The sequence below is a fragment of the Bacillus sp. FMQ74 genome (assembly GCF_001875785.1).
Lineage (GTDB): Bacteria > Bacillota > Bacilli > Bacillales > Bacillaceae > Bacillus > Bacillus stercoris.
In genome coordinates, this window is record NZ_MOEO01000002.1 from 343,971 (window position 1) to 459,313 (window position 115,343).

At 41.3% G+C, this 115,343-nt stretch carries 118 protein-coding genes, 1 other RNA gene, 9 pseudogenes and 1 other annotated feature (1 of these 129 only partly in view); of the genes and pseudogenes, 91 read left to right on the plus strand and 37 right to left on the minus strand.

Going from position 1 to position 115,343, the window contains the following annotated elements; all coding sequences use genetic code 11:
* Nucleotides 1-1,350 carry the 5' portion of an N-acetylmuramoyl-L-alanine amidase family protein gene (locus BLL41_RS06225; protein ID WP_071577173.1) on the minus strand. 207 nt of this gene lie to the left of the window's left edge, so the window shows 1,350 of its 1,557 coding nt (coding positions 1-1,350); its start codon is at nucleotides 1,348-1,350; its stop codon lies off the left edge, out of view.
* A gap of 132 nt (nucleotides 1,351-1,482) precedes the next feature.
* Here BLL41_RS06225 and BLL41_RS06230 point away from each other — a divergent pair, with 132 nt between their 5' ends.
* The 5 genes from BLL41_RS06230 (at nucleotide 1,483) to BLL41_RS06250 (ending at nucleotide 6,200) form a co-directional block, all read left to right on the plus strand.
* Nucleotides 1,483-1,653: a YrzK family protein gene (locus BLL41_RS06230; RefSeq protein WP_014664807.1), complete on the plus strand. Its 171-nt coding sequence runs from the start codon at nucleotides 1,483-1,485 to the stop codon at nucleotides 1,651-1,653.
* Between the two features lie 59 nt (nucleotides 1,654-1,712).
* Nucleotides 1,713-1,945: a binding site (T-box leader), on the plus strand.
* Nucleotides 1,946-2,034: 89 nt separating this feature from the next.
* Nucleotides 2,035-3,309, plus strand: a complete 1,275-nt coding sequence (gene hisS / locus BLL41_RS06235) for a histidine--tRNA ligase (RefSeq protein WP_071577174.1) — start codon at nucleotides 2,035-2,037, stop codon at nucleotides 3,307-3,309.
* Between the two features lie 13 nt (nucleotides 3,310-3,322).
* Nucleotides 3,323-5,101: an aspartate--tRNA ligase gene (gene aspS / locus BLL41_RS06240; protein WP_071577175.1), complete on the plus strand. Its 1,779-nt coding sequence runs from the start codon at nucleotides 3,323-3,325 to the stop codon at nucleotides 5,099-5,101.
* Nucleotides 5,102-5,161: 60 nt separating this feature from the next.
* A non-coding RNA gene (ssrS, locus tag BLL41_RS06245) (6S RNA) lies at nucleotides 5,162-5,354 on the plus strand.
* Between the two features lie 81 nt (nucleotides 5,355-5,435).
* Nucleotides 5,436-6,200 (plus strand): tRNA threonylcarbamoyladenosine dehydratase, encoded by a 765-nt coding sequence (locus BLL41_RS06250; RefSeq protein ID WP_071577176.1) that lies wholly within the window; start codon nucleotides 5,436-5,438, stop codon nucleotides 6,198-6,200.
* 39 nt (nucleotides 6,201-6,239) lie between these two features.
* Here BLL41_RS06250 and BLL41_RS06255 read toward each other — a convergent pair whose 3' ends face one another.
* Complete coding sequence (locus BLL41_RS06255) at nucleotides 6,240-7,505, minus strand: replication-associated recombination protein A (protein WP_071577177.1); 1,266 nt, start codon at nucleotides 7,503-7,505, stop codon at nucleotides 6,240-6,242.
* Between the two features lie 202 nt (nucleotides 7,506-7,707).
* Between BLL41_RS06255 and cymR the strand changes: the two genes are divergently transcribed.
* The 8 genes from cymR (at nucleotide 7,708) to BLL41_RS06295 (ending at nucleotide 14,493) form a co-directional block, all read left to right on the plus strand.
* Nucleotides 7,708-8,124, plus strand: a complete 417-nt coding sequence (gene cymR / locus BLL41_RS06260; protein WP_003225879.1) for a cysteine metabolism transcriptional regulator CymR — start codon at nucleotides 7,708-7,710, stop codon at nucleotides 8,122-8,124.
* An 18-nt stretch (nucleotides 8,125-8,142) separates the two neighbouring features.
* Complete coding sequence (locus tag BLL41_RS06265; protein WP_071577178.1) at nucleotides 8,143-9,285, plus strand: cysteine desulfurase family protein; 1,143 nt, start codon at nucleotides 8,143-8,145, stop codon at nucleotides 9,283-9,285.
* A gap of 27 nt (nucleotides 9,286-9,312) precedes the next feature.
* Nucleotides 9,313-10,428: a tRNA 2-thiouridine(34) synthase MnmA gene (gene mnmA, locus BLL41_RS06270; protein ID WP_071577179.1), complete on the plus strand. Its 1,116-nt coding sequence runs from the start codon at nucleotides 9,313-9,315 to the stop codon at nucleotides 10,426-10,428.
* Nucleotides 10,429-10,513: 85 nt separating this feature from the next.
* A complete protein-coding gene (locus BLL41_RS06275; RefSeq protein WP_202926392.1) occupies nucleotides 10,514-11,134 on the plus strand; it encodes a tetratricopeptide repeat protein in 621 nt (206 codons plus the stop codon).
* A gap of 24 nt (nucleotides 11,135-11,158) precedes the next feature.
* Nucleotides 11,159-13,555, plus strand: a complete 2,397-nt coding sequence (gene recD2, locus BLL41_RS06280) for an SF1B family DNA helicase RecD2 (protein ID WP_071577180.1) — start codon at nucleotides 11,159-11,161, stop codon at nucleotides 13,553-13,555.
* Between the two features lie 57 nt (nucleotides 13,556-13,612).
* On the plus strand, nucleotides 13,613-14,137 hold the full coding sequence (locus BLL41_RS06285; protein ID WP_083427944.1) for a PRC-barrel domain-containing protein: 525 nt from the start codon (nucleotides 13,613-13,615) through the stop codon (nucleotides 14,135-14,137).
* An 11-nt stretch (nucleotides 14,138-14,148) separates the two neighbouring features.
* Nucleotides 14,149-14,340, plus strand: coding sequence for a hypothetical protein (locus BLL41_RS06290; protein WP_003225893.1), 192 nt, complete (start codon nucleotides 14,149-14,151; stop codon nucleotides 14,338-14,340).
* Nucleotides 14,341-14,361: 21 nt separating this feature from the next.
* Nucleotides 14,362-14,493 (plus strand): YrzQ family protein, encoded by a 132-nt coding sequence (locus BLL41_RS06295; protein ID WP_003229780.1) that lies wholly within the window; start codon nucleotides 14,362-14,364, stop codon nucleotides 14,491-14,493.
* Between the two features lie 49 nt (nucleotides 14,494-14,542).
* Here BLL41_RS06295 and BLL41_RS22330 read toward each other — a convergent pair.
* Nucleotides 14,543-14,796, minus strand: a pseudogene (locus BLL41_RS22330) (amino acid ABC transporter permease); the annotation flags it as partial.
* A 118-nt stretch (nucleotides 14,797-14,914) separates the two neighbouring features.
* Between BLL41_RS22330 and BLL41_RS06300 the strand changes: the two are divergent.
* The 13 genes from BLL41_RS06300 (at nucleotide 14,915) to BLL41_RS06360 (ending at nucleotide 28,206) form a co-directional block, all read left to right on the plus strand.
* Nucleotides 14,915-15,976: an AI-2E family transporter gene (locus BLL41_RS06300; RefSeq protein WP_040082305.1), complete on the plus strand. Its 1,062-nt coding sequence runs from the start codon at nucleotides 14,915-14,917 to the stop codon at nucleotides 15,974-15,976.
* A 332-nt stretch (nucleotides 15,977-16,308) separates the two neighbouring features.
* Complete coding sequence (alaS, locus tag BLL41_RS06305) at nucleotides 16,309-18,945, plus strand: alanine--tRNA ligase (protein WP_071577182.1); 2,637 nt, start codon at nucleotides 16,309-16,311, stop codon at nucleotides 18,943-18,945.
* Nucleotides 18,946-19,029: 84 nt separating this feature from the next.
* Nucleotides 19,030-19,296 (plus strand): IreB family regulatory phosphoprotein, encoded by a 267-nt coding sequence (locus BLL41_RS06310; protein ID WP_003225903.1) that lies wholly within the window; start codon nucleotides 19,030-19,032, stop codon nucleotides 19,294-19,296.
* A 7-nt stretch (nucleotides 19,297-19,303) separates the two neighbouring features.
* A complete protein-coding gene (ruvX, locus tag BLL41_RS06315) occupies nucleotides 19,304-19,720 on the plus strand; it encodes a Holliday junction resolvase RuvX (RefSeq protein ID WP_003229795.1) in 417 nt (138 codons plus the stop codon).
* 17 nt (nucleotides 19,721-19,737) lie between these two features.
* Nucleotides 19,738-20,019, plus strand: coding sequence for a DUF1292 domain-containing protein (locus tag BLL41_RS06320; protein WP_014664792.1), 282 nt, complete (start codon nucleotides 19,738-19,740; stop codon nucleotides 20,017-20,019).
* Nucleotides 20,020-20,149: 130 nt separating this feature from the next.
* Entirely contained in the window at nucleotides 20,150-21,232 is a 1,083-nt protein-coding gene (gene mltG, locus BLL41_RS06325) for an endolytic transglycosylase MltG (RefSeq protein ID WP_071577183.1), read from the plus strand.
* A 152-nt stretch (nucleotides 21,233-21,384) separates the two neighbouring features.
* Nucleotides 21,385-22,038 carry an O-methyltransferase gene (locus BLL41_RS06330; RefSeq protein WP_071577184.1) on the plus strand — a complete coding sequence of 218 codons (654 nt, stop codon included), beginning with the start codon at nucleotides 21,385-21,387 and terminating at the stop codon, nucleotides 22,036-22,038.
* 5 nt (nucleotides 22,039-22,043) lie between these two features.
* Complete coding sequence (locus BLL41_RS06335) at nucleotides 22,044-22,973, plus strand: peptidase U32 family protein (protein ID WP_071577185.1); 930 nt, start codon at nucleotides 22,044-22,046, stop codon at nucleotides 22,971-22,973.
* Nucleotides 22,974-22,991: 18 nt separating this feature from the next.
* Nucleotides 22,992-24,260 carry a peptidase U32 family protein gene (locus tag BLL41_RS06340; protein ID WP_003229802.1) on the plus strand — a complete coding sequence of 423 codons (1,269 nt, stop codon included), beginning with the start codon at nucleotides 22,992-22,994 and terminating at the stop codon, nucleotides 24,258-24,260.
* A 6-nt stretch (nucleotides 24,261-24,266) separates the two neighbouring features.
* Nucleotides 24,267-24,902: a uridine kinase gene (gene udk, locus BLL41_RS06345; protein WP_003225916.1), complete on the plus strand. Its 636-nt coding sequence runs from the start codon at nucleotides 24,267-24,269 to the stop codon at nucleotides 24,900-24,902.
* Nucleotides 24,903-25,152: 250 nt separating this feature from the next.
* Nucleotides 25,153-25,626 carry a transcription elongation factor GreA gene (gene greA / locus BLL41_RS06350; RefSeq protein WP_004399078.1) on the plus strand — a complete coding sequence of 158 codons (474 nt, stop codon included), beginning with the start codon at nucleotides 25,153-25,155 and terminating at the stop codon, nucleotides 25,624-25,626.
* 53 nt (nucleotides 25,627-25,679) lie between these two features.
* Complete coding sequence (locus BLL41_RS06355) at nucleotides 25,680-27,434, plus strand: peptidoglycan D,D-transpeptidase FtsI family protein (protein ID WP_071577186.1); 1,755 nt, start codon at nucleotides 25,680-25,682, stop codon at nucleotides 27,432-27,434.
* A gap of 64 nt (nucleotides 27,435-27,498) precedes the next feature.
* Complete coding sequence (locus tag BLL41_RS06360) at nucleotides 27,499-28,206, plus strand: YrrS family protein (protein ID WP_071577187.1); 708 nt, start codon at nucleotides 27,499-27,501, stop codon at nucleotides 28,204-28,206.
* A gap of 36 nt (nucleotides 28,207-28,242) precedes the next feature.
* On the opposite strand, the gene BLL41_RS06365 is transcribed toward BLL41_RS06360, so the two are convergent.
* Nucleotides 28,243-28,446, minus strand: coding sequence for a YrzA family protein (locus BLL41_RS06365; protein WP_071577188.1), 204 nt, complete (start codon nucleotides 28,444-28,446; stop codon nucleotides 28,243-28,245).
* A gap of 192 nt (nucleotides 28,447-28,638) precedes the next feature.
* On the opposite strand from BLL41_RS06365, the gene BLL41_RS06370 reads away from it, so the two are divergent.
* The 5 genes from BLL41_RS06370 to BLL41_RS06390 all read left to right on the plus strand — a co-directional run bounded on the left by BLL41_RS06370 (nucleotide 28,639) and on the right by BLL41_RS06390 (nucleotide 32,437).
* Nucleotides 28,639-29,280 (plus strand): class I SAM-dependent DNA methyltransferase, encoded by a 642-nt coding sequence (locus BLL41_RS06370; RefSeq protein ID WP_071577189.1) that lies wholly within the window; start codon nucleotides 28,639-28,641, stop codon nucleotides 29,278-29,280.
* 20 nt (nucleotides 29,281-29,300) lie between these two features.
* Nucleotides 29,301-29,996, plus strand: coding sequence for a 5'-methylthioadenosine/S-adenosylhomocysteine nucleosidase (mtnN, locus tag BLL41_RS06375; protein ID WP_071577190.1), 696 nt, complete (start codon nucleotides 29,301-29,303; stop codon nucleotides 29,994-29,996).
* Nucleotides 29,997-30,059: 63 nt separating this feature from the next.
* A complete protein-coding gene (locus BLL41_RS06380; RefSeq protein WP_071577191.1) occupies nucleotides 30,060-30,983 on the plus strand; it encodes an O-acetylserine dependent cystathionine beta-synthase in 924 nt (307 codons plus the stop codon).
* Nucleotide 30,984: 1 nt separating this feature from the next.
* A complete protein-coding gene (locus BLL41_RS06385; RefSeq protein ID WP_071577192.1) occupies nucleotides 30,985-32,124 on the plus strand; it encodes a bifunctional cystathionine gamma-lyase/homocysteine desulfhydrase in 1,140 nt (379 codons plus the stop codon).
* An 82-nt stretch (nucleotides 32,125-32,206) separates the two neighbouring features.
* Nucleotides 32,207-32,437 carry a YrhC family protein gene (locus tag BLL41_RS06390; protein ID WP_003237358.1) on the plus strand — a complete coding sequence of 77 codons (231 nt, stop codon included), beginning with the start codon at nucleotides 32,207-32,209 and terminating at the stop codon, nucleotides 32,435-32,437.
* A gap of 35 nt (nucleotides 32,438-32,472) precedes the next feature.
* Here BLL41_RS06390 and BLL41_RS06395 read toward each other — a convergent pair whose 3' ends face one another.
* Both BLL41_RS06395 and fdhF read right to left on the minus strand, forming a co-directional pair.
* Nucleotides 32,473-32,955 (minus strand): helical membrane plugin domain-containing protein, encoded by a 483-nt coding sequence (locus BLL41_RS06395; RefSeq protein ID WP_014477490.1) that lies wholly within the window; start codon nucleotides 32,953-32,955, stop codon nucleotides 32,473-32,475.
* Nucleotides 32,956-32,977: 22 nt separating this feature from the next.
* Nucleotides 32,978-35,920: a formate dehydrogenase subunit alpha gene (fdhF, locus tag BLL41_RS06400; RefSeq protein ID WP_072592607.1), complete on the minus strand. Its 2,943-nt coding sequence runs from the start codon at nucleotides 35,918-35,920 to the stop codon at nucleotides 32,978-32,980.
* Nucleotides 35,921-36,235: 315 nt separating this feature from the next.
* On the opposite strand from fdhF, the gene BLL41_RS06405 reads away from it, so the two are divergent.
* From BLL41_RS06405 to cypB, 7 genes are all read left to right on the plus strand, one after another.
* Complete coding sequence (locus BLL41_RS06405) at nucleotides 36,236-36,604, plus strand: Na-translocating system protein MpsC family protein (protein WP_071577193.1); 369 nt, start codon at nucleotides 36,236-36,238, stop codon at nucleotides 36,602-36,604.
* Nucleotides 36,605-36,866: 262 nt separating this feature from the next.
* Nucleotides 36,867-37,667 carry a formate/nitrite transporter family protein gene (locus tag BLL41_RS06410; RefSeq protein ID WP_071577194.1) on the plus strand — a complete coding sequence of 267 codons (801 nt, stop codon included), beginning with the start codon at nucleotides 36,867-36,869 and terminating at the stop codon, nucleotides 37,665-37,667.
* 395 nt (nucleotides 37,668-38,062) lie between these two features.
* A complete protein-coding gene (locus BLL41_RS06415; protein ID WP_004399102.1) occupies nucleotides 38,063-38,212 on the plus strand; it encodes a YrzI family small protein in 150 nt (49 codons plus the stop codon).
* 156 nt (nucleotides 38,213-38,368) lie between these two features.
* Nucleotides 38,369-38,527 carry a hypothetical protein gene (locus BLL41_RS22540; protein WP_003229817.1) on the plus strand — a complete coding sequence of 53 codons (159 nt, stop codon included), beginning with the start codon at nucleotides 38,369-38,371 and terminating at the stop codon, nucleotides 38,525-38,527.
* A 188-nt stretch (nucleotides 38,528-38,715) separates the two neighbouring features.
* Nucleotides 38,716-39,258: a class I SAM-dependent methyltransferase gene (locus tag BLL41_RS06420; RefSeq protein ID WP_071577195.1), complete on the plus strand. Its 543-nt coding sequence runs from the start codon at nucleotides 38,716-38,718 to the stop codon at nucleotides 39,256-39,258.
* 219 nt (nucleotides 39,259-39,477) lie between these two features.
* Nucleotides 39,478-40,062, plus strand: a complete 585-nt coding sequence (gene fatR, locus BLL41_RS06425; protein WP_071577196.1) for a transcriptional regulator FatR — start codon at nucleotides 39,478-39,480, stop codon at nucleotides 40,060-40,062.
* A gap of 15 nt (nucleotides 40,063-40,077) precedes the next feature.
* A complete protein-coding gene (cypB, locus tag BLL41_RS06430) occupies nucleotides 40,078-43,242 on the plus strand; it encodes a bifunctional cytochrome P450/NADPH--P450 reductase CypB (protein ID WP_071577197.1) in 3,165 nt (1,054 codons plus the stop codon).
* Nucleotides 43,243-43,488: 246 nt separating this feature from the next.
* Here cypB and BLL41_RS06435 read toward each other — a convergent pair whose 3' ends face one another.
* The 5 genes from BLL41_RS06435 to BLL41_RS06455 form a co-directional block, all read right to left on the minus strand.
* Complete coding sequence (locus tag BLL41_RS06435) at nucleotides 43,489-43,779, minus strand: YrhK family protein (RefSeq protein ID WP_071577198.1); 291 nt, start codon at nucleotides 43,777-43,779, stop codon at nucleotides 43,489-43,491.
* A gap of 134 nt (nucleotides 43,780-43,913) precedes the next feature.
* Nucleotides 43,914-45,818, minus strand: coding sequence for a peptidoglycan O-acetyltransferase OatA (gene oatA, locus BLL41_RS06440; RefSeq protein WP_071577199.1), 1,905 nt, complete (start codon nucleotides 45,816-45,818; stop codon nucleotides 43,914-43,916).
* Between the two features lie 112 nt (nucleotides 45,819-45,930).
* Nucleotides 45,931-46,788, minus strand: a complete 858-nt coding sequence (rsiV, locus tag BLL41_RS06445) for an anti-sigma-V factor RsiV (RefSeq protein WP_071577200.1) — start codon at nucleotides 46,786-46,788, stop codon at nucleotides 45,931-45,933.
* Nucleotides 46,788-47,288, minus strand: coding sequence for an RNA polymerase sigma factor SigV (gene sigV / locus BLL41_RS06450; RefSeq protein ID WP_071577201.1), 501 nt, complete (start codon nucleotides 47,286-47,288; stop codon nucleotides 46,788-46,790). The genes rsiV and sigV overlap by 1 nt, the downstream gene beginning before the upstream one ends.
* A gap of 191 nt (nucleotides 47,289-47,479) precedes the next feature.
* The gene (locus tag BLL41_RS06455; protein ID WP_071577202.1) at nucleotides 47,480-48,307 is read right to left on the minus strand and encodes a TrmB family transcriptional regulator; all 828 of its coding nucleotides are present in this window, start codon (nucleotides 48,305-48,307) and stop codon (nucleotides 47,480-47,482) included.
* 154 nt (nucleotides 48,308-48,461) lie between these two features.
* On the opposite strand from BLL41_RS06455, the gene BLL41_RS06460 reads away from it, so the two are divergent.
* Nucleotides 48,462-49,094, plus strand: coding sequence for a LysE family transporter (locus tag BLL41_RS06460; protein WP_040082335.1), 633 nt, complete (start codon nucleotides 48,462-48,464; stop codon nucleotides 49,092-49,094).
* A 103-nt stretch (nucleotides 49,095-49,197) separates the two neighbouring features.
* On the opposite strand, the gene BLL41_RS06465 is transcribed toward BLL41_RS06460, so the two are convergent.
* Both BLL41_RS06465 and BLL41_RS22545 read right to left on the minus strand, forming a co-directional pair.
* Complete coding sequence (locus BLL41_RS06465; RefSeq protein WP_071577203.1) at nucleotides 49,198-50,586, minus strand: amino acid permease; 1,389 nt, start codon at nucleotides 50,584-50,586, stop codon at nucleotides 49,198-49,200.
* Between the two features lie 38 nt (nucleotides 50,587-50,624).
* Nucleotides 50,625-50,723 (minus strand): annotated as a pseudogene (locus BLL41_RS22545) (hypothetical protein); the annotation flags it as partial.
* A gap of 650 nt (nucleotides 50,724-51,373) precedes the next feature.
* Here BLL41_RS22545 and levR point away from each other — a divergent pair.
* The 7 genes from levR to sacC all read left to right on the plus strand — a co-directional run bounded on the left by levR (nucleotide 51,374) and on the right by sacC (nucleotide 59,164).
* On the plus strand, nucleotides 51,374-54,181 hold the full coding sequence (gene levR / locus BLL41_RS06470) for a transcriptional regulator LevR (protein WP_071577204.1): 2,808 nt from the start codon (nucleotides 51,374-51,376) through the stop codon (nucleotides 54,179-54,181).
* 189 nt (nucleotides 54,182-54,370) lie between these two features.
* Nucleotides 54,371-54,811 carry a PTS fructose transporter subunit IIA gene (levD, locus tag BLL41_RS06475; RefSeq protein WP_014664766.1) on the plus strand — a complete coding sequence of 147 codons (441 nt, stop codon included), beginning with the start codon at nucleotides 54,371-54,373 and terminating at the stop codon, nucleotides 54,809-54,811.
* Entirely contained in the window at nucleotides 54,811-55,299 is a 489-nt protein-coding gene (gene levE / locus BLL41_RS06480; RefSeq protein ID WP_071577205.1) for a PTS fructose transporter subunit IIB, read from the plus strand. Before levD ends, levE begins: the two co-directional genes overlap by 1 nt.
* Nucleotides 55,300-55,315: 16 nt before the next feature.
* Nucleotides 55,316-56,125 carry a PTS fructose transporter subunit IIC gene (levF, locus tag BLL41_RS06485; protein ID WP_069839581.1) on the plus strand — a complete coding sequence of 270 codons (810 nt, stop codon included), beginning with the start codon at nucleotides 55,316-55,318 and terminating at the stop codon, nucleotides 56,123-56,125.
* A gap of 21 nt (nucleotides 56,126-56,146) precedes the next feature.
* On the plus strand, nucleotides 56,147-56,974 hold the full coding sequence (gene levG / locus BLL41_RS06490) for a PTS fructose transporter subunit IID (protein ID WP_014114571.1): 828 nt from the start codon (nucleotides 56,147-56,149) through the stop codon (nucleotides 56,972-56,974).
* Nucleotides 56,975-57,090: 116 nt separating this feature from the next.
* The gene (locus BLL41_RS22985; protein WP_256252387.1) at nucleotides 57,091-57,222 is read left to right on the plus strand and encodes a hypothetical protein; all 132 of its coding nucleotides are present in this window, start codon (nucleotides 57,091-57,093) and stop codon (nucleotides 57,220-57,222) included.
* Nucleotides 57,161-59,164: a levanase gene (sacC, locus tag BLL41_RS06495; RefSeq protein WP_256252392.1), complete on the plus strand. Its 2,004-nt coding sequence runs from the start codon at nucleotides 57,161-57,163 to the stop codon at nucleotides 59,162-59,164. Before BLL41_RS22985 ends, sacC begins: the two co-directional genes overlap by 62 nt.
* 42 nt (nucleotides 59,165-59,206) lie before the next feature.
* On the opposite strand, the gene yraA is transcribed toward sacC, so the two are convergent.
* The 4 genes and pseudogenes from yraA to BLL41_RS22995 form a co-directional block, all read right to left on the minus strand.
* Nucleotides 59,207-59,716 (minus strand): cysteine protease YraA, encoded by a 510-nt coding sequence (gene yraA, locus BLL41_RS06500; RefSeq protein WP_071577207.1) that lies wholly within the window; start codon nucleotides 59,714-59,716, stop codon nucleotides 59,207-59,209.
* Between the two features lie 140 nt (nucleotides 59,717-59,856).
* Complete coding sequence (locus BLL41_RS06505; RefSeq protein ID WP_071577208.1) at nucleotides 59,857-60,906, minus strand: NAD(P)-dependent alcohol dehydrogenase; 1,050 nt, start codon at nucleotides 60,904-60,906, stop codon at nucleotides 59,857-59,859.
* A 162-nt stretch (nucleotides 60,907-61,068) separates the two neighbouring features.
* Nucleotides 61,069-61,464: a cupin domain-containing protein gene (locus BLL41_RS22990; RefSeq protein ID WP_256252393.1), complete on the minus strand. Its 396-nt coding sequence runs from the start codon at nucleotides 61,462-61,464 to the stop codon at nucleotides 61,069-61,071.
* Nucleotides 61,465-61,509: 45 nt separating this feature from the next.
* Nucleotides 61,510-61,803: pseudogene (locus BLL41_RS22995) on the minus strand (carboxymuconolactone decarboxylase family protein); the annotation flags it as partial.
* A gap of 165 nt (nucleotides 61,804-61,968) precedes the next feature.
* Between BLL41_RS22995 and adhR the strand changes: the two are divergent.
* Together adhR and BLL41_RS06520 are read left to right on the plus strand one after the other, a co-directional pair.
* Complete coding sequence (gene adhR, locus BLL41_RS06515; RefSeq protein ID WP_071577210.1) at nucleotides 61,969-62,373, plus strand: aldehyde stress transcriptional regulator AdhR; 405 nt, start codon at nucleotides 61,969-61,971, stop codon at nucleotides 62,371-62,373.
* A 107-nt stretch (nucleotides 62,374-62,480) separates the two neighbouring features.
* Nucleotides 62,481-62,894, plus strand: a complete 414-nt coding sequence (locus BLL41_RS06520) for a MerR family transcriptional regulator (protein WP_083427945.1) — start codon at nucleotides 62,481-62,483, stop codon at nucleotides 62,892-62,894.
* A gap of 131 nt (nucleotides 62,895-63,025) precedes the next feature.
* Here BLL41_RS06520 and BLL41_RS06525 read toward each other — a convergent pair whose 3' ends face one another.
* On the minus strand, nucleotides 63,026-63,961 hold the full coding sequence (locus BLL41_RS06525) for an AraC family transcriptional regulator (RefSeq protein ID WP_071577211.1): 936 nt from the start codon (nucleotides 63,959-63,961) through the stop codon (nucleotides 63,026-63,028).
* 168 nt (nucleotides 63,962-64,129) lie between these two features.
* On the opposite strand from BLL41_RS06525, the gene BLL41_RS06530 reads away from it, so the two are divergent.
* Together BLL41_RS06530 and BLL41_RS06535 are read left to right on the plus strand one after the other, a co-directional pair.
* On the plus strand, nucleotides 64,130-65,110 hold the full coding sequence (locus tag BLL41_RS06530) for an aldo/keto reductase (RefSeq protein ID WP_071577212.1): 981 nt from the start codon (nucleotides 64,130-64,132) through the stop codon (nucleotides 65,108-65,110).
* A gap of 31 nt (nucleotides 65,111-65,141) precedes the next feature.
* The gene (locus tag BLL41_RS06535) at nucleotides 65,142-65,426 is read left to right on the plus strand and encodes an HPr family phosphocarrier protein (protein WP_071577213.1); all 285 of its coding nucleotides are present in this window, start codon (nucleotides 65,142-65,144) and stop codon (nucleotides 65,424-65,426) included.
* A gap of 104 nt (nucleotides 65,427-65,530) precedes the next feature.
* Here the strand turns inward: BLL41_RS06535 and BLL41_RS06540 are convergent, their stop codons facing one another.
* From BLL41_RS06540 to BLL41_RS06560, 5 genes are read right to left on the minus strand one after another with little or no spacing between them, the layout of a single operon-like run.
* Nucleotides 65,531-65,830 (minus strand): spore coat protein, encoded by a 300-nt coding sequence (locus BLL41_RS06540; protein ID WP_040082347.1) that lies wholly within the window; start codon nucleotides 65,828-65,830, stop codon nucleotides 65,531-65,533.
* A gap of 15 nt (nucleotides 65,831-65,845) precedes the next feature.
* On the minus strand, nucleotides 65,846-66,043 hold the full coding sequence (locus BLL41_RS06545) for a hypothetical protein (protein WP_003229842.1): 198 nt from the start codon (nucleotides 66,041-66,043) through the stop codon (nucleotides 65,846-65,848).
* A gap of 18 nt (nucleotides 66,044-66,061) precedes the next feature.
* Entirely contained in the window at nucleotides 66,062-67,198 is a 1,137-nt protein-coding gene (locus BLL41_RS06550) for a zinc-dependent alcohol dehydrogenase (RefSeq protein ID WP_071577214.1), read from the minus strand.
* A gap of 18 nt (nucleotides 67,199-67,216) precedes the next feature.
* A complete protein-coding gene (locus BLL41_RS06555; RefSeq protein ID WP_071577215.1) occupies nucleotides 67,217-67,585 on the minus strand; it encodes a spore coat protein in 369 nt (122 codons plus the stop codon).
* A gap of 17 nt (nucleotides 67,586-67,602) precedes the next feature.
* Nucleotides 67,603-67,848 (minus strand): hypothetical protein, encoded by a 246-nt coding sequence (locus tag BLL41_RS06560; RefSeq protein ID WP_014477469.1) that lies wholly within the window; start codon nucleotides 67,846-67,848, stop codon nucleotides 67,603-67,605.
* A gap of 283 nt (nucleotides 67,849-68,131) precedes the next feature.
* Here BLL41_RS06560 and BLL41_RS06565 point away from each other — a divergent pair, with 283 nt between their 5' ends.
* From BLL41_RS06565 to BLL41_RS06575, 3 genes are all read left to right on the plus strand, one after another.
* Complete coding sequence (locus BLL41_RS06565; protein ID WP_071577216.1) at nucleotides 68,132-68,518, plus strand: VOC family protein; 387 nt, start codon at nucleotides 68,132-68,134, stop codon at nucleotides 68,516-68,518.
* A gap of 463 nt (nucleotides 68,519-68,981) precedes the next feature.
* Nucleotides 68,982-69,341: an SH3 domain-containing protein gene (locus tag BLL41_RS06570; RefSeq protein ID WP_071577217.1), complete on the plus strand. Its 360-nt coding sequence runs from the start codon at nucleotides 68,982-68,984 to the stop codon at nucleotides 69,339-69,341.
* A gap of 51 nt (nucleotides 69,342-69,392) precedes the next feature.
* Nucleotides 69,393-69,749, plus strand: a complete 357-nt coding sequence (locus tag BLL41_RS06575; protein ID WP_014477466.1) for an SH3 domain-containing protein — start codon at nucleotides 69,393-69,395, stop codon at nucleotides 69,747-69,749.
* A 290-nt stretch (nucleotides 69,750-70,039) separates the two neighbouring features.
* Here the strand turns inward: BLL41_RS06575 and BLL41_RS06580 are convergent, their stop codons facing one another.
* On the minus strand, nucleotides 70,040-70,852 hold the full coding sequence (locus BLL41_RS06580; RefSeq protein ID WP_071577218.1) for an alpha/beta hydrolase: 813 nt from the start codon (nucleotides 70,850-70,852) through the stop codon (nucleotides 70,040-70,042).
* A gap of 136 nt (nucleotides 70,853-70,988) precedes the next feature.
* The gene (locus BLL41_RS06585) at nucleotides 70,989-71,252 is read right to left on the minus strand and encodes a CD3324 family protein (RefSeq protein WP_071577219.1); all 264 of its coding nucleotides are present in this window, start codon (nucleotides 71,250-71,252) and stop codon (nucleotides 70,989-70,991) included.
* A gap of 446 nt (nucleotides 71,253-71,698) precedes the next feature.
* Between BLL41_RS06585 and csn the strand changes: the two genes are divergently transcribed.
* Complete coding sequence (gene csn / locus BLL41_RS06590) at nucleotides 71,699-72,535, plus strand: chitosanase (RefSeq protein WP_071577220.1); 837 nt, start codon at nucleotides 71,699-71,701, stop codon at nucleotides 72,533-72,535.
* A 148-nt stretch (nucleotides 72,536-72,683) separates the two neighbouring features.
* On the opposite strand, the gene BLL41_RS06595 is transcribed toward csn, so the two are convergent.
* Nucleotides 72,684-73,664, minus strand: a complete 981-nt coding sequence (locus BLL41_RS06595) for an aldo/keto reductase (RefSeq protein ID WP_071577221.1) — start codon at nucleotides 73,662-73,664, stop codon at nucleotides 72,684-72,686.
* Nucleotides 73,665-73,798: 134 nt separating this feature from the next.
* Here BLL41_RS06595 and sigZ point away from each other — a divergent pair, with 134 nt between their 5' ends.
* From sigZ to BLL41_RS06620, 5 genes are all read left to right on the plus strand, one after another.
* Nucleotides 73,799-74,329 carry an RNA polymerase sigma factor SigZ gene (gene sigZ, locus BLL41_RS06600; protein ID WP_071577222.1) on the plus strand — a complete coding sequence of 177 codons (531 nt, stop codon included), beginning with the start codon at nucleotides 73,799-73,801 and terminating at the stop codon, nucleotides 74,327-74,329.
* A gap of 153 nt (nucleotides 74,330-74,482) precedes the next feature.
* Nucleotides 74,483-75,238, plus strand: coding sequence for a metal-binding protein ZinT (locus tag BLL41_RS06605; protein ID WP_071577223.1), 756 nt, complete (start codon nucleotides 74,483-74,485; stop codon nucleotides 75,236-75,238).
* A 343-nt stretch (nucleotides 75,239-75,581) separates the two neighbouring features.
* The gene (locus tag BLL41_RS06610; protein WP_071577224.1) at nucleotides 75,582-77,360 is read left to right on the plus strand and encodes an acid phosphatase; all 1,779 of its coding nucleotides are present in this window, start codon (nucleotides 75,582-75,584) and stop codon (nucleotides 77,358-77,360) included.
* A gap of 102 nt (nucleotides 77,361-77,462) precedes the next feature.
* A complete protein-coding gene (locus BLL41_RS06615; protein ID WP_071577225.1) occupies nucleotides 77,463-77,933 on the plus strand; it encodes a MarR family transcriptional regulator in 471 nt (156 codons plus the stop codon).
* Between the two features lie 149 nt (nucleotides 77,934-78,082).
* Nucleotides 78,083-79,492, plus strand: coding sequence for an MDR family MFS transporter (locus BLL41_RS06620; protein ID WP_071577226.1), 1,410 nt, complete (start codon nucleotides 78,083-78,085; stop codon nucleotides 79,490-79,492).
* Between the two features lie 474 nt (nucleotides 79,493-79,966).
* Here the strand turns inward: BLL41_RS06620 and BLL41_RS06625 are convergent, their stop codons facing one another.
* Nucleotides 79,967-80,674, minus strand: a complete 708-nt coding sequence (locus BLL41_RS06625; protein ID WP_071577227.1) for a YrpD family protein — start codon at nucleotides 80,672-80,674, stop codon at nucleotides 79,967-79,969.
* A gap of 249 nt (nucleotides 80,675-80,923) precedes the next feature.
* Complete coding sequence (locus BLL41_RS06630; protein ID WP_071577228.1) at nucleotides 80,924-81,967, minus strand: nitronate monooxygenase; 1,044 nt, start codon at nucleotides 81,965-81,967, stop codon at nucleotides 80,924-80,926.
* A gap of 435 nt (nucleotides 81,968-82,402) precedes the next feature.
* Between BLL41_RS06630 and aadK the strand changes: the two genes are divergently transcribed.
* Both aadK and BLL41_RS06640 read left to right on the plus strand, forming a co-directional pair.
* The gene (gene aadK / locus BLL41_RS06635; protein WP_071577229.1) at nucleotides 82,403-83,257 is read left to right on the plus strand and encodes an aminoglycoside 6-adenylyltransferase AadK; all 855 of its coding nucleotides are present in this window, start codon (nucleotides 82,403-82,405) and stop codon (nucleotides 83,255-83,257) included.
* Nucleotides 83,258-83,547: 290 nt separating this feature from the next.
* Nucleotides 83,548-84,051: a DinB family protein gene (locus BLL41_RS06640; protein WP_071577230.1), complete on the plus strand. Its 504-nt coding sequence runs from the start codon at nucleotides 83,548-83,550 to the stop codon at nucleotides 84,049-84,051.
* 194 nt (nucleotides 84,052-84,245) lie between these two features.
* On the opposite strand, the pseudogene BLL41_RS23000 reads toward BLL41_RS06640, so the two are convergent.
* A pseudogene (locus tag BLL41_RS23000) lies at nucleotides 84,246-84,599 on the minus strand (hypothetical protein).
* Between the two features lie 185 nt (nucleotides 84,600-84,784).
* Between BLL41_RS23000 and BLL41_RS06650 the strand changes: the two are divergent.
* Together BLL41_RS06650 and BLL41_RS06655 are read left to right on the plus strand one after the other, a co-directional pair.
* A complete protein-coding gene (locus BLL41_RS06650; RefSeq protein WP_071577231.1) occupies nucleotides 84,785-85,729 on the plus strand; it encodes an alpha/beta hydrolase in 945 nt (314 codons plus the stop codon).
* Nucleotides 85,730-85,822: 93 nt separating this feature from the next.
* On the plus strand, nucleotides 85,823-86,995 hold the full coding sequence (locus BLL41_RS06655) for an MFS transporter (RefSeq protein WP_071577272.1): 1,173 nt from the start codon (nucleotides 85,823-85,825) through the stop codon (nucleotides 86,993-86,995).
* A 177-nt stretch (nucleotides 86,996-87,172) separates the two neighbouring features.
* On the opposite strand, the gene BLL41_RS22335 is transcribed toward BLL41_RS06655, so the two are convergent.
* Nucleotides 87,173-87,343 (minus strand): chromosome partitioning protein ParA, encoded by a 171-nt coding sequence (locus BLL41_RS22335; protein ID WP_083427946.1) that lies wholly within the window; start codon nucleotides 87,341-87,343, stop codon nucleotides 87,173-87,175.
* Nucleotides 87,344-87,610: 267 nt separating this feature from the next.
* On the opposite strand from BLL41_RS22335, the gene BLL41_RS22780 reads away from it, so the two are divergent.
* The 3 genes from BLL41_RS22780 (at nucleotide 87,611) to BLL41_RS06670 (ending at nucleotide 88,993) form a co-directional block, all read left to right on the plus strand.
* Nucleotides 87,611-87,766, plus strand: coding sequence for a hypothetical protein (locus tag BLL41_RS22780; protein ID WP_177230632.1), 156 nt, complete (start codon nucleotides 87,611-87,613; stop codon nucleotides 87,764-87,766).
* Nucleotides 87,767-87,811: 45 nt separating this feature from the next.
* Nucleotides 87,812-88,183, plus strand: a complete 372-nt coding sequence (locus BLL41_RS06665) for a YrdB family protein (RefSeq protein ID WP_083427952.1) — start codon at nucleotides 87,812-87,814, stop codon at nucleotides 88,181-88,183.
* A gap of 243 nt (nucleotides 88,184-88,426) precedes the next feature.
* The gene (locus BLL41_RS06670) at nucleotides 88,427-88,993 is read left to right on the plus strand and encodes a cysteine hydrolase family protein (protein WP_071577233.1); all 567 of its coding nucleotides are present in this window, start codon (nucleotides 88,427-88,429) and stop codon (nucleotides 88,991-88,993) included.
* A gap of 351 nt (nucleotides 88,994-89,344) precedes the next feature.
* Here the strand turns inward: BLL41_RS06670 and BLL41_RS06680 are convergent.
* Nucleotides 89,345-89,711, minus strand: a pseudogene (locus BLL41_RS06680) (sugar O-acetyltransferase); the annotation flags it as partial.
* 402 nt (nucleotides 89,712-90,113) lie between these two features.
* On the opposite strand from BLL41_RS06680, the gene BLL41_RS06685 reads away from it, so the two are divergent.
* Nucleotides 90,114-91,049, plus strand: a complete 936-nt coding sequence (locus BLL41_RS06685; protein WP_071577235.1) for a cation diffusion facilitator family transporter — start codon at nucleotides 90,114-90,116, stop codon at nucleotides 91,047-91,049.
* A gap of 87 nt (nucleotides 91,050-91,136) precedes the next feature.
* Nucleotides 91,137-92,174, plus strand: a complete 1,038-nt coding sequence (locus tag BLL41_RS06690) for a flavin-containing monooxygenase (RefSeq protein ID WP_071577236.1) — start codon at nucleotides 91,137-91,139, stop codon at nucleotides 92,172-92,174.
* Between the two features lie 1,012 nt (nucleotides 92,175-93,186).
* Here BLL41_RS06690 and BLL41_RS06700 read toward each other — a convergent pair.
* Nucleotides 93,187-94,053 (minus strand): DUF1259 domain-containing protein, encoded by an 867-nt coding sequence (locus tag BLL41_RS06700; RefSeq protein ID WP_071577238.1) that lies wholly within the window; start codon nucleotides 94,051-94,053, stop codon nucleotides 93,187-93,189.
* A 298-nt stretch (nucleotides 94,054-94,351) separates the two neighbouring features.
* Between BLL41_RS06700 and BLL41_RS06705 the strand changes: the two genes are divergently transcribed.
* From BLL41_RS06705 to BLL41_RS06730, 6 genes are all read left to right on the plus strand, one after another.
* Nucleotides 94,352-95,317: an FUSC family protein gene (locus BLL41_RS06705; protein WP_071577273.1), complete on the plus strand. Its 966-nt coding sequence runs from the start codon at nucleotides 94,352-94,354 to the stop codon at nucleotides 95,315-95,317.
* Between the two features lie 67 nt (nucleotides 95,318-95,384).
* On the plus strand, nucleotides 95,385-96,419 hold the full coding sequence (locus tag BLL41_RS06710; RefSeq protein WP_071577239.1) for an XdhC family protein: 1,035 nt from the start codon (nucleotides 95,385-95,387) through the stop codon (nucleotides 96,417-96,419).
* A complete protein-coding gene (locus tag BLL41_RS06715) occupies nucleotides 96,416-97,036 on the plus strand; it encodes an NTP transferase domain-containing protein (protein WP_071577240.1) in 621 nt (206 codons plus the stop codon). Before BLL41_RS06710 ends, BLL41_RS06715 begins: the two co-directional genes overlap by 4 nt.
* Before the next feature lie 5 nt (nucleotides 97,037-97,041).
* Entirely contained in the window at nucleotides 97,042-99,372 is a 2,331-nt protein-coding gene (locus BLL41_RS06720; protein ID WP_071577241.1) for a xanthine dehydrogenase family protein molybdopterin-binding subunit, read from the plus strand.
* Nucleotides 99,359-100,201: an FAD binding domain-containing protein gene (locus BLL41_RS06725; protein ID WP_071577242.1), complete on the plus strand. Its 843-nt coding sequence runs from the start codon at nucleotides 99,359-99,361 to the stop codon at nucleotides 100,199-100,201. Before BLL41_RS06720 ends, BLL41_RS06725 begins: the two co-directional genes overlap by 14 nt.
* Nucleotides 100,194-100,658 (plus strand): (2Fe-2S)-binding protein, encoded by a 465-nt coding sequence (locus BLL41_RS06730; RefSeq protein WP_071577243.1) that lies wholly within the window; start codon nucleotides 100,194-100,196, stop codon nucleotides 100,656-100,658. Before BLL41_RS06725 ends, BLL41_RS06730 begins: the two co-directional genes overlap by 8 nt.
* A gap of 225 nt (nucleotides 100,659-100,883) precedes the next feature.
* On the opposite strand, the gene bltD is transcribed toward BLL41_RS06730, so the two are convergent.
* Nucleotides 100,884-101,342 (minus strand): spermine/spermidine acetyltransferase, encoded by a 459-nt coding sequence (gene bltD / locus BLL41_RS06735; protein WP_071577244.1) that lies wholly within the window; start codon nucleotides 101,340-101,342, stop codon nucleotides 100,884-100,886.
* Between the two features lie 199 nt (nucleotides 101,343-101,541).
* The gene (blt, locus tag BLL41_RS06740) at nucleotides 101,542-102,744 is read right to left on the minus strand and encodes a multidrug efflux MFS transporter Blt (RefSeq protein WP_071577245.1); all 1,203 of its coding nucleotides are present in this window, start codon (nucleotides 102,742-102,744) and stop codon (nucleotides 101,542-101,544) included.
* A gap of 122 nt (nucleotides 102,745-102,866) precedes the next feature.
* Between blt and bltR the strand changes: the two genes are divergently transcribed.
* The 11 genes and pseudogenes from bltR (at nucleotide 102,867) to BLL41_RS06795 (ending at nucleotide 109,495) form a co-directional block, all read left to right on the plus strand.
* Nucleotides 102,867-103,688, plus strand: coding sequence for a multidrug efflux transcriptional regulator BltR (bltR, locus tag BLL41_RS06745; protein WP_071577246.1), 822 nt, complete (start codon nucleotides 102,867-102,869; stop codon nucleotides 103,686-103,688).
* 354 nt (nucleotides 103,689-104,042) lie between these two features.
* Nucleotides 104,043-104,603 (plus strand): cupin domain-containing protein, encoded by a 561-nt coding sequence (locus BLL41_RS06755; RefSeq protein WP_071577247.1) that lies wholly within the window; start codon nucleotides 104,043-104,045, stop codon nucleotides 104,601-104,603.
* A gap of 363 nt (nucleotides 104,604-104,966) precedes the next feature.
* Entirely contained in the window at nucleotides 104,967-105,284 is a 318-nt protein-coding gene (locus BLL41_RS23005) for a sulfurtransferase (RefSeq protein ID WP_083427947.1), read from the plus strand.
* 21 nt (nucleotides 105,285-105,305) lie between these two features.
* Nucleotides 105,306-105,566 (plus strand): metal-sensitive transcriptional regulator, encoded by a 261-nt coding sequence (locus BLL41_RS06765; RefSeq protein WP_003237170.1) that lies wholly within the window; start codon nucleotides 105,306-105,308, stop codon nucleotides 105,564-105,566.
* Nucleotides 105,567-105,720: 154 nt separating this feature from the next.
* Nucleotides 105,721-106,203 (plus strand): DsrE/DsrF/DrsH-like family protein, encoded by a 483-nt coding sequence (locus tag BLL41_RS06770; RefSeq protein ID WP_071577248.1) that lies wholly within the window; start codon nucleotides 105,721-105,723, stop codon nucleotides 106,201-106,203.
* 23 nt (nucleotides 106,204-106,226) lie between these two features.
* Nucleotides 106,227-106,323, plus strand: a pseudogene (locus tag BLL41_RS23270) (rhodanese-like domain-containing protein); the annotation flags it as partial.
* 65 nt (nucleotides 106,324-106,388) lie between these two features.
* The gene (locus tag BLL41_RS06775) at nucleotides 106,389-106,946 is read left to right on the plus strand and encodes a sulfurtransferase TusA family protein (RefSeq protein WP_071577249.1); all 558 of its coding nucleotides are present in this window, start codon (nucleotides 106,389-106,391) and stop codon (nucleotides 106,944-106,946) included.
* Between the two features lie 20 nt (nucleotides 106,947-106,966).
* A pseudogene (locus BLL41_RS22340) lies at nucleotides 106,967-107,234 on the plus strand (DsrE/DsrF/DrsH-like family protein).
* Between the two features lie 29 nt (nucleotides 107,235-107,263).
* Nucleotides 107,264-108,398: pseudogene (locus BLL41_RS06785) on the plus strand (MBL fold metallo-hydrolase).
* 33 nt (nucleotides 108,399-108,431) lie between these two features.
* Entirely contained in the window at nucleotides 108,432-108,659 is a 228-nt protein-coding gene (locus BLL41_RS06790; protein ID WP_071577252.1) for a sulfurtransferase TusA family protein, read from the plus strand.
* A gap of 59 nt (nucleotides 108,660-108,718) precedes the next feature.
* Nucleotides 108,719-109,495: a sulfite exporter TauE/SafE family protein gene (locus BLL41_RS06795; RefSeq protein WP_071577253.1), complete on the plus strand. Its 777-nt coding sequence runs from the start codon at nucleotides 108,719-108,721 to the stop codon at nucleotides 109,493-109,495.
* A 391-nt stretch (nucleotides 109,496-109,886) separates the two neighbouring features.
* Here BLL41_RS06795 and BLL41_RS06800 read toward each other — a convergent pair whose 3' ends face one another.
* Together BLL41_RS06800 and BLL41_RS06805 are read right to left on the minus strand one after the other, a co-directional pair.
* On the minus strand, nucleotides 109,887-110,426 hold the full coding sequence (locus BLL41_RS06800) for a PadR family transcriptional regulator (RefSeq protein WP_071577254.1): 540 nt from the start codon (nucleotides 110,424-110,426) through the stop codon (nucleotides 109,887-109,889).
* Nucleotides 110,423-111,265, minus strand: a complete 843-nt coding sequence (locus BLL41_RS06805; protein ID WP_071577255.1) for a sialate O-acetylesterase — start codon at nucleotides 111,263-111,265, stop codon at nucleotides 110,423-110,425. The genes BLL41_RS06800 and BLL41_RS06805 overlap by 4 nt, the downstream gene beginning before the upstream one ends.
* A gap of 455 nt (nucleotides 111,266-111,720) precedes the next feature.
* Between BLL41_RS06805 and BLL41_RS06810 the strand changes: the two genes are divergently transcribed.
* From BLL41_RS06810 to BLL41_RS06840, 6 genes and pseudogenes are all read left to right on the plus strand, one after another.
* Complete coding sequence (locus tag BLL41_RS06810) at nucleotides 111,721-112,122, plus strand: hypothetical protein (RefSeq protein ID WP_071577256.1); 402 nt, start codon at nucleotides 111,721-111,723, stop codon at nucleotides 112,120-112,122.
* Nucleotides 112,123-112,292: 170 nt separating this feature from the next.
* Nucleotides 112,293-112,598: pseudogene (locus BLL41_RS06815) on the plus strand (ATP-binding protein); the annotation flags it as partial.
* Nucleotides 112,595-112,738, plus strand: a complete 144-nt coding sequence (locus BLL41_RS06820) for a hypothetical protein (RefSeq protein WP_021480126.1) — start codon at nucleotides 112,595-112,597, stop codon at nucleotides 112,736-112,738. The pseudogene BLL41_RS06815 and the gene BLL41_RS06820, both read left to right, overlap by 4 nt.
* A gap of 95 nt (nucleotides 112,739-112,833) precedes the next feature.
* Complete coding sequence (locus tag BLL41_RS06830; protein ID WP_071577257.1) at nucleotides 112,834-113,262, plus strand: RusA family crossover junction endodeoxyribonuclease; 429 nt, start codon at nucleotides 112,834-112,836, stop codon at nucleotides 113,260-113,262.
* An 80-nt stretch (nucleotides 113,263-113,342) separates the two neighbouring features.
* Nucleotides 113,343-113,549 (plus strand): XtrA/YqaO family protein, encoded by a 207-nt coding sequence (locus tag BLL41_RS06835; RefSeq protein ID WP_071577258.1) that lies wholly within the window; start codon nucleotides 113,343-113,345, stop codon nucleotides 113,547-113,549.
* 131 nt (nucleotides 113,550-113,680) lie between these two features.
* A complete protein-coding gene (locus BLL41_RS06840; RefSeq protein WP_071577259.1) occupies nucleotides 113,681-114,259 on the plus strand; it encodes a sce7726 family protein in 579 nt (192 codons plus the stop codon).
* Here the strand turns inward: BLL41_RS06840 and BLL41_RS06845 are convergent.
* Nucleotides 114,207-115,316 carry a beta family protein gene (locus tag BLL41_RS06845; RefSeq protein WP_071577260.1) on the minus strand — a complete coding sequence of 370 codons (1,110 nt, stop codon included), beginning with the start codon at nucleotides 115,314-115,316 and terminating at the stop codon, nucleotides 114,207-114,209. The two genes, BLL41_RS06840 and BLL41_RS06845, sit on opposite strands and share 53 nt — an antisense overlap.
* Between the last annotated feature and the right edge of the window lie 27 nt (nucleotides 115,317-115,343).

Sequence of the window (115,343 nt, forward strand, 5' to 3'; positions counted from 1 at the left end):
GTGTACATCTGATGCGAGTTCCTGATCTTTGGCAGGGCTGTAGTAGTATGCAGTACTGCCTCTTGTAGAGGTATCCGCATAGCTGTCATAGTGAATGCTGATAAAGGCGTCAGCGTTGCGATAGTGAGACGTGGAGACCCGTGACTGCAGGCTGACAAAGGTATCATCCTGGCGTGTCACATACACATCTGCCCCAGCCGATCTAAGTTTGCTGGCGAGCAGTTTTGCCGTTTTGATCGTCAGGTTTTTCTCGAATTTCCCCGAATACCCAATCGTTCCGCTGTCTTTTCCTCCGTGTCCCGGGTCAACAATAATCGTTTTATTGTTTAGAGAGCCGTTTCCAGACGGGGAATCAGAGACTGGCGGTTCACCTGCTTCTTCTGCGCTTTTAGATGTTTGGACCACCCAATTGGCTACATAAGCAGTCTGCCCGTTATCAAGTTTGATTTCATACCAGCTTCCCTTTGAACCGGTAATGGGGTATGAATCTCCTTTGGCAGCACGCTCAACGATCGGAGCTGATGTTGAGGCATCGCTTCTTAAATTCGTTCCTCCGTACATAATATAGGCTTTTTTAGCGGGGGACGAACTGCCTGCATTTGCTGAATTCTCAGCTGGTTCAGAATCAGTCAAAAGGTAATGGCTTGCAACCCAGCCTTTCAGCCCATTCACCTCAATGTGAGCCCAGCCATTTTTCTCGTTGAGAACCGTCAGTTTCGTTCCGCGGTCAAGTTTTGTTATAATTGCCGCGTTATGTGAGGCGGAGGCTCTTACATTTAGTGAAGAAACACCGACTGTGCCCGTCGTTGACGTACCGGAATCCTCAGTTTGGTCACTCTCATTAGATGCTGAACTGCTGCCTCCTGACGTAACATACTCAGATGACACCCATCCGGTGGCATTTTGATAGGATATTTTGACCCAGCCCGAATCTTTATCAATGACAGATGCTCGGCTGCCTTGAGGGAATTTGCCGATGACTTCGTATGAAGTACCCGGGCCGGTTCTCATCCGCAGATCGGGGTCTGTTGATGTCACAGTGTCACTGCTTCCTGAAGAGCTTGTGCTGGCCTGGTCTTCCTTTGTAATTAGCCAGGAGACTACCCAGCCCTTTTCTCCGGAACCCAGCTGGATCTGCACCCAGTCTCCATCTTCCTTTAAAATGGGATAGTGTTCTCCCTTTTTTACTTCCGCTGTAATGCCGTAGCTAAGCCCCGGACCGCTTCTGACATTCATTTCATCTGTTGCGATGACTGCTTCTCCTTGAGCGGCTGTAACGGATGAAAATGTCGGGAAAAGTGCTCCGGTGAAAATAATACATACAATAAGGACAAAGTATTTCTTGCTCATTGTGTCCTCCTTTCTGATGATCATTAAAAAAGCATTCTTGTTTAATATCGTAAAGTCCTTTCTGATTTTTAAATAAAAATAAAATGATTTGTTTATACTAAGCGTAAATACAATCAAAAAGGTGTGCAAATCATGAAATATCATCCAAAAATGGGACGGGCATTTCAAGACGGTGAAGCAAATCTGCATTACAGCGATCACGCAGATCCCGATACGACTGGTTATCTTACAGAAACAGCATCTGAATTTGGCCTTATGTCAAAAGAAGCAGCGCTAAGGAAAAACAACCGGAATAAAGCTTGACAGAGAACCCCAATCCCATTATTATAATAGAAATTGAGTACATAGCAAATGATGAAAGATTTGAACCAATAATGGAGAAGAGTAGGTCAGATTGCATGGCTAGAGAGGAACCCGCCCCAGGCTGAAAGCGGATCCCATTGCGTCTTTCTCGAAACAACACTCCGGAGGTTTCCTGCTGAACGCGTGAATAACGTCATTAGGCAGTGAACGTGAACCTGCGTTAAAGGATCGAGCGGGAATATGAACATATTCCAACTAGGGTGGCACCACGGGTATAACTCTCGTCCCTACTATCATGTATAGTAGGGGCGGGAGTTTTTTTCATTTTCATCATGAACGACAATTGTATATTTTAAAAGGAATACATAAGGAGGTCTACTTATGGGATATAACATTCCAAGAGGAACACAGGATATTCTGCCTGGAGAATCAGATCGCTGGCAGTTTGTTGAACAAATTATGAGAGACACTTGCCGCACTTATCAATATAAAGAAATTCGCACACCGATTTTTGAGCATACAGAACTGTTTGCCAGAGGCGTCGGAGAATCAACAGATATCGTACAAAAAGAAATGTATACCTTCGAGGACCGCAAAGGCAGAAGCCTGACGCTTCGTCCGGAGGGAACAGCTGCTGCGGTTCGCGCTTTTAATGAAAACAAGCTGTTCGCAAATCCTGTACAGCCGACAAAGCTTTATTATGTAGGGCCGATGTTCCGTTATGAACGTCCGCAGACGGGCCGTTACCGCCAGTTTTATCAGTTTGGAATTGAAGCGATTGGCTCGAAAGACCCAGCAATTGACGCTGAAGTGATGGCGCTTGCGATGAGTATTTATGAAAAAGCAGGTTTAGAAAACGTTAAGCTTGTCATAAACAGCCTCGGCGATCAAGCTAGCCGCAAAAGCTACAGAGAAGCGCTCGTGAAACACTTCGAGCCCCGCATCGAAGAATTTTGTTCAGACTGCCAGTCCCGGCTGCATACAAATCCGCTTAGAATTTTGGACTGCAAAAAAGACCGTGATCATGAGCTGATGAAATCGGCACCTTCCATTTTGACATATTTGAATGAAGAATCAGCCGCTTATTTTGAGAAAGTGAAACAATACTTAAACGATCTTGGCATTTCGTATGAAATTGATCCAAACCTTGTCAGGGGGCTGGATTATTACAATCACACCGCATTTGAAATTATGAGCAATGCGGAGGGCTTTGGCGCGATTACGACACTTGCCGGCGGCGGACGCTACGACGGACTTGTCGAACAGATCGGCGGACCTGAAGCGCCGGGTATCGGATTTGCGATGAGCATCGAACGCCTGCTTGCTGCAATTGACGCTGAAAAAAAAGAGCTGCCTGTTGATCAGGGAATCGACTGCTATATCGTCACACTCGGCGAAAAAGCCAAAGATTATTCTGTTTCATTGGTGTACAAACTGAGAGAAGCAGGCATTTCCAGTGAAATCGATTATGAAAATAAGAAAATGAAAGGCCAGTTTAAAACAGCTGACCGCCTGAATGCGAGATTTATTGCGATTTTGGGTGAAGATGAACTTACCCAAAACAAAATCAATGTTAAGGATGCACAGACGGGCGAACAGATTGAAGTGGCACTAGATGAATTTATACATGTGATGAAGGCAAACCAAAAGGGATAAGGAGTGAAACGCATTGTTTGGAAGAACATATTATTGCGGTGATATAACTGAAAAAGCAATTGGCGAATCTGTAACGCTGAAAGGCTGGGTCCAAAAAAGACGGGACCTCGGCGGATTGATTTTTATTGACTTGCGTGACCGTACGGGAATTGTTCAAGTCGTTTTTAACCCTGATGTGTCAAAAGAAGCGCTTGCTGTTGCGGAAGGCATCAGAAATGAATACGTGCTTGATGTTCAAGGAAAAGTGGTGGCGAGGGAAGAAGGAACAGTCAATCCGAATTTGAAGACAGGCGCGATCGAAATTCACGCTGACGGAGTGACAGTATTAAGTGCTGCAAAGACGCCTCCATTTGCGATTTCTGATCAAGCAGAAGAAGTGTCAGAGGACGTTCGTTTAAAACACCGTTACTTAGATTTGCGCAGACCGGCTATGTTTCAAACGATGCAGATGCGCCATAATGTGACGAAAGCGGTCCGCAGCTTTTTAGATGAAAATGGGTTTCTTGATATTGAAACGCCGATTTTAACAAAAAGCACGCCTGAAGGCGCACGTGACTACTTGGTGCCGAGCCGTGTGCACGAAGGTGAGTTCTACGCGCTGCCGCAGTCTCCGCAGCTATTTAAACAGCTCCTGATGGTATCAGGCATTGAACGATATTATCAGATTGCCCGCTGTTTCCGCGATGAAGATTTGCGTGCGGACCGCCAGCCTGAGTTTACGCAAATTGATATTGAAATGTCCTTTATGAGCCAGGAAGACATTATGTCATTGGCTGAAGAGATGATGGCAAAGGTTATGCGTGAAACAAAAGGTGTGGAACTTAAGCTTCCTCTTCCTCGAATGACGTATGATGAAGCAATGAACAAGTACGGTTCTGATAAACCGGATACGCGTTTTGACATGCTTTTGACGGATGTGTCTGACATTGTAAAGGATACGGAATTTAAAGTGTTCTCCTCAGCTGTAGCAAACGGCGGCGTGGTCAAAGCCATCAACGTAAAAGGCGGTGCCGGCGATTACTCCAGAAAAGACATCGACGCTCTTGGCGCTTTTGCTGCAAACTACGGGGCAAAAGGGCTTGCCTGGGTGAAAGTTGAGGCAGACGGAGTGAAAGGCCCGATCGCTAAATTCTTTGATGAAGAAAAGCAGTCTAAGCTGATTGAAGCACTTGATGCTGCTGAAGGTGATTTGCTGCTGTTCGGAGCAGATAAATTCGAAGTTGTGGCCGCATCACTCGGCGCCCTGCGCTTAAAGCTTGGAAAAGAACGCGGACTGATTGACGAAAAATTGTTCAATTTCTTATGGGTCATCGACTGGCCGCTCTTAGAGCATGATCCGGAAGAAGGCCGTTTTTATGCAGCGCACCATCCGTTCACAATGCCTGTCCGCGCAGACCTTGAGCTGATTGAAACAGCTCCTGAAGAGATGAAAGCACAAGCCTATGACCTCGTTTTAAACGGCTATGAGCTTGGCGGTGGTTCAATCCGTATTTTCGAAAAGGATATTCAAGAAAAAATGTTTGCGCTTCTCGGCTTCTCACCAGAAGAAGCGGCTGAACAGTTCGGATTCCTGCTGGAAGCATTTGAATACGGCGCTCCTCCGCACGGCGGAATCGCACTCGGCTTAGACCGTCTCGTTATGCTTCTCGCTGGACGTACGAACCTGAGAGATACGATTGCATTCCCGAAAACGGCAAGCGCAAGCTGCTTGATGACAGAAGCGCCGGGAGAAGTAAGTGACGCTCAGCTTGAAGAGCTTCATCTTTCTATCAAGAAAAAAGTTAAGAACTGAATGTGCAGTTCGATTCTTGAAAATCAAAATCGTCTGTGATATGATTTTGACAAGTTAAATAAAGTCCTGATGTGTTAGTTGTACACCTAGTTTTGACCGAACATTTTTTTGATTTGGGAGCCCGCATTTTTAAATGGCGTACATGCCTCTTTTCATTCGGTAAAGAGGACTTACAAGATTTAAAAGAGGGCACCCACCTGCTGAGAGCGGGTTCAAAACAAAGGAAAGCTGCAACGGCACTATTGGGACTTTATTTTTTGTGCGCAGAAAAACGGCTGCTCATGGATCAGCCATTTTATAGATGAAACCAGAATACGAATGTGGAGTGAGGTTCTTGTTACACCAGTTTTCACGCAATGAATTAGCTATCGGAAAAGAAGGCCTTGAAACGCTGAAAAACAGCACGGTTGCTGTCCTTGGAGTCGGCGGAGTCGGATCGTTCGCGGCGGAAGCTCTCGCGCGGTCAGGCGTCGGCCGCATTCTGCTTGTAGACAAAGATGATGTCGACATTACAAATGTAAACCGTCAGCTTCACGCGCTGCTTTCAACGGTCGGACAGCCGAAAGTTGATTTAATGAAGGAGCGGATCGCTGACATTAACCCGGAGTGCGAAGTGATCGCGTTAAAAATGTTCTATACGGAGGAAACGTATGAGCAATTTTTTGACTATAATCTTGACTATGTCATTGATGCGTCAGACACCATCTGGTATAAAATTCATTTAATGAAAGAATGTCTGAAACGGGATATTCCGCTCATCTCCAGCATGGGTGCAGCAAATAAAACGGATCCGACACGCTTCCAAATCGCTGATATTTCAAAAACGCACACTGATCCAATTGCGAAGGTCGTCCGTACGAAATTGCGCAAAGAGGGCATCAAAAAAGGCGTTCAAGTGATTTTTTCTGACGAAAGCCCGATTGTCATTCGGGAAGATGTCAGAAAAGAAGTGGGAAATGACGAAGCGAAAATCCGTAAAGCAAAAATGCCGCCATCTTCTAATGCTTTTGTGCCGTCAGTCGCAGGTTTGATTATGGGCGGACATGTTGTCATGGATCTTTTGAAAGACATTGAAATCAAACGCGTAAAGGATAAATAACGCATAAAAACAGCCTTGAAGAGCAAGGCTGTTTTTGTTTTATTTTCTTTTCATTAATTTGTCGTACACCTGCTTTAAGGCGGATTCGAACTTTCCTGTCTGTTTCGGTTTGTAATATTGCTTATTCTTCAAAGGATCAGGGAGATATTGCTGTTCGACCCATCCATTGTCGTAATTGTGCGGGTATTTATAGTCGATTCCTCTTCCTAATTCCTGAGCTCCTTTATAATGCGCGTCCTTTAAGTGCTTCGGAACATCTCCGATTTTTCCGGCTCTAATATCAGCCAGAGCCTCATCGATTGCCAGAATGGCCGAGTTTGATTTCGGTGAGAGACAGAGTTCGATGACTGCGTTGGCCAGCGGGATTCGCGCTTCGGGAAATCCGACTCGCTCAGCGGTCTGAATAGCGTGCAGCACTCTCGGACCGGCTTGCGGGCTTGCTAAGCCGATATCTTCATAGGCGATGACGAGCAGTCGTCTTGCGATGCTCTCTAAATCACCGGCTTCAATTAATCTTGCCAAATAGTGAAGTGCAGCGTTGGCATCCGAGCCGCGGATCGATTTTTGAAAAGCGGACAACACATCATAATGCGCGTCACCATCTTTATCGTGAGAAAAGCTCTTTTTCTGCAGACATTCTTCAGCGGTTGCTAATGTAATATGAATCACACCGTCTGCTGACTCCTTCGTTGACAACACGGCCAGCTCAAGTGCATTTAAAGCGGAGCGGACATCTCCTCCGCATCCGTGGGCAAAATGCTCCATCGCCTGATCATCAATGGTTACAGAATATGTGCCAAGGCCTCGATGTTCATCATGAAGGGCCCTTTCCAGCGCTTGTTTGATCAGTTCAGGTGTTAACGGCTCAAGCTCAAAAATCTGGGTCCGGCTTCTGATCGCCGGATTAATGGCATGATACGGGTTAGCCGTCGTTGCTCCGATCAAAATGATCATCCCATTTTCTAAATAGGGTAATAGAAAATCTTGTTTTCCTTTATCCAGCCTATGGACTTCATCCAGAATCAAAATCACTTGACCGGTCATTTTGGCTTCTTGGGCTACGATTTCCATATCTTTTTTATTGTTAATGACAGCATTCAGCTTTCGAAAAGCAATACTTGTTGAACCGGCGATTGCTGTGGCGATTGATGTTTTTCCAATTCCGGGCGGCCCGTACAAAATCATGGATGACAAATGTTTTGCCTGGACCATTCTGCCGATAATTTTATCTTCAGCCACCAGATGCTGCTGGCCGATAATATCCTCTATTTTTGTCGGACGCATCCGATATGCCAATGGCTTCATCTATCATCTCTCCTTACTTAATTACAGGGTAACGGAAAACCGTACATTAGAAAAGGGGGAAGGCCCGTTTCCTTCTGCCTCAATGAAAATTCGCTGAAGGTATGTTATAATAACAGTTGGTCTATTAGATAATAAACGGACGAAACATATAGAAATTACCATTATAAATGTGGAAAATCATGAAATAACAGAGGTGTTCATGTTGAAAATATCAACTAAGGGAAGATACGGGCTCACCATTATGATCGAGCTTGCAAAAAAGCATGGTGAGGGCCCGACTTCATTAAAAAGCATCGCACAGACGAATAATTTGTCCGAGCATTATTTGGAGCAGCTGGTATCGCCGCTCCGTAATGCCGGTTTAGTGAAAAGCATCAGAGGCGCATATGGCGGATATGTATTAGGCAGTGAGCCGGATGCCATTACGGCAGGAGATATTATCCGTGTGCTAGAGGGGCCGATCAGCCCTGTTGAAGTGCTGGAAGACGAGGAGCCTGCCAAGCGTGAGCTTTGGATTCGCATCCGAGACGCTGTAAAAGAGGTTTTAGACAGTACAACATTAGAGGATCTTGCCAGCTATACAGACGGAGAGCAAGAAGCTTATATGTTCTATATTTAGATCAGAGGTGTAAACATTATGGAACGGATTTATTTAGATCATGCCGCAACATCTCCGATGGATGAGCGCGTGCTGGAAAAAATGATACCGCATTTCTCAGGCAATTTCGGTAATCCATCCAGTATTCACTCATTTGGCAGAGAATCTCGAAAATGGGTGGATGAAGCAAGAGCGCAGATTGCAGCAGAAATCGGAGCGGCAGAGCAGGAGATCATTTTTACAAGCGGGGGAACGGAAGCTGATAACTTGGCGATTATGGGAACCGCGCTTGCAAGAAAAGATCTGGGCAGACATATCATCACGACAAAAATTGAACATCATGCTGTGCTTCACACATGTGAAAAACTTGAGGAAGACGGATTTGACATAACGTATCTGGACGTTGACCAAAATGGAAGAGTCAGTGCAAAACAGGTGAAAGAAGCACTGCGTGATGATACAATCCTTGTGACAGTGATGTATGGAAATAATGAAGTCGGAACAGTGCAGCCGATCGATGAAATCGGTGAGCTGCTGAAGGAACACGAAGCGTATTTTCATACCGATGCTGTTCAGGCGTTCGGGCTGCTGCCAATTGATGTGAAAAACAGCCATATTGATCTTCTGTCTGTTTCCGGGCACAAGCTCAACGGGCCAAAAGGGACAGGCTTTTTATATGCTAGTAAAGATGTGAAGCTTTCACCGCTATTATTCGGAGGAGAGCAAGAAAGAAAACGCCGTGCCGGAACAGAAAATGTTCCTGGCATTGTCGGGCTGAAAGAAGCGATCAAGCTGTCAAGTGAAGAACGGGACGAAAAAAACGAGAAGTATCAATCGTTTAAAGCAATCTTTGCCGACACGCTTAAAGTTGCAGGTGTGGCATTCGAGATCAACGGGGACAAAGAGCATAGTCTGCCGCATGTTCTGAATCTTTATTTCCCCGGTGTGTCGGTGGAAGCGCTGCTGGTCAATCTTGATATGGCGGGTGTCGCTGTCTCAAGCGGTTCAGCATGCACGGCCGGTTCAGTTCTGCCGTCACATGTTCTGACTGCTATGTTCGGAGAAGAGAGTGACCGTCTGACGTCCTCTATTCGAATCAGCTTCGGCCTCGGCAATACGGCTGAGCAAGTGAAAACTGCTGCCAAACATGTGGCCGACGTTGTCAAACGGCTGACACAATAAGGCGGCTTAGTTATTGGAGTGAATGAAATGGAAAAACGGCCGGAGGATACAAGAGTCGTCGTCGGCATGTCCGGCGGAGTAGACTCATCTGTGGCGGCCCTGCTGTTAAAAGAACAGGGCTATGATGTAATTGGAATCTTTATGAAAAACTGGGATGACACGGACGAAAACGGTTTTTGCACGGCGACAGAGGATTATGAAGATGTGATCCGCGTCTGCAACCAAATCGGAATCCCATATTATGCCGTAAACTTTGAAAAGCAATATTATGAGAAGGTATTTCAATACTTCCTTGATGAATATAAAGCAGGCAGAACACCAAACCCGGATGTACTGTGCAACAAAGAAATTAAATTCAAGGCATTTTTGGAGCACGCATTGTCACTAGGCGCCGACTATTTGGCGACTGGCCACTATGCAAGAGTAGACAGAAGCGGCGGAAAAGTAAGAATGCTGCGCGGCCTTGATGAAAACAAGGATCAAACGTACTTCTTGAATCAGCTGACAGAGGAAACTCTAAGTAAAGTCATGTTCCCGATCGGCGAGCTTCAAAAAAGCCGTGTGCGTGAAATTGCCAAAGAAGCAGAACTTGCAACGGCGACGAAAAAAGACAGTACAGGCATCTGCTTTATCGGCGAGCGTAACTTTAAAACGTTTCTCAGCCAATATCTCCCTGCACAGCCGGGCGATATGATGACGATGGACGGAGAAGTTAAAGGCCGCCACGACGGGTTGATGTACTACACGATCGGACAGCGTCACGGCCTTGGCATCGGCGGAAGCGGCGAGCCGTGGTTTGCGGTAGGGAAAGATCTTGAAAAGAACATCCTCTACGTAGATCAAGGGTTCCATAACCCGCTTTTATATTCCGACAAAATCACAGCAACAAATATCAGCTGGGTACGTTCGGATATCATGAAGGGCGAAGAGCTTTCTTGCACGGCTAAATTCCGTTACCGCCAAGAAGATCATAAAGTGACGGTGCGCATGACTGGCGAGGGTGAAGCGGAAGTCATCTTTGATGAACAAGTCCGCGCTGTAACGCCGGGACAAGCCGTTGTCTTCTATGACGGTGAAGAATGCCTTGGCGGCGGGACAATTGATGATGTGTACAAAGACGGAACAAAATTGTGGTACGTATAAAAGATGAAAAACCTCAACACTGAGTTGGGGTTTTTTAATGAAAGGAAGATGATCGGTGGATTATAATCAACTCGGTATAGAGGCGATGCAGGAAGGCGATTACGAGAAAGCGGCAGAGGCATTTACAAAAGCGATAGAAGAAAATAAAGAAGACGCAATTCCGTATATCAATTTTGCCAACCTGCTTTCATCCGTAAACGAGCTGGAACGTGCGCTTGCGTTTTATGATAAAGCGCTTGAATTAGACAATAGCGCAGCCACTGCTTATTATGGAGCAGGAAATGTCTATGTTGTAAAAGAAATGTACAAAGAAGCGAAAGACATGTTTGAAAAAGCGCTTCGTGCGGGGATGGAAAACGGCGATCTGTTTTACATGCTCGGAACGGTTCTTGTCAAGCTCGAACAGCCTAAGCTTGCATTGCCATATTTACAAAGAGCGGTCGAACTGAATGAAAACGATACGGAAGCACGCTTTCAATTCGGGATGTGCTTAGCCAATGAGGGCATGCTGGACGAAGCGCTCAGCCAGTTCGCAGCTGTAACAGAGCAAGATCCCGGGCATGCAGATGCGTTTTATAATGCCGGTGTCGCTTATGCTTATAAAGAGAACCGAGAAAAAGCGCTGGAAATGCTGGACAAGGCGATCGATATCCAGCCAGATCATATGCTTGCGCTTCATGCTAAAAAACTGATCGACCCATCATAACAGGCACAGGAGGAGGGACAGCTCGTGCAGCAGCATCCGGATCAGCTTAAACTGGAGGAAGAGCCCTATTTAAAAGGGACAGTTAACACCGTCATCTATCATAATGACACCAATTTATATACGGTTCTGAAAGTGAAAGTCACAGAGACCTCCGAAGCCATAGAAGATAAAGCCGTATCCGTGACGGGCTACTTCCCTGCGCTTCAAGAAGAAGAGACCTACACGTTTTACGGAAAGATCGTAACACACCCGAAATTCGGGCTCCAATTTCAAGCGGAGCATTTCAAAAAAGAGATACCGACGACTAAGGAAGGCATCATACAATATTTATCGAGTGATTTATTCGAGGGAATCGGCAAAAAAACAGCTGAAGAAATTGTGAAAAAGCTGGGCGACAGCGCCATTAACAAAATAATGGCAGACGCTTCAGTACTTTATGATGTTCCGAGGCTGTCAAAAAAGAAAGCAGACACGCTGGCTGGTGCCTTGCAGCGGCATCAGGGACTGGAGCAAATCATGATTTCCCTGAACCAGTTTGGCTTTGGGCCGCAGCTGTCTATGAAAATTTATCAAGCCTATGAATCCGAGACGCTTGAAAAGATTCAGGAAAACCCTTATCAGCTTGTGAAGGATGTAGAAGGCATCGGGTTTGGAAAAGCGGATGAGCTGGGCAGCAGAATGGGGCTTTCGGGTAACCATCCTGAGCGGGTAAAAGCTGCAATTCTGTACACGCTTGAAACGACTTGTCTGTCAGAGGGGCACACGTACATAGAAACGGAGCAGCTGATCATCGACACCCAATCACTGTTAAACCAGTCAGTAAGGGAAGAACAGCGCATCACAGAAATGGATGCCGCTAACGCGATTATTGCTCTTGGAGAAAATAAAGACATTGTCATAGAAGATGGGCGCTGTTATTTTCCATCGCTGTTTTACGCAGAACAAAACGTTGCAAAGCGTGTAAAACATATCGCAAGCCAAACCGAATATGAGAACCAGTTTCCCGAATCAGAGTTTTTGCTCGCTTTGGGAGAACTGGAAGAACGGATGAACGTTCAGTATGCCCCCAGCCAGAAGGAAGCGATTCAAAAAGCCCTTTCATCGCCGATGCTTCTTTTAACAGGCGGCCCAGGAACAGGGAAAACGACGGTTATCAGAGGGATTGTCGAGCTCTACGGAGAGCTTCACGGTGTGTCACTAGACCCGTCAGCCTATAAAAAGGATGAAGCTTTTCCGATTGTTTTGGCCGCTCCGACAGGGAGAGCAGCAAAACGGATGAGTGAATCAACGGGACTTCCGGCAGTCACGATACACAGGCTGCTTGGCTGGAACGGCGCTGAAGGCTTTTCCCATACAGAAGATCAGCCGATCGAAGGAAAGCTGTTAATTATCGATGAAGCCAGTATGCTTGATATATGGTTAGCGAACCATCTGTTCAAGGCGATCCCTGATCATATACAAATTATCATTGTCGGAGACGAAGACCAGCTGCCTTCTGTAGGCCCGGGCCAAGTGCTCAGAGACCTACTGGCATCCCAGGTGATTCCCACTGTGAGACTGACAGACATCTACCGTCAGGCGGAGGGGTCATCAATCGTCGAGCTTGCCCACCAGATGAAAAATGGATTGCTGCCGAACAATTTGACTGCCCCCACAAAGGACCGTTCTTTTATTCGCTGCGGAGGCTCGCAAATTAAAGAAGTTGTTGAAAAGGTTGTCGCCAATGCATTGAAAAAAGGCTATACGGCAAAGGACATTCAGGTGCTCGCTCCGATGTACAGAGGAAAAGCCGGCATCAATGAGTTGAATGTGATGCTGCAGGACATTTTAAATCCTCCTAAAGAAAAAAGGAGAGAATTGAAGTTCGGGGACGTTGTCTACAGAACCGGAGATAAAATTTTGCAGCTTGTCAATCAGCCGGAAAACAATGTATTCAACGGAGATATTGGCGAAATTACGTCGATATTTTATGCAAAGGAAAATACAGAAAAAGAAGACATGGCCGTCGTTTCTTTTGATGGCAATGAAATGACATTTACGAAAAAAGATTTTAATCAATTTACCCATGCTTATTGCTGTTCTATTCATAAATCGCAGGGAAGTGAATTTCCGATTGTGGTTTTGCCTGTTGTGAAAGGCTACTATAGAATGCTCAGAAGAAACCTTCTTTATACCGCGATTACAAGAGCGAAGAAATTTCTCATTTTATGCGGGGAAGAGGAGGCGCTGGAGTGGGGCGTGAAAAATAATGATGCAACTGTCAGACAGACCTCCTTAAAAAACAGGCTTTCCGTACAGGTTAAGGAAATGGATGCCGAGCTTGAGGCTCTCCAAAAAGAGCTCCCATTCAGCGTACACGACGCCAACATTGGCATGGAAGGCATTACACCATTTGATTTTATGAAAGAGGAACAGCTGTAAACATGCTCCCGTGTAAGCGGGAGTTATTTTTATTTGCAGTGGAATTGATTTCATCGTATGAGTCCAAGGCGCAAAGCAAAACCTAAGCCTGTTCAACAAAAGGTGGTTGATCACACTTTGAGAACATGCCATGAGGTAGAAGGATTCCCAGTATACTCAGAACGAACTTCTTGTTATCTCGGGGCAATTTCTGACATTTGTTTTTCTCTGCAGGGAGATTGTCTCGGGTTTATTCTTGCACAAAAACGGTTTTTGCATCATCATCATGCGCTATTACGGGCGTGTGATATCTCTTCCATTCTTGATGACCGCATATTGGCTTCGGTTAGTTCAGAACAGCTTCTGCCTCTTCCGAAATCATGCTTCACATACGAACAGATGAAAATGAAGCTTGTGAAATCGCAAGAGGGGGATATATTGGGGATGCTGGAAGATGTATACTTTTGTTTGGACAGGGGCATAATCGTAGCATATGAACTCTCGGACGGTTTCTTTTCTGACCTGGCGGGAAGCAAGCGCCAGATCCAAAGAGCGGATTCGCTTGTCGAGGTGCGGAAAGACGAGATCGTTCTGAACGGATAGAGGTGTGAGATATGCTTATATGCCCGAATTGCAAAAGTAAGGATATCGGGAAAATCGGCGTGAACCAATATTATTGCTGGGGCTGTTTTATTGAACTGACTGTGGCGAAAGGGAAGATTGCAACTCATCAGGTGGAAGAAGACGGAACGTTAAGCAGCTTGGATGATTTGTTTTCTGAGGATGAACGCAGCATCAATTTTTAATCATGAAAGGAGATGCGCAGGATGAATCGGACGATGACTTCTCTTTTGGCAATGGGAGCCGGAGCTCTCGTGTACCGAATGGCGACTCAATCTGACATGCTGAATAATCGAAGCATGAAGCGGATGAGAAGAAGAATTACGAAAATGTTTTAATGCAAAAAGGATACTCTCCAAAGAGTATCCTTTTCTATGTTTGCCGTGCTTAAAGGCGCCTTGCTGCGAGTGAAAGGAAGTAATTGAGTGCCGTAAGTAAAAGATCGGAAAAAAATAACAGCCTTCTGATCAGTTCGGGCAGAGCAATCACAACAGCAAGCGATGTATCTTTTAATCAAGAAATAATGGGCGATTGCGGCATAACGATGAAGAACAGGGACTGTGTATAGCTCAGCCCGGTGGAGCACGACGCTTCTATCAGCCGCTTCGGGTAATTTCAGATAGCATAGCGGATTTGAAAACACACTAAACGATCTTCTTAAAATTAGATATAAAAAAATGTCCATGATTTATGACTGGCTGAAAACATAAAAGAATAATTCCGTGTAAACCTCAAAAGATATAGGTGAGGTGAAAGCAGATGCTTCAAAAACCGGTGCAGCTTTTGTTGTGGGTGGCCATTTGTTTGCTGGTTCTGTTAACAGTCTACGTCTTTTTTATGCTTGATATGTTATGGACACCCTTTTGGTACGTCATAAAAACGATCTTTATTCCCTTGATTATTTCAATTTTTATATCTTATTTATTGCTTCCGGTCACGGAATGGCTGCATGGCAAAGGATTGCCTAGGACTTTGAGCATCTTGGTTATTTATGTTCTTTTTTTTGGCGGGATTGGTTGGGCGCTGTATAAGGGGGTGCCTGTTCTCATCGTGCAGCTGACGGAGTTGTCAGAAAATATACCGATGTTTGCCGAAACGTATAACGGGCTCCTTCTTCATGTGCATAATCATACGGATGATTGGCCTGATGGTATGCATCACCGTATAGATAAAATGATCAGCCAGACGGAGGCGTTTTTTGCTGGAACGATCGAGGGTGCGATCAGCGGAATCCGAAACGTGCTTGATTATTTTTTAATTGCGGCAACGATCCCTTTTCTTGTGTTTTATATGGTAAAGGACATTGAGTTAATGAAAAAAACGGTATGGTACTTGACTCCGAAGTCGTGGAGAAAGCGGGGCAGCGCCTTTTTGCGCGATGTGGATGACTCTCTTGGAGATTACATCCGCGGGCAGCTTTTGGTCTGCTTGATTCTCGGCGTGATTGCAGGCTTTACATTCTGGGTATTCGGGCTTCCGTATCCGCTGATACTAGGCCTTATCTCTGGGATCACAAATGTCATTCCGTATTTTGGCCCTTTCATTGGAGCTGTTCCTGCGTTGTTAATTGCGATGACGATCTCAGTGAAGGCGGTTCTAGTTGTGGTGATTACGGTGTTTATTCTGCAGTTTATGGAAGGCAATATCCTCAGTCCGTTCATTGTCGGCAGAAGCCTTAAAATGCATCCGGTCGTTATCATGCTTGCGCTCCTCGCCGGAGGGGAGCTTGCGGGAATCGTCGGGATGATTCTGGCTGTTCCTGCGACGGCTGTTTTAAAAGTGATGATGATCCATTTTTTGCGGATGAGGACAGAGCATTGACATTGGCGTGCCGCTTGTCTATAATTTCTCGTAGAATACATACGAATCTCGAGTGACGGATCTGAGTACGCCGAAGCCCTGTTAAAGAGAGAAGCTCCATAAGCTGAAAGGAGCTTTAGCAGAAGATCGGAGGAAGCTAATCCTGAGTGCAGTTAATCACTGCCGCACATCCTGCGTTACAGGGTTTAAGGTGACGGGCGTTTAATGAAGCCCGTAATCAGGGTGGTACCGCGAGACAGCTCTCGTCCCTGTGTAAACGTTGGTTTGCATAGGGGGAGGGCTTTTTTGCTGTCACTGAAGAGAATTTCGATTTTTATAGAGGAGGAAATACAATGAAACACTTAACTTCTGCGGAAGTGCGTCAAATGTTTTTGGATTTCTTTAAAGAAAAAGGACATGCGGTGGAGCCAAGCGCGTCATTAGTGCCTCATGAGGACCCTTCACTGCTTTGGATCAACAGCGGTGTTGCGACGCTGAAAAAATATTTTGACGGCCGTGTTGTTCCGGAAAATCCAAGAATCGTAAACGCTCAAAAAGCGATCAGAACAAACGATATAGAAAATGTAGGTAAAACTGCGCGCCATCACACTTTCTTTGAAATGCTCGGAAACTTTTCCATCGGCGATTATTTCAAAGAAGAAGCCATTACATGGGCTTGGGAGTTTTTAACGAGCGATAAGTGGATCGGGTTCGACAAAGAGCTTCTCTCTGTTACGGTTCATCCTGAGGATGAAGAGGCGTATGAGTTTTGGGCGAAAAAAATCGGTATTCCTGAAGAAAGAATCATCCGCCTGGAAGGGAACTTCTGGGATATCGGTGAAGGGCCGAGCGGACCGAACACGGAGATTTTCTACGACCGCGGTGAAGCATATGGTAATGATCCAGAAGATCCGGAGCTTTACCCAGGCGGAGAAAACGACCGTTACTTAGAAGTATGGAACCTTGTGTTCTCTGAGTTTAACCATAACCCTGACGGCACGTACACACCGCTTCCGAAGAAGAACATTGATACAGGCATGGGACTTGAAAGAATGGTATCTGTCATCCAGAATGTTCCGACAAACTTTGATACCGATTTGTTTGTTCCGATCATCAAAGCAACAGAATCGATTTCTGGTGAAACATACGGCAAAGACAATGTGAAAGACACTGCGTTTAAAGTGATTGCCGACCACATCAGAACGGTTGCCTTTGCTGTCAGTGACGGGGCGCTGCCGTCAAATGAAGGCCGCGGCTATGTATTAAGACGCTTATTGCGCCGTGCCGTCCGTTATGCCAAAACGATCAACATCCACCGTCCGTTCATGTTTGATTTAGTGCCGGTTGTCGCTGAAATCATGGCAGATTTCTATCCTGAAGTGAAAGAAAAAGCGGATTTCATCGCAAAAGTCATTAAAACCGAGGAAGAACGCTTCCATGAGACCCTTAATGAAGGGCTTGCGATCCTGTCAGAAATGATCAAAAAAGAAAAAGACAAGGGCAGCAGCGTCATCTCAGGTGCTGATGTGTTTAAACTGTATGATACGTATGGATTCCCGGTTGAACTGACGGAAGAATACGCAGAAGACGAGAACATGACGGTTGATCATGAAGGCTTTGAGGAAGAAATGAACCAGCAGCGTGAACGGGCAAGAAACGCCCGCCAGGATGTAGGCAGCATGCAGGTGCAGGGCGGCGCATTGCGCGACGTGACCGATGAAAGCACATTTGTCGGCTACTCTCAAACCAAAGCTGATGCCAATGTCATTGTGCTTCTTCAGGACGGCCAATTAATCGAAGAGGCTCATGAAGGCGAAAGCGTTCAAATCATTCTTGATGAAACACCGTTCTATGCAGAAAGCGGCGGTCAAATCGGCGACAAAGGCTATCTCCGAAGCGAGCAGGCAGTTGTGAGAATTAAAGATGTTCAAAAAGCGCCGAACGGCCAGCATGTGCATGAAGGTGTTGTGGAGAGCGGTACTGTTCAAAAAGGCCTGCATGTTACTGCTGAAGTTGAAGACCATATGAGAAGCGGCGTCATTAAAAACCACACGGCAACGCATTTATTGCATCAGGCTCTAAAAGACGTTCTTGGAACTCATGTCAATCAGGCGGGCTCTCTTGTAACTGAAAACCGTCTTCGTTTTGACTTCTCACACTTTGGCCAAGTGACAAAAGAAGAGCTTGAACAAATTGAAAGAATCGTAAACGAAAAAATTTGGGCGAGTATCCCTGTCAGCATTGATTTGAAACCGATCGCTGAAGCAAAAGAAATGGGAGCGATGGCACTGTTCGGCGAAAAATATGGCGATATTGTCCGTGTTGTTCAAGTTGGGGATTACAGCTTAGAGCTGTGCGGGGGCTGCCATGTCAGAAATACAGCAGAAATCGGCCTGTTTAAAATCGTTTCTGAATCTGGAATCGGAGCAGGCACAAGACGGATTGAAGCTGTAACGGGGCAAGGCGCTTACGTCGAAATGAACAGCCAGATTTCTGTATTGAAGCAGACTGCCGACGAGCTGAAAACAAATATTAAAGAGGTGCCGAAACGGGTCGCGGCTCTGCAGGCTGAGCTGAAGGAAGCACAAAGAGAAAATGAATCTCTTCTTGCGAAACTAGGCAACGTGGAAGCAGGAGCGATCCTGTCCAAAGTAAAAGAAGTTGGCGGCGTAAACGTGCTTGCGGAAAAAGTTAATGCAAAAGACATGAACCATCTCCGCACAATGGTTGATGAACTCAAAGCAAAGCTTGGCTCTGCGGTGATTGTGCTTGGTGCGGTACAAAACGATAAAGTAAATATATCTGCCGGAGTCACAAAGGACCTTATTGAGAAAGGCCTTCATGCCGGCAAGCTGGTTAAACAAACTGCGGAAGTTTGCGGCGGAGGCGGCGGAGGCCGTCCGGACATGGCGCAGGCAGGCGGCAAACAGCCGGAAAAATTAGAAGAAGCTTTGGCTTCTGTAGAAGATTGGGTGAAATCCGTTTTATAATTCGCCCATGTAGTGTAGAATGATGGTAAGATTAGGACCCCAGGCTGAACTTTGCCTGCGAATTTGGGAAAGAGGTGCAAAACGGTGAGCTCGTTTGATAAAACGATGAAATTTAATTTCTCCGATGATTCTGCTGAGACTAACGTAAATGAGGTGCTGATTACTGTGTATGACGCGCTTCAGGAAAAGGGCTACAATCCAATCAACCAGATTGTCGGATACTTGCTGTCAGGTGATCCCGCTTATATTCCTAGGCATCGTGACGCTCGCAATTTAATTCGCAAACTTGAAAGAGACGAATTAATCGAGGAATTGGTGAAGTCTTATTTAGAACAGCATAAAGAGGCGTAAATAAAGAATGAGAATATTAGGACTCGATTTAGGAACCAAAACACTCGGTGTAGCTCTGAGCGATGAAATGGGCTGGACTGCTCAAGGCATTGAGACCATAAAGATAAATGAAGCGGAAGGCGATTATGGTTTATCTCGTTTATCTGAACTGATAAAGGACTATACTATAGATAAAATCGTGCTCGGCTTTCCTAAGAACATGAACGGAACAGTCGGCCCGAGAGGTGAAGCCAGCCAAACATTTGCTAAAGTGCTTGAAACAACGTACAATGTTCCTGTTGTGCTGTGGGACGAGCGTCTTACCACAATGGCGGCTGAAAAAATGCTGATTGCAGCTGACGTCAGCAGGCAAAAACGAAAAAAAGTCATTGATAAAATGGCGGCTGTCATGATATTACAAGGATATCTCGACAGCTTAAATTAAAGCCAGAGGTGAAGAAAATGGAACACGGCGAAAAAAATATTACAATTGTTGATGAGCAAGGAAATGAACAGCTTTGTGAAGTGCTGTTTACATTTGAAAACGAAGAGTTTGGCAAGTCTTATGTATTGTACTACCCAATCGAATCAAAAGATGACGAAGAAGTAGAAATTCTTGCTTCCAGCTTCACGCCAAACGAAGACGGTGAAAACGGTGAGCTATTCCCGATTGAAACGGACGAAGAATGGGATATGATCGAAGAAACACTAAACACATTCCTAGCGGACGAAGACGAAGAATAAGACATCGTGCCAAACCAAAGCCGGAGCCATACTGCTCCGGCTTTTTTCTGCTTTATGCAGGGCTCTTTTTGTAATAAATTGCCGAAATACAATGAATCATGTAGTATAAGAGCTGATGGGAGGAGACCTAATGTATATCAATCAGCAAAAAAAATCGTTTTTCAATAAAAAGAGAATCATACTGTCTTCCATTGTTGTGCTGTTTCTCATCATTGGCGGGGCATTTTTATATGGGAAATCATTGCTTGAACCTGTTGAAAAAGACAGTAAAACGACAGTGAATATTAACATTCCGAGCGGCTCGTCTGTTTCAGCCATCGCATCGATATTAAAGAAAAATGATGTCATAAAAAGCGAGAAGGCATTTCAGTACTATGTGAAATATAAAGGTGCTTCCGGGTTTCAGGCCGGATTCTACCATCTGAATAAAGGAATGGATTTAGATGCCATTATTCGGAAGCTGACAAGCGGGGCTACAGGCTACGCTTTTCAAATCACAGTGACTGAGGGAGCACAGCTGACCCAAATCGCGGCTGCTATTGCTGATGAAACGAAATACTCGAAAAAACAAGTCATAGCGAAGCTGGACGATGAAACATTTATCAATCAGCTGAAGAAAGAATTCCCGGACACTGTGACAAACGATGTTTTCAATCAAAACATTAAGCACCCGCTTGAAGGGTACCTATTCCCGGCTACATACCCTTTTAATGATCCGGACACATCACTTGAAGACATTATCAAGGCAATGATCAAGCAGACAAATTCTTATGTGGAAACATATAAATCAGAAATGAAGAAAAACAAACTTTCTGTGCATAAGCTGCTGACGATGGCTTCTTTAATAGAAGAAGAAGCGACAGAAAAAGCCGACCGTCATAAAATTGCGAGCGTCTTTTATAACCGCCTGAAAAAGAAAATGCCGCTCCAAACTGATCCGACTGTCCTGTACGCGGCAGGCAAGCATAAAGATCGAGTTCTTTATAAGGATCTGGAAATCGATTCACCATACAATACGTATAAAAACACAGGGCTGACACCAGGGCCGATCGCCAATGCCGGCATGTCGTCATGGGAAGCGGCGCTGCATCCGGATAAAACGGACTATCTGTATTTCTTGGCCAAATCAAATGGTGAGGTCGTATTTACAAAAACGCTAAAAGAGCATAATAAAGCAAAAGAAAAATACATTTCCTCAAAAAATGAGAAATAAAAGGAGAGCAAAAAAGCTCTCCTTTTGTTCGCTTTCCGCAAGGTTTTATGATAAAATATATCGGGTTGTTTACCGAAGTATCATGATGTATTCAGAGAGTGTCCTGCGCATAAGACTGGGGCACTCCTTTTTAGAACGGGAGGCTGTTTGTAGTGACTGACCGGTATGAACAAATAAATGACTATATAGAAGCATTATTAAAGCCTCGGCCGGATAACGTGAAGAAGCTTGAAGCATATGCAGAAGAACATCATGTCCCGATCATGGAAAAAGCGGGCATGGCAGTGCTGCTTCAAATTTTGTCTCTGAAACAGCCGAAAAAAATACTAGAAATCGGAACGGCCATTGGTTATTCTGCCATTCGAATGGCGCTGGAGCTGCCGTCTGCTGAAATATATACAATTGAACGCAATGAGAAACGGCATGAAGAAGCGGTAAACAATATCAAGGATTTTCAGCTTGATGACCGGATTCATGTTTTTTACGGAGATGCGCTTGAATTAGCTGACGCCGTTCATGTAACCGCGCCTTACGATGTCATTTTTATTGACGCTGCAAAAGGTCAGTATCAAAACTTTTTTCATTTATATGAACCGATGCTTTCACCGGACGGGGTGATTTTAACGGACAACGTGCTGTTTAAGGGTCTGGTGGCAGAGGATTACAGCAAAATAGAACCGAAGAGAAGGCGCAGACTTGTAACGAAAATTGATGAATATAATCATTGGCTGATGAATCATCCGGATTACCAAACTGCGATTATTCCTGTCGGGGACGGACTTGCGATTAGTAAAAAGAAGAGGTGAACGTCATGAAAAAACCAGAGCTCTTAGTGACGCCGACAAGTACGGCTGACATTTTGCCGCTCATACAGGCGGGGGCAACTGCGTTTTTAGTTGGGGAACAGAGATACGGCTTGAGATTAGCCGGAGAGTTTTCTCGTGAAGATGTAACGAAAGCCGTAGAGATTGCCCATAAAGAAGGGGCAAAAGTATACGTTGCTGTAAATGCAATTTTCCATAACGATAAAGTGGGTGAGCTTGGCGAATATCTTGCTTTCTTAGCGGAAGCCGGTGTCGATGCAGCGGTATTCGGCGATCCTGCCGTGCTGATGGCTGCCCGTGAATCTGCGCCTGATTTGAAGCTTCATTGGAGCACAGAAACGACAGGGACCAACTACTATACATGCAACTATTGGGGACGCAAGGGTGCGGCGCGTTCTGTGCTTGCCAGAGAATTAAACATGGACAGCATTGTTGAGATTAAAGAAAATGCAGAAGTCGAAATTGAAATCCAGGTGCATGGAATGACGTGCATGTTCCAATCGAAGCGTTCTTTAATTGGAAACTATTTTGAATATCAGGGCAAAGTCATGGACATTGAAAGAAAGAAAAAAGAATCAGGCATGTTTTTGCACGATAAAGAACGTGATAATAAATATCCGATTTTCGAAGATGAAAACGGCACTCACATCATGAGCCCGAACGATGTGTGCATCATTGATGAGCTTGAGGAATTGATAGATGCCGGAATTGATTCCTTCAAAATCGACGGTGTTTTGAAAACGTCCGAATACCTAATAGAAGTCACCAAAATGTACAGAGAAGCAATTGACTTGTGCGTGGAAGACCGTGACGAATACGAAGCGAAAAAAGAAGACTGGATTGAACGCATTGAAAGCATCCAGCCAGTGAACAGAAAAATCGATACCGGATTCTTCTTCAAGGAAACGGTTTATTAATCAAAAGGAGGTTAAGCTATGACTGCCGTAAATGATAAAATATCCACAATCGTCAATGGGAAGCGTGTGATTACGAAAAAGCCGGAGCTTCTCGCACCTGCGGGTAATCTTGAAAAGCTGAAAATCGCTGTTCATTACGGAGCGGACGCGGTCTTTATCGGAGGACAGGAATACGGGCTGCGCTCGAATGCCGATAACTTTACGATCGAAGAAATTGCAGAAGGCGTTGAATTCGCAAAGAAATATGGCGCGAAGATCTATGTAACAACGAATATTTTCGCTCACAATGAAAACATGGACGGGCTTGAAGACTATCTAAAAGCGCTTGGAGATGCCAACGTTGCCGGCATCATTGTGGCGGATCCGCTTATTATCGAAACATGCCGCAGAGTGGCGCCGAATGTTGAGGTTCACTTGAGCACACAGCAGTCTCTTTCAAACTGGAAGGCTGTCCAGTTCTGGAAGGAAGAAGGTCTTGACCGCGTCGTGCTGGCACGTGAAACAAGCGCTCTTGAAATCAGAGAAATGAAAGAAAAGGTAGATATCGAAATCGAATCCTTTATTCATGGCGCAATGTGTATTGCGTATTCCGGCCGCTGTGTGCTGAGCAATCACATGACAGCGCGGGATTCCAACCGCGGAGGCTGCTGCCAGTCATGCCGCTGGGATTATGATCTCTACCAAACAGACGGTGCCAACGCCGTTGCTTTGTATGGTGAAGAAGATGCACCATTTGCGATGAGCCCGAAAGATTTGAAGCTGATTGAATCCATTCCGAAAATGATCGAAATGGGAATAGACAGCTTAAAGATTGAAGGCCGCATGAAATCGATTCACTATGTAGCAACTGTTGTCAGCGTATACCGTAAAGTAATTGACGCTTATTGCGCTGATCCAGAGAACTTTGTGATTCAAAAAGAATGGCTTGAAGAGCTGGATAAGTGCGCCAACCGGGACACTGCGACAGCTTTCTTTGAAGGAACGCCAGGCTATGAAGAGCAAATGTTCGGCGAGCACGCCAAAAAAACGACATATGATTTTGTCGGCTTAGTGCTGAATTATGATGAAGACACACAAATGGTCACGCTTCAGCAGCGCAATTTCTTCAAAAAGGGCGACGAAGTGGAATTTTTCGGTCCGGAAATTGAAAACTTTACACATACGATTGAAACCATTTGGGACGAAGACGGAAATGAGCTAGATGCTGCCCGCCATCCCCTGCAAATTGTCAAATTCAAACTAGACAAAAAGATTTATCCGAGCAACATGATGAGAAAGGGGAAGTAACAGCCCATGGGTAAGAATCCAGTAGTCATTGGAATCGCAGGAGGTTCCGGTTCAGGAAAAACGAGTGTCACACGGTCCATTTATGAACAATTTAAAGGACACTCGATTTTAATGATCCAGCAGGACCTTTATTATAAAGACCAAAGCCATCTTCCGTTTGAAGAAAGGCTGAACACAAACTATGATCATCCGCTTGCGTTTGATAATGACTATTTAATCGAGCATATTCAGGATCTATTGAATTATCGCCCGATTGAAAAGCCGATCTATGATTATAAGCTGCACACACGTTCAGAAGAAACGGTTCACGTAGAGCCAAAGGATGTTATTATCCTTGAAGGCATTCTTGTTCTTGAAGACAAAAGGCTTCGTGATCTGATGGATATCAAGCTTTACGTTGATACGGACGCTGACTTGCGTATTATCAGACGGATTATGAGAGATATTAATGAGCGCGGACGCTCTATTGATTCTGTCATTGAACAATATGTGTCAGTGGTCCGTCCGATGCATAACCAATTCGTCGAGCCGACAAAACGATACGCTGATATTATTATCCCGGAAGGCGGACAGAATCACGTCGCAATTGATCTGATGGTCACAAAAATTCAAACCATTCTTGAACAAAACGCGATTTTGTAATACCATAGCATAGACATAAATAACTCTGACCATATTATGTATAGGCAGGAAGGGAATGTGCGAATTCCCTTCTTTCCCTGTTTATAAACGCGAAATATTTGCAGAACGACAAGATTCAGTTTAAGATAAACAGTACCTATATGGGAGAGAAGAACGAGGACTGCCCTGTGTTCTCATTCTTGTATTTTTTAGTTTATGCTCTCATACATAATCGAAGATGTTGAGGGACAACCAGAAGGAGTGAAGGGACATGGCACAAGAGAAAGTTTTTCCTATGACTGCAGAAGGAAAACAAAAACTTGAACAAGAATTAGAATATTTGAAAACGGTTAAACGAAAAGAAGTAGTAGAGCGCATCAAAATTGCGAGAAGCTTCGGAGACCTTTCCGAGAACTCTGAATACGATTCAGCGAAAGAAGAGCAGGCATTTGTAGAGGGCCGCGTGACGACTCTTGAAAATATGATTCGCAATGCGAAAATCATTGAAGATGACGGCGGCTCTAACGTAGTCGGCTTGGGTAAAACCGTCACTTTCGTTGAACTGCCTGACGGTGACGAAGAATCATATACGATCGTCGGAAGCGCTGAAGCTGATCCGTTTGAAGGGAAAATCTCAAACGATTCACCGATTGCAAAAAGCCTTTTGGGCAAAAAAGTAGATGAAGAAGTCACAGTTCAAACACCGGGCGGAGAAATGCTCGTGAAAATTGTGAAAATTTCATAATATCTGTTTAGCAGCGAAACACCTCGTCCACAATGTGGGTGAGGTGTTTTTTTATGAAGATATCGAAACGAATGAAGCTGGCAGTCATCGCTTTTTTGCTTGTGTTTTTTCTGCTTCTGCTGAGGCTTGCGGAAATCCAGCTGTTCTTCACTGAATCATTTTCTAAAAAGAAAATAAATTTGATTCAAGAAAGTGTGAAACAGCGGACGGAGGAAGTGCTTATTTCAGATGGAAGAGGCTCTTTTTTAGATCGTAACGGGCGGGCACTGACAGGACAAAGCGAGCCTGCGGTTGTTTTGTTCCCTTTTCTGCTGACACAGGATTGGCCGATCAAAAAAGTTGCGGACATCCTCGGCATGTCTGAAGACGATTTGCGCCAGACACTAGGTGAGGCGAAAAAACCGGTCATTTTGCAGCAAAAGAAAATCAAAACACTTTCAAAACAATCTATCACAAAAATCAATTCTTTGAAATATCCCGGCATTTACGGCGTATATATGGAGAAGGAAGACAAGCCCAGCCTTGCTTCACATACGATAGGGAGCACGAACCAAGATCCGGCGCTGCTTCGCAAGAAATATCCTGACAAGGAGAGCCTTCCGATTACAACAGAAATCGGAACAACTGGTTTAGAACGGACATTTGACGAGTTTTTGCTTCCGGAACAAGACACAAAGCTTTTATATCATGTGGACGGAAAGGGAAACCCTTTGTTTGGCATGGACGTCAAATATACAGCTGAAGCCAATACATTTTATCCGCTCCAGGTCAAAACAACGATCGATCAAAGCATTCAAAAAGCGATGGAGGAGGTATTGGATGAACAGGGGCTGAAAAAGGGAGGAGCTGTGCTGCTGGACATCGAAAATAGCAGTGTTCTGGGAATTGTAAGCAAACCAGATGCGGATGTGTCCCGGCAAAACACACTTCAAAATTATATGCTGACGCCAATCTATCCCGGATCAGTTTTTAAAACAGTCATTGCCGCAGCTGCAATCGAAAATAATACGGTGAAGCCTAGCCAAACCTTTAATTGCAATTTAAACCTGTACGGGGAACCGGGGGACGACAAAGGAACCTTGTCTTTTGATGAAAGTTTTGCCCAAAGCTGCAATTACACATTTACGAGCCTTGCAGAACAATTAATGAAAAAAGACAGCTCGGTTATTGAAGATATGTCCGAGAAGCTGGCTCTCACTGATCGGGCAGGCTGGGAGGGAAAGCTGTACCACGAAACCGATTTCCGCCAGCTGTATAACGAAAAAAGCGGCGTGATTTGGGGGGATGAAAAAGACAAATCAGTCAAAAAAGCCATTGCGCAAACAGCAATCGGGCAGAAAAATGTAAAGGTAACGCCGCTCGAGGTAGCCAATATGATGGCGACAATCGCCCGCGGCGGAGAAAAACGGCAGGTGAAAATTGCCGAACAAATTGAGTATAAGAACGGCACAACGCTCGTCAAGTTTAAGGATCAGAAGCTCAAAGGGGAAACGATAGACAAATATACGTCACAGCAGCTTCAAAAAATACTGCGGCGGGTGGTAGAATCTCCTTCTGGAACGGGCAGAAGGTTTCAAGATCTTCCGTATACTGTAGCAGGGAAGTCGGGCACAGCCCAAACAGGCAAGCTTTCAAAAGAGAAGGAAACGCTCTATGAAAAATGGTTTGCCGGATATTTTCCCGCGGATAAGCCGAAATACGCTCTGGTTGTTTTACACATGGATACACCGGGAGATAAGGCTCTGACAAATTCGGTGTTTTATGATATTGTTAAAAAAGTACACGAAATTGAAATCAATCAGAAATAGAACAACTTCTCAGCACATGTTAAAATATATGCTGAGCCAAGAGGGATAAAGGAGTGCAGAATTATTGAGCAATAATCAATCTCGTTATGAAAATCGTGATAAACGCAGAAAAGCCAATTTAGTGCTTAACATTTTAATCGCAATCGTATCCATACTAATTGTCGTAGTAGCAGCGAATCTCTTCATTAACAGTCCTTCTAGCAAAGATGTCAGCAAGGATTCTGAAACGGCGCAAAAACAGGAATCTCCGGCTTCAGGAAAGACGGAAAAGAAATCGGATGAGGATATAAAAGACAGCAAGAAAGATACAGCTGACAGTGAAAAGGATTCTGAGAAGTCTTCTGACTCTGATTCCAAAAAAGATGATTCTTCTTCTAAAAAAGATGACTCTGATTCTGATTCAGATTCAAGCTCAGATTCAGCCGGTGATGGGCTTAAAGATGCAAAAGTTACAGAAGGCGGCTCATCGAGCGATGTGGAAAAAACGTATGAAAATCCTGACTGGAAAGCAGTCGGAACTGAGCAGACGGGCGAGCATGCCGCTACTTATGATTCAAGCTCACAAGACTGGGCTGAGATGCTGAAAGCCATTTCATACGCAACCGGTGTCTCTACAGATAACATGACGGTGCTCTGGCTCGGAAATAACGGCAGCCCTCAGGATGCCAAAGGCAAGATTTTAGACAAGGCGACTGGGAATAAATATCAAGTCACGATTACATGGGTTGATAAAAAAGGCTGGAAGCCGACAAAAGTAGAAAAGCTAAAATAAACAAAAGCAGCCGGGTTACAACCGGCTGCTTTTGTTTTAGGATTCTGCTGCGAAATGAACCACCGCGCTATACAATATTCTTCCTTCTGCCACAGCAGTTTGGTGTGAAACAGATTTCACCCGGAGCATGATGGCTTTATTGTTTTCAATTTGTGTATTGATTTTCTTTTCAAGCTCCTGCAATGAAGCCGCTTCAAAAAATTCCACTTTGTCTTTAATCAGATCTAATTGAAAATTCATGTCTTGACCCTCCAGCTTTCACAAGTCATATGAAGTATAAGCTTTTTTGCAGTCAATGCGCAATATGAGATGGCATAAAATACACAAAGTGTTTTAGTACCTGCTTTTCAGAAGATGTGGTATTATAGGAACTGTTCCATCGTTAATTCATAGTATACTTATAGGAATTATTAAATATGGAGTGTGACAAATATGGGGCGTGAATTTATCCCTCTCTTTGAAGATTGGGCAGCAACTTATGATCAAACAGTACAAGGTTTTGATATTCAGTATAAAGAAGCGTTCAGAGGCTACGATCATATCCTTGATGCCATCGTCAGCAAATCTGGAACGCACGTGTTAGAATTTGGCCCGGGGACCGGGAATTTGACAGCAAAGCTGCTTGATGCGGGCAAAACTGTATTTGGAATTGAACCTTCTCCAGCAATGCGTAAACTGGCTTCTGACAAGCTTTCAGGCAGGACGGAAATCGTAGACGGAGACTTCTTGACATTCCCTGAGCCGCCATTTCAGGCTGATACCATTGTCAGTTCATATGCTTTTCATCATTTAACCGACGAAGAAAAGCGGGCCGCCATAAAGCAATATGGCAAATACCTTCATTTGCATGATAAAATAGTGTTTGCCGATACCGTCTTTGAAGATGCGCAAGCGTATCAACAGGCTATCGAAAAAGCCCGTTCTCAAGGCTTCTATCAGCTTGCAAATGATTTAGAGACAGAACATTATCCTACATTGGATGCGTTGAAAGAAATGTTTACAGCTGAAGGTTTTGCAGTCCGATTCTCTCAGCAAAACGACTTCGTGTGGATAATGGAGGCGATCAAACGGTAAAATGAAGGGAATGTGAATAGATGAAACTAGCAGTCATCGGAGCAATGGAAGAGGAAGTTACCATCCTAAGAAACAAACTTGAAAATGCAAAAACAGAAACTATCGCACACTGTGAATTTACAACTGGCGAATATGAAGGAACTGAAGTGATTCTTCTAAAATCAGGAATTGGAAAAGTAAATGCTGCTATCAGCACGACGCTTCTGCTTGACCGTTACAAGCCTGATTATGTGATTAACACAGGCTCAGCGGGCGGATTTCATCATACATTGAATGTAGGGGATGTTGTCATTTCAACTGACGTTCGCCACCATGATGTAGACGTAACGGCTTTTGACTATGAATATGGGCAAGTGCCAGGTCTTCCGGCTGCTTATCCGTCGGATGAAAAGCTGATCAGCATCACGGAAGAAGCGGTTTCCGAACTTGACGGCATTCAGGTTGCTAAAGGAACGATTGCAACAGGCGATTCTTTTATGAATGATCCGAAGCGGGTTGAAGAAGTGCGTGCGAGATTTTCTGATCTATACGCGGTTGAAATGGAGGCTGCGGCAGTGGCTCAAGTGTGCCATCAATTTAAAACGCCGTTTGTCGTCATCAGAGCGTTATCAGATATCGCAGGAAAAGAATCACATGTTTCATTTGACCAATTTTTAGAGCAGGCGGCTGTTAATTCAACAGAGCTTGTGTTAAAGGTGATCAAACGAATTCATTAAAAACGGAGGAATGTTCTCCTCCGTTTTTCCTAAAAACAACCTCTAATAAGGAGGAGGACATATATGACAGTGATTACGGACATTACCGAGCTGATTGGGAATACACCGCTTCTCCGCTTAAAGAACTTTGATGTTCCAGAAGGAGTAACGGTGTATGCCAAGCTTGAAATGATGAATCCCGGCGGAAGCATCAAAGACAGGCTGGGAGATATGCTGATTCGTGACGCGCTCGATTCAGGCAAGGTGAAGCCCGGCGGAGTGATTATAGAAGCTACGGCAGGAAATACAGGGATCGGCCTTGCGCTAAGTGCCAGAAAATACGGGTTGAAAGCGATTTTCTGTGTCCCAGAACATTTCAGCGCAGAGAAACAGCAAATTATGCAAGCGCTTGGAGCATCAATCATTCATACACCGCGTGAAGACGGTATGCAGGGAGCCATTCAAAAAGCCATTCAGCTGGAGACTGAGATTGAAAATTCTTATTGTGTTTTGCAATTTAAAAACCAAGTAAATCCATCGACTTACTATAGGACGCTTGGACCTGAAATATGGGAAGCGCTTGACGGGAATATTCATACGTTTGTCGCCGGAGCAGGATCAGGGGGCACGTTCGCAGGAACAGCTTCCTTCTTGAAAGAAAAAAATCCAGCAGTCAAAACGGTGATTGTTGAACCGGAGGGTTCGATTTTAAACGGAGGAGAGCCTCACGCTCATAAAACTGAGGGCATCGGCATGGAGTTCATCCCCGATTATATGAATAAGAGCCACTTTAATAAGATCTATACCGTAACAGATGAGAATGCGTTTAGACTTGTGAAAGAAGCGGCAGAAAAAGAAGGTCTGCTGATCGGAAGCTCTTCAGGTGCAGCACTTTATGCAGCATTGGAGGAAGCGAAAAAAGCATCCGCGGGAACTAACATTGTCACCGTATTTCCTGACAGCAGCGATCGATATATCAGCAAACAAATATACAAAGGAGGCATCTGATATGAAGAAAAAAACAATGATGATACATGGCGGAATCACAGGTGATGAGAAAACAGGCGCAGTTTCCGTGCCCATTTATCAAGTAAGCACGTACAGGCAGCCGAAAGCAGGGCAGCATACAGGCTACGAGTATTCAAGAACGGCCAATCCGACTCGAACCGCTCTCGAAGCACTTGTGACAGAACTGGAAGGCGGGGAAGCAGGTTATGCGTTCAGCTCAGGAATGGCTGCCATTACAGCGGTTATGATGCTGTTTAACAGCGGAGATCATGTCGTGTTGACTGATGATGTGTACGGCGGAACATACCGGGTGATGACAAAGGTGCTTAACCGTCTTGGCATTGAATCAACATTTGTCGATACGAGCAGCAGGGAAGAAGTTGAAAAAGCGATTCGCCCTAATACAAAAGCCATTTATATTGAAACACCGACAAACCCATTGCTCAAAATCACCGACTTGACGCTCATGGCAGATATCGCAAAAAAAGCGGGTGTTCTGCTTATTGTAGACAATACCTTTAACACTCCTTATTTTCAGCAGCCGCTTACTTTAGGCGCTGATATCGTACTTCACAGTGCGACAAAATATCTTGGCGGACACAGTGATGTCGTCGGAGGTTTAGTTGTGACAGCTTCGAAAGAGCTTGGAGAAGAGCTGCATTTTGTGCAAAACTCCACAGGCGGCGTGCTCGGCCCTCAAGATTCCTGGCTTTTGATGAGAGGAATCAAAACGTTGGGACTTAGAATGGAAGCGATCGATCAAAATGCGCGGAAAATCGCAAGCTTTCTTGAGAATCATCCTGCTGTCCAAACGTTATATTATCCCGGTTCTTCAAATCATCCCGGACATGAACTTGCAAAAACGCAAGCATCTGGCTTCGGCGGCATGATCTCCTTTGATATCGGCAGTGAAGAACGGGTTGATGCGTTTTTAGGAAATCTGAAACTGTTTACCATTGCTGAAAGCTTGGGGGCGGTTGAAAGCTTAATTTCTGTTCCGGCAAGAATGACACATGCTTCTATTCCGAGAGAACGCCGGCTTGAGCTCGGCATTACAGACGGCTTGATCAGAATTTCTGTGGGAATTGAAGATGCGGAAGATTTGCTGGAAGATATCGGCCAAGCGCTTGAAAATATATAACAAATGGATAGAATTACTTTCTCTGTAAGCCGCCGGATTATATTATAATAGTCGTATACTATGAATCTGGCAGGTGATTCTTTTGAACAAAAATAGAATGAAATCTTTAAAAGAAGACTACAAACATTTTGCTTTTACATTGCTTGCAGTCAGTACTTTTTTATATATAGGCGCAGTTCTCCCTGATCAAGGCTTAACATTAGGCCAGAAATCGACGATGTTTTTAGCGGATTGCGTATTTTTAGCCGGTGCCTTCTTTTGCGCTGACCGTTCACTTATTTACAAGAAGCGTTTGGAAGAAGCCGACGAATAAAAAAACAGCCATCATCAGCGATGGCTGTTTTTCTGTTATTTTTCTCGAAGTTCTTTTCCCATGCCTTTTAAAAACTGAAGACCGAAGCCGACGGCTCTGTTGATGTCAGGATCGTTCATTGCTTTTAACAGGTCGAGAATCCCGACTTTCTTGTCTTCTTTTAAAAAGCTTTGTGCCTGTTCAGTCCCAGCCATTACGCTTTCTAAAAGCTTTGCTGTAAACTCAGGATCGGCTTTTGTCAATGCGCCTCCGGCGGCCATCATCGTGTTGATGAGGTTGGTGACAGGCTCACGGGAAACCTGGCCAAGCGCAATCTTGGCAATGTCTTCCTTCGCTCTCAGCATGCTTGTTGCCGCGTCAAAAATTCCAAGATCATTGAGTTCATTCATTAACGTCATCGTTTTAGAGACGGCGTCTTCATTTTCCGCCAGCAGCTCTTTTAGTTCTTCTATTTTTTCAAGCTTAATTTGCTCGGCTGTTTTTGTTTCTTTTTTGATCGTCGTAATTGGAGTAGCCATTCATTTTCCTCCTATCGTTTAATCAGTCAGTCAAATGGACATAGCCCGGGCGGTTCCATTTTCTTTCTGCTTCGACTCCGTTTTGCGGGTGCCGTTTTTTGTTGCGCGGATTTGTTTTCGGGAGCGGCGCTGTTTCACAGCCGCCAAGCACTTCCATGCGGACCTTTGTCTGTTTATAAGCAGGCGTGTTCGTCCGTTTATCAGCTGCGGGTCCCGTCAAGAAGTTAATCGCTGACTCCTTGTCTGTTGAATTCATTGGCAGATAGAGTTCATTTTTCCGTACCCGGTCTGTGATCAATGCGTTCAATTTGACTGCTCCGAACGGAGAAACGAGCCGTACAAGCGAACCGTCACAAACACCTCGCTCTTGTGCAAGCTCAGGTGAGATCTCAACGAATACATTCGGCACTTTAGCTTGGATGCCTTTCGATTTATTTGTCATGTTTCCTTCGTGGAAATGCTCCAGCATCCGGCCATTATTGATATGAAGATCATATTCCTCCGGAAATGCCGCTGGCTCGGTCCAATCAGAAAGGGCAAAGCGGGCTTTTTTGTCAGGGAAATTAAATCCGTCTTCATACAGAAGCGGTGTGCTTTCACCTGTGAAGCTGCCCCATAGGAAGCTGTTCCAGCCTTCTAGCACCTCATAGCTTGCTTTGGCAAACAGAGGAGAAAGACTCGCCATTTCAGAGAAAATGTCACTTGGATGGCTGTAATTCCAATTCGCTCCTAAACGGTTTGCCACCTCTTGAATAATCCACCAGTCCGGTTTTGCGTCACCAAGCGTCGGAAGCGCCTGATACAATCGCTGCACACGGCGTTCTGTGTTGGTGAATGTTCCGTCTTTTTCAAGTGAAGGAGTGGCCGGCAAGACGACATCGGCATATTGGGCTGTTCTTGACAGGAAGATGTCCTGTACCACGAAGAAATCAAGGCTAGATAAAATATCATGCACATGGTTCGCGTTTGAATCAACCAGTGCCATATCCTCACCGACAAGATACATAGCCTTCATTTTTCCTTCTTCAATGGCATGAAGCATTTGAATATTATCTAGACCAGGCTTTCCATCAATCTCGACACCGTATGCCTCTTCAAATTTAGCGCGGGCTTTGTCATCTGTAATATGCTGATATCCCGGCAGCCATCCAGGCAATGTTCCCATATCACAAGCGCCTTGCACGTTATTGTGTCCGCGCAGAGGATAAGCGCCGGCACCCGGACGGCGATAATTGCCTGTCGCGAGAAGCAGGTTTGAAATGGCTGCTGATGTATCAGAACCGCCTGTATTTTGTGTGACACCCATTCCCCAAAGGACACAAGTGCCGTCAGCGTCACGGATCATTTCAGCGATTTGAATGATGTTTTCTTTTGAAAGGCCTGTGATGCGTTCTGCATAATCAAGCGTATACGTTTTAAGGGTTTCTTTATAATCTTCAAAGTAATTGACGTTCTCATCAATAAACGCCTGATCGTGCCAGCCTTGGTCGATCATATATTTCGTAACAGCCATCAGCCAGACTTGGTCTGTGCCTTGTTTAGGGCTAATGAAAAGATCAGATCGCTCAGCCATCTCATTTTTACGCAGGTCAGCAACAATCAGTTTTTGACCGTGGAGCTTGTGTGCCCGTTTGACGCGTGTTGCGAGCACCGGGTGTCCTTCCGCCGGATTGGCGCCGACGATGATGACGAGACCGGCTTTGGCGATATCTTTAATCGTGCCGGCGTCACCGCCCATGCCGACAGTGCGGAACAATCCGTCTGTAGCAGGAGACTGGCAGTAGCGTGAGCAGTTATCGACGTTGTTTGTTTCAAATACCTGACGCGCTAGTTTTTGAATGACATAGTTTTCTTCATTCGTAATTTTAGAAGAAGAAATAAACCCGACAGAGCCTTTACCGTACTGCTCTTTAATTGATCCTAATCTGCTTGCGACAAGATCAAGGGCCTCTTCCCAAGAAGATTCCACAAAAGCTCCGTTTTTACGGATTAAAGGCTTTGTGATCCGCTCCTCAGAATTGACGAAATCCCAGCCGAATTTCCCTTTGACACATGTGGAAATCGCGTTAACCGGAGCATCAGAAACAGGCTGGATCTTTAAGATATCCCGGCCTTTTGTCCATACTTCAAACGAACATCCGACACCGCAGAACGTGCATACAGTTTTTGTTTTTTTCGTTCTCGTTTCACGCATTGCCGCTTCGACTTCAGAAATGGCAAAAATGCTGCCATACCCCGGCTCAACATTTTTCACGAGGTCAATCATCGGTTCCATGACGTCCTCTTTAATGCCTGTCATAAAGCCAGCCTGCCCGAGCATTGATTTTTCCATCAGTGCATTACATGGACATACTGTGACACACTGACCGCAGCTGACACAAGAAGATTCATTGATCGGAACGCCTTCATCCCAAATAACGCGAGGGCGTTCGCGCTCCCAGTCGATTGAGAGTGTTTCATTTACCTGAAGGTTTTGACAGACTTCAACACACTGGCCGCAGGCAATACATTGGTTTGGATCATAGCGGTAAAAAGGATGAGACATATCAACCGCGCAAGAAGGATCTTCTTTTGGCGTATATGGGTATTTTTGATGCTCAATCCCCATCATTTCCGCTGTATTATGCAGCGTGCAGTTCCCATTGTTGTTATCGCAAACCGTACAATACAGCAAATGGTTTTCAAGAAGGCGGTCCATCGCCTCGGTTTGCGCTTCTTTCACTCGATTTCCCGAAAGATCAATTGACATTCCGTTTTCTGCGACCGTCGCGCATGAACGAACCAGCTTGCCATTTGCTTCTACAATGCAAGTATCACAAGTTTGAATCGGGTCAACCTCTGGTACGTGGCAAATCTGCGGGTATTCAATTCCGTTTTCATTTAAAATGTCTAAAATTGTAGCCCCTGCTCGTGCTTGAATTTCTGTTCCGTCTACACGGACACTGATCGACTTACCGTCCATCATATTCATATTCCCCTCCATCTTTCTTTCAAGAAGTCAAAAAAAGCCATGTATAGATACACCTGTCCTTAATCCTAAGAAGGTGTAAACACACATGGCGGAATAGTTCACTAGCAAGTCTTACTAACAGACCAATCCTTGATTTTTATAAAACGATAGACTCATAACAAGATCCTATTACAAATCCATCAACACTGCTTTTATTATAAAGTGATATTTATTATAATACAATATGGCAGGAAAATTTTAACCAAGTGAAATGTCCTAAGGGGAACCGGGAAAAGCCTTTATAAGGCAATATCGGAAGGGGTAATCAGCATGTCTAAAAAAATTCATGAATTCAATGATATCATTCGAAAACTTCGCAAAGAATTGTTCGGAAAAGGGCCTGAGCGAATTCATACTGTATTTGTAGAAAACATGGCAGTTTCAACACTATACGGAAATCTGAGTGCAAGCGAGCAGTTTATCGCCCGTACGCCTGAAGGAAGAGAGATGGTACATGCGGCCCGGACAAGCCTGATTCAAGACCTTTATTCCAAACAAACGCCGGAAGGAATGGAGGAACTTATGGGAGCTAAGCTAGTCCATTTGTTTTCTGATATTAAAATTGAGGAAAACATCGCTGTATCTGTATTTGTTTTTGACCGAAAAATAGATGATCAAAAAGAAGCTCTGCAAAGCTAGCATATTTGCCATTGACACAAATTTGTCACATTTGATATGATGTTGCTACAGTTATAGAAGGCTAAAGCAATGGAATGTATGCACGAACTGTATATATTCTCTTTCAATATCTTAAATACTGCTTGATATTGTTGTATGGGTATGCATACAAGTTAGGCAGCATTCAAACGCCTGGATTGACACAGGTTATTTGAGTGCTGCCTTTTTTTATTGCCTTTCTTGCATAACTGTGAGAAAAGAAGAAGTATGGAGGCGTTTTATTATGGCTTTTCGAAAACCGGATGAAATAGCAGAAGCAGCAATTGAAGCAGGGATGAAAAAAATAAAGCTCCCGCTGCCGTCACTGCTTGTGCTGGGGTTTTTAGGCGGTGCATTTATCGCGCTTGGGTATTTGCTTGATATCAGGGTGATTGGCGATCTTCCGAAAGAATGGGGGAGCCTGTCCAGCTTGATCGGTGCAGCAGTATTTCCAGTCGGTCTGATCCTTGTCGTTCTCGCTGGCGCTGAACTGATCACTGGAAATATGATGTCAGTTGCCATGGCGTTATTTTCGAGAAAAATATCAGTAAAAGAGTTGGCGATTAACTGGGGAATCGTCACAGTTATGAACTTAATCGGCGCATTGTTTGTTGCGTACTTTTTTGGACATTTGGTTGGATTGACTGAAACAGGTCCTTATTTAGAAAAAACGGTTGCCGTTGCCCAAGGAAAACTCGATATGAGCTTTGGAAAGGTTCTCATTTCCGGCATCGGCTGTAACTGGCTTGTATGTCTTGCAGTGTGGCTTTCTTTCGGCGCCCAAGACGCTGCAGGTAAAATCCTTGGCATCTGGTTCCCAATTATGGCTTTTGTGGCTATCGGATTTCAGCACGTTGTCGCCAACATGTTTGTGATTCCTGCTGCCATTTTTGCAGGCTCGTTCACGTGGGGGCAGTTTATCGGAAACATCATTCCTGCTTTTATCGGCAATGTCATCGGCGGAGCTGTATTTGTCGGTCTCATTTATTTTATTGCATATCATAAGAAAGACCGCTCCAGAAATGAAATGAAGCAGGTATCATGACTAACGGGCAAATCCATTCGATGATTTGCACAATTTCAGTCCATTTTTAGAAAAAGATGTTTACAAAATGGAATTTGGTGGATATACTTACAAAGTAAGAAAAAAGAGCAAAGGAGGCTGAACCAAAATGACAATGAGACAACGACGTCAACCTGTACGTGATACACATGGAAAAGTTCATGGTTTATTCAGCCTGTGGAAGAGTTCGTGTCCTTCCTTAACCGATGCTTATCTCCTCACGCATTAAATTCGGAATAGTCGGACATACGCAACTCCCCGCAGGCAGTAGAGGCATTGGTGTCTTCTTTTGTCTGCGGTTTTTATTTGCCCGCGGCAGAAGGATTGATGCTGTTGGGCTATTTCGCTTGGTGCGGACTTTGAAAGGGGGTGAGCATATGACGATTAACCTATTCTTTTTAACGTTAACGATTAAAAAACGGTTTAAGAGCCTGGAAGAATTCGAACGAGAACAGCAGATTGAGCAGATTTATGATGAAATGAAAGAGTCTCAGCTAAAGCATCTTTATTTAACAAACTGGCGCTAAAAGCAATAAAAAAAACTGAAGGGGGAATGGCATATGCTTAGAAGGGAATTATTGATGCATTATACAATGGAGAAGGACCAAGTTTAGCGAAACAGCTGTCAAGAAAATGCGCGCCTGCATATAGTAAATCAACGTTATTGTGAGGCAGGTGATGGCATCATGAACGATTATCAAAAAAGGCTGCCGTCGATTGGCCATGGTTATGCGTCCATGCCGCATTCCTTCAAACATGGCTATGGAAATCCATTTCGACAGCAGAGGCTGATGGCAATGCAGCAGCAAAGGCTGTATGTATTTCCTTATCATTGGCATTAGAAAGAGGGCAGAAAACATTTTGTTTTCTGCTTTTTTTGCGGAAAAAAATGAAAAAGTTTAGTTCTATCGAAACATTTTTAGACACAATGCCGTCTAGTTGGTACCTTCCTTCCTTTTTAGAAAAGAAGATGATATTTATTTTTTGAATATAATAAATAAACATAGGAAACCAAAAGCAGGTGTTTAAAATGCTAGAAAATAGACTCTATACACGATCGAATCTTTGGAAATTATTTTCTCGGAAATATAAGCAAATCAAAACCATTGAGCATATGATGATTGACTCTATAGATATACAAGAAAATGACAGAATTTTAGAAATTGGAATCAGAAATGGCACTGTTTTTAAAAGCATAGTCAAGAAACTAGACAAGGGGAGCTTAAAAAGCATTGATCCTTCAAAGCGAAAGGTAAGGCAGATATCCCGTGCGAATCGAAAAAACATTGGGAAAGGGGAGGTTTTTCATGGCTATCCAGAGAACATTCCCTTTGATGACCGTATCTTTAATAAAGTGTTTTCTTTACATACGGTTCAGAGCTGCACCGATATTAGGCTTGCATTAAGAGAAATTTACAGGGTGCTTCAAATTGATGGCCGGTTTTACATCAGTATTGATGCAAATACCGGTGAAAAAGAGAAAACGTATATTCAACTGTTGAAAGACCAGCATTTCAGGGAAGTTTCTGTCATCAGGCGTGATTCCTGTCTATGTATTGTGGCTGTTAAATAAAAAATTTCTCGGGAAATATATCCAAGGTCCTCATATTAGGAATTGGGTATATTTTCTTAATTTTTTATTTTTTGCATATATTTTATATGAAAAAAAGTTTTTTTCATATAAACTTATAACAGAAGAAAGAACAAAGAGGTGATATCAGATAGGGCAGACATTCTTTATGAACAAAAGGAATGAATATTCATTCCGTAAACGAATCGGAGGTTGCATTACATGTTATCCGCATCCAGCAGTAAATACGACATGATTATGAAAGCGTCGGTCTCGCTTTTTACAGAAAGGGGTTTTGACGCTACCACTATTCCTATGATAGCTGAACGTGCTCATGTGGGAACAGGGACGATCTATCGTTATTTTGACAGCAAAGAAACACTCGTCAACGTACTGGTTCAAGAAAGCATTCAGCGATTTACAGAAAAGCTGAAGCGAGACATTTCGGAATTGCCTGTCAGAGAAGGCTTCCACCACGTATTTAGCTGTCTCGTTCAGTTTACGAAAGAGAGCGACTATGCGCTTTTTTTTCTTGAAACCAAAAAAGACGCTCATTACTTAAATCATACAAGCAAACAAATGATAGAAAATCTGACTCAAATGCTTGATGACTATTTTAATAAGGGAAAAGCGGAAGGCGTGATTCGCAGCCTGCCCTCTAACGTGTTAATTGCGATTGTATTAGGGGCGTTTCTCAAGATATATCAGCTCGTCCAAACAGGTGATATAGAGATGGACACTGATTTAATTACTGAATTGGAACAGTGCTGCTGGGATGCCATTAAGCTTCAATCATCACAAAAATAGGAAAGGGAGATGTCAATGAAACAGGCAAGCGCAATACCTCAGCCCAAAACATACGGACCTTTAAAAAATCTTCCGCATCTGGAAAAAGAACAGCTTTCTCAATCCTTATGGCGGTTAGCTGATGAATTGGGGCCGATTTTCCGTTTTGATTTTCCGGGAGTATCCAGTGTTTTTGTCTCGGGCCACAATCTTGTGGCTGAAGTGTGTGATGAAAGCCGCTTTGACAAGAACCTTGGCAAAGGTTTGCTAAAGGTGCGCGAGTTCGGCGGAGATGGCTTATTTACAAGCTGGACGCACGAACCGAACTGGCAAAAAGCGCACCGCATTTTGCTGCCAAGTTTTAGCCAAAAAGCGATGAAAGGCTATCATTCTATGATGCTGGATATCGCAACCCAGCTCATACAAAAATGGAGCCGCTTAAACCCCAATGAAGAAATTGACGTAGCAGACGATATGACACGTTTGACACTTGATACGATTGGGTTATGCGGGTTTAACTATCGATTCAACAGCTTTTACCGTGATTCGCAGCATCCGTTTATCACCAGCATGCTCCGTGCCTTAAAAGAGGCGATGAATCAATCGAAAAGACTGGGCCTGCAAGATAAAATGATGGTGAAAACGAAGCTGCAGTTCCAAAAAGATATAGAAGTCATGAACTCCCTTGTCGATAGAATGATAGCGGAGCGAAAGGCGAATCCGGATGAAAACATTAAGGATCTCTTGTCTCTCATGCTTTATGCCAAAGATCCAGTAACGGGTGAAACGCTGGATGACCAAAACATTCGATACCAAATCATCACATTTTTAATTGCTGGGCATGAAACGACAAGCGGGTTGCTTTCCTTTGCGATTTATTGTCTGCTTACACATCCGGAAAAGCTGAAAAAAGCTCAGGAGGAAGCGGATCGCGTGTTAACGGATGACACGCCTGAATATAAACAAATCCAGCAGCTCAAATACATTCGGATGGTTTTAAATGAAACCCTGAGACTGTATCCAACAGCTCCGGCTTTTTCTCTATATGCGAAGGAGGATACTGTTCTAGGCGGGGAATATCCGATCAGCAAAGGGCAGCCAGTCACCGTTTTAATTCCAAAACTGCACCGGGATCAAAACGCTTGGGGAGCGGATGCGGAAGCTTTCCGTCCGGAACGGTTTGAAGATCCTTCAAGTATCCCTCACCATGCGTATAAGCCATTTGGAAACGGCCAGCGCGCTTGTATCGGCATGCAGTTTGCTCTTCAAGAAGCGACAATGGTTCTCGGTCTTGTATTAAAGCATTTTGATTTGATAAACCATACTGGCTACAAACTAAAAATCAAAGAAGCATTAACAATCAAGCCGGATGATTTTAAAATTACTGTGAAACCGCGGAAAACAGCGGCAATCAATGTACAGCGAAGAGAACAGGCAGACATCAAAACAGAAACAAAGCCAAAAGAAACCCAACCTAAACACGGCACACCTTTACTCGTTCTTTACGGTTCAAACCTTGGGACAGCTGAGGGAATAGCTGGTGAACTGGCTGCTCATGGGCGCCAGATGGGCTTTACAGCTGAAACGGCTCCGCTTGATGATTACATCGGCAAGCTTCCTGAAGAAGGGGCAGTCGTCATTGTTACGGCTTCTTATAATGGGGCGCCGCCTGATAATGCCGCCGGCTTTGTAGAGTGGCTGAAAGAGCTTGAGGAAGGCCGATTGAAAGGCGTTTTCTATGCGGTATTCGGCTGCGGAAACCGAAGCTGGGCCAGCACGTATCAGCGGATTCCCCGCCTGATTGATGACATGATGAAAGCAAAGGGGGCAACGCGTTTAACAGCGATTGGGGAAGGTGACGCCGCTGATGATTTTGAAAGCCATCGCGAGTCTTGGGAAAACCGCTTCTGGAAGGAAACGCTGGACGCATTTGATATTAACGAAATAGCCCAGAAAGAAGACAGGCCTTCATTATCGATTACTTTTCTCAGTGAAGCGACGGAAACGCCGGTTGCCAAAGCTTATGGCGCGTTTGAAGGAATTGTATTAGAGAATCGAGAGCTCCAGTCAGCTGACAGTACGCGTTCCACCCGCCATATTGAATTGGAAATTCCGGAGGGTAAAACATATAAAGAAGGCGATCATATCGGAATCCTGCCGAAGAACAGCAGCGAGCTTGTTCAGCGGGTTCTCCGCCGATTCGGTTTGCAGTCCAATCATGTAATACAAATAAGCGGAAGCGCTCATATGGCTCACCTGCCGATGGATCGGCCGATTAAAGTAGCGGATTTACTGTCGTCCTATGTAGAGCTGCAGGAACCGGCTTCAAGGCTTCAGCTTCGGGAGCTGGCCTCTTATACAGTCTGTCCGCCGCATCAAAAAGAGCTGGAACAGCTCGTTTCAGATGATGGCACTTACAAAGAGCAGGTGCTTGCAAAACGTCTTACCATGCTTGATCTTTTAGAGGATTATCCTGCCTGCGAAATGCCGTTTGAGCAATTTTTAGCACTTTTGCCATCACTAAAACCGAGATACTATTCCATTTCAAGTTCACCGAAAGCCCATGCAAATATCGTGAGCATGACGGTAGGAGTTGTGAAAGCCTCAGCATGGAGCGGCCGAGGTGAATACCGGGGTGTCGCCTCTAATTATTTAGCAGAATTGAATACAGGTGATGCGGTAGCCTGTTTCATTCGTACGCCGCAGTCCGGATTCCAGATGCCGGATGACCCTGAAACGCCTATGATTATGGTCGGGCCGGGCACAGGAATTGCGCCATTCAGGGGCTTTATTTGGGCAAGATCTGTTTTGAAGAAGGAAGGAAGCCCCCTTGGTGAAGCACTTTTATACTTCGGCTGCCGGCGCCCGGACCATGACGATCTTTATAGAGAAGAGCTGGATCAAGCGGAACAGGACGGTTTGGTCACAATCCGCCGATGCTACTCACGCGTCGAAAACGAATCAAAAGGATATGTCCAGCACTTGCTCAAGCAAGATTCACAGAAATTGATGACACTCATTGAAAAAGGAGCTCATATTTACGTATGCGGTGATGGATCGCAAATGGCTCCTGACGTAGAGAAAACTTTGCGATTGGCATATGAAGCTGAAAAAGGTGCAAGTCAGGGTGAATCCGCCGATTGGCTGCAAAAGCTGCAAGACCAAAAACGTTATGTAAAAGACGTTTGGACAGGAATGTAATAAAAAATAAAATCCCGCCAATCTGATTGGCGGGATTGCTTTGCATGTGAGAAAACCGGCACGATAATGAAATCTACTGAAAAGGATGTTATAGGGAGTATCGTGCCGGCCTTATTATTCATATCGTCATACAGAGGCAAAAGTTTAGTTCTTTTTACCTTATTTTTAAAAATAAATAGTCTAAAAGTCTTGTTTTTGGTTTTCGGCTCAGGCTTTTGGCATTTTGTTCTTTCTTATTCCTTAAGATCAGTCATCTGTTGAAGATTGATGCTTGAATTGCCGTTCCACATGTTTACGGTAATGAAAGTCATGAATCAGCCGAATGGTCGGCCTGATTAACAGTAGCAAGCTTCCGATCGCAAACAGCCATATCCCTGTCGACATTAACCGGTCATAGAAAAAGAAAAAACTTCCAACGAGAAACATAGCACCGATGATAAAATCGTTTACTGTATAAAGAACCTTATATCGTTTTTTGAAAAAAAACTCATATCGTTTCAGCTCTTTTTGGATGTCATGTTCTTCATTTCCTTTCATTATCATCCCTCCATTCAATTTTGGCTTACCCTTACGTAAACGGCATGTAAACATAAGGGCTGCCTTGCTGAAAGAAGACATAATCAACGATCAGAAACTAAAGTAAAAAAGTGATCCGCATAGGATCTCTTTTTTTACGGTTTCATCGCCTGAACAATAAGAGCAGTCAAAGCTTTTGCCCCTTTAGGAACCAAGTGAACACCATCAGGGGTAAAATATTCCGGATGCTGAAGGGCTTCTGTATGCCAGTCAACTAACGTAACATTTTGATGTGCGCTTGCCTGGTGCTGTAAAGATTCATTAACCTTGCTTTCCCATTGGCGGGGAACCCGTGTATTGACAAGGTAGATATGGGCTTTGGAGAAAGATTGAAGCAGTTGTTCAATTTGGCTGTTTGTAAAGTAGCCATTGGTTCCAAGCTCAATGATGACAGCCTTGTTAGGCTGATTAAAAGACTTGTACTCCCTTGCGAGTTCCAAAGCTTGAGACATTTGTCTTCCCACCTTTCCATCAATCGTCACATTTGAAAGTGACTGACGCAGGTGTGAAGAAATATCAAGCATGACGGAATCTCCTATAGCTAACACTTCTTTCGCAGTGTCTGCGGGTTCTTTCGCCTGTTGAGATTGCGTGTCTTTCTTTTTATGAGTCTCTTGCCCATTATTTTTATTTTCCTTTTGTCCTTGCTTGGAGCTTGTTGTTTTTTGTTCAGGATTGTGTTTTTTATCTGCTGCAGCGTTCTTTTTATCCCCAGAAGCTTGGCTTGTGTCAGCATTTGTTTCTTGTGAGCTATAGGTCCATTTGGTAGGGTGCTTTTGCTCTCCGGCTAACCCTGACAGCCCTCCTGCAAAAATAAGTATAGCGAAAATGACGAAACCAATTGACATTTTGCTAATAACAGATGTCGTTTTCCATTCCTTGATTCTATGTATCAAAACATGGCTGAAAAATGATCTAAATCCCTGTGTCCGTATCGGCTTCTCAATAAAATGATAGGAAAGCTCGGCAAGTATACATGTCACAATGACCTTTAGCATGATATGCCAAAAAACAGGGTTTCCGATTTCTTGAACTGGTGTGCTTAACACAATAACAGGGTAGTGCCAAAGATAAATACCGTAAGACCTTGTTCCAAGCCACCGAAGCGGCCTCCATGAAAGCAGCTTGCCTAAAAAGCTGCTCGGATGGCAAACACATGCGATAAGGATTGCAGCAGTGATGCTAATGAATAGCATTCCGCCTCTGTAAAGAAAAGGCTCGTATTCATCTGTAAAATAGACACACAATACTAAAATACAAAATGCCAAAAATTCAGTGGCGTGCAAAGTGTGCTTTAGTTTGCTTGGCAGCCTGTTGGAAGACAGCCTTTTCATCGGCCATACCAAAGCCAAGGCGCATCCGATGAGAAGTTCAAACGAACGAGTGTCTGTGCCATAGTAGATGCGGCTCGGATCTCCGCCAGGTTCATACAGTATGCTCATCATCATGGCTGAACAAAGTGCAAGCAACGATATTACCGCAGCCAATCTGGCGCGGCTTTTCAATATGTACATTCCAAAAACGAAAAACATTGGCCATATGATATAAAATTGTTCTTCAATCGCCAGCGACCAAAGGTTTTTTAGAGGTGATGGGGAACCGAAACTATCAAAATATGATAGCTTGTGAAAAATAAACCACCAATTGCTCATATAAAAGAGAGAAGAGATCGCATCCCCGCGTACAGTATGCAATAGTTCTCGGTCAAACAATACGACCCAAACAACAGTGGAAAAAATCATAAGGTAAGCCGCTGGCAGAAGCCGTCGAATGCGGCGCACCCAAAAGTCCCGAAAATCAAGATTGATATCATTTCCATATGCCGGCAATAGAATGGAGGTAATCAAATATCCGGATAAAACAAAAAAGATATCGACTCCGATAAAGCCTCCGTTAGCCCAATTAAAATTTAGATGATAAGCGATAACTGACAGAACGGCAAATGCCCGAAGGCCATCAAGTCCAGGGATGTATCGATGATGCTGTGTCTTGTGATACATGGGTATTCCTCCAATAGTATGCAAATATTCTCGTTGTTTTTGATAGCGAGGTTACGACCTCAAATAGAAAAGAGAGAAAACATCCATAATCTAAGATGGATGTTTTTTTATTTTATCGAATATAACGTTCTCCCACGAGCAAGTTTGAAATGACGCTGGTTGGAATTTTAAACTCGGTAACGCCCATATAGCCGGGGGCGACTTCATATTCGTCAAATGAGATCACAAGTTTATGGTCCTCAGTAATATAAAACGTTTGATCAGGAAGAATCGTTTTGAACGGTTCAGCATCTTCGTCAGTGAGCCAATATATTTTATTAGGATCTTCCTTCATTTGCTGTTTCATTTGCTTTTTGATGTTTTGACTGATGACTTTGATATAGCGCTCATCTTTGAATAAGCTTTTTAATGTAAGTAAAATATCATTCTTTTTGTCAATCGTAATATAACGGCTTTGTGTGTAGGAAGATGCTTGTGTTGTTTCAATATTGCGCCGGATAGAGAGCAAATCTGGCGTGTCTGTGACAGTCTCGTAATCACTGTAGATGCTGAGATGCCCTTTTTTGTTTTTGGATGTGGATTGTATAAACTCTTTATACAGCTGCTGGCTTTCTTTCAAGTATTTCTCGTTAATGCTGTTTTCAAGCTCTTTATTAGAAAGTCCGGACAAAGCAGGTGTTTTGACATCAATGCTTGATTGGTCTTTTTCCTCTTTGATTTCAATAAAGGTGATCGCTTTGACGATTTTGCCGATGACAGGGATCTTAGACATAGCCTGAGCAGCGTCAGGGTTGATATTCACAAGCGCAGTGAATAAAATAGCTGCAGCAATTGCTGCTGATGTCGGCCACATGACGATTTTTTTCTTTTTTGGTTCTTGCTGAAGGGCTTTTTCAACAATGATCTCCAATTCTTTAGGAATCGGAACATTTTTATATTCTTCTCTTAATTGCTGTAATCTCTTATCCATTAAGAAAGATCCTCCTTCGTCAACTGAATGCGCATCAGCTTCAATGCTCTGTATAGGCGCGTTTTGACGGTATTCGTGTTTTCTCCTGTAATTTCCGCAATTTCTTCTAATTTGAGGTCTTCAAAAAAACGTAAAATAATAATGGTTTTATAGCGGTAAGGCAATTCGTCAAGCGCTTCATGGAGATCAGTATCCTTGTAATGGTCTTCTTTTCCCTTGCTTAAAAATTCTATCGTTTCGTCGTCCATCACTCTTATCTTTTTTTGTTTGCGCAAAAAATCAATAGCTGTCCGCACCAAAATTTTATAAAACCAGCTTTTTATCGTCTCAGGGTTTCTGACCGTTTCAACTGAGCTCAGCGCTTTTTTTATCGATTCCTGAACAATATCTAATGCGTCATCTTGATTTTTCACATAACTGAAAGCCAACCTGTAGAAATCTTGCTTATGATCAGTTATGCATGCGACAAGCAACGCTTTTGTTGTTTGTTTTTTCTTCATTGCAATAAAGGGCTCCTTTTTGAATATACGTATATCGTAGGCTGTTACCTAGGATAGACGCGGAAAGCTGAAAAATAGTTTGCGCAGAATCACATTTTTTAAAAGAAGTAAATCAGCATGGTGGGTTTATGCATAAAAAAACAAGGCTTGTTTTGTACAAGCCTTGTTTTTGGGTTAAACGATGCCAAACGCTATTCCAAATAATGTTTTTTGAAATCAGAGTGGATAGAAAATTTACGGCGCAACTGGATGAGATTTTTCCCGAAGCTTTCTTCTAAAAGCTCTCTATGCTTTTTCAGAATTTCCATGAGGTACAGATCATGAATGATCACTTCAGTAATAGGCATGACTAAACCTACATGCATCGTCCATGCAGCACGGCTGTCGTTGCCAAGTGAGACAATGCCCGCAACTACTTCTGAATCATCTCCGCTATAGACAAGCCACCGTCCATCATACTCTTCTGTAATTTCACTGCTCATATCATGCAGGTAAACAGTGGCAAAATCAGATACGATGTCTCCGTATGCAATAATGGTGACAATGACGCCTTGATTTGCCGCCTGTTTTAGCTCTGATTCTATCTCCTCAAAATCCTCTTTCCATATTTCTAAGAGGATTCTTTTTTTGGCGGATAAGATACAGGCCTTCACCTTTTCAAGAATTTCACTGCGGCCGGTGATATTCCAGATGTTTTCCCGGTCATTTGCAGTCTGCTCAAACTTTTCAAAATACTTTTCAGCCTGATCAAAATGCTCTTCCGCCTTGATCCGGCGGTTTTTAATCAGTTCTTTCGCGGGAACAGGAACATACTGAGGCGTATTTCCATGACTGACAAAAACATCTCCTCTGATGACAAGGCTTTCCAGGACTTCATAAATTTTAGAACGGGGCACTCCGGATTTTTTGGCAACGGCATAGCCTGTTAAAGGTGATTCTTGCAATAACGCCAAATAAGCTTTCGACTCATATTCTGTAAAATTGAGGTTTTTTAAAATGTCTAACATATTTTCCTTCATATATCCTCCAATATAAAGAGCAATCACTGCCTTTGTAATCGCTATTTTAACAAACCATATTGATTTATTCCAAACGCATTGATACAATTTTTATAAGTAGTTACTTTTGTAGTCACTATATGATTGAGGGGATATTTTAAAGGGGGAGAGAACAATGCACAGCTTACTCGCATACATACCGATCGCTGCCATGATGGTTATTATGCCGGGCGCTGATACGATGCTTGTGATGAAAAATACGCTTCGATATGGCCCGAAAGCCGGACGTTATAACATTCTCGGATTGGCAACAGGACTTTCCTTTTGGACGGTGATTGCCATTTTAGGATTATCGGTGGTGATTGCAAAGTCAGTGATTCTTTTCACAACGATCAAATATTTGGGAGCGGCGTACTTAATTTATTTAGGTGTAAAAAGTTTTTTTGCTAAAAGTATGTTTTCGTTAGATGACATGCAGTCTCAAACAAAAAATATGGCAAGTTCTCCGAAACGTTATTATAAAACTTCCTTTATGCAGGGATCACTCAGTAACATTCTTAATCCTAAAACTGTTTTAGTGTATGTTACAATCATGCCCCAATTTATCAATTTGAACGGAAATATAAACCAGCAGCTCATTATTTTAGCTTCCATCCTAACCTTATTAGCGGTGTTGTGGTTTCTGTTCCTTGTTTATATTATTGATTACGCGAAAAAATGGATGAAAAACTCGAGGTTCCAGAAAGTGTTTCAAAAAATAACCGGAATGATATTAGTAGGTTTCGGCATCAAAACTGGTTTGAGTTAAGAATCAGGGTTGAAAGAAATTTGAAACCAAATAAATATTCAAGCTTCATTTAGTGTTTGATCCATAAAAAAAAGACAAGGGAGTGAGTATCCCTTGTCTTTTTTTAATTCATCTGATGTCCTCCGCGGGTTTGCACCTTATACAAAATAATCAATAAAACAAACCAGACCGGGGTGACAAACAAAGCAACACGTGTATCATTCGCCAGTGCCAATACGACAAGAATGAATGCGAGAAATGCAAGTGTTAAATAGTTGGATAATGGATAAAAAGGCATTTTAAATTTGTTTGCCTTCGCTTCATGCTGCCATGTTTTTCGATATTTCAAATGGCAAATCACCGTGATGCCCCAAATAAAAATGAAGCATATTGTAGAAACACTTGTAATCAGTGTAAAGACTTGCTCAGGCATTAAATAATTCAGACTAACGCCAATCAGAATGGCGATGGTTGAAAAGAACAGCGCATTGCTTGGAACGTTGGAAGAAGTCAATTTCTTTAATAGTCCAGGTGCGTGACGATCCTTTGCAAGTGAATAGACCATTCGGCTTGTGCTGAATAAAGCGCTATTGGCAGCTGATGCGGCTGATGTTAATACAACAAAATTGATCAAACTGGCAGCCGCAACGATGCCCACAGCAGAGAAGACCTGAACAAATGGGCTTTCGTTTGGATTCAACACATTCCAAGGATAGATACACATAATCACGAAAAGTGCGCCAACATAAAATAGTAAAATCCGGACAGGGATTTGATTGATAGCTTTAGGGATCACTTTTTGGGGATTTTCTGTTTCACCTGCTGTCAGTCCAACAAGTTCAATACCCACGAAAGCGAAGACGACCATTTGGAACGATAGGATAAACCCATGCCATCCATTTGGGAACATGCCGCCGTGGCTCCAAAGGTTGGTAAGGCTGGCAGGGCCGGAAGCTGCGGAAAAACCTTTCGCAATCAGGAAAATGCCAGTTACGATCAGAGCCAGTATGGCAATGACTTTGATCAATGCAAACCAAAATTCTAATTCTCCGAAAAGTTTAACGGTGGCAAGGTTCATGATCAGCAGGATAATAAGCGCAAGAAGGCCGGGCAGCCATTGAGGCACATCGGGCAGCCAATATTGCGTATAAATGCCGACCGCCGTTAAATCAGCCATCGCGAGGGAAATCCAGCAGAACCAGTAGGTCCACCCAGTGATAAATGCTGCCATGTTTCCTAAATAGTCCCTTACAAAATCAACAAAAGAGTGGTATCCCGCATTTGATAAGAGCAGTTCTCCGAGCGAACGCATAATGAAAAAGCAAAATACGCCGGTGATCAAGTAAGCAAATAAAATGGAAGGTCCTGCAAAATGGATGGATTTACCTGATCCTAAAAATAAACCTGTACCGATTGCACCTCCAATCGCCATTAATTGTATATGCCTGTTTTTAAGGCCTCTAGACAATTTCTGTTGCTGGCCAAAATTGTCTTTGCTAGAATTGCCTATCAATTTTATTTTCCTCCAATAATAAAAAGATGAGTAAAGTTTTATCGGATATTATAACATTTAAAAGAATAGATGCTTTTATTTTTAAATTTTAAAACTATTTTAAGTTTACGAATAAAATAAGCTGTTACATGTCTAGTTTTATTTTAACTTGCAAGTTCTATTGAATAGCAGAATAAACAGGAACGTCATTTGGACGATCTGATAGGCTCTTTTTTAATAGGTATCGATTTGGATCATTGTACGCCCGCTATAATGGTGGCCTGCAGGGGATATCGGAGATTTTTCTATCTTGGGCTGAATGGCTGCAAGAAATTATCATTATTTATTCTTTGCTGATGGAGATAAGGGTTTTAAGTTACCGATTCATTAACTTTCCAGATGTATTGTAATAATGAAGAAGTTTTGCATATCGTGATACTGCGGCGAACACATAGAGTGACCGCCCTTTTTTATTGTGAATGAATCTCCCGGGGATATTTAGGGAATTTGTCCTGAGCTATTAGGTTCATTTTTTGTCATTGGTGATTTTGACATCATTACATTCCTCAAGAATGATAAACTATTTACTGATTATTACTTTTGAAGGGGACTGCCCTTAAGAACTGCGAATCTATCATACTAAGATGAGATGCAAATGATTCGAAATGTAAACATATACGCATAAAAGTCAGCTTTGTCAATCTGCTATAGAGACCTTTTTGAACGGTGCGGATCATCTCAAGGCGGACTATAAAGTTCGGAATATTCTTGTTAAAGGCTTATCTAATAAGGACAAAGGATGATAGACGTGAAAAGAATAGATAAAATATACCATCAGCTCATGCATAATTTTCATGATTCAACCTTAGATCATCTTTTAAAAATACAAGGGAATTCAGCAAAGGAAATTGCTGAGCAGTTGAAAATGGAGCGGTCCAATGTCAGCTTTGAACTGAACAATCTTGTCCGGACCAAAAAGGTCATCAAAATTAAAACGTTTCCTGTGCGCTACATCCCAGTCGAGATAGCAGAAAAGGTATTCAACAAGAAATGGGATACAGAGATGATGGAAGTGAAAGACCTTAAGGTGTTTTCTGGGGATTTAAAACAGAATCATCAACACATTTCCACGAATCCTCTAGAGCTTATGATTGGGGCAAAAGGGAGTTTGAAGAAAGCGATCTCCCAGGCAAAAGCAGCTGTCTTTTATCCGCCTAGCGGTCTGCATATGCTCCTCCTAGGGCCGACTGGTTCCGGTAAATCCCTTTTTGCGAACCGAATTTACCAGTTTGCCATTTACTCTGACATTTTGAAGGCCGGCGCACCATTTATTACATTTAACTGTGCAGATTACTACAACAACCCTCAATTATTGCTTTCTCAATTATTCGGACACAAAAAAGGTTCATTTACAGGTGCCGCCGAGGATAAGGCAGGTTTAGTCGAACAGGCCAATGGGGGCATTCTGTTTATGGATGAAATCCACCGTCTCCCACCTGAGGGACAGGAAATGCTGTTTTATTTTATTGACAGCGGTTCTTATAACAGGCTTGGGGAATCTGAACATAAACGAACATCGAACGTATTGTTTATTTGTGCGACTACAGAAAATCCAAGTTCTGCCCTATTGAAAACATTTTTGCGAAGAATCCCAATGACCATTCATATTCCTTCGCTCGAAGAACGATCGCTTAAAGAAAGAGTGGATCTGACAACGTTTTTATTAGGGAAAGAAGCAGAGCGGATTAAGAAAAATCTCAGTGTGCACATCGATGTCTATAATGCGCTAATTCATTCTGCGAAATTTGGGAATGTCGGACAGCTGAAATCAAATGTCCAGTTAGTTTGCGCACACGGTTTTTTGCATAACCTTGACAGAAATGAGGTTATTGAATTGACTGTTCGGGATCTGCCTGATGAAATCAAGCAAGAATGGATGTCCAGCAGCAAAAACATGCAAAGAAGCAAAGCCATTTCCGAATATGTCAATATTACAACGATTATCTCTCCGATTGTAGAAGATGAAACAACAAAAATTGACGAAGACCTCTCCTTTAACTTATATCATTTGATCGAGGAAAAAGTAAAAACGCTTATGAAAGAAGGTTTATCCAAAAAGGATATTAACCAATACATCTTGACTGATGTCCATTTGCATGTCAGAAGTTTTTTTCATCATCAAGCCTTTCAAAAGGACAGCCTGCTGACATTCGTTGAAGATGACGTGATTCAAATGACAAAACAGTTAAAAGAAATAGCTGAGCATGAGCTGGATTGCACATTTGACCGTAAATTTGTTTATTTCTTGAGTATGCATATTGACGCATTTTTAAAGCGCGGAAAGCAAATTGATGTTTTAAATACACAGGAGACGGATGAAATTCGTGATACTCACGTGAAAGAATATCGGGTGGCGATGATTTTTAAAGATAAAATGCAGGAATATTTTAAAGTGGCTATTCCTGAAATAGAAGTCATCTACTTAACGATGTTAATCCATTCCATCAAATCGTTAAAAGAGAACAAAAGAGTCGGAATTATCGTTGCTGCTCATGGAAACAGCACGGCGAGTTCAATGGTTGAAGTTGCGACAGAACTGTTAGGGAGCACGCCGATTGCAGCAGTCGATATGCCGCTTTCTGTTTCACCTTCGGACATTCTCGAATGCGTAGCAGAAAAAATGAAACAGGTTGATGAAGGCGAAGGTGTGTTAATGCTGGTAGATATGGGCTCGCTTGCGATGCTGGAAAGCAGGCTGGAGGAAAAGACAGGCATTGCCATCAAAACGATCAGCAATGTTACGACCTCAATGGTGCTGGATGCTGTCAGAAAGGTCAACTATTTGAATTTGAATTTGCATGCGATCTATCAATCTGTTACGAAGGATTTTATCGAGTTATGGGAGCGCCAGCCAGCGGCAGCCGGCAAAAAGAAGGCATTGGTCTCCATCTGCACGACAGGCAGCGGAACGGCCAAAAAGCTGGAAGACATTTTAACCACGATCGTAAACAAGGCCTCCGATACCCCGATTCACATATTGACCGTATCATCGATTAAACTGGCCAACAGCATAAAAGAAATCGAAAAAGAGTATGAAATCCTTGCCACAGTCGGAACGAAAGACCCTAAAATTAATGCTCCGCATGTATCCTTAGAAGTGTTAATAGAAGGGGAGGGAGAGAAGCTGATTCAACAGGCGATTACAAAAGGAAGCATTCCCTTGAGCAATGGATTAAACGAAGCAAATATTATTGTCAGGGAGCTTTGCGAAGATAGCTTGAAAAAGTATCTTGTCTTCTTAAATCCCCATCATGTGACCGAGATGTTAGCAGAGTGGCTGCAAACCGTTCAAGATGAGCTGGGTGTCATTTTTAATAATGCCGTTTTGATCAAAGTCATTATGCATACGGCTTTCGCCTTTGAAAGGGTAATTAAGCAGAATCCGATCGCTTTTTCGGAGGAAGAAGAAATCAATGATCAGCTGAAAGAAATGGTGATCGTGACAGAGCGGACACTGGCCCCTTATGAAGAAAAGCTCGGACTTTGCATAAGTGATGATGAAAAATTATTTATAGCCGCCATATTTGCTGAAGAAGTGCATGGCCATCTGTTTTAAAAACAGTTTTTTCATATGAACCTGTATTAAATGGAACACCATTTTAATACAGGTTTATTTTTTTCGTTTTAAGTGTTTCAACAACAAACTGTGATTGGCTGAAATAACAATGAAAACGCTTAACACAACTGTGTTGGCACGATCCTTGCATTATATATGGATGTACAAAACAGGAAAGGAGCAATAGATATGATTTCAGTTATAATCAGTGGTCATGGAGATTTTCCCATAGCATTAAAAGAGTCTTCAGGGATGATATTCGGTGAAGAAAACAACCTGATTGCAGTGCCGTTTTTTAAAGGGGAAGGGATTCAAACGCTGCAGGAAAAATATCATCAGGCGCTTAAGGATATTCCGGAAGAGCATGAAGTGCTTTTTTTAGTTGATATTTTTGGAGGGACGCCATATAACGCGGCAGCTTCCATCATTGCTGAGGATCAAAGAATGGATATGGCAGCCGGCGTAAACCTGCCGATTCTGCTGGAGGTATTAAGCTTGAGAGAACATCTGGCTCTCAAAGCTTTGCTGAACAACTTAAAAGCAATGAGTCAGCAAAGCTTTCAAGTGTGCAGTGAGCATTTAGAAAAAGTAAAAACAGCCAATCAAGATACAAGAGAGGATGAATTATGATGAACATTGTGTTAGCAAGAATTGATGACCGCTTTATTCACGGCCAAATCCTGACAAGGTGGATTAAAGTACATGCGGCCGACCGAATCATCGTTGTCTCCGATGATGTTGCTCAGGACGAAATGAGAAAAACGCTGATCCTTTCTGTTGCGCCTTCAAATGTAAAGGCGAGTGCCGTCTCGGTTTCTAAAATGGCGAAAGCCTTTCATAGTCCGCGCTATGAAGGAGTAACAGCAATGCTCTTGTTTGAAAATCCGTCCGATATTGTATCCCTTATAGAAGCAGGCGTACCGATCAAAACCGTAAACGTCGGGGGAATGCGTTTTGAAAATCACCGCAGGCAAATCACAAAATCAGTCAGTGTCACAGAGCAAGATATAAAGGCATTTGAAACATTAAGTGACAAGGGCGTGAAACTGGAATTAAGGCAGCTGCCTTCAGATGCCAGTGAAGATTTTGTACAGATATTACGGAACGTAACAAAATAATCAAGGGGATGAGAAAATGTCTTCATTACAAATTATTTTGTTGTTAGTCATTGCAGCAATCACCGGAATCGCAAGTGTATTGGATGAAGGGCAGACACACCGGCCGCTTGTGGCCTGCACGCTAGTTGGCTTGGTGCTGGGGGACTTAAAAACGGGGATTATTCTTGGAGGCACACTGGAGCTGATGGCGCTCGGCTGGATGAACGTCGGGCTTGCCATGGCGCCTGATACGGCGATCGCCTCTGTCATCTCAACCATTTTAGTTATTACCGCTGATCAGGGAATTGGCGAAGGGATTGCTGTCGCTGTTGCTTTGGCAGCTGCGGGTCAGGCGCTGACGATTTTTGTTCGGACGATCACTGTCTTTTTCATTCACCGCGCTGACAAATATGCAAAAGAAGGAAATATAAAAGGAATTGAAATTATGCATATTACCGCAATGGTGTTTCAAGCTTTGCGCGTCATGATTCCTACATTGATTGTCGCTTTGATTAGTGTCAGCGCTGTTCAGGCGTTCCTGGGAAATATTCCTGATGTCATTACAAAAGGACTGCAAATAGGCGGAGGCATTATTGTGGTTGTCGGGTATGCCATGGTGATCAATATGATGAATATTCCTTATTTAAAGCCATTTTTCTATATCGGTTTCTTATTAGCGGCGTTTACCGATTTTAACTTAGTGGGATTCGGAGCCCTTGGTCTCTGTCTGGCGCTTTTATACCAGCAGATGATGCAAAAACAAAGCGCTCACGGAGCAGTTGCGGCCGCATCAGACAGTGGCAGTGTTGCTGTTTATGATGACGATGATGATGATCTTGATGCCTAAACAATGAGGGGGGATGAAAAAATGGAGAAAGAAAAACGATTAACGAAAAAAGAAATTTTCAGCATGTTTATTCGTTCAAATTTTTTGCTCGGTTCCTTTAACTTCGAACGTGTGCAGGCAATGGGATATTGTTACGTCATGATACCAGCGATCAAAAAATTGTACGGTCCTGGAGCGAAAAGAAACGAAGCCTTGCAGCGTCATTTGGAATGGTTTAATACACACCCGTGGCTGACAGCGCCTATATTTGGCGTGACGGCAGCCATGGAAGAAGAAATGGCGAACAATAAAGGAATTGATGGAAAAGCGATAAGCGGAATGAAAATCGGTTTAATGGGGCCAATAGCGGGTGTAGGCGACCCCATTTTCTGGGGAACGATTCGCCCGGTCTTAGCTGCCTTAGGAGCCTCCCTTGCTTTAGGAGGAAACATTGCCGGCCCTTTGCTATTCTTTTTCTTGCTGAATGCCATAAGATTAAGCACAAAATATTACGGATTAAAGTATGGCTATGTGAAAGGAATGGAGATTCTTCAAGATTTAGCGGGGAATCGCATTCAAAAGCTTACAGAGGGCGCTTCGATTCTCGGGTTATTTGTTATGGGGGCCCTCGTGTCCAAATGGACCACCATCAACATTCCAATCGTTGTATCCAGGATTAAGGATGAAAGCGGAAAAGTAGATGTTCAAACGGTACAAAATGTGTTAGACAGCATTATGCCGGGTGCGCTGCCGCTCGGATTAACGTTATTAGTGGCTTGGATGCTGCGCAAAGGGGTGAACCCTCTTCTCATTATTTGCGGCATCTTTATCATCGGGATTCTCGGGTATTGGGCTGGATTCTTAGCATAAGCTGTGTGAAGGAAGAAGAGAGAAACTGCAGCAGTCTTTTGAGATATAAATTATTCGGATAACAGCGAAACAGAGGAGAATTTCCAGAAACGGACCAGCTTGCGCAGCAGTCTCTCTTGAAAGTGTTCAAACATGAAGAGAGGAGCGAAGGAACAAATGAAAAAGAAACTTATTCAAGTCATAATCATGTTCACCCTGCTGTTGACTATGGCATTTTCGGCGGATGCAGCCGATTCAAGCTACTATGATGAGGATTACCGTCCTCAATATCACTTCACACCGGAGGCAAACTGGATGAATGATCCAAACGGAATGGTATATTATGCGGGGGAATATCACTTGTTCTATCAATACCATCCTTACGGGCTTCAGTGGGGGCCCATGCATTGGGGGCATGCCGTCAGCAAAGATTTGGTTACATGGGAGCACCTTCCTGTTGCGCTGTATCCGGATGAAAAAGGCACGATCTTTTCTGGAAGCGCAGTTGTAGATCAAAATAACACAAGCGGTTTTCAAACAGGCAAAGAGAAGCCGCTTGTGGCCATTTATACACAGGATCGGGAAGGCCATCAAGTGCAAAGTATAGCCTATAGCAATGACAAAGGCAGAACATGGACGAAATACGCAGGCAACCCTGTCATTCCAAACCCGGGTAAAAAAGATTTTCGCGATCCAAAAGTCTTTTGGTATGAGAAAGAGAAAAAGTGGGTGATGGTACTGGCAGCTGGTGACCGAATTCTCATGTATACATCAAAAAATCTGAAGCAGTGGGCGTATGCAAGTGAATTTGGACAGGGACAAGGAAGCCACGGGGGAGTATGGGAATGTCCGGATTTATTTGAACTGCCGGTAGATGGCAAACCGAATCAAAAAAAATGGGTCTTGCAAGTCAGTGTCGGAAACGGAGCGGTTTCGGGAGGGTCAGGCATGCAATATTTCGTAGGGGACTTTGATGGAACTCATTTTAAAAATGAAAACCCGTCAGACAAAGTTCTCTGGACGGATTACGGCAGAGACTTTTACGCAGCTGTATCCTGGTCCGATATTCCATCCAGAGACGGCCGGCGGCTTTGGTTAGGTTGGATGAGCAATTGGCAATATGCGAATGATGTTCCGACATCCCCATGGAGAAGTGCAGCGTCTATTCCAAGAGAGTTAAAATTGAAAGCGTTTACTGACGGGGTTAGAGTTATCCAAACACCAGTAAAAGAGCTGGAAGCTATTCGCGGGACCTCTAAGAAGTGGAAGAATCTGACCATATCGCCTGCAAGTCATAATGTGTTAACGGGGCTATCTGGAGATGCCTATGAAATAAATGCAGAATTTAAAGTAAGCCCTGGTTCAGCTGCTGAATTTGGTTTTAAGGTCCGAACAGGAGAAAAGCAATTTACGAAAGTCGGCTATGACCGAAGGAACGCCAAACTGTTCGTTGACCGGAGCAAGTCGGGCAACGTCACCTTTAATCCGGCCTTTGACACCGGAAATGAAACAGCACCGCTGAAGCCGGTAAATGGAAAGGTTAAGATGCGCATTTTTGTTGACCGCTCCTCGGTTGAAGTATTTGGGAATGACGGACAGCAGGTCATAACAGATGTCATTCTACCAGATCGATCAAGCAAAGGGCTTGAATTATATGCTGCAAATGGAGGTGTAAAGGTAAAATCTTTAGAGATACACCCTTTAAAAACGGTATGGGGAACGTCACCTTTTATGTCCAATGTAACCGGCTGGACGACGGTAAATGGCACGTGGGCCGACACAATTGAGGGAAAACAAGGGCGGTCGGATGGCGATTCCTTTATCTTGTCTTCAGCATCCGGGTCAGACTTCACCTATGAATCTGATATCACCATTAAGGATGGAAACGGAAGAGGGGCGGGAGCGCTTATGTTTCGCTCTGACAAAGATGCCAAAAACGGTTATCTTGCCAACGTGGATGCGAAGCATGACTTGGTGAAATTCTTTAAATTTGAGAACGGTGTTGCTTCTGTCATTGCTGAATACAAAACGCCGATAGACGTGAATAAAAAGTATCATCTGAAAACTCAGGCTGAGGGCGATCATTTTAAAATCTATTTAGATGATCATCTTGTGATCGATGCGAATGATTCCACATTCTCAGAAGGTCAATTTGGCTTGAATGTGTGGGACGCGACTGCTGTCTTTCAGAATGTAAACAAGAAGCCTTAATGTAGGAAAAAGGCACAGACCTGAACAGTCTGTGCCTTCTCGTTATTTCAACAAATTTAATGATTCGCGGTTAAATGCTTCCAAATCATCAGGTGTTCTGCTTGTGACAATGTTGTGGCTGACGACTACTTCTGCATCTTTGTAGTTTGCCCCGGCATTGATTAAATCTTTGCGGATGCTGCGGTAGCCTGTGATATCTTTGCCTTTCAGAAGATCCGTATCAATCAGTACTTGCGGGCCGTGGCAAATAGCGAAAACAGGTTTTTCATTTTCGACAAATGCTTTCGCAAATTCACCCGGACGGTCATCTGCACGAAGCAAATCCGGAGAGAATCCTCCAGGAATTAAAAGTGCATCAAATTCACTAGCATCCACATCAGAGATGGCTTTGTCAATCTTTACTTTCTCGCCATGCTTGCCGGTAACTTCTTTGCCGGCTTCCAAATCGATAGCCACGACATTGTAGCCAGCTTCCTCGTATGCTTTTACCGGACTTGTATATTCGATATCTTCGAATTGGTCTGTCACAAGAACTGCGATTTTTTTGCTCATAAAAACCCTCCTAATAACTCTCTAATTATAGAATAACAGGAAGATTGACCGGCCTTCAAAATATTTGCTTAAAGAGACTGTTTCTCGTGAGTTTAATAAAAGTGGGTCAGCCCATAGAAGGACTGACCTATTTTAAAGAGTTACAATGTGGAAATATCAATCACAAATCGATAACGGACATCACTTCGGAGGATCCGTTCGTATGCTTCGTCCACTTGATCGGCGCGGATGACTTCGATTTTAGGTGCGATGCCATGCTCAGCGGCGAAGTCCAGCATCTCTTGAGTTTCTGAAATTCCCCCGACTAGAGAACCTGCAATGCTGCGGCGGCCCATGATTAAGGAAAACACACTGTATGTGTCCGGCTTGGCAGGCGCTCCTACATTTACAAGTGTTCCGTCTATACGAAGCATTGATAAATAGGCATCTACATCGAGGTTCGCCGATACCGTATTTAAGATCACATCAAAACGTCCGGCCAATGCAGTGAATGTAGCTGGGTCACTTGTAGCAAAGTAATGATCTGCCCCAAGTTCCAGAGCCTCCTCTTTCTTATTCATGGAGCGGCTCAGGGCGGTTACCTCTGCACCCAGCGCATGTGCAAATTGAATTGCCAAATGTCCAAGACCTCCCACTCCTACAATCGCAACCTTTTTACCAGGCCCAACATTCCAGTGTTTCAGCGGGGAATACGTTGTGATACCTGCACACAATAGCGGACTGGCAACATCCATTTCCAAACGGTCTGGAATTCGGACAACAAATCTATCTGTGACAACGATTTTTTGGCTGTACCCGCCATATGTCGGATTTCCATCGTAGTCTAGTGAGTTATACGTTTGAACAACACCCTTTGTGCAGAACTGTTCTTCGCCGCTGAGACAATATTCGCATTCTCCGCAGGAGTCAACAAAACAGCCGACGCCAACACGGTCTCCGACAGCAAACTTCGTCACTTCTGTTCCAACAGCTGTTACAACTCCGGCAATTTCATGTCCGGGAACCATCGGAAAGATGCCGCCGCCCCATTCATCAAATGCACTATGGATATCGGAATGGCAAATACCGCTGAATTGAATATCGATTAAGACATCGTGCGGCCGTAATTCTCTTCGCTCAATCGTTGTTTGCTCAAATTTGGCTTTTGCATGTGATACGCTTAATACACGGGTTTGATGTTGATTACACATATGAACCTATCCTTTCTTCATCATAAGTGCTGTGAAAAACATGCACTTATTTATGTTTATGGTGTCTTCAACATAACCATAAACCTTAAAGTCCGCTTTAAGGCAAGGTTTTTTTATTTTCCATCTGATAGATGTTCGGCTTGGCTGCAATACATCACATTTTTATAAAGTATGATACAACTCATCATGAACAGGCTCTAACCAATCCGTTTCCCCCGGCGTAATGGCTAAGTGCACAAACCAGCTGTCTTTCGTCGCGCCGTGCCAATGTTTTACATGGGGCGGAATATTTATGACATCCCCGGTTTTGAGTAATTGAGCTGGTTTTCCTTCTTCTTGATACCAGCCTTCACCGCCAGTTACTAACAAAACTTGCCCGATTTTATGAGAATGCCAGTAATTGCGCGCTCCCGGAGCAAAAGTGACATTCCCGATGGAAGCATTGAGCGGCGTCTCATCGGTAAATACCATGTGTAAAAATGCATCCCCGATAAAGTTTGCTTCCACTTTTTCACCTAACGGAAAGATTGTGCTGTTGCTGAATTGATCAAATGTCATTAGTTGACCTTCTTTTTTTTTATGTGTAAAGATCTCTTTTGCGATTTGAAATGCTGACCAAGCTTTGGGCCATCCGGCATAGAATGAAAGGTGGGTGATGATTTCCGCCATTTCCTCCTTTGTTAATCCGTTTTCCTTCGCTTTTTGAAGGTGCGGAGTTAATTGTTCGAAGTTTCCTCCAGCAATTAACGCGGAAACTGTAATCATGCTGCGATCGCGCGGAGATAGTTCTTCCTCTCTTGCCCAAATCTCACCGAACAGAACATCATCGTTTAGCTCTGCAAACTTTGGTGCGAATTCTCCTAATAGATCTTGTCCAGCAGTTTGTTTTTTTGCCATTTAGTAATCCCTCCATCTAAACTGTTTATTGCATGGAGAAGTATAGAGCTTAAAGTGTGCTTTAAGGCAAGCCTTGGATTTGCGAAAAAGACTCTGCATTCCGCTTGACTTAAAGTTAACTTTAAGTGTTACCTTCAAAACATGCAGGACAGAGAGGTGAAGAGTATGAATATTGCGCAGGTGGCAAAGCAGTTTGGACTGACAGCGGCAACACTCAGATATTATGAACGTGTCGGTTTGATTCCGCCGGTAAAACGAAAAGAAAGCGGCATTCGCGATTATGATGAAGAAGATATTAAATGGATTGAATTCATTAAATGCATGCGAAATGCAGGCCTATCGATAGAAGCGTTAATTGAATATACAACATTATTTACTGAAGGAGACCGTACGGTAGAAGCCCGCAAAAATATCCTGGCTGATGAAAGACAGCGGCTGATAGAGAAGCGGAAAGAAATTGATGAAACAATTAAAAGATTGGATAAAAAAATTGAGGATTATGATGGGAAATTGCATGAAAATGAGGCACAGCTCAAAAGCAGGCCTAAAACGGAAAGTCTTCACAAATAAAGGTGCAAGAAAGCATTCTTTACGTCTGAAGAGGGCAGGTTAAAATAAAAGGTTTAGTTTCAAACTTGTTTCCCCCATCAAAAAATCATGCATAAAAAGAGGTGGATATGATTCCTTATTCGATTGGAGAATTTGCAAATATCATCGGTGTGACAACAAGTACCCTTAGGTATTATGAAAAGGAAGGGCTTCTGACTCCTCATCGCAATGAGAATAATATCCGGGAATTTACGGATCGTGATATCGGCTGGATGCATTTTTTGCTCCATTTGAAAGATTCAGGAATGTCGATGACAGAGCTAAAACAATATACAACATGGCGAGCAATGGGTGATGAAACCATACATGATAGAATGCATTTACTTGAAAAGCGTAAGCACATGGTAGAATTAGAAATCCAAGCTTTACAGCGAAACCTAGAAGTTTTAAACCGTAAAATAGTATTCTATAAGGACCAGATAAAGGGGGATCAATATGAGTTTGTCCTTTATCCAAATGAAGAGCAAAAGTCATCAAAATAATTGTCTTAAGGCTGAAGGGATTTTTAAAAATGAAAATTCCCCTTCAGCCTTTATTGTTTGAGTTACATTTAAAATCTAAAATTCACTTTTGCAATTAAAAAACAGGCAGCATAATTCCAAAAAGATAAACCCTATTTCCTTGGAGATGGAGAAGCGTTGATCATTTCGCCAGATTCTCCCCTCAGCCGCTTAATATCTTCTTTAGGCGGAAAACCAAACATGCGGGAGTATTCACGGCTGAATTGTGAAGGGCTTTCATAGCCGACCCGGAATGCAGCATCCGCGGCATCCACTGACATCGTTAATAACAGGCGTCTGGCTTCCTGCAGCCTCAGCTGTTTTTGGAACTGAATCGGGCTCATAGCCGTCACAGCTTTAAAATGTCTGTGCAGGGAAGAAACACTCATATTCGCTATACTTGCAAGTTCCTCAATTCGAAGAGGCTGGTCAAAGTCTTTCATGATGTATTCAATGACATCTTTGATTCGATATGTATAGCTTCCCTCAATCGCAATTTGCTCCAGGGTGTGTCCGTGCGGCCCTTGCAGAACCCTATAAAGAATCTCCTTTGTAAAGATAGGGGCTAATACCGGGATATCTTGCGGGGTGTCCAGCAAAGAGGCTAACCTGCTAACTGCATCCAGCAAAGGTTGCTCGGTTTTACTGACAAACATAGCTCTCTTCGTCTGTTTTTTAGGCCCTGCATGAAAGCCGGAATCACTTAAAACCTCTAAGACTTGGCCGGGAGTAAATTCAAGTTTAAGAGCCAAATAAGGCTCCTCTGATGAGGCTTTTATCACTTGCCCGGCAACAGGCAAATCTACAGATGCCACAAGGTAATCTGCAGGGCTGTACCTATAGCGCTCCTTTGCAAGCAATACTTCTTTTTCACCTTGAACGATAACGCAAAATGATGGCTTATAAACGCTGTATAACGGTTCGGAAGCATGAGATTCTCTAATGAAAAACATAGACGGAACAGCAGTCTTGTGAACACCATCCCCACATGTATAACGTTCAATAAGTTTGGCAAGCTCTATCTGTTGTTGGCCGATTCGCACAGACATGTGTCATTCTCCTCCAGCTTGATATGTTTCATTATAATGCTTGTTTGCAAATGGTGTCATCAGGTGTGAGAGGATTAGGCAATCATTTGATACAAATGAGATAACGGCTGTTTTTTCTTTCATTGCATAATGAATAGGAAGATTAAAAGGGAAGAGGGGACTCAAAAGATGGATTATGTAAAACTTGGACATTCTGGTTTGGATGTCTCCAGAATTTGTTTAGGGTGTATGAGCTTTGGCGCCGCAGAAAAGTGGGTTCATCAATGGGTACTCGATGAAGAGAATAGCCGTCCCATTATCAAAAAAGCGCTTGAGCTTGGCATCAATTTTTTTGATACGGCAAATGTGTATTCAATGGGCGCAAGTGAAGAAATACTGGGCAGGGCGTTAAAGGATTATGCCAATCGAGATGAAATTGTGCTTGCAACGAAGGTCCATCAGCGTATGCATGAGGGCCCAAATGGTGCGGGTCTCTCACGAAAAGCGATTATGAGCGAAATGGATAAAAGTCTTAAGAGACTGGGTACAGATTATGTAGACCTTTACATCATCCACCGCTGGGATTACCATACACCCATTGAAGAAACGATGGAAGCATTGCATGATGTGGTGAAGGCTGGGAAGGCGAGGTATATTGGTGCTTCTGCTATGTATGCCTGGCAGTTCCAAAAGGCGCTGCATGTTGCAGAGAAAAATGGCTGGACCAAATTTGTGTCGATGCAGAATCACTTAAACCTGATATACCGTGAAGAAGAGAGGGAAATGCTGCCGCTTTGCAAAGAAGAAAAAATTGGAGTGACTCCGTACAGCCCGCTCGCATCTGGGAGGCTGACGCGTGATTGGTCCGAAACCACACACCGCTCCGAAACCGATCAAATTCAGAAATCAAAATACGATGCGACTGCTGAGGCTGACCGGCTTGTTGTAGACCGGCTTGCAGCAATTGCAGAAAAACACGGGGTTCCCCGAAGTCATATTGCAATTGCTTGGCTGCTGCAGAAGGAACCAGTAACAGCTCCTATTATTGGTGCTACAAAAATGTCCCACCTTGAAGATGCTGTAAGAGCTCTATCCATTAAGTTAACATCTGAAGAAATGGCATTTTTGGAAGAACCATATGTGCCCCATCCGATCGTTGGCCATCATTAATTACAGTTGATGGGATAAGGAGCAGGGGAGCATGATTGAAAAACAGTATACAATTATGGCAAGTACAGGGTTTGCCCGAGCGGCAACCTTGCTGGTTCGTGCAGCCTGCAAGGTTCACGCTCATATAACTCTTCTGTATCAGGAGAAATCCGTGGAACTAAAAAATTCACCCAAGTCTCTTATTGAGGTGATGTCATTAGGGATTACACCTGGTACCCAGATTCAAATCAGAGCAGAAGGGATTGAAGAGGAGCAGGCTTTGCAAGAAATAGAAGAACTGATGGAAAAAAGCGGGTTAATCTATTTACAATCATGAGGCCCGAAAGATGAAGAACAGTACTATAGCAACTTAAAAAAACAGAAGCTGAGGAGCAGTTTTGGTCTATCAATACTGTTCCTCAGCAAATGAGTCATTGTATGTTAAAGGGTTGGCAATTGAATCGCTGTATCAATATTTTTTAAATGTAGCTTGACTTGTTCGTCAGTATTCCAAGGATGGTACCAGCCTTTTTCCATCATATAGCTTGAGAGTTGTTCATGCATATCGAGTGCTTCTTCCAAATGGCGGATAAGGACCTCTTTTACTTCAGGCGTTCCGGCTTCAGTGGCTGCCATCGCATAATTTCTGACTCCGTTTTTTGCTGAAATTAATAAGTCCATAGCAATGATTTGGTCTGTCAGAACATTCATGCCTGTTAGATATTCAATGATTGGATTCATTATTCACTCATCTCCTCATTCTTGCTTTGCATTAGATAAAATAGAGGCAAATTCCTGCAGCTGTCGGGTGGTGATGTCAACGTCTTGCTGCATGATTTCTTTAAGTTTCGGATCAGATACCAGTGCTTTCATTGTTTTAGATTTCGTCAAACAGAGTGTCTTGAAAGCAGTCATTTCCTGGACCTCAAGCACTTCATGTAAGGCATATTCCATTTCTGTAACCTCCGTTTTTTAAGGCTTTAACACAACTTTTATACAATCATCCCTTTTTGCATCAAAAATGTCATAGCCATGCTTGGCTTCACTAAGCGGCAGGACATGGCTGACAACATCCCCCGGATCAATTTTGCCCGTTGATACGAGTTCAAACATGTACGGCATATAGTGGATCACAGGAGCCTGTCCAGAGCGTATATTGATGTTTCGCTGCATAATATCTCCTAACGGAAAACCGTTATATCTGCCTCCATACACACCTGTAATTTGTATGGTTCCTCCTTTGCGAACAGCTTGGGAAGCAATGACCAATGCACTCATCGTTCCGCCTTGAAGCTTTAATCCGCTGGCTAGGAACTCGAGATCGCTCATTTTACCATCCATCCCAACAGCGTCAATGACTACATCCGCTCCGCCTTTCGTAATTTCCTTTAAATAATTCCCTGTATTCTCATGGTCTTCAAAATTAACGATTTCTACTTTGTTTGTACGTTTCGCATGCTGTAAGCGATAGTTTACATAGTCAACTGCTATGACGCGTTTTGCGCCTTTTAGCCAACAAAACTTTTGAGCAAACAGGCCGACTGGTCCGCAGCCGAGAACGATAACTGTATCGCCTTCTTTTACGCCGGCATTGTCAACACTCCAAAAGCCGGTGGTCATGGCATCGGCGATCACGCTTAATTTCTCATCGGGTTCCTCACAAGATTCAGGAATTTTAAAATGGGTAAAATTCGCAAAAGGCACTCTTAAATATTCAGCTTGGCCGCCCGGATAACCGCCAGTTTGCCCTGAATAGCCGAAATAAGCACCCATTTCCCCATTGTCATTAGACTGATCACATTGACTTTCCAGCTGGTTTTTACAAAAAAAACATTCCCCGCAGGCGATCGTAAAAGGGATAATGACGCGGTCACCTTTTTTGACCTTTGTTACCCCCGGCCCAACTTCTTCAACGATTCCCATCGGTTCATGGCCGATGACATAGTCTTCTTGCATATTAGGAATAAATCCATGGATTAAATGTAAATCTGATCCGCAAATGGCTGTACTGGTGACCTTTATAATCATGTCATCGGATTTTTCAATCTTTGGATCGGGGACATCTTTGACCACAACATTTTTAATGCCTTGATACGTTACTGCCTTCATGCTGTAAAACCTCCAGTATTAGTGTTCATCAGGTGTCCGGTCAAACATCCCTTTTCGATTTGTTTCATCAGGAAAGAGGTTCATATTGCCGACCATGATCGTGTTTTTTGCAGAGAGCTGATCCAGCTTATACTGTTCGCTCAGCTCATATGGATGAAACCATTTTTTGCTGATCATCAGTTCCGAAATCTCTTGGTGCATCGCAATTCCTTGCATCAGCTGTTTCCGCAGCAGGGCTCTTACATCTTGTGAAGCGGTTTCTGTCAAAGCTACAGCAGTATTCCGTACGCCTTCCTTAGCTCGTATGAGAAAATCCATCGCGAATGTAGTGTCTGCAAGTTCAGGCACATTCAGCGAATTAATAGGGTCTAAATGATCATTATTCAAAGAGGTTTACCTTCCTTTCAATTGATGATTGGCGTTGGGCGGCTTTGAGGGACAGGGGCCTGAAATGAGGCACGCTCATAAACCGCTTGTAATTCTGTAAGGTCTTGAATGGATTGCTGCACATCTTTTTGCATCAAGTCCTTCAGTTCTTGGTCAAACACAAGTCCTTGCATTAACTTTGATTTCGCTATACAAAGTGTTTTAAAGTTCACGATTTCATGTAAGTCTACAGCCTCATGAGCTGCTAATGTTTGATGATCCATATTGATGCAACCTCCTTTTATCAACGTTACATTTCCCGAAATGAAGTTGAAGCATACAAAAAGAACACTCGGTATCATTTTTTGTTTTTTTAGAAGCCCTGTTTTTGCTCGTTAGCGTACATTTCTCATGTCGGGATAAACTGCACTTTAAATGGTGAGTATAGTTTGAACCTGAAAGACGAGTGAAGTTTTTTATGGAAACTTGACATAATGCTGTCAGGTTTCTTTTTGTATCATTAAAATGTATGACCAGTAAAAAGTATTTTTATAGGAGGTACACAATATGAAGCTGCTGCAAATTAGACTTTTGGTGAACGATTTTAAGAAAAGCGTCGAGTTTTATAAAGATTCATTAGGACTTCCGATAAGTTGGTCAGAGAATGAAATGGGATATGCACTCTTTGATAATGGGGAAACGAAAATAGAGCTATTATCTCAAGAAACGATGGCTGAAATCGTTGGAGAGGAAAAACATTCTGTAGAAGGAGATGCTCAATCAAAATTTTTGCTTCAGTTTAAGGTAGCTGATGTTGATAAAACGTATGACGATTTACACAAAAAAGGAGTGAAATGTGTGAATAAACCGCATGATCGCAAGGAATGGAGTGCCCGAGTTGCTCACTTCAGAGATCCAGATCATAACCTGATTGAAATATATAAAATGCTGTGATCTTTCGACTCGCAAAATCATAGAATAACGGTTGATAACGTACCTCATCATTTTTATACGCCCTGGTAAAAGAAAGCAAAGTCATAATAGCTTGCGGACACTGAACTTGCAGCATTTACGCTGATTTGTTTGGTGTCCGTTTTTGATTGGTGAAAAAGATGGAGTATCCATGAATCGAGGAGAAGCGTGGATATAAGACAGCAGTACACTGATTGAGTTAATTGGTGGACACGAAACCGCGTGATCCATGTCCTTTTTAACACACCATCAATATCAAGCCTGACTGCCATTTATTTTGTATCTTTAATTGTCGAAAACATAGGAATAATTCCACTTTTGAAAGATCTAATTTATGGTACATTGATACATATATGGGAGGGGAGGGGGCATGTGTTCTAAAAGTAGATCTTTAACTGGATTGAAGTAAGTTAAACGTACGGCATTGATAAGGGGAGGGTATAAGATGAATAAGCTAAAGAGACTAGGTATGCTAATGGTAATGATCACATCATTGTTCATTTTTTCTAGTCATGCGCTTGCGGCTCAGTATTATACGGTTTCAACAAGCAGCGGTGCGCCTGTAAATATGCGCAGCGGCCCAGGTACAAGTTGGGGAATTGTAACGACCATTCCGAGCGGAACCCGCATTCCGATCTATTGCTACAAAACCGGTACAACTGTAACTGGAAAGTATGGGACGAGTAATATTTGGAATTACACAGAGCGGACGCTTGCAAGCGGCGAGATCGTTCCTGGTTTTGTCTCTGATACTTATATGTATACAGGCTCAGACGGTCCGGTTGTTCCTAAATGCAGCTGGTAGCATTGTTCTATTGATTCCTAAAATCAAGAAATTGAAGAAAGAGGGATGACATTGACTAAACTGAAAAAGCTCAGTATGTTAACCGTTATGATTGCATCATTATTCATTTTTTCCAGTCAAGCGCTTGCCGTTCAGTACTTTACTGTCTCAACAAGCAGCGGTGCGCCTGTAAATATGCGCAGCGGTCCAGGTACAAATTATCCTATTATGCTTTCCATTCCGAGCGGCTCCCGTGTTCCTTATTATTGTTACGCTTATGGAACAACAGTGACTGGGAAGTATGGAACGAGTAATATTTGGGACCAGATCCAGTGGAAAGATTCCCGGGGGATCGTGAATATTGGATATGTGTCTGACACGTATGTGTACACAGGCTCAGACGGCCCTGTCGGTTACAAATGCAACTAGCTATATACTGATCTCCCTCTTAAGGGTCTATCAGAGAGAAACCATACCAATAACAATAGTTGGTATGGTTTTTGCTATGCTTGCGTCTTCTATTCCTGCATTTGTGGTGATTTTCAAAAGAGATTTATGATGTTAGACACTGATTGTTGTTGAGGACGAAATAACCAGCCGCTATAGGGTTGTATCTAATGGTATAAAATACGGAATTAAGATAGGAAACATCTCACATTGTCGTTCTCGTTAGTGAAAAGTTCTTTTTACGCTTCGTGAAATCTTCTCTCATTCAATCATTAACCCGTATGTTTATTTTTTTCTAACATGTTGTGTAATCTCTCAGAAAATTTTTTATGATGCATGGTGTACCCCGTATGATTTCCGGGGAATTCAACCACTTCTGTTTTCAATTGTTCTGCTAGGGCGTTCGCGCAACGATAAGGAAAAAGCTCCCGTGAAGCACTTCCGCCAGCTGGGAGTACCTTCATCGGTGCAGATGTAAACACAGTTTTTAAAGCTTCGATATCTAATGTATAGTTGAGAATTCCTTGAATTTCATACTCAGTGAAATACGTTGAATTGCCGAGAAGCCGCTTTGTCGGGACATCCTTTGATTGTTCATCTGTCTCTAATCTTGCTATTAACTTAATGACCTCACCTCGATGATTTTTCTTAAGGTCTTCCATGAATTGCTCGGCTTGTTTCAGCTCATTTCCATGCAGAAGCTGCAATAGGATTGGTTCGTGTGGGATCATGACACGTACTTGTTCAGGGTGGCGTATGCACAGATCAAGCCCTATAACAGCACCGGAGCTGCTTCCAAATACATAGGCTGGTTTATTGGTGATTTTGGCTAGAAGACGGTGAGCATCTTTGCTGTGTGTTTCCACACGGTAATCCTCAACCTGATGGGCGAGATTGCTGCGGGAATGGCCGCGGCGATCGTAAGTAACAACCGTGTACCAGTTAGCCAGATGATTGGCAACATGATGGAACTTGTCGGCATCACCGCCTCCGCCGTGTACCAAAAGAATGATTGGACCCGTGCCCCGCACCTGATAGTGGATGTTCGCGCCGGGTACTTGCAACGTTCCATTGTTTATCGTCATTTGTAGGACCTTCCTTTCTTCTCATCTCCCTTAACTTTACACAATTGACCAATGGTATCATATGCAGGAAATAACTAAGAAACAAACTCGCCATATAAAAAGCACTGATTATATTTCATCAGTGCTTCCGTTTTGTTTATTTAGAGTAGACAATTTTTTTTATTGTTTCATCAGAGAGGTGATATTCATCAGATAATTGATGAATTGTTTTGCCGTTTTTAAATGCTTTTTTAATAGAAGCGTTTCTGTCAACGATCAGCTTTCTTGTGCCTGAACACGCACCCCATTTTTGATGAGAGGATTCAGGTTTAGGGATATATATTGTTTTTCCTTGAACATACTTTTGAATCTCTGATATCAGCTTTTCAGGTAAAATAGCGGTTGCTTTTACATATGCCATTTCTGCCAGCTCCTTATTTTTTTATGTCAAATAAGGTGCAAAGCCACTATATCAGAAAAGCTTACTTGGGCGATCTTTTAGAAAGTCTACCCCATGCAAAGTATCGCCTTCCCAATAATAGGCTTTGCATGGGACGTTGCGGAATCTGGCATTCTCACCTTGCTTGCCATTTACATCACCTCCTTAACTATTTTCGATGATCATTTCCATTATAAATTAGAGTAAAGCCTTATGGCATCTTGTTAATTAAAGTTGAAGCAGTATGAAAATCAAAGGGGGACCTTTCCAGTTAGAAGGGCTGAGGCTGATTGGCAAAGAAAAGAGTAAGATTCAAGTTATATTACTTTGGATTCAAAATATTGACAAAACAATGTATTTTCAACAATAGGGCAGCCCCTTCATGTATACTAAGTCTAGATTTACAATATTTAGAAGGAGGTAATAGAATGAATATCAGTTTGAAGAAAAAAGCGGACTTCTGGAAAAAGACAACGATCTCCCTACTTGTTTTCACCATGTTTTTTACCCTGATGATGAGCGAAACGGTTTTTGCGGCGGGACTGAATAAAGATCAAAAGCGCCGGGCGGAACAGCTGACAAGTATCTTCGAAAACGGCACGACGGAGATCCAATATGGATATGTAGAGCGTTTGGATGACGGGCGAGGCTATACATGCGGACGGGCAGGCTTTACAACGGCAACCGGGGATGCATTGGAAGTAGTGGAAGTATACACAAAGGCAGTTCCGAATAACAAACTGAAAAAGTACCTGCCTGAATTGCGCCGTCTGGCCAAGGAAGAAAGCGATGACATAAGCAATCTTAAGGGATTCGCTTCTGCCTGGAAGTCGCTTGCAAATGATAAGGAATTTCGCGCTGCCCAAGACAAAGTAAATGACCGTTTGTATTATCAGCCTGCCATGAAACGATCGGATAATGCCGGACTAAAAACAGCATTGGCAAGAGCTGTAATGTACGATACGGTTATTCAGCATGGCGATGGTGATGATCCTGACTCTTTTTATGCCTTGATTAAACGTACGAACAAAAAAGCGGGCGGTTCACCAAAAGACGGAATAGACGAGAAGAAGTGGTTAAATAAATTCTTGGACGTACGCTATGACGATCTGATGAATCCGGCCAATCATGACACCCGTGACGAATGGAGAGAATCAGTTGCCCGTGTGGACGTGCTTCGCTCTATCGCCAAGGAGAACAACTATAATCTAAACGGACCGATTCATGTTCGTTCAAACGAGTACGGTCATTTCGTAATCAAATAAGCATTAAATGAATAAAACGGCAGCGTTTTTGTCGATGTTTAGCCAGCATTTTCAGCACGATGTGGAAAAGACAAGAGACAAACAAGCTCTTGTCTTTCCTATATATGATAGTTCAGCATAACTATTTAAGAATTGAGTAATGAATGTATTACCAGGCGTATGCCTCAGGTGACTCTCCTCCAGGTCCGGGAAAGATATCATTTAACATGCGGAGAATCTCCTCATCCAGACTGATTTCAACGGCTTTTATCGTATCACGCAGCTGCTCAACCGTTCGTGGTCCGATGATCGGCGCAGTTAAAACTGGATTTGCCAGCACCCATGCCAAAGCCACATTTGCCTCTTTTTCTCCTAGTTCTTTGCAGAAATCTGAAAATTTCTCGAGTTGTGAACGATGTTTTTCAATTACATCTGCTCTTTTTGCTGTACGAGTTCCGGCATTGCTTTTCAATGCATTCCCGCCAAGAAGCCCTCCTGCAAGGGGACTCCACGCCACTACCCCTAAACCAAGATCCCGTGCAGCCGGCAGCACTTCCATCTCAGCTGTTCGTTCTAATAAACTATACTTATGCTGTTCAGTGACGAGTCCCATGAATCGTCGTTTTTCAGCTTCAGCTTGCGCTTTAACTAAATGCCAGCCTGCAAAATTACTGGATCCAATATAGTCTACTTTGCCAGAGCGAACCTGAGTCTCAAAAGCTTCCCATATCTCATCCCACGGTGTCCGCCTATCGATATGATGCATTTGGTACAATTCTATATGATCTGTCTGAAGCCGCTTCAGTGACCCTTCCAGATGACGTCTGATTTTGTATAGAGACAAGCCCCTCATATCATTTGGTCCGTCATTCGGATCAGAAATCGGTTCATATACTTTTGTCGCCAGAACAACTTTCTCGCGGCGCTGTCCTCCTTGTGCAAACCATTTTCCAATGATGCTCTCTGTCAATCCTGCATTTTTGCCCCAGCCGTAAATATTGGCAGTATCAAAAAATTGAATGCCGTTATCAAGCGCTTCATCCATGATACGGAACGCAGTCTTTTCGTCTGTATCAACTCCAAAATTCATCGTTCCTAAACATAAACGGCTCACCCGCAATCCTGTTCTCCCTAAATGGGTATACTCCACAACAAACCTCTCCTTTATCATTATTTTTGCAACAGCTGCAATGCAATTGATTCAACAATTGTTTCGCTCTCTGTTACGATTAAAAAGACGAAGCAAATGTAAAGCAGACGCAAAATAATAGGAGGTTTTTTCAAATGAATATAGAGAATCTATGGGTTAAGTTTCATCAGCCGTTAAAAACATATATTTCGCATAGGGTTAACGATCAATCTGTGGTTGATGACCTCTTACAAATCGTATTTATGAAAATACAAGTGCATCTCCCAAATCTGATCGATGAACAAAAGATCGATAGCTGGATTTATCGGATTACTAGAAATACGATTATTGATTTTTACCGTACAAAAAAAACAATCGAAATATTGCCTGATGATCTACATTTTAGTGACAGTGCAGAGGAAGAAAATTTCACCAAGGAAGCAGCTGTGTGTATTCGATCGACCATCAAACGGTTGCCTGAAAAGTATCGAGAGGCGCTCGAGTTAACTGAATTTCAGGGGTTATCACAAAAAGAGTTGAGTGAAAAGCTCGGCATTTCTTACTCGGGAGCAAAATCAAGGGTACAACGCGGACGGGGAAAATTAAAACAGCTGCTTGAGGGGTGCTGTCATATTGAAGCGGATCGATATGGAAATATCGTAGACTTTCGTATTTTAAAGGAATAACTGATGAATAAAGTCAGTTTTCTAATTTAAATCGGGCATCCACTGCCAAATACGATTCTGCAATAGGAAGATGATGTTCCCGTTGATGTAGGCAAGAGATAGATGTATAATATAAATCGTAATGTTTTCGATTTAATGAAAAGGAGTGTTGGAATGAAGATTTTATTTGCAAAGAGGTTAGGTATATTAGCTATAGGTTCATTACTCGTATTGGCAGGATGTCAGACTTCCGATTCATCTAAAGGTGAGTCTAATAAAACAACATCATCCTCAGCAGCTGAAGAAGACTCTTCCAAAACGCAAGAGCAAACATCTGAAAGTCACACACATGAACATTCTCACGATCATAATCATGCGCATGATAAAGAAACAGAAAAAATGTATGAAGGCTATTTTAAAAACAGCCAAGTAAAGGATCGCCCACTTTCTGATTGGGAAGGAGAGTGGCAATCTGTATATCCATACCTGCAAGATGGTACTCTTGACGAAGTGTTTTCATATAAATCAGAACACGAAGGCGACAAGACAGCTAAAGAATATAAAGAGTATTATAAAAAAGGTTATCAAACAGATGTTGACCGTATTGTAATCCACAAAGATACTGTAACCTTCTTTAAAAATGGAAAAGAATATTCTGGTAAGTATATGTATGACGGGTACGAAATTCTAACATATGATGCGGGAAATAGGGGGGTAAGATACATATTCAAACTAGCTAAAAAAGCGGAAGGGCTTCCTCAGTATATCCAGTTTAGTGATCATAGTATTTATCCGGCTAAAGCTAGTCATTACCATCTCTATTGGGGTGACGACCGTGAAGCTTTACTTGATGAAGTCAAAAACTGGCCTACCTACTACCCGTCAAAAATGGATGGGCACGATATTGCCCATGAGATGATGGCTCATTAAATGATGATTACTCTATGAAGTATGGTGTTCTTTTATCATAAAGCTGTTCTGCAACAGCCATTTATCACTGTGGAAAATGGCGCCTGTCCTTTATAGAGGTGAAATGCTTAAATGCCCCTGTATTAGCTGCTGACCCTTCGCCAGCAGCTTTTTGTCCTCTTTAGTTTTTTCGTTTTTTCTCTCCGTCGACAGTGATTTCTATTTCATTGACTCCTAAAAAATAAACAAAACATTAATAAAACAACGTTATTTCATTAACAAAGTTAAGATACGATCAAAATAATGTGCCGATGTGAAAAAGTGTTTTTGAGATAGGTTAAGAGTAAGGGAGATATGTTGAAAAATGAAAATACTAAGGATGAAGAAGCATGTAGCAGTGGCTTTATGTTCTCTTGTATTGATTCAAAGTTCACTGAGTGTATGTTATGCAAGCACAACAACGAAAGCACAAACAATAACCCCGCCGCCCCAACCTTCAGGATATTTTGTAGATCACTACAAAAACAATATTTCTGCTAATACGACAGTGAATTCCAATCCCGCGATCGGGTTGCTTTCCGAATTCAATAAGCTTTGGACTCCCGGAAGTACCTGGGAAAGCGGAGTCAAGCTGAACAATGGCGTGTTGGATGCCAACATTCAAAAAGTTGTAGACATTGCAGAACGCCGCACTTTCAGTGAGGAAAATGCCGCATATTTTGATGATCGCAGAAATCAGAGTTACAGTGTGATTGACGGTCTTGGTCCGCTTACCGATTTATATCGAGTCAAGGCGGGAGCGGCAACAACGATTAACAGTATCCCGGCAGATGCCACGATGACGAAATACAATGATGAAGGAACCAATTCTGGCAGCACGAGCTCCAGTCTCGGCAGCATCGTGAGTTTGGTCAATACGTTACGAGGCCCCTATTCGTCAACGAACCCGGCTAAGGGATATTTTCAATATCCCCGTCCGTTTCGATGGGAAAGCAATTCTATTCTTGTTCCAACCCTTGTTCCCGCTATCAATCCGGATCCCAGCAAAGACGGAGGCTTTCCGAGCGGGCATACGAATGCCGCATATCTCAGCTCTTTTGCTATGGCTTATGCCGTACCGGAGCGTTATCAGGAACTCCTTACCAGGGCTTCGGAACTTGGCAATAACCGCATTGTTGCCGGTATGCATTCTCCGTTGGATGTTATAGGCGGACGTGTCATGGCAACTGCCTTGGCGGCTGCTATTTTATCTGATCCAGCCAATAAAAGTTTGAAAAAGGCTGCTTATGATGAAGCTCACAGTAAATTGTTAACGCAAACTGGTACAGCGGAAGATCGATTCAGCGATTATGACATCAATAAAAAACAATATATTCAACGATTAACATACGGATTTGGACAAATCAATTCAACTGCTAAACCAATGGTGGTACCTAAGGGAGCCGAAGTTCTGCTGGAAACCCGTTTTCCATACCTTGACAACACGCAGCGCCGCTGGATTTTGGCTACTACCGGTCTTCCTTCAGGCTACCCTGTTCTTGATGATCCTGAAGGGTGGGGACGGCTTAACCTCTTTTCCGCAGCCGATGGATATGGCGCCTTTGCCAAAGACGTTACCGTGAATATGGATTATTCAAAAGGCGGTTTCCATGCAGTGGATCGCTGGCGCAACAATATCTCCGGAACTGGGAAGCTGACCAAAAAGGGGTCAGGCGCGCTAAAGCTGGAGGGGAATAATACATATTCCGGCGGTACACGGATTGATCAGGGGTCACTTGAAGGCGACTCGAGGACAGCATTTGGGAAAGGCGATGTTTCTAACAACGGAGGCACCCTGAAGGAAAAGGTGTCAGGAAAACTGATCATTGAAGGAGACTACAAACAATCTGCCAAGGGTATTCTTGAGCTGAATCTCAGCGGAAAAAATGATCTGCTTCACATTAAGGGTAAGGCAAACATAAAAGGCACATTGCATCTCAATTTCACTGACAACTACGTACCGGCTGATGGATCGACGATTATCACCTATAAAAAAGGTTATGGATCATTTTCTTCTATCGAGATCACAGGTTTACCAAGCAAATACAAAGTAAAGGTGATCTATAAGCCCGACAGCATCCAATTAAAAGTCAAGAGAAAATAGTGTGCTGCCCTGGTGTTACTAGTTATTATATTCATTTTGTTGAAATAGAAACAAAAAATGAATATAATATTGCTAGTGCACCAACTGGTGGGAGGGCAGGCCATGAACAAAGAAGAACAGCTCATAATGAATTTTAGGGACTTGTTTAACAAGATGGCTTGGCTTAATAAGCCAAAGATGGAAGTCTGTCTTAAAGGGTATAAGCCTTCTGAAGTACATTGTATAGAATCTATTGAACATGGAAATACTAATGTGACAAAACTTGCTGAGTCCCTTTATATGACGAGAGGCGCCATAAGTAAAATGACTAAAAAACTCATAGAAAAAGGCTTAATTGAAAGCTATCAAAAGCCAGATAACAAGAAAGAAATTCATTTTAGGCTTACCGAGCAAGGGAAAGAAATTTATAAAATCCATGATGAACTCCATAAAAAGTTTCTAGAGCGCGATAAGGCAGTATTTGAACAGGTAACCGAGGAACAATTTGACATTATGATTAACTTTGCGGAAAAGTATAATAGACATTTGGATGCAGAAATAAAAAAACATGGTGTTGGTATTAAGACGGAATAAATTTAAATAAGGATAATGTAACTACACGCAGCCCAACTCAATTGAGTTTCGGCTGCATTTTTATTGTTGTTATTTTGTTGACAAGGAAACAAAATAGTGTTATTTTGTTGACAAAGAAACAAAATTACAACTTTTGAGAGGAGAATAATATGTTAAAAGACAAAGTAAAGGAACCAGAATTACCAAAAGAAATCCTCATGGCTGCCTGGGCAATTGCACTTGGAGCAATTGCTCCAATGCTTGATTCAACTATGGTAAACATCGCCATTGACGAATTAAATAAAGATTTCAGCACGACGTTGGATACCATTCAATGGTCCATTACAGGTTATGTTTTAGCCCTTGCTATTGCAGTTCCTGTATCCGGATGGCTTATGAACAAATTTAACGGAAAGAAAATCTTAATCGGTGCAGTCATCGCCTTTGGTGTAACTTCTGTTTTCGCTGGGGTTAGTTGGAATATTTCTAGCTTTATCTTATTCCGTTTACTTCAAGGTTTTAGCGCTGGGATTATTACCCCGCTTATGTCAACGCTATTGGTTAAAACAGCAGGCAGAGAACATATAGGGAAAGTGATGGCTATCGTCAGCACACCAATGATTTTGGGCCCAATCTTTGGACCTGTAATCGGGGGCTTCATCGTCCAAGCTACATCATGGCATTGGATTTTCTTCATCAACGTGTTCATCGTTTTGATTGCTGCACCACTGATGATGAAAACTCTTCCAGACTTTGAACCATTCAACAAAAATAGTAAACTTGATATTTTTGGAATTATCAATTTATCCTTAATGAGTGCAGCAATGATATACGGAATTACGAAAGCAGCGGACCATGCATCATTTAACAATAGCGAAACAATCCTATGGGCGGGCATCGGCCTCGCTTTAGCTGTAATTTACATCACATATAATCGAATCAGAAAAAATCAAACCGTACTCCCCATAAATTTGTTTGCACACAAAAATTTCTTAGCATCCAGCGTCGGGCTATTATTAGCGAATATTGCCGTCATGGGACCCATGTTAATACTTCCATTATTCTTTCAAAACTTCCGTCATTTCACTGCCACAGAAGCTGCGCTTGCATTAATCCCTCAAGGAGTCGGGATGCTTGTTACTCGGCCAATGATTGGAAAAATGATTGATCGGATCGGTGCGAAATACGTAGTTATGGCCAGCCTTGTTCTTTCGCTTATCGGATCTATCCCACTTATCTTTATCACCGATAAAACGAGTATGATTTGGATTTCCATCATATTATTCATCCGTGGGACCAGTTTTGGAGGAATTATGCTTCCATTGACGAGTGATGCTTATACAGGGCTTGGCAGCAAACAACTTCCAGAAGCAGGTGTCGGTATTAATATTATTGAAAATCTTGGTTCGAGCTTTGGTACAGCTGTTATCGCAACTGTGGTTGCGACTGTCATGCAAGGATTACAGCCAACGATTGTGAATGGCTTAAAAGGTTACCATGCCGGATTCTTAGTATCCACCATTGTCCTTGCTGTAATCTTCATCCCAAGTCTATTCCTCACACATAAAAAAGCTAAATAAGCAAATGAGAAATAGGAATTATAGGATCTGTATACTTGATCATATCATCGGGAACTAAAAAAACTCTGTGCTTTATTAGTACAGTGGAAATCAGAGGGGAATTAAAGCAAAAGAAGATTTATTAGAAGAGATGCCCGTCCAATGACTTTTATCCTTTAAGAGAGCGGTAAGCATAGTAGACAACTTTAAAAAACAAATGAAGAGAATGTAAAGGAGAACCTTAACTTTTTCGCACTTATCACATACCGTATCTGAAAAAAAGGAGAACACAGACAAGTGATTCGTTTTAAAAAGAACCGCCTTCGACAATAATAAGTTGAAGCGGTTTTGCTGTACAAACAGTTAGCTGTCTTGGCTACCGGCAGGCTGCTTCTTAGACGGCATATACCAAAGCTAACTGTTAAATTGAAATGAAAAAAGGGGCTTTTAAAGCCCCCTTTTAAGACTATTGCCGCACTGTTTGTTCAAAATGTTTTAATTTTTAACAACGGACAAACTGACACTGTTGCCTGAGACTGTTACTTTAGCGAAGTCTTGCGTATCAATTACAGGTGTTATTGCTTTGTTGTCGATGGTGATGTTTGTAAAAGATGTTGAAAAGTTTGATTTGATAGATTGGCGTGACCCTGTTGTAGCAACTGTAGCGAGCGCTTTCCATTTCGAGATGGAACCGACATTTGTTTTGCTGATTTCTGAAATGAGACGGCCGTTGTATCCGGCATTGTTCGTGCCCCAGTATGTAGCGCGGGTATTGCTGTTAAGATTTTTGTAGATGGTAAGTTGTACGGTGCTGCCTGGACGGAAGCCTTTCGTATTCGTGAATTGGCTTCCTCCTTCGAGGTACTGAACCTGATCCTGTCCTTTTGAACCAACCTTCATATATGGTTTCCATACATTATATTTTTCACTGTACTGAAGCCCAATATCGGATTCTGTGCCTCCGCTAAAGCCAGAGTAGATGTAGGCTGTCCCATTTGAAACTTGAACGGAGCTAGGAAGCTGGATTTTCGTAACAAGAATGGCACCATTACTGTTCAAGTAAGCCCTCCCGCCAATTCCATCAGTTAGCTGTGATGCAGCTTCTGCGGTTTTTGGACTAATAATACCTGGCACATCTACTGCACATGTGCCAAAAAGCACGGTTGCCGTAAGCGCACCTGCAAGCAATCCTTTTTTCATCATCATTGTTTCCTCCTATCAATATTATTAGAAAACGCTATCATCTTTTATTATAAAACAATATGAAAATAATTCCATAATAAACGTGCAAATAGACGCAGAATTTACACATTATGACTTTATAGATCTGGCAAACGGTTGATTCGTAATCTTAAATAGTGCCCTGTGAAGTGTGAATTTCACTATAAATTGCTAATTGATGCTTGTTCTTAAAAGGAATTTAATATAGAAAGAGCTGAATAGATGCTGCACCTATATTTTTATATCCTCTTGGCAAAGCTTATGTAAAAGCTGTTTAACCGACATTTCCTCAGTCAATGATCGTATCCCTTGACCTGCCCATAAAGACATCTGATCATGGTTATTTTGATGTGAAGCCTGCTGTCTCATTGCCTTTGTTAATGTATTTTGATAAGGATACGGAAGGGTTTGTGTCTCAAACTGTTCATTTTCTTCCATCCATTTATTTACGATTCCTCTGGCCTCTTTACCTGAAAATAGTTTCGTAAGCTTCGTATCTGTTTCGTTTGCGTCTCGTATTTTCTGTTTATGCACTGGATGTGCGTTACTCTCGTGACAAATTAAAAAGGCAGACCCAATTTGAACGCCTTGGGCTCCAAGGGTTAAAGCTGCTTTTACTCCTCTATGGTCTATAATTCCCCCAGCAGCTATGACAGGTACACTCAATGCATCTGCTGCTTGTGGAATCAGAGCCATTAAACCTATGGCAGATTCACCTTTGGAAGGTAAAAATGCTCCGCGATGTCCACCGGCTTCACTTCCTTGAAGGACGACGATATCCATTCCCCGTTCCTCCATTAACAATGCTTCTTCCACTGTTGAAGCGGTTCCAATTAAACAGCATCCAGCAGTTTTTAGCTCCTTTACTGCGTCTTCCGGCGGCAGATCAAAAGTGAATGAGCAAGCCTTTACCTTGTTTCTTAAAATAATATCAATTTTTTGATAGAAATCATCCCACTCTTCTTGCACAGATGTGAAATGATTTACTTGATTCGCTAACGGTATGTTTTCTTTCCACTTTTTAACCTGGTCTTCTGAAGGCATTTCTAGACCTAGCGGAACAAACACATTAATTTGAAAAGGAGCGTCTGTCAGCTCAAACATTTCTTTTATTTGTTGTTCTAACAGTTCTGGCTTAAGGTACCCTGATGCTAAGCTACCGAGAGCACCTTGATTCGAAACTGCAGATGCCAGTCGAGGCTTTGTAATGCCGCCAGCCATTGGAGCTTGAATAATCGGTTTTGTTAAGGAAAACATCTTCATAAATTCATTCATACCGAATCCCCCCGTTAAGACATGACTTTTGAAAAAGTGTCCTTTCTCATTTTCCTCAAAAACTCGTATTCGCTTAAATATATCGTTTTCCTTCTTTTTGTCAACCAATGTTTTTCTGAAAATGATCCCTCATACTAGTTAAAAATATCGATAAAGCAGGGGGGATAAAAGTGTGTCAATGATAGTGTTGTCCTATGACGGCTCTACAAAAAAACCTGTAACAACTGAATATTCATGTAGTCCTTCATAGTTGATATCTGATTTTGAGGTGTCTTGCATCTTAATTTTGAATTTTATATAGGAGAACTTCATGTAAAATAAAGCTTAGAAGAATAAATCACATTCAAGAGTGAAAAAATCTATTAGACGTATTCAAAATGAGATCAATATTAGGTTTCACAATTAGATATTAAGGCTGAAACGGAGGAACATGTAATGCGAAGTGAACAGGAAATGATGGACATTTTTTTAGACTTTGCTTTGAACGATGAGAGAATCCGATTGGTCACTTTGGAAGGGTCACGTACAAACAGAAATATCCCTCCTGACAACTTCCAAGATTATGACATTTCTTATTTTGTAACTGATGTAGAATCTTTTAAAGAGAATGTTCAGTGGCTCGAGATCTTTGGGAAGCGCATTATGATGCAAAAACCCGAAGATATGGAGCTTTTCCCTCCCGAATTAGGTAATTGGTTTTCATACATTATTCTTTTTGAGGATGGCAACAAATTAGATCTAACCCTTATTCCAATTCGTGAAGCAGAAGATTATTTTGCTAATAACGATGGTTTGGTTAAGGTCTTGCTCGATAAGGATACGTTCATCAACTATAAAGTGACCCCAAATGACCGCCAATATTGGATGAAAAAACCGACTGCAAGGGAATTTGACGATTGCTGTAATGAGTTCTGGATGGTTTCGACTTACGTAGTAAAAGGATTAGCAAGAAATGAAATCCTTTTTGCCATTGATCATTTAAATGAAATCGTCCGTCCTAATCTATTGAGAATGATGGCTTGGCATATCGCATCCCAGCAAGGGTATTCATTTAGTATGGGGAAGAACTATAAGTTTATTAAACGTTACCTTTCAAATAAAGAATGGGAAGAACTAATGTCTACCTATTCTATGAGTGTGTATCAAGAAATGTGGAAGTCTTTATTTACTTGCTATGCATTATTTAGAAAGTATTCAAAAGCTGTATCAGAAAGTCTTGAATATAAGTATCCTGATTACGATGAAGGTATCACTAAGTATACGGAAGGTATTTATTGCTCAGTAAAGTGATAAGAATATAGATCGTCTTCATATGTTATTTGATTCTCGCTGATATGTAGAATTGCAGCATGATTATCATCAGTTCCTGTTTTTATTTCGCTCATACTATGCTTTCCCTATTCTTAGATGGATAATATGCATTCACGGGCTTATCAGCATGTTAGTGTAAACATTGAGATTTTCAGTGATTCATTTACTAGGCAGCACGCTTGTAAAATTTTTGTTCTTTTTAACGAAATGGTGCATTATAATTAACCTATAGATATAGAAAAAACAAAAGAATGAAAAGGAGGATTTTTGTGTTTCAAACCTTAGAGCATTTTTTGAAATCTTGGGAGTTCGAAGCAGATGCTACACAGAAACTATTAAATAGTCTGACTGATGAATCACTTAAACAAGAAATAACTTCACAAAATTGGACTCTAGGCCGCATTGCTTGGCATACCGTTGCTGCCATTCGCATCATTACCTCAAACACAGACTTAACGTTCCAAGCCCCAGCTGAAGATTATCCTGTTCCAACTTCTGCTCAGTTTATAGCTGACAGCTATCATCAAGCCAGTAATGCATTTGTACAGGCATTAAAAACCCAATGGACTGACCATACACTTCAAGAACGTATCAACTTTATTGGACAACAATTGCCTAACGGTGCACTTTTGATGTTTTTGATTCAACATCAAAATCACCATCGAGGACAAATGACTGTTCTCATGAGACAAGCAGGTTTAACTGTTCCAGGTATTTATGGTCCAGCAAAAGAAGAATGGACAAAATTTGGTTTGGAAGCCCCGAAAATGTAATCAAACTTTTTATAAAAAAGTTACGCTATGACAACATATAAGAAGATGTTTTGATCATTCTCTTTTCAAAACATGTTCTTTTTTTGTGCGTTTATCAATGATATCTTCCAATCACTTCAAATGACAATGATCTTCCGCACCATTGATATAGGCTTGGTTTTCCATGCTGCCAAATTTTCTAGATACACATATCTCTATAGATTCCTTTCTAACAAAACCCCCACTTTTTCTGCCATGGGTAAGGCAATTCATTCTTTAACAACCATTCAACTACTCTTACATATGCATTTGCAACAAATTCAGCAACGATCTCTTCGCTTTGACCCGAATTTTTGCCTTAGTAATATCAATGTCTTTTTTAAACTCCCCGATATGATGTTGAACAAAGCGACTTCGAAAATACTGAGCTCCTTTTTTCCAAGTCATGCAGATAAACAGTTGCACGGTTAATAACTGCTCTGACAGAAATATCCTGAATGATAATGCTATCGAATTTTTTGCATCAACTCAAGAAACGCTTTTTTAATTGTGGCTCGGGTTCTCACAATCCTTCTATCTCTTTAACACCATATCTTTCTTGAGATAATCGACAATTTTGATTGATTTGTTGTTTAAACAACAAAACCGATTAGATTAACGATTGTTTTGTTTGTATTTGTATCATAGATTATAGACAGGTGTTGAGAAAACATCAATTGTAGCTTTGACTTAACATGAAAGGATGGTATTTTATATGTCAAACTATATTTTTAAGTTAAGCGATAAGGTAATAAGGACATCGGTGTCATACAAAAACCGATTTGGAATAAAAATCTCGGCAGACCTCTATTTGCCAATAGACCTAGATAGTTCAAAGAAACACGGAGCCGTTATTATAGGTGCGCCCTATGGCGGTGTTAAAGAGCAGGGGTCCGGCATCTATGCTCAAAACATGGCAGAGCGTGGTTTTGTGGCTCTCGCATTTGACCCGTCGTTCAACGGATATAGCGGCGGAGAGCCACGCCACCTTTCATCGCCTGATTTATTCGTTGAAGATTTCAGCGCAGCCGTTGATTATATAGGGACGCGTCCATTTGTTGATAAGAATCAAATCGGTGCAATTGGTTTATGCGGCAGCGGGAGTTTTGCGATCAGTGCAGCGCAGGTTGACAGGCGTATCAAAGCTGTCGCAACGGTCAGTATGTACGATATATCCCGGGTTCAACGCAACGGCTTTAAGGACTCGTTCACCGAAGAAGATCGCAACAGGGTTCTAGATGCAATTTCCGAGCAACGGTACGCGGAGTTTGAGGGCAACCCGCCAACGTTGACAGATCGAGGGGCACCTATTGGATTTGATGATCACACTGACCCTATCGGTCGCGAGTTTGGTGAGTTCTATTCTACGCCTCGTGGGTACCATCCAAACTCAATTACTCAATTTACAGTAACAAGCAGCATGTCATGGATGAACTTTTCTTTGCTTACGCACATTAAATCAATTTCGCCAAGACCCATTTTGTTCATCATAGGCGAACAGGCTCACTCACGATACTTTAGTGAAGACGCTTACGAATTGGCGGCAGAACCAAAAGAGCTGTACATCGTCCCGAATGCGGGACACGTTGATTTGTACGACAAGACAGATGTGATTCCATTCGACAAGTTGGAAGCATTTTTTACTGATAATGTGAAGTAGGTTAAATCATTAAGAAATAACGTTTAAAAAGAAATTTTAATAAATGCCTCCATTGTTTTTGGGGACATTTGATTGAAGATAGGTGTTGATTTTTTGACTAAACGAACCCATTTGTTGATTCTCATCTTGACCATAGGAGTTTTCGGCATCTTAAATACCGAAATGGGTGTTATTGGGATCATGCCTTCTATTGCTGATCACTTTCATGTCAGCATATCAAAAGCAGGATTGTTGGTGAGTCTTTTTGCTCTTACTATTGCTGTATCTGGGCCAACACTGCCGTTATTGTTTTCGGGGATAAATCGAAAGCATGTCATGTTACTTGTATTAGGCGTTTTCGTGCTCGGAAACATGATATCGATATTTACATCTCACTTTACCACTCTATTAATGGCTCGTATCATTCCAGCTTTTTTTCATCCAATTTATTGTTCCTTGGCATTTACAGTAGCTGCTTCCTCAGTAAGACAAGAGGAAGCTCCAAAAGCTGTTTCTAAGGTATTCATAGGTGTATCCGCTGGTATGGTAGCCGGTGTACCCATCGCAAGTTTTATTGATAGTGCCGTTTCGTACGAAATGGCGATGACATTCTTTGCTATTGTTAATTTTATTGTATTTATTGCAACATTAATTTTTATACCTTCTATGCCTGTTGAAGAAAAGCTTTCTTATGGTACACAACTTTCCGTATTAAAAAAACCGATTATATGGCTTTCCATCGTGACTGTTGTTTTATTAAACGCCGCGATCTTTGGAGTTTATAGTTATTTTGCTGAGTATTTAAAAACAGTAACAAATATGTCTTCGAATGCCATAAGTTTAACGTTATTTATCTTTGGCGGAGCCAATATTATTGGCAACATTGTCGCAGGAAAGTTGCTTACTCAACGTCCCACCAAGTCTATCGTATCTTTTCCTTTAGTAATGGTGGGTGTTTACATCATCTTATTCTTTACAGGGCAGTTTACAGTACCAATGGCAATGATAACTTTTATTTGGGGAATTTTAGCTGGGGGGCTCATGGCTAATATTAATCAGTATTTGATTGCATCATCAGCCCCCGAAGCGCCTGATTTCGCAAATGGCTTATTTATATCATCCTGTAATGTAGGAACAACAATTGGTTCAGCTGTTGGCGGGCTGTTTATATCAGAAATGGGTATACAATACGTCGTATTGGCGGGCATTCTATCATTGATATTAAGTTTGGTAACTATTTTTCTAAGAACTTATATGTTTTCTCCTGCGCAGCAACTTTCTAGATAGGGAATACATTTACCATTAATGAATAATTTAAAAACCCACTTTTAAAAGTGGGTTTTTTTGAATGCGCTGTATAGGTGTTAATATTCTTCATCTTCAAAGAAACCAAATAGTTTTTCTTCATCATATTCGTATTTACGCCCTAGATTATCTGTATCTCTTTCGTGCTGTAAAATGACCTTATAGCTTTTTTTCCTTTAAAGATTCGTTTTCAATTACACTTAGGACGGTTACTTTATCGTTCTCATATGTCTTTGTAAAAAGTCTAATTTCCTCAATTGTATCCTTTAAATCTGTCTCATCACCATTAAAAAAGTCTAAAGAAACTTCAGTTGTATATTTTTCAATCATGGTTAGCACCCCCGCTTTGAATAGAAGCAGCTGTTCCAAAACGAAGTCTATTGGAAGAGTCTAGCTGAGTTGCAACATAAGAGAGGAACGTCTTCTCAATAAAATGGAAGGCAGGTTATTACTGTGTCACCACCTAAATTCATACAATAAGTAAAGCCTCCCAGCGATAAGCGAGATCAATATATTCATTACTTCGTTCGACAAATTCTGCAAATTGTAGACAACTTCCTCAATACTTGGATAATTAACTGGATAGGAGGGGGAAAGTTGTCATATTTCATTATACTTATAATCGTTCTATTAATCGGAGCATTGGTAACTGCAGCAGCCGGTATCATCTCTTCAAAAGTGGAGGTAGTCTCGCCGAAAACTACAATAGGATCTAAAGAGGAAGAACAGAAAGGTTTTTATACGCTGAAATAAAGCAGAGAAAGAGCATCTCCTGCAGGGGTGTTTTTTATAGAGGAGTTGGAAAAACTGAATCAGACTAATTTACTTTTAAGATTCACCCTTGAAATCGCTGCACTAATCTCCATAGGGGTGTTTGCTTGGATAAGCTTTAATGGTTATTTTAAATATGTTTTAACTTTGGTTTTACCTATTGCAGTTATGATTGTCTGGTCTGTATTTGCAGTACCTAATGATCCTAGTCGAAGTGGACAAACTGTAATACCTGTAAACGGGGTAACAAGGTTAGTTATTGAATTATTGATCTTTGCAATGGCTGTTGCAGCGCTTTATTTTAGTCACTTAAAACCAGTTGGTATTATCTTTTTATGTCTTATAATACTCCACTACATCATTTCAGCTGAGCGTATCAAATGGCTTCTAAATCAATAGTCTTTCATCTCAGCACTCCTTATTAGAGTGTTTTTTATTATTGTCTGTAGATTCAATGATTCTCAGATTAGATTATTGGCGGTTAACGGCTTGGACACAGTTGCAGTTTAGAAAGAATATATGGAAACGCATTTTCCAATAAGGAAGGCGCTCATTTGAAATTCATCATTAAACAATTGTACAAAAGTAAAATTTGTATTTAAAATGTAGTAATAAATAGAAATTCTAGTAGGAGGTTATCTTGTGGAAGAAAAGAAAAAAGCTTTAATCATTGTGGATGTACAAAAAGCCTTCGATGATAAAAAATGGGGGGTGCGAAATAACTTAAAGGCGGAAGAAAACATTAGTAAAATACTAAAATTATGGAGAGAAAAAGGATGGACAGTCATATACATACAACACACTTCTGATAAACCTCATTCTTTATTCCATCCAGAGAATGAAGGGTTTGTTATAAAGGAAATAGTTAAGCCTATTGATGAAGAAGTCATTATAACCAAGAAAGTAAATAGCAGCTTTATTGGTACGAATTTAGAAGAATTCTTAAAATTAAATGAAATAACAACTGTAGTAATAACTGGTTTAACCACGCCTCACTGTGTATCAACAACCACAAGAATGAGTGGTAATTTAGGGTTTGATACATACCTGATTTCAGATGCAACAGCAGCCTTCGGAATGAGAGACCAAAATGATACATATTATGATGCGGCGACTATTCATAATATATCTCTAGCTACATTGCATGATGAATTTGCCACAATATTAACAACTGATCAATTAATAAATGATTTTATAAAAACTCACTGATGAAAAACATTTTGGCGCAATAAAGCGACAGGCGCTTTTCCAATAAGAAGGGCGCTCTGATTCGGTTTCCTGCTTTACTTGCTCAATAGAACTATTAACCTCAGGCAGCACAATTTCTGTCCACAGTAACAAAGGCACAAATAGCCTGCTTTTCGCCTTGATTGGATCATTCATTAAGATATATGGGACGGCGAGACAATTAAACCCCCTTCTGTAGCAGAAGGGGAGGGGTACATTCAGTACCTCATTTTAGATCCGGTTTTACTGTCTTTTTATGATGGTTTCAGCTGATGAAAAAAAAGCTTTACTGATTTAAGGATCAAACTCCTTTATGGATCAAACGCTAGTGTATTATATTTCGAGATGTTTAATTAATTTAGCTGGATTGCCCCCAACTACAACATTATCTGGCATATTTTTAGCAACAACAGAACCAGCAGCAATAACCACATTGTTACGTATCGTAACCCCTGGATTAATGACTGAACTTCCTCCAATCCATACATTATTTCCAAAAGTAATGGGTTTTCCATATTCTAACCCTGAATTGCGTTCATTTGGATGAAGTGGGTGTGTAGCCGTATAGATTTGTACACTAGGGCCAAGCATACAGTTGTCACCAAATCGCACTTCACATACATCTAAAATGGTACAATCAAAATTTGCGAAAAAGTTATCACCTACATAAGTGTTATATCCGATAACCAAACCTAATATTGGAGTTTGCAGAAGCGATTGCAGAGTGAATCAGCCTTTAAGATAAAAAAATGATCGTTTGGCAAGGGATTTTTAGATACTATCAAAACACCAATGGTTTGAGACGAAATGGTGTTTTTTAATCATTAGGACAAACATAGCATCACCAAGTTAGGGGAGTAAACCATGAGTTTGCTCCTCTTTTTATATGCTAACGATGATTCTTGTGAAGCAATATGGGGAAGATTAAAGACTAATCTGGGATTTTCATAAAAAATATTTTGACATTTCAATGTAAAAAACATATATTCTTATATGAGCATGTGTTCATATAGTTATTTTGCATCACGTTAGAATGCTTAATAACAGCTTTAACATAATAACTCATATGTAACAACAAACTTTCGTTCAGGAGGAGATTTTTATGGGTCACAATCATACTGAAGGAGCCAATAAAAAGGTTTTATTGATCTCTTTTATCATGATTACAGGTTATATGATGATAGAAGCTATAGGCGGATTTTTAACAAATAGTCTGGCGCTTTTATCAGATGCAGGCCATATGCTAAGTGATTCAATCTCATTAATGGTTGCCCTGATTGCTTTTACTTTAGCTGGAAAAAAGGCGAATCACAATAAGACATTCGGCTATAAACGATTTGAGATTCTTGCAGCTATGATAAACGGGGTTGCACTAATTCTTATTTCCCTATATATCATTTATGAAGCAATCGTACGTTTCTCTCATCCACCAGAGGTATCAACAACCGGCATGCTTATAATTAGTATTATCGGGTTAATTGTGAATGTATTGGTTGCATGGATTATGCTGAGAGGCGGAGACACAGAGGGTAACCTGAACATAAGAGGAGCTTATTTACATGTGATAAGCGATATGCTCGGCTCTGTAGGCGCCATTTTAGCTGCCGTACTTATCATCTTCTTTGGGTGGGGCTGGGCAGATCCATTAGCTAGTGTCATTGTGGCTATTCTTGTTTTAAGAAGCGGTTACAATGTGACTAAAGATTCCATTCACGTATTAATGGAAGGAACACCAGAAAATATCGATGTCATTGACATTATTCACACAATTGAAGAGACAGAGGGAATCCAAAACATTCATGATTTACACATATGGTCTATCACAAGTGGATTAAATGCTCTTTCTTGCCACGCTGTTGTTGCCGATCAACTAACCATTTCAGAAAGTGAAAATATTTTACGCAAAATTGAACATAAGCTTGAGCATAAAGGCATTACGCATGTAACCATACAAATGGAAACCAAAGCGAATCATCACGATAATACGATCCTTTGTCAGGCCAAAATTGAGAAGCCGCGTGACCACCATCATCATTAAATTTTTTATCTCATTTTATAGTGAGGAGATCAATAGCATTTTGCAGATTTTGTCTACTGACAATATAAAATTGGTGGAGGGCTTAATATGTACGACACTATCGTAATCGGGGCTGGTCAAGCAGGAATCTCAATAGGATATTATCTTAAGCAGACCGGCCAAAAGTTTATCATTTTGGATAAAAGTCATGAGGTTGGGGAGAGCTGGAAAGATCGCTATGACTCATTGGTTTTATTTACTTCTCGAATGTATAGCTCATTGCCTGGAATGCATCTTGAAGGAGAAAAGCATGGGTTTCCTTCAAAAAATGAAATTGTTGCTTATCTAAAGAAATATGTTGAAAAATTTAAAATCCCAATCCAATTACGGACAGAAGTAATAAGTGTCCAAAAATTAAAGAATCATTTCTTAATAACAACCAATAGGGAAGAATATCAAGCAAAGAATCTTGTCATTGCTACAGGCCCTTTTCATACCCCTAATATTCCATCAATATCAAAGGATTTAGCCGGTGATATTAATCAATTACACTCGTCACAATTTAAGAATTCAAAACAATTGGCACATGGAAATGCACTAGTAGTTGGTGGGGGAAATAGTGGTGCTCAGATAGCTGTTGAATTATCCAAAGAAAGAGTTACATATTTAGCTTGTAGTAATAAACCAGTTTATTTTCCTTTAATGATTGGAAAAAGAAGCATCTTTTGGTGGTTTGATAAATTAGGAGTTTTACATGCAAGTCATACATCAATATTAGGAAAATTCATTCAAAAGAAAGGCGATCCAATATTTGGGCTCGAATTAAAACATGCCATAAAACAGAGGGAGGTCATCTTAAAAACAAGAGTCATAGGCGGAAAGCAAAATGAAATCGTTTTTAATGATTCATCTTCACTAGAAGTAAATAATATTATTTGGGCTACAGGTTTTAGGAATTCCCTTAGTTGGATAAAAATAAAAGGTGTTTTGGATAAAGAAAATCGAATCATACATCATAGAGGTGTTTCACCTGTAGAGGGATTGTACTTTATTGGTTTGCCTTGGCAGCATAGGCGAGGTTCAGCATTGCTTCAAGGCGTAGGAAATGATGCTGAATACATTGTAAAACAAATGAGCGGTGAATAAACTGAGTAGAGCAGTAACTCACATGTTTACTGCTCTATTTTTTGTGTGAATAAGTGTAGTTATGTGATGGTGTAAAGCCGCAAAAGTATCGCTGTTGTATCTCTTGACTTATTAATAAGAAGTACCCTGGCTCACTGATTGTGCAACCTTCTGCCGTACTTCCCGTGCTAGATGTGTAGCACGTAAGGTTGCCTCCCAAATAGTAGGATGAACTGAAGAATGACTGACTGATAATGCCCGTTGTGTGTATGGGACCATTGGTCTTAGGAGACTTTCTGCCTCGTCTACCGATGACGCGTATTGTTGACCAGATGCTCTTCGCAGGTCTGCTATAGCTGCAGGGAAGTTTGACCATAGGCGAAGTATCGAATTCATGCAGCCTACCATAAGAGGGAAATGAGGAGCGCGTCCTTGTCCGGAGGCTAGAAGCTCTGCTGCACCTAAGGCAGAATAAACGTGATAACTCAATGGAGTAAGGTATTTCGCGTGCACAATATGAAGTTCACGTAATCCCCAGGTATCTGGAAGAAATCTGAATTCTGAACTCATACCGCATCCTAGAGCAAGCGCCCTGCTAACAACTCTCAAGTCTTTCACCACTGTAGCCATTGACTCTTTGAAGGAGGAGGAGTGTATTGGAATGTGGCGAATAGTAGATAAAAGGCTTCGCATTTCATTATTTGCTTGACTTAAATCAGGGTGTTGACGAAAATCGTAAGAATAATCATACGGTTTGGATGGAAAATGCATATCTTTACCCCTTTCATTGAAGACTTTTAGGCAGGATATGCACCTAGCTTGTTTATTGATCAAGGCAATCGCCCAAATTAAGATGATAAAAGATTACATGCTTACTTGTGAATAAAAAAATCTATCATATATAGAAGGTGATTTGCTTCATGCGATAAGAGCATCCCTACCTTTTCTGATCATGCACTTCCCCTTTATTAAGGGACTCTTTAGTATATGTAAAAAGCGATTTTTTAAATCGCTTTTTTTGCGCAAAATCATGTTAACCTCTAACTTCTTTATCAGTAAGAACTTTTAAAGCATCTCTTACTTTTAATGCGAAGTTGACAGGTTTATCGATTGATTCGAAATGAATATACATCAGTCTTGGTTTATCAAACAACCAGTGATTATGAAGTGATGTTACAATCAGATCATGTTCCCGAAGCACACTAATAAATGGATTGATTTCTTTTTGAAGAATCACGGTTTCACCACTGCAAAGAGCGCGGCCATCTTTTGTCATTGATTCAAATGAAAACATTTGAGGAATGAGTAAAAATGATCTTCCTGGTCTTCCCAGCACTTCTGGTTTTATATTCGTTCGTGATCTCATCACTGTGCAAATTCCATTTTCAAAAGTATGCATGGTTCCACCTAAAATATCGTTGAATTCGTCACAAAGACCATGCTGTTGAATCATTTCACCATCAACTTTTGCTTCCGCACGGACTGTTCTCTTGATAAGAACTTTCATAGCCTCCCTTACTTTTCTTGCAAAGGTGAGAGGTTCGTCTATCGATTCAAAATGCATAAACATCAGACGTGGCTTATCAAACAGCCAATGATTATGAACGGCAGTTACAATAATACCAAATTCGCGTAACTCGGTCATAAACGGGTTCACTTCTTCTTGAAGTAAAACAGTCTCACCTAAACATAAAGCTCTGCCATTCCGATCCATGCTTTCAAATGAAAAGGCTTGAGGAATAAAAGGAAATGCTTCTGCTCTTCTTCCAAGTACCACTGGATGAATGTTGTTTCGAAATCTTGTAGCCGTACATACACCATTTACGACACTAGGTGTTGAATTGAGAATCCTTGCAAATTCCCTGCAAAGTTGGGATGGCTCCATGCCCATTTCTTCCACTGAATATCTCCTCCTGAATAAATTTACTACTTACTTTAAAGATATGTGGAGATGGAAAAAATGTAACACGGCAAGAGTCCATATAGAAGAAATTCAATTGTTATTTAAGTTCCAAAATGATCAATATTTCTCTAAAAAAATGAGTAGCCGAATGTGGTAATGAAGCTTCTTTTAGCTTTTTTAATATGACAGTATAAAATCCTTTGAGTAAAGAAACCTAATGGAAAAGGTCCGCTGAAAGGAGGAAGAGTATGTGGGGAAGAAAAAAATTGAAAACAAAACATCTTTGGTCTGGAAAATGGCTATTGCATCTGCTGTTTCTTGGGAAGTGGCAAAACTAGTGGGCTCTAAACACCCGTATTTAGCACCTCTATCTGTTATATTATGTTTGCAAACGACCATCGATAAGTCGATTCGATTTTCTTTTCATCGGATTGTGGGAACTGCAATTGGGGTCATTTTAACAGCCTATCTTGTTAGTCACTTACATATGAATGGTTGGATATTGGGTCTTTTAATGTTAGGCGGGACCTACATTTCAAAGTGGTTAAGATTAGATGAAACAGTTTTACATCAGGTTGCCCTCACCATTTTATTAGTATTTACGTTTGAAAGAACATCTAAAGATTATGTGCTAGATCGGATCATCGATACGATTATTGGAGTCATTATCGCTATTTTGATTCATATGTTACTTTTTCCGCCAGACTTTACAAAAAAGGCAGCCGAATCTTTTCAAACATTAGCTCATCAGCTTTCTGACATACTTTTAGAACTGTCCAAGTGGGTTCAATTAGAGTGGGGACAAGGAAAAGGGAACTTTGTGGAGAATAAAATGAACCATCTCCTACAGGAGTTGCATGCGACAAAAGAAATGTTACAAACGGCTTCTCAGAGCTTAAAATTCAACCCAATCAGAAAAAAGCATAAAATCATTCTTTCAAGATATCAAATACAGATGCAAAAGATGAATGCAGGATATGAGTATGTATCAAATATCGGGAAAACGTTAAAAGAATGGGAAAAAGAAGGGGCTTTATCTTCAAGTGACAAAATGGAGTTGGGCAATGATTTAAAAATGTTAAGTGAATTTTTTGAGGAATGTAGAGGAATACAACAGGGTGAAATAAACGATTGGAAACAGAACGAACAGAACATGCTATTGGAATCTCTCCGTTCAAAACTGTTGTACCCACCGCCTAATCATAAGGTCTATAAAGACTCTTTTTTTTTAGAAACGAAGAAATTGCTGAAAAACTTATAATATTTTTTCGTAAAAAGAATATGGATATACAGATATAGATGTAATGAGGTAAAAGCGGGGGAATAAAATGGATGATATACACCGGATTTTGGATGTAGTCGCCAATTCTAAGAATGCTATGGTATTGGCTACCATAATTATAGTAGAGGGGTCCGCTTATAAAAAAGAAGGGGCCTCCATGTTAATTTTAGGGGACAAAACAAGAGTTGGAATGTTATCTGCCGGTTGTTTGGAAGAAGATCTTGTTGAAAGGGCAGAGCAAGTTTGGGCTACAGGAGAGCCCTTGATTGTTCATTTTGATATGAGTGAGGAGGACGATTTATCCTGGGGACGGGGAGTTGGCTGTCATGGAGTTTTGACGGTTTTACTCGAGCCTGTAAAAGGGGAATTAGAAAAAAATCTTAGGGCAGTAAAGAAATGCTTAGATGTAAAAAAGTCTGTTACTCGAATGAAACGATTCACTAAAAGGTTAGAGTCAAGGGAAGATATGTATATCGTTGAAGATGGCAGCGTGTTTGGAACTGGGGATGTTAAGGAGCTAGGCTTTATTCAAAAACTGAGAAATCAGAATCCCCTTTATGATACGGAAAAGGGAATCAAAAGGGATGAACATACGTCTGATTTATTTTTTATCCATCAGATAGTTCCAAAACCTTGTTTATATGTCTTTGGAGCAGGGGAAGATGCTAAGCCATTAGTTTCTTTGGCAGCTGGTATAGGCTTTCATGTCACAGTGATTGATTGGCGTCCTTCTTTATGTCATCACGGCCATTTTCCTAAAGCCAACGATTTGATTGTAGGAGTACTGGAAGAAGTAATGGAGGGTCTGAGCATTACACAAAGGGATTTTATAGTCATTATGACCCACAGCTTTCAAAAAGATCAGATCATTTTACATAAATTTAAAAATATGAATGTGTTTTATAAAGGTGTATTAGGCCCTAGAAGGCGCACGGAACGACTATTAGGCGGGGCTCAGATTCCAGAAGATATTCATTCCCCCATTGGACTTCCCATTGGAGCACAAGGCCCCGAGGAAATTGCTATAAGTATTGTTGGCGAGATGATTAAAAAAATGCGAAAACAAAGGTCTATCTCATGAAAACAGTAGCCATATACTTGGCAGCTGGTACAAGCAGACGTATGGGGAGAGATAAGCGAAGTTTATTTCTTAATGGAGTTTCCCTAGGAAGTATGGCTCTTAAAAATGCATTGTTATCTCAATTAGATCATATTTTCGTTATAACGAGAAAGGGAGATTCACTGAATTGGCTTTCGGCTTTTTTCTTTTTATATTCTATGTCAAATAAGTGGAGTCAGGTAGAATGTGAGCAAGCGAGTAAGGGCCAGGGCCACTCCATACAATGTGGTTTAAAAAGAGCAGTAGAGCATGAGGCTGATGCCGTTATCATTCTCCTTGCAGATCAGCCATTTGTCACCACAGATATCATCAATACGTTAATTGATTCCTATCAAAGAGAGCACCACTATTCATTTATAGCTGCTGACAATCAACATCTGCCTATGCCCCCTATCTTATTTTCAAATCAATGTTTTCCAGTGTTACATCAGTTAAAGGGAGATCAAGGCGCTCGGTATGTCATCCGTGAACGTATTTTAAATACGGGAAAAATGATCAACTTCCAAGACCCTTTGCTTTTTTATGACGTAGATACAGTTGAAGATTACACTTTACTACTGAATAAATTCGGGGAGTGAATGAGTTGGAGTATATCGGGAAAAGTGTTATACGAAAAGAGGCCCTTGAAAAAGTGACAGGAAAGGCGAAATATACAAATGATTTTCAAGAAACAGGGACATTACACGCAAAAATGTTGATTAGTCCATATGCTCATGCCAATATTGCTTCTATTGACTTTTCAGAAGCTTGGAAGTTTCCTGGAGTAAAAGCGATATTGGGTGATGAACCTTTTCCGCTTGTGGGTGAAGAAATTAAAGACAGGTCGCCGATTGCTTATAAAAAAGTTAGATACCATGGTGAGCCAGTTGCTGTAGTTGTTGCGGAAAATCCAATCATAGCTAAAAAGGCGGCGGATGCCATCAAAGTGTCCTATGAACCTCTTCCCGCCGTAAATTCCCCCCGTGCTGCCTTCCAGAAGAATGCTCCCCTCGTCCATGAACATTTGGACCGCTATGAGAAGAAGGAAGGTGTATACCCGGTTCCGAAAACAAATATCGCAAACCTAAATAAAGTTAGAAAAGGAAATATTGAAGACGGGTTTAGGGAAAGTGATGTGGTAGCAGAGTTTCAAATTTCCTTTAATCCTTCTGATCACGCTGCTATGGAAACAAGATGCTCGATTGCTGAAATTCGAGAGGATGGGGAGATTATCATTACTACATCCTCTCAAGCTCCTTTTGCCATTAAAAAATTAATGGAGTGGTATTTTGGAATTGAACCTGGAAAGGTTATCGTCAAAACACCTTTAGTAGGAGGGGCGTACGGGGGAAAAGCAGCAGTTCAGTTAGAGGTTATTGCATATTTGGCATCAAAAGCAGTTGGTGGCCAGCCCGTAAAATTATTTAATTCAAGAGAAGAGGATATGATCACATCTCCTGTTCATATCGGATTGGATGCCATCGTAAAATTAGGAGCAACAAAAGATGGAATTTTAAAGGCGGCAGACATTCAGTTTTTATTTGATGGCGGAGCATACTCCGATAAAGGAGTTGACGTCAGTCGAGCTGGAGTGGTTGATTGTACGGGTCCATACGCAATCAACCATATATGGTGTGATTCATATTGTATGTATACGAATCATCCATATCCCAGTGCATTTAGAGGCTATAGTCATGCTGAAGTTTTATTTGCCTTTGAGCGAACGATAGATGTATTGGCAGAAAAGCTAAACATGGATCCATTAGAACTTCGCTATAAAAATGCCATTCGTCCTGGTGATACTACACCTACTCAAGTTCTTCTCAATTCAAGCACAGTCGGAAATGTACCAAAATGCATTGAAAGATTGAAGGAATTGATGAATTGGGATGAGGGGCAGAGAATTGAAATCGATGATCGGAAGATACGGGCAAAGGGAATGAGCTGCATTTGGAAAACATCGACATTCGATACAAATGCAACATCTGGGGTTATTTTAACCTTTAATCCTGATGGAAGCATTAATTTGATGTCAGGGGTAGTGGAAATTGGAACAGGGACAAAAACAGTGTTAGCTCAAATCTTAGCGGAACGAATGAAAATGGATATAAATAAAATTCATGTAAAAATGCTCGTAGACACGCAAACCACACCTGAGCATTGGAAAACTGTAGGAAGCAGAGGGACTTTAATGGGAGGAAGAGCCGTACTGCATGCAGCGGATGAAGCCATTTATAAGCTTAAGGAAGTGGCATCTTGTGTGTTAAGAGTTCCTGTTGAGGAATTAGAGGTGGCTAATGGAAAGGTTTATTTTTTAGATAATCCTAATGTAAATGTTGAAATAAAAGACATTGCTTACGGATATACATTTCCAAATGGAAATACCATTGGCGGCCAAATCATTGCGAGCGGCAACTACACATTAACCCGGATGACAAATTTAGACCAAGAAACAGGAAAAGGAAAGCCGGGACCCGAGTGGGCTGTAGGTGCTCAGGGAATTGAAGTTGAGTTAGATAAACGGGATTATACGTATCGAATTACGAAGGCCTATTCTGTTGTGGATATTGGAACTGTATTGAATGAAAAAGCGGCGAGGGGTCAAGTAATGGGGGCGATGAGTATGGGAATTGCATTTGGAGGAAGAGAAACCTTTGTGTTTGATCCATACGGAAGAGTATTAAATCCTCAACTTAGAACATACAGACCCCTTCGCTATGGAGAGCAGCCTGAATATATCATTGAATTTATTGAAACTCCCCATCTGATTGCGCCTTATGGGGCACGCGGCGGCGGGGAACATGGACTGTTGGGGATGCCTGCAGCTTTAGGAAATTGCCTTTCTGCCGCGTTAGGTGTCCAATTGAATCAACTTCCTCTGATTCCTGAACATTTATGGAGAACGCAAGAGGGGTGGAAAGATGATACCGTTTGATTTTGAATACTTTAAACCAAAGACAATTCAAGAAACAACCCATCTATTTCACACTCTTGCGGCCGAAAAGAAAACACCAATATATTATTCCGGCGGAACTGAAATCATAACCTTAGGAAGGTTGAATCTCATCTATACGGATGCAGCTATAGATATTAATGCACTTCCGGAATTTCATACCATCCGTTTTCATGAAAAGTATCTAGTGATCGGAGCAGGTGTGTCATTAACGAAAGTGGAGGAAGAAAATCCGTTTCCGTTATTAAGTAAAACAGTAAGTGAAATCGCAGACCGGACGGCTCGAAATAAAATCAGCCTAGGTGGAAATATTTGCGGGAGCATCTATTACCGTGAGGCAGTCTTGCCGTTGTTAATTACCGATAGTTTGGTAGGAATTGCAGGGAGAGCAGGGCTTCGTTACCTTCCTATAAATAAAGTATTTAACAGGGAAATGCAATTACAAAAAGGGGATTTTTTATTTCATATCCTTATTGATCGAACGTATATAGAATTGCCATTTGTAAGTATAAAAAGAAGACAGCAGTGGAATGTTGGGTATCCATTGGTGACAGTTTGCGCACTAAAAAAAGATGAAGAGGTTAGAATGGCCTTTAGCGGCGTATGTCCATTTCCTTTTCGTTCTGCTGAAATGGAGGCAATGTTTAACGATAAAAGCTACTCATTAGAGGACAGAGTGCGCAGGTCTATACAGTATCTGCCCAAACCCATTCTTGATGATGTAGAAGGCTCAAGTGAATATCGGATATTTGTCTTGCAACATGCAATCTTGGATGCCTTACATGAATTAGAAGGAGGCCCAAATGTCTAATCCTATTACATTAAAAATAAATGGTAAGGAAAGACGGATTACTGTCAGACCAGCCGATACTTTGTTATATGCCCTTCGTCTTCGTCTTGGATTAACTGGTTCAAAGCCAGGCTGCTTAAATGGCGATTGTGGCGCTTGTACGGTATTAATAGATGGAGTACCGATGAAATCTTGTTTGATGCTTGCAGTAGAAGGTGAAGGAAAGGATATGACTACAATTGAAGGACTTATCAATACGCCAATTCAAAAGGCTTTTATTGAGAAATTTGCGTTTCAATGTGGCTATTGTACACCAGGTTTTCTAATGAATTGTCATGCTTTAGTGAATACTGAGCCGAATGCTGGTGATGAAACGATAAAAGATTGGCTGGAGTCCAATATTTGCAGATGTACTGGTTATAGGGAGATTGAAGAAGCAGTTAAATCTGTTTTACATACAGTGAAAGAGACTCATTAACGATTACCAATGCTCATCATTAAAAAAATTAACATCCGGATAACATTACGTAAGATCTTTTCTTCTAATGAGATCCTTAAAGCCTGAGATGAATTGAATGTTTCATCCAGGCTTTTTTAAGGTATAACATAGCCTTATCCCAGGGGTAATGCATATAGGCAATGATGAGTCAGCTTCCTGTAATGACGAAACGTATCTTAGCAAACGAAGAAGTGCTTGGAAAACCTATAGCTCTTTTACCATTACCTTCTCGCCATTAAAATCGAGTTCACCATTAAAGTGAAAACCAAACCTTTGATAAAGGCGTATAGCATGAATATTATTTTCAAATATACTCAAATAAATTCTCTTGCATTTATATAGCTCAGCAAGGTGCTGAATGAGAGCTTTAAGCATTTTCTTCCCTAGTCCTTTTCCCTGGTAGTGTTCGTCAATAAAAAATCGGTCAAGCCAAACCCGTCCATTTTTATTATCTTTATCATACTCGGGAAACAATCCATACATTGCAAAACCGACTAGATCTCCTTCATAGTAAAGCCCGACAGGTTTATAATAGTGACATTTTTTTGCATCCTCTAAACATACTTTTGCAGATTCAATATATGATAATTGATTCTGGCTGACATGCAGATCAAGAATTGCAGCACGATTATCATCAGTTACTGCTTTTATTTTTATACTCATACTACATTCTCCTTTTTTCTTATCCCGGTTAGGCTGCGGCTTATGGTGATGGCAGATGAAATCCTGATATTGCTAAAACTCAGCATAAACTATATTCATGTCAAGCAACATGTAGCCTATCAAATTAAGTACCTTATCTTATTGTGCCTAACCAGGGGCATTCCCTGCATCCAAATGACTTGACTTTATAGAGAATGAATTAATTCAAAGCTGTAACATCATTCTTTTTTTCTTTCCAAACCATTGTAAGACCAAGGCCGATAATCATAACGAAACCTGCAAATAGGAAAGGAAAATGAATGTTAAGATCAAATAGGATACCGCCTAGAGCGGGACCAAATATATTTCCCAGGCTGGTGTATGTGGAATTCATGCCTGCTACGAAACCCTGCTGGTTACCGGCCATATTGGATAAATGAGCAGTTAAGGCCGGACGTAGCAAATCGAACGCCAGAAAAATAAAACAAGTTACAAGCAAAACAGTTAAAAATCCTGACACAACAGTAGACACGAAAGCTAAGATCGCTCCGGTTATTAAGCACAGCTGAATCATTCTTTTCTCTCCAAGTTTGTTGACCAATTTCCCGAAAAGTAAAACTTGAATAACTACCGCCACAATGGAACTAATCGTAATAATGGTTGCAATATCTTTTGGTGTGAAGCCAAATTTATGATCAGAAAACAAGCTGAATACCGTTTCATAAGCTGATAAACCAAAAGCCATTACAAAGACGATAATAAATGCAATGAAATAGACAGGATGAATGGATCTCTTCAAGTCTTTAATGAAATTTGATTCCTTTGTATGAGATGAGAGTTGATGGCGTTCTTCTATCGACAATGACTCTTTTAGTATAAAAACGGAAGTGACAGCTGCTATTAATGCGATGGCGGAGGCGAAGAAAAACGGCATGCGGATACCAAAGCCGGCAATAAATCCTCCCGCACCAGGCCCAATAATAAAGCCTGTGCTAATTGCAGCAGAAACATACCCCATAGCCTTTGACCTTTCCTTTAGGGTTGTCATATCAGCTACATATGCTGTTACCGCGGTCATGATAAAAGCAGCACTTATGCCACCCAATATCCTTGAAACATAAAAGATTGAAATATGGGTCCCTAATCCAAAAATCAGCTCTGATAAGCTGAATATAAGCAACCCGAGAATAATCATTTTTTTTCGCCCGAAACGGTCAACCCACCTTCCCGCAAAAGGTGAAGCAATTAACTGAGAAATGGCAAAAGCCGCAACAAGATAACCCATAGTGCTGCCGGATAAATGCATGATTTTCATAAAAGAAGGCATAACCGGAATAATTAGACCGATACCAAGAAATGCTACGAAGATGTTGCTTAATAGTATAATGAATATCGTTTTTTGCTCATGTATTGATTTTTTCATCTAAATTCCCCTTTACTAAATTGAAACCGTGTTTACCTAATCTTTTCTCTGTAGAATGAAGCCATTTTCCAGTACAATCAAATCATAAGGTATATGGTTACCGTATAGTCAAGGAGGTTTTTATGAGCGAAGATGTTAGGAAGTATTTCACAACAGGTGAGTTTTCGAAGCTCTGCCGTGTAAAAAAACAAACCTTATTTCATTATGATGAGATTGGTCTATTCTCTCCGGAAATAAAAAAAGAAAATGGGTATAGGTATTATTCCTATCATCAATTTGAGATTTTTCAAGTCATCAGACTATTTAAAGAGCTTGGCGTTCCTTTAAAAAAAATAAAGTGTCTAATAAAAGGGAAAACACCAGATAAAATCCTGCATGTTCTAAAAGAAAAATCTATTGAGATTGATAAAAAAATAAATGAGCTTAAGCAGCTGCAAACGATCTTACATACAAAAGTGGCGCTTACTGAACAAGCACTTGAGACTGATTTTTCCTCAATTTCATTTGAGTATTTACATGAAGAAAAATTTATGTTAAGTCGAAAAACATTAAACTTACCAGAACGAAAATATGTGGCTGCCATTTCAGAACTCATTCATGAAGTTCAACAATATGAATTAGATGAAGGATATCCGATCGGCGGAATTTTTGCACGGGAACAAATATTAGAAAAAGACTTCTACAATTACAGTTATTTTTATATAAAAGTAAAAGATGGGGCAGAGAACATAAATTATCATGTACGGCCAAAAGGCCTTTATGCAGTTGGATATGAAATAGGCGGAAACACTGAAGAGGCGTATCGCAGAATCATTGAGTTCATTGACAAGAATGGAATGCAAATAGGGGAAAATGCATATGAGGAATATATGCTGGATGAGATGGTAGTTGACGGGTATGAAAATACATATGCCAAAATCCTCCTTCAAGTTAAGGAGGTGTAAGATTACGAGATGTTGATATGGAAAAATTGTTACTATTGTGTGCCCAAGAAGAATATAAACTGGTTAAATAAAAGCGAGCCCACACCCTACTTCAAAAGCTGCACCATTGAATAAATAGCAATGTCTATCTTTATTCGCTGGTTATAATTATTTGTAAAGTTTTAAAAATTCTAGGCTATTGAAATTCAACATCCAGAAAACGATTATACGGGCGGTGATAAATTATTCATCCGTGAATCAAACGGTGATCGAACATTCCATTTTGTGTTTGATATGAGTTTCTTGATTTAGCACACTCCCTTAATAAATGCATAGGATACTATCACAAAAATTTATAATTGTGGGGAACTTAAAATGTACTATAACCCTTTTTCGCCTCAATGTTATTATTATGTGACTGTACCGATGTATAAAGATGGAAGATCTGTTTATTGGTCTATTCCAAATGAGATGGATCACGTACACAGATGTGCCGATTTGCGCTCTTTATATGAAGATAGAAACCTTCTCTTGAAGGATTATGGACCAAAACCATTTGTTGTAAATATCAATAGAGCCACAAAACAAAACAATACATTCCGTACGGCTTTATGGACAGGGAAGCATTTTCAAGTGACTTTGATGAGTCTTGGTATTGGAGAAGACATTGGTTTGGAAATCCATCCTAACGTTGACCAGTTCTTACGGATTGAGCAGGGGCGTGGGACCGTTAAAATGGGAAGGAGCAAAGATCATTTGAACTTTCAAAGAAATGTCTATGATGATTCTGCCATTGTTGTCCCTGCCGGCACTTGGCATAACGTGATTAATACAGGGAATACGCCATTAAAACTTTACTCCATTTATGCTCCTCCTCACCATCCATTTGGTACAGTTCATGAAACCAAAACAGATGCAGTGGCTGCGGAAGATTAGCATAGATATTCGCAGAATTCTATGTAATTGGAGTCACATCCAGCATGAAACATGAGGAACCAGTACCTAAGAATTGTTTTTATGCAAATGAAACCCAATATAATATCCAAGCAGTCTTGTGCTAATTTTGAAAGTAATTGATAAAATAAAGTCGATTTAAAATAAAATCGGCTTATTTCTTTATTCGAGTTACTTTTTAGCAGAATTGGCATTATCGAAATGAATCTATCAGCTCAAAGAAAGTAACTTTCACGCTTGACTATATACCTATGGGGGTATATTATTGTTTTGTGAATAACAAAGTGTTAATAAGGTGGTGTAAGTAGTATCAATTATTTAGTTATTGCATTCCTGCTTATTTTTGTGATTATCATTGCAACCTATAGACGTTATTATCCTATAACCGGACTCTCTTGTATCCATAAAGATAAATTAGAGGCTATGGACATCACAATATTAGATATTCGTCATTATAACGATGTACGCAATTTTTCGGATGATATTATTTTAAACATCCCATATGCGTATCTAAAACGTTTTTATTTAGAGATTCCACGTGATAAAATACACGTAATAGCCCGTGATCGGGTGGAATTAAATTTAGGAGTGCGTTTTCTAAAGCGCAAAGGTATCCATGTAAACAGTTATGAACTGGCAGCATGTAAATGTAAAAATAAATGAAAGAAAGGATTTAATTGATATATGGAGTATGATCAAAAGATTAAAAACCGCTTACGACGGATAGAAGGACAAATTAAAGGTGTATTGACTATGATGGAACAAGGAAAAGATTGTAGAGAGGTTGTGACCCAATTAGCCGCTTCCCGTAATGCTATCGATCGAGCGATGGGTTTAATTGTGAGCACAAATCTTGAACATTGTGTTCGTGAAAGTTTAGAAAAAGGCGAAGACACACAAAATTTAGTAAAAGAAGCAGTCGACTTATTGGTAAAGAGCCGATAAAAATTCATCAACCTATATTTAAGGTTGACGAATTTTTATATGCGTTATATTATACCCCCTCCGGTATTTAGTGAGTTGAATAAATAGCAGATCTTTTTAAAAAAATTTTTTGATTTCAATATACCCTATGGGGTAATTAGTTAGGAGAATAAACATGACAGAACAAACCAAACGCACAACAATTGTTTTATTTAGCGGGGATTATGATAAAGCAATGGCAGCCTATATTATTGCAAATGGTGCAGCTGCCTACGATCATAAAGTGACGATCTTCCATACTTTTTGGGGTTTAAACGCTTTACGTAAAGAAGAGCTGATTCCAGTGAAAAAAGGATTTCTTGAAAAAATGTTTGGAAAGATGATGCCTCGTGGTGCTGATAAGATGGGTTTATCTAAAATGAACTTTGCAGGTATGGGCCCTAAAATGATTAAAAATGTGATGAAAAAGCATAATGCACTTCCTTTGCCTCAGTTGATTGAGATGGCTCAAGAACAGGGGGTAAAGCTCGTAGCTTGTACGATGACAATGGATCTTCTTGGTTTACAGGAAAAAGAACTATTAGATGATATCGACTATGCTGGTGTAGCAGCTTATTTGGCAGATGCTGAGGAAGGCAGTATCAACTTATTTATCTAATGTTACTCATTTACTCATTGCTAAGCGGAATGAGAAGTGTATAGGCAAGTAAAAATATTGAAGAAACAAGGATTTAAAAACATCACAAATATAAAAGGGGCCATGAATACATGGTATTAACTTCTAGTGAGAAACTTTTTGTATATTTATATACCCCCATCCCTATATGAGAAAAGGAGGAAAACATGATGAAAGCAACTATTGTACTAGACGCTAAAGGTTTGGCGTGTCCAATGCCTATCGTAAAAACGAAGAAGAGAATGAAGGATTTAAAAGCTGGTGAAGTATTGGAAATTCAAGCGACAGATAAAGGTTCCACAGCAGATCTGGAAGCATGGGCAAAAAGTACAGGCCATGAATATCTAGGTACTGAAACAGAGGGAGAAATACTTCGTCATTTTCTTCGAAAAGGAGGAGAGCATTCATCAGAAAATGCATCTTCAATTCCTGAGATTTCATTAGAAGCTTTCAAACAGAAAGTGGATAGTGACGAGTCTCTTAACATTTTAGATGTACGAGAGATAGAGGAGTATGAAAAAGCTCATATTCCTGGAGTTGTTCATATCCCTCTTGGTGAAGTAGAAAAGCGCTCTAACGAATTAAACAAAAATGATGAAATTTATATTATCTGCCATTCGGGAAGAAGAAGTGAAATGGCGGCCCAAACCATGAAAAAACAAGGTTTTAAAAAAGTTATTAATGTTGTCCCCGGTATGCGGGATTGGACAGGTAAAACAGAATAAATAAAAGGGATGATAAACAGATGAGTACAAGAGTAGCGATTATTGCGGAAAATGATGGTCTGTTTGATGCTTATAAAGTATTTAATGTTGCAACAAGGAAGGTTGTAGGAAAGCAAATGTGCCTTCTATTCTTAACTGATTGAAATGGGAGTTGCATGAATTGGTTGTCAAGTAACGATGGACGTTATGGGTTTAACAAAAGATGATTTTATGGAAGGAATCGAAGTAGGCGGGGCTGTTACCTTTTTAGATTTTGCTAAAGGTGCTGATGTATCCTTAACATTTTAGTCCCGCTAAAAGATTCGATATAGGAGGTATTGAAGCATGACCGTAAAGGCAATGACCCCAAAAGATGTGACAAAAAAAATCTTTAACAAAGAACCTTTATTTATTTTGGATGTGCGTAATGAAAATGATTTTAACGATTGGAAGATTGAAGGACATTATTTTGACTATTTAAATGTACCGTATTTCGATCTTTTAGATGGCGTAGAAGATATCTTGGAGAAAATTCCTTCTGATAAAGAAGTGCTGGTCGTTTGTGCAAAAGAAGGTTCATCCGTCATGGTATCGGAAATGCTTTCTGAAGCAGGTCATTCTGTATCCTATCTTAAGGGTGGAATGAAAGCATGGAGCGAACATTTAGAGCCGGTAAAAGTCGGGGATTTAAAAGATGGCGGCGAGATGTATCAGTTTGTTCGAATCGGTAAAGGCTGCCTGTCATACATGGTCATTTCCAATGGTGAAGCAGCGATTATTGATGCGACACGTATGGTGAATTTCTTTATAGATTTTGCGAAGGGGAAGGGTGCAACGATAACTCACGTATTTGATACACATCTTCACGCGGACCATATTTCAGGTGGCAGAGTCATTGCTGAAAAAACAAAAGCAACCTATTGGTTACCGCCTAAAGATGCTGAAGAAGTGGTATTCGATTATCAGCCGTTGGAAGAAGGAAATGATATGATCCTTGGAAATACAACGATTAAAATTCAACCGATTTATTCTCCGGGGCACACGATTGGCTCCACTTCTTTCATTGTCGATGACCAGTATCTTCTTTCAGGTGATATCTTGTTTATTGATTCAATCGGCAGACCAGACTTAGCCGGTATGGCAGAAGATTGGGTAGGAGATTTAAGAAAAACGCTTTATAGCCGTTACAATGCGTTATCAAAGGATTTAATTGTATTACCGGCACACTTTATGATCATTGACGAGCTAAATGAGAATGGAAGTGTTGGTAAAAAACTAAGTACATTATTTAGCGAGAACCATGGTTTGAACATTGCGGATGAAACAGAATTTAGACACCTAGTAACAGACCATTTGCCTCCGCAACCAAATGCATACCAAGAGATTCGAGAAACAAACATGGGGAAAATCAGCCCAGATGAAGAAAAACAGCGTGAAATGGAGATTGGTCCAAACCGCTGTGCAATACGGTAACACAAGTTTCTATTAAAAAGAGGAGAGATGAACATGAAATCAGATAAAGTATTAGACGCAAAAGGCCTGGCATGCCCAATGCCAATCGTCAGGACAAAGAAAGCGATGAATGAACTGGAATCAGGTCAAATATTAGAAGTGCATGCAACAGATAAGGGAGCTAAAAGTGATCTTGCAGCATGGTCTAAATCAGGCGGGCATGACCTTATAGAGCAAACTGATGAAGGCGATGTATTGAAATTCTGGATTAAAAAAGGCTAATGAATGGAAAGGGTATCGAATAAAAAGATACCCTTTTCCTTTGAAAGGAGGAAACCAAAGTGGATATTGCCTTTATCACAACTCTTTTCATTATAGGGTTTATTGCTGCCTTTATTTCCGGAATGATTGGTATTGGCGGAGCAGTTATTAATTATCCAATGCTATTGTACATTCCTTCTTTAGTGGGAGTGATGTCATTAACTGCCCATGAAGTTTCAGGGATAGGGGCTATTCAAGTTTTCTTTGCGACACTTGGCGGTGTTTGGGCTTATCGTAAGAGTGGTCTTCTAAATAAAGCATTAATTATTTACATGGGAAGCAGCATCCTTTTAGGGAGTGTATTGGGGAGTTACTTTTCTCATTATATATCTGAAAAAGGAATTAACTTTATATACGGAATTCTGGCTATTATAGCAGTTATTTTAATGTTTATACCTAAAAAAGGACAAGAACATAGCGAAGACAAGGAAGTGATATTTAATAAATGGTTGGCTTCGTCCCTAGCGTTTATCATTGGTGGCGTATCAGGTATTTTAGGAGCTGGCGGCGCCTTTATCCTGGTCCCCATTATGGTATCAATTTTAAATATTCCTGTTAGAATCACAGTCGCTTCATCTCTTGCGATTACATTTCTTTCATCTATTGGCGCAACAGTTGGAAAAGTAATCACAGGCCAGATTCTTTTTGTACCAGCTCTGGTTCTTATGATTGCTAGTTTAATTGCTTCTCCTATTGGCGCATCAGTTGGGCAAAAAGCAAATACAAGATTCCTGCAATGGATTTTAGCGCTATTAATAGGTGCGACAGCTATTAAAATTTGGTTAGAGCTCCTTTGATATATGTCAGCGGAAAATGAAAGATTAAAAGATTCATCACTCGTTGGTTTCTTATTAATGTTATGACACTTGGCCATGTTCAATAAATGTTTCAAGTATTTGATGAAATTCATTTTGATAATGGTGACTTGGATTAGTACTATGAAGATAACTAGAGAAAAATTAATACTAAATCGGTGTAAAAAGTGGTTATTAATACGAAGGATTGAAAAAGAAGAACACGCAGCAGATTCACTTGCTCTTGTGAGGAGGGGGAAGTGTTGACAACCCTATTGCTGGTTTAATTAAGGAAGGAGTATAAAACCTGTATCAAAGATGTTACTAGATATCTACGACACAGGTTTTATATTTAGGTAACTAATATTCTTATATTTACCTTTGCATTTTTTTATTATGCAATAGTTGATTCTATTTCTGTTTTCAATTTTTCGAACCATTCTAAATTAACCAAGTGATGTGAACGGGAATTTTCGTTCATACGGCGAAAGTAATCGATTGTGCCGGGAATTTCTTGAGTGATGGACAGGTACTCATCAAGGAGCTCGATTCGAGCTTTAGTCTGATCGATTTGTGATTGGATCAGATCCAGTAATTTATTTTTGTCGAATTCATCGGCAAAGAGTAACGCCCCATAAAATTGCAGGTTCACATATTCCGATTTGGTGCCGTATTTGATCATTAATTTTTCGAATTCTGCCCTTCCCGATTCTGTAACTTTAAAGTTACGGATTTCACGCCCGCTGGTTGAGGGTTTCTGCTGAAGCTGTTCAATAAAACGCTTTTCTTCAAGTTGCTGAAGATTGTAATAAAATGAACCTTTCGTGAAGTTAACAATGTATTTGTAATGACGTTTTTCCATTAAGGCCAGAAGTTCGTAGCCGTGAGCTCCGGGGTTTTGGATTAGCAAGCCAAGGATAAGTAAGGGAATCATGGTTTCATCACCTTCGCCATCCGCGCCTCAAATTCCGCGTACGTGATTTTACCCGAAGCCAAATCCATACTATGAAGGTAAATCTGTTCTGTTTTAGAATAGTCACCATTCACTTTCAGCGATTGCTCCTCTCCCGAAATGGGTTTCAGGATATGGTATTTTTTCGAAAAAGCCTCGAAATAGCGGTAACCGAATTTGCGTTGTGAAGCTGCGTCTAAATGAATGCCATCAGGATTCGCAGTCAAACCTGCTGCAGTAACAAAATAACAATTCTGTTGTTCATTAGCAAAGCGCAGCAATTGTTCATTAACCTGTCGAAATTCAGTCGCGTGCTGTCCAAAACCGGTCTTTCCAAGAAAGTCACCAAGCCCTCCAATAATCAACGGTACCTCATCAAGTTCCAACTCGTTTCTTAGCGTCTCGATGATAAGAGTTAATTTCTCGTAATAAGTTTCATGTAGCGAACGATAACTGTCACTCTCACCTTGGTGCCAAAGGATTCCACAAATTTGACTGGATTGTAGGGCGAAGCGGGCTTCGGACAAAGCATGCTGAAAAAGGATGCCTTCCGGATGCCAGTCATTCAATGAACTGCCACCTTCCGCACAAGGGATCAAGCCAATTTCTTCATCGGGATGAGCTTTCGACCATGCATCTGCAAAAGATGCCGCCAGGCCAACGCCGGAAACCGGCCGGTCGTAATTAATCGGCTCTGTCATCATCTGCCACTGTCCATTGCGCAGCATTTTTATTTTTTCATTATAGATAGGGTCTACTTCATTCAAAAATCCACGGCCCGCCATATTCGACTGCCCCAACATTAAAAAAGACTTTATCATCTTATTTTTCACTTCTTTACATAAATATTTTAGTCTAATTAGACTATAGTCAATTCAGTTTGTCTTGTAAAGTTTTAATAAGGTTTTACTTTTATTATTAGTATGTATGAAAAACAAACTAACATTGAAAATTTGGTGGATGTATTTGAGAAATAGCAAGTTCTTTTGCTTTTTCTTATCCAACTATCGGGGGCTTAGTTCAATAACGATCTTCCACAATCGGGCGCGATTATTGAACAAGAACTAAAGGAGTGATACATATTAGTCAGGTATAATATGTATCACTCCTTATTTTTTATGGATTTTTTTGATTTAGGTCTTGATAAACAATGAAAAAACAACAAAAACCCTGTCATGTAAGGGTTCCTATGAGGTTCAAAATCATTTTTCATAGGAAATACGTTCAATGATGGGGATATATTCCAAATAAAATGGATTGTTAAAAAGAGAGGGCTATGTTGAAGAGGTTAAATATCAATAAAAAATTATTAAAAAGGTTAACGATTGTACCAATTCTATTCATTTGTTATGTTTTATTTTTAAATCCTGAAGTTATACTTGAAGAGCAATGTCCTAATAAGCCTTATAGTTTAACAATCGTAAAGCACGGGACAGGTATATTTGATAAGAAAATTGTTCTAATATATTACAAGATCAACGGAAAAACAGTAGCTGTTGGGGATTTGGTGTTTTTTGAGAATTTGGGCAGGGATATAGATGTTACTTGGGATACGAACACTGATGATGGAACTTGGTGGATAGATAAAAGTGTACATTTAACCATGACTTATGCTAAAAATTTTAAGGGGGATTTAGACAAGAAAGATATTGATTTTGATTATGGTACTGTCCAATAATAGTGAAGTGAAATAGGAATATACACTAAAAGAACCGCCAGTTGCGGTTTTTTTGTGTTTAGATTTAAACGGATTTAGGAGCAGTTTTTTCTTTCTTTGCAAGTACCATGATTCCAGAAGATTATCATAAGTATTGCTGGTATTAGGTAGAACAAATCAATACATAACTTGACAACTTAGTAGTAAAACTCGATGTCATGAGAAAGGTCGAAGTCCTATTCATTTATGACTTATTCAAACCAATAAACGGTCAGCCAAGGGCAACCGATTGGCAGGTTGAACAAATCCAGTCAGTCTTAAATTATCGTTATTTGAATCACAAGCCTTTGCTGATTTCTTCGGAGTTAACAATCGATGAGATTTTGGATATAGACGAGGCTCTAAGTTCACGAATTCACCAGATGTGCCGTGATTACATAGTGATTATTAAAGGCGATCGAATGCTATTAAATCATAGGTTAGGTGATCGGGAATGAAGGAGAAAACGAATGTAAAAGCAACTGGTGGACTTTATATATTCGGACCTTTAAGTCCTACAGAAGGTAAAGATCTTACGCCAACTATCCGTTTACTTGAGGAAAAAATAAAGCAAATGGAGCGGATGCTGAGTGCTTAAAGCAGTCGTGTCTCTGCTGGCAATTTTACTCTCCGCACCGAGAATAGAAAAAGAAATTCAGCTATGGGAACAGCTTGACGGGAGGTAAAGAACAGTTGGATTGCATTAAGTTCACTGTTTATGGTGAGCCAGTCGCACAAGGACGGCCGCGTGGATCAATACGAAATGGGAAGGTGCATATGCGAGATCCAGCGAAATCAAAGCATTTCAAGCAGTATGTAGCTTTGGTTGCGTCTCAGCATCGACTAGAAACAATTATTACTGGTCCTGTCTCAATGGATGTCAAAGTGTACAGACCAATGCCAAAATCAGTTTCAAACTCATCAAAGAAGAAAGAGAAAGCTGAAAAAGGTCTTCTGCGGCCTACTACAAAGCCTGATGTTGATAACTATGTAAAGGGTGTAAAAGACGCTCTGAACCATCTTATTTATAAAGATGATAGTCAGGTAGTTGACCTGAAAGTCAGCAAGTTTTATAGCGAAGAGCCAAGGGTGGAGATCAAAATAAAAGAGGTTTCTGCCTAAAAATAAAAAACACCGAAGCGCTTAGCTCAGTGTTCTTGATATGAACTGGTACTTCTATCATAACATAGGGGGCGCTTTGAGTGTACAATCCAAGAGAAATAAACATCAAAAAAGACTTCACTATTCAGCAGAAAATTGACCCAGGGAAAGTTCAAATCATTGTTTTAGATGGGAATCAAGGTACTGCCCATGTCTTAGATGCTCCGGAGCACGGTAAAACTGTTATTCAAACTGTAAAGGGGAGCTTTACGCGGGTTGATCATGAGATAGGGTTTAAAGTGAAATGATTCTGGAGATTCAACTTTAAAATGTGTAGTGTTTGTAAACCTTGATAGAATATAAAATCAAATTATTCTTCTTTAAATAAGTGGGTTCTGTGTTATTATTTACCTTGATACGTTAAAAAGGGTGAAAGACATTGCGGAAACTTAGAGATAGTGATATCCGGGAAGTTTTGTTAACTCATTTGCTTAATAAATTTTCCGATGATGAAAATATAAAAATAATCAATGAATTAGGTGTTCTTCATGGACAATCTAGAGTAGATATAGCTGTGATTAATGGTATGCTTCATGGATTTGAAATTAAAAGCGAAAGCGATACATTATTAAGACTGCCAAGTCAGATAGAAGACTATAATAAGGTATTTGACAGAATGACAATAGTTGTTCAGAGAAATCATTTACATGCGATCCGAAAAATAGTTCCAAAATGGTGGGGAATTCTTCTTGTTACAAGGAATAAAGATCAAATAAATTTAAGGGAAGTTAGAAAAGGGAGATGTAATTTGAAAGTAGACCCGTTTTCATTAACTCACTTGCTATGGAGAAATGAAGCACTCGATATTTTGAAAGAAAGAGGTTTGCAAAAAGGATACTTAAGCAAACCTCGGGCAGAATTATATGAAAAGATCTGTAATAGTTTCACTTTGGAAGAGATAAAGGTTATTGTGAACGAGCAACTAAGGAATCGTGAAAACTGGAGAGTTGATTGCTAGCCAAAGTTAAATGGTGGTTAGTTCCAACTTTCCTCCAAGTTTCTGCATTACCTGTACTATTTCTTCCATGTGCACATTCATATATATAATTGTCACCATAAGAGTAGTCCTTACCATAAAAGCTATGATGCTCAATTAGTCTTTTACATAATGTTTGAGCTTGTTGCCACTTTCCGAATTTCGGACTTCTTACTGAATGTCCTCTAAAAAATAGATAATCCTCATTTGAGGTATACCTAATATTTGCGGCCATTTGTATCAATCGAGGATCAATTGATATGTATTCAGGATTAGAAATTACATAATCACCGAATGATGGGAATCTTGATAAATTAGTTGATAATAACTTTTTGTAGATGAGCCATTCGCTTCTAGGAATGCTTCCATCTGTACCAGTTGGTATTGAAGATAAATTCTCTGGAACGCTCGTTCCTATAAAGGTAAGGGTTCTCCAATCATTTATATATGGAAGTGTTAATAATGTACCCGCGACTAATGAAGACATACGTGATGTGTGATTGGGGTCGATGTATCTATAATCTAGAATAATATCAATTTTTTCTGGAGAGGCTGGGAATTTTCTTAAGAAAGTACTTATTAATTCATCAGTATTATCTAAATGCTTATCTGACAAGCGTAAGCAGTATCCTGTATCATAAGTCTCTATAATGATACGAACAGCCTGTTCATAATTCAGACCAGAATTCGGACATATAACAGGAATTGCATTTAAATTTTCTTTTAATAATGAATCAAAAATATGTTTCAGTGGGTGTATTTTATTGACGGTCATTTCTTCGTCATCAATACATATTTGAAAAGCATCGATAAATATAGTGTTAGTACTGCCCCAAGAATTTTTTAATTGACTAGCAAAATTCTTAATATGTTCATCAATTGTTTTTTTAGGACATTCGTTCTCGAAATCCCAGTCTATGGGCGGGATCTCTACTAATGGTGTAATTTTATTTTTAATTTTGTCATCAAGTTCTTTAATTGCATTTTGTTCACCTCTTTTCCATCTTAATACTGGAACATAATGATTTTCATTAAACATACTAAAAACCTCCAATTTTTAGGATAA

Coding starts and splice junctions, on each gene's coding strand:
- BLL41_RS06230 (WP_014664807.1), top strand. CDS start 1,483: ATGAAATATCATCCAAAAATGGGACGGGCATTTCAAGACGGTGAAGCA.
- hisS (WP_071577174.1), top strand. CDS start 2,035: ATGGGATATAACATTCCAAGAGGAACACAGGATATTCTGCCTGGAGAA.
- BLL41_RS06255 (WP_071577177.1), bottom strand. CDS start 7,505: ATGAAGCCATTGGCATATCGGATGCGTCCGACAAAAATAGAGGATATT.
- BLL41_RS06265 (WP_071577178.1), top strand. CDS start 8,143: ATGGAACGGATTTATTTAGATCATGCCGCAACATCTCCGATGGATGAG.
- mnmA (WP_071577179.1), top strand. CDS start 9,313: ATGGAAAAACGGCCGGAGGATACAAGAGTCGTCGTCGGCATGTCCGGC.
- BLL41_RS06275 (WP_202926392.1), top strand. CDS start 10,514: ATGCAGGAAGGCGATTACGAGAAAGCGGCAGAGGCATTTACAAAAGCG.
- BLL41_RS06285 (WP_083427944.1), top strand. CDS start 13,613: ATGAGTCCAAGGCGCAAAGCAAAACCTAAGCCTGTTCAACAAAAGGTG.
- BLL41_RS06290 (WP_003225893.1), top strand. CDS start 14,149: ATGCTTATATGCCCGAATTGCAAAAGTAAGGATATCGGGAAAATCGGC.
- BLL41_RS06295 (WP_003229780.1), top strand. CDS start 14,362: ATGAATCGGACGATGACTTCTCTTTTGGCAATGGGAGCCGGAGCTCTC.
- BLL41_RS06300 (WP_040082305.1), top strand. CDS start 14,915: ATGCTTCAAAAACCGGTGCAGCTTTTGTTGTGGGTGGCCATTTGTTTG.
- alaS (WP_071577182.1), top strand. CDS start 16,309: ATGAAACACTTAACTTCTGCGGAAGTGCGTCAAATGTTTTTGGATTTC.
- ruvX (WP_003229795.1), top strand. CDS start 19,304: ATGAGAATATTAGGACTCGATTTAGGAACCAAAACACTCGGTGTAGCT.
- BLL41_RS06320 (WP_014664792.1), top strand. CDS start 19,738: ATGGAACACGGCGAAAAAAATATTACAATTGTTGATGAGCAAGGAAAT.
- mltG (WP_071577183.1), top strand. CDS start 20,150: ATGTATATCAATCAGCAAAAAAAATCGTTTTTCAATAAAAAGAGAATC.
- BLL41_RS06335 (WP_071577185.1), top strand. CDS start 22,044: ATGAAAAAACCAGAGCTCTTAGTGACGCCGACAAGTACGGCTGACATT.
- BLL41_RS06340 (WP_003229802.1), top strand. CDS start 22,992: ATGACTGCCGTAAATGATAAAATATCCACAATCGTCAATGGGAAGCGT.
- udk (WP_003225916.1), top strand. CDS start 24,267: ATGGGTAAGAATCCAGTAGTCATTGGAATCGCAGGAGGTTCCGGTTCA.
- greA (WP_004399078.1), top strand. CDS start 25,153: ATGGCACAAGAGAAAGTTTTTCCTATGACTGCAGAAGGAAAACAAAAA.
- BLL41_RS06355 (WP_071577186.1), top strand. CDS start 25,680: ATGAAGATATCGAAACGAATGAAGCTGGCAGTCATCGCTTTTTTGCTT.
- BLL41_RS06365 (WP_071577188.1), bottom strand. CDS start 28,446: ATGAATTTTCAATTAGATCTGATTAAAGACAAAGTGGAATTTTTTGAA.
- BLL41_RS06370 (WP_071577189.1), top strand. CDS start 28,639: ATGGGGCGTGAATTTATCCCTCTCTTTGAAGATTGGGCAGCAACTTAT.
- mtnN (WP_071577190.1), top strand. CDS start 29,301: ATGAAACTAGCAGTCATCGGAGCAATGGAAGAGGAAGTTACCATCCTA.
- BLL41_RS06380 (WP_071577191.1), top strand. CDS start 30,060: ATGACAGTGATTACGGACATTACCGAGCTGATTGGGAATACACCGCTT.
- BLL41_RS06385 (WP_071577192.1), top strand. CDS start 30,985: ATGAAGAAAAAAACAATGATGATACATGGCGGAATCACAGGTGATGAG.
- BLL41_RS06395 (WP_014477490.1), bottom strand. CDS start 32,955: ATGGCTACTCCAATTACGACGATCAAAAAAGAAACAAAAACAGCCGAG.
- fdhF (WP_072592607.1), bottom strand. CDS start 35,920: ATGATGGACGGTAAGTCGATCAGTGTCCGTGTAGACGGAACAGAAATT.
- BLL41_RS06405 (WP_071577193.1), top strand. CDS start 36,236: ATGTCTAAAAAAATTCATGAATTCAATGATATCATTCGAAAACTTCGC.
- BLL41_RS06410 (WP_071577194.1), top strand. CDS start 36,867: ATGGCTTTTCGAAAACCGGATGAAATAGCAGAAGCAGCAATTGAAGCA.
- BLL41_RS06415 (WP_004399102.1), top strand. CDS start 38,063: ATGACGATTAACCTATTCTTTTTAACGTTAACGATTAAAAAACGGTTT.
- BLL41_RS06420 (WP_071577195.1), top strand. CDS start 38,716: ATGCTAGAAAATAGACTCTATACACGATCGAATCTTTGGAAATTATTT.
- fatR (WP_071577196.1), top strand. CDS start 39,478: ATGTTATCCGCATCCAGCAGTAAATACGACATGATTATGAAAGCGTCG.
- cypB (WP_071577197.1), top strand. CDS start 40,078: ATGAAACAGGCAAGCGCAATACCTCAGCCCAAAACATACGGACCTTTA.
- BLL41_RS06435 (WP_071577198.1), bottom strand. CDS start 43,779: ATGAAAGGAAATGAAGAACATGACATCCAAAAAGAGCTGAAACGATAT.
- oatA (WP_071577199.1), bottom strand. CDS start 45,818: ATGTATCACAAGACACAGCATCATCGATACATCCCTGGACTTGATGGC.
- rsiV (WP_071577200.1), bottom strand. CDS start 46,788: ATGGATAAGAGATTACAGCAATTAAGAGAAGAATATAAAAATGTTCCG.
- sigV (WP_071577201.1), bottom strand. CDS start 47,288: ATGAAGAAAAAACAAACAACAAAAGCGTTGCTTGTCGCATGCATAACT.
- BLL41_RS06455 (WP_071577202.1), bottom strand. CDS start 48,307: ATGAAGGAAAATATGTTAGACATTTTAAAAAACCTCAATTTTACAGAA.
- BLL41_RS06460 (WP_040082335.1), top strand. CDS start 48,462: ATGCACAGCTTACTCGCATACATACCGATCGCTGCCATGATGGTTATT.
- levD (WP_014664766.1), top strand. CDS start 54,371: ATGATTTCAGTTATAATCAGTGGTCATGGAGATTTTCCCATAGCATTA.
- levE (WP_071577205.1), top strand. CDS start 54,811: ATGAACATTGTGTTAGCAAGAATTGATGACCGCTTTATTCACGGCCAA.
- levF (WP_069839581.1), top strand. CDS start 55,316: ATGTCTTCATTACAAATTATTTTGTTGTTAGTCATTGCAGCAATCACC.
- levG (WP_014114571.1), top strand. CDS start 56,147: ATGGAGAAAGAAAAACGATTAACGAAAAAAGAAATTTTCAGCATGTTT.
- sacC (WP_256252392.1), top strand. CDS start 57,161: ATGTTCACCCTGCTGTTGACTATGGCATTTTCGGCGGATGCAGCCGAT.
- yraA (WP_071577207.1), bottom strand. CDS start 59,716: ATGAGCAAAAAAATCGCAGTTCTTGTGACAGACCAATTCGAAGATATC.
- BLL41_RS06505 (WP_071577208.1), bottom strand. CDS start 60,906: ATGTGTAATCAACATCAAACCCGTGTATTAAGCGTATCACATGCAAAA.
- BLL41_RS22990 (WP_256252393.1), bottom strand. CDS start 61,464: ATGACATTTGATCAATTCAGCAACAGCACAATCTTTCCGTTAGGTGAA.
- adhR (WP_071577210.1), top strand. CDS start 61,969: ATGAATATTGCGCAGGTGGCAAAGCAGTTTGGACTGACAGCGGCAACA.
- BLL41_RS06520 (WP_083427945.1), top strand. CDS start 62,481: ATGATTCCTTATTCGATTGGAGAATTTGCAAATATCATCGGTGTGACA.
- BLL41_RS06525 (WP_071577211.1), bottom strand. CDS start 63,961: ATGTCTGTGCGAATCGGCCAACAACAGATAGAGCTTGCCAAACTTATT.
- BLL41_RS06530 (WP_071577212.1), top strand. CDS start 64,130: ATGGATTATGTAAAACTTGGACATTCTGGTTTGGATGTCTCCAGAATT.
- BLL41_RS06535 (WP_071577213.1), top strand. CDS start 65,142: ATGATTGAAAAACAGTATACAATTATGGCAAGTACAGGGTTTGCCCGA.
- BLL41_RS06540 (WP_040082347.1), bottom strand. CDS start 65,830: ATGAATCCAATCATTGAATATCTAACAGGCATGAATGTTCTGACAGAC.
- BLL41_RS06545 (WP_003229842.1), bottom strand. CDS start 66,043: ATGGAATATGCCTTACATGAAGTGCTTGAGGTCCAGGAAATGACTGCT.
- BLL41_RS06550 (WP_071577214.1), bottom strand. CDS start 67,198: ATGAAGGCAGTAACGTATCAAGGCATTAAAAATGTTGTGGTCAAAGAT.
- BLL41_RS06560 (WP_014477469.1), bottom strand. CDS start 67,848: ATGGATCATCAAACATTAGCAGCTCATGAGGCTGTAGACTTACATGAA.
- BLL41_RS06565 (WP_071577216.1), top strand. CDS start 68,132: ATGAAGCTGCTGCAAATTAGACTTTTGGTGAACGATTTTAAGAAAAGC.
- BLL41_RS06570 (WP_071577217.1), top strand. CDS start 68,982: ATGAATAAGCTAAAGAGACTAGGTATGCTAATGGTAATGATCACATCA.
- BLL41_RS06580 (WP_071577218.1), bottom strand. CDS start 70,852: ATGACGATAAACAATGGAACGTTGCAAGTACCCGGCGCGAACATCCAC.
- BLL41_RS06585 (WP_071577219.1), bottom strand. CDS start 71,252: ATGGCATATGTAAAAGCAACCGCTATTTTACCTGAAAAGCTGATATCA.
- csn (WP_071577220.1), top strand. CDS start 71,699: ATGAATATCAGTTTGAAGAAAAAAGCGGACTTCTGGAAAAAGACAACG.
- sigZ (WP_071577222.1), top strand. CDS start 73,799: ATGAATATAGAGAATCTATGGGTTAAGTTTCATCAGCCGTTAAAAACA.
- BLL41_RS06605 (WP_071577223.1), top strand. CDS start 74,483: ATGAAGATTTTATTTGCAAAGAGGTTAGGTATATTAGCTATAGGTTCA.
- BLL41_RS06610 (WP_071577224.1), top strand. CDS start 75,582: ATGAAAATACTAAGGATGAAGAAGCATGTAGCAGTGGCTTTATGTTCT.
- BLL41_RS06615 (WP_071577225.1), top strand. CDS start 77,463: ATGAACAAAGAAGAACAGCTCATAATGAATTTTAGGGACTTGTTTAAC.
- BLL41_RS06620 (WP_071577226.1), top strand. CDS start 78,083: ATGTTAAAAGACAAAGTAAAGGAACCAGAATTACCAAAAGAAATCCTC.
- BLL41_RS06625 (WP_071577227.1), bottom strand. CDS start 80,674: ATGATGAAAAAAGGATTGCTTGCAGGTGCGCTTACGGCAACCGTGCTT.
- BLL41_RS06630 (WP_071577228.1), bottom strand. CDS start 81,967: ATGAATGAATTTATGAAGATGTTTTCCTTAACAAAACCGATTATTCAA.
- aadK (WP_071577229.1), top strand. CDS start 82,403: ATGCGAAGTGAACAGGAAATGATGGACATTTTTTTAGACTTTGCTTTG.
- BLL41_RS06650 (WP_071577231.1), top strand. CDS start 84,785: ATGTCAAACTATATTTTTAAGTTAAGCGATAAGGTAATAAGGACATCG.
- BLL41_RS22335 (WP_083427946.1), bottom strand. CDS start 87,343: ATGATTGAAAAATATACAACTGAAGTTTCTTTAGACTTTTTTAATGGT.
- BLL41_RS06685 (WP_071577235.1), top strand. CDS start 90,114: ATGGGTCACAATCATACTGAAGGAGCCAATAAAAAGGTTTTATTGATC.
- BLL41_RS06690 (WP_071577236.1), top strand. CDS start 91,137: ATGTACGACACTATCGTAATCGGGGCTGGTCAAGCAGGAATCTCAATA.
- BLL41_RS06705 (WP_071577273.1), top strand. CDS start 94,352: ATGGCTATTGCATCTGCTGTTTCTTGGGAAGTGGCAAAACTAGTGGGC.
- BLL41_RS06710 (WP_071577239.1), top strand. CDS start 95,385: ATGGATGATATACACCGGATTTTGGATGTAGTCGCCAATTCTAAGAAT.
- BLL41_RS06715 (WP_071577240.1), top strand. CDS start 96,416: ATGAAAACAGTAGCCATATACTTGGCAGCTGGTACAAGCAGACGTATG.
- BLL41_RS06725 (WP_071577242.1), top strand. CDS start 99,359: ATGATACCGTTTGATTTTGAATACTTTAAACCAAAGACAATTCAAGAA.
- BLL41_RS06730 (WP_071577243.1), top strand. CDS start 100,194: ATGTCTAATCCTATTACATTAAAAATAAATGGTAAGGAAAGACGGATT.
- bltD (WP_071577244.1), bottom strand. CDS start 101,342: ATGAGTATAAAAATAAAAGCAGTAACTGATGATAATCGTGCTGCAATT.
- blt (WP_071577245.1), bottom strand. CDS start 102,744: ATGAAAAAATCAATACATGAGCAAAAAACGATATTCATTATACTATTA.
- bltR (WP_071577246.1), top strand. CDS start 102,867: ATGAGCGAAGATGTTAGGAAGTATTTCACAACAGGTGAGTTTTCGAAG.
- BLL41_RS06755 (WP_071577247.1), top strand. CDS start 104,043: ATGTACTATAACCCTTTTTCGCCTCAATGTTATTATTATGTGACTGTA.
- BLL41_RS06765 (WP_003237170.1), top strand. CDS start 105,306: ATGGAGTATGATCAAAAGATTAAAAACCGCTTACGACGGATAGAAGGA.
- BLL41_RS06770 (WP_071577248.1), top strand. CDS start 105,721: ATGACAGAACAAACCAAACGCACAACAATTGTTTTATTTAGCGGGGAT.
- BLL41_RS06775 (WP_071577249.1), top strand. CDS start 106,389: ATGATGAAAGCAACTATTGTACTAGACGCTAAAGGTTTGGCGTGTCCA.
- BLL41_RS06790 (WP_071577252.1), top strand. CDS start 108,432: ATGAAATCAGATAAAGTATTAGACGCAAAAGGCCTGGCATGCCCAATG.
- BLL41_RS06800 (WP_071577254.1), bottom strand. CDS start 110,426: ATGATTCCCTTACTTATCCTTGGCTTGCTAATCCAAAACCCCGGAGCT.
- BLL41_RS06805 (WP_071577255.1), bottom strand. CDS start 111,265: ATGATAAAGTCTTTTTTAATGTTGGGGCAGTCGAATATGGCGGGCCGT.
- BLL41_RS06810 (WP_071577256.1), top strand. CDS start 111,721: ATGTTGAAGAGGTTAAATATCAATAAAAAATTATTAAAAAGGTTAACG.
- BLL41_RS06820 (WP_021480126.1), top strand. CDS start 112,595: ATGAAGGAGAAAACGAATGTAAAAGCAACTGGTGGACTTTATATATTC.
- BLL41_RS06845 (WP_071577260.1), bottom strand. CDS start 115,316: ATGTTTAATGAAAATCATTATGTTCCAGTATTAAGATGGAAAAGAGGT.